This is a genomic window from Phaeobacter sp. HS011, assembly GCF_018101215.1.
In the GTDB taxonomy this organism is placed as follows: Bacteria; Pseudomonadota; Alphaproteobacteria; order Rhodobacterales; family Rhodobacteraceae; genus Phaeobacter; species Phaeobacter inhibens.
Map to the genome: position 1 here is coordinate 111,763 of NZ_JAGEUF010000007.1, position 111,871 is coordinate 223,633.

111 protein-coding genes (1 of these 111 cut by a window edge) are annotated in these 111,871 nt (G+C 61.0%); 64 read left to right on the plus strand and 47 right to left on the minus strand.

What is annotated here, in order from left to right; all coding sequences use genetic code 11:
- A protein-coding gene (locus J4721_RS14765) for a hypothetical protein (protein WP_014875370.1) crosses the window boundary here: on the plus strand, positions 1 to 108 show its 3' portion. 354 nt of this gene lie to the left of the window's left edge; the window shows 108 of its 462 coding nt (coding positions 355-462); the start codon falls outside the window, past its left edge; it ends in the stop codon at positions 106 to 108.
- 22 nt (positions 109 to 130) lie between these two features.
- Positions 131 to 859, plus strand: coding sequence for an arsenical resistance protein ArsH (arsH, locus tag J4721_RS14770; RefSeq protein WP_247656138.1), 729 nt, complete (start codon positions 131 to 133; stop codon positions 857 to 859).
- A gap of 100 nt (positions 860 to 959) precedes the next feature.
- On the opposite strand, the gene J4721_RS14775 is transcribed toward arsH, so the two are convergent.
- The gene (locus tag J4721_RS14775; protein WP_102855865.1) at positions 960 to 2,084 is read right to left on the minus strand and encodes a beta-ketoacyl-ACP synthase III; all 1,125 of its coding nucleotides are present in this window, start codon (positions 2,082 to 2,084) and stop codon (positions 960 to 962) included.
- Between the two features lie 210 nt (positions 2,085 to 2,294).
- On the opposite strand from J4721_RS14775, the gene J4721_RS14780 reads away from it, so the two are divergent.
- The 4 genes from J4721_RS14780 (at position 2,295) to J4721_RS14795 (ending at position 8,199) form a co-directional block, all read left to right on the plus strand.
- The gene (locus J4721_RS14780) at positions 2,295 to 2,792 is read left to right on the plus strand and encodes a MarR family winged helix-turn-helix transcriptional regulator (protein ID WP_014875367.1); all 498 of its coding nucleotides are present in this window, start codon (positions 2,295 to 2,297) and stop codon (positions 2,790 to 2,792) included.
- Positions 2,793 to 2,795: 3 nt separating this feature from the next.
- Complete coding sequence (locus J4721_RS14785; RefSeq protein ID WP_102849460.1) at positions 2,796 to 3,839, plus strand: efflux RND transporter periplasmic adaptor subunit; 1,044 nt, start codon at positions 2,796 to 2,798, stop codon at positions 3,837 to 3,839.
- Between the two features lie 11 nt (positions 3,840 to 3,850).
- On the plus strand, positions 3,851 to 6,895 hold the full coding sequence (locus J4721_RS14790) for an efflux RND transporter permease subunit (RefSeq protein WP_211002983.1): 3,045 nt from the start codon (positions 3,851 to 3,853) through the stop codon (positions 6,893 to 6,895).
- A gap of 590 nt (positions 6,896 to 7,485) precedes the next feature.
- The gene (locus J4721_RS14795) at positions 7,486 to 8,199 is read left to right on the plus strand and encodes a serine protease (protein ID WP_014875364.1); all 714 of its coding nucleotides are present in this window, start codon (positions 7,486 to 7,488) and stop codon (positions 8,197 to 8,199) included.
- A 128-nt stretch (positions 8,200 to 8,327) separates the two neighbouring features.
- On the opposite strand, the gene glyA is transcribed toward J4721_RS14795, so the two are convergent.
- Positions 8,328 to 9,635, minus strand: a complete 1,308-nt coding sequence (gene glyA / locus J4721_RS14800; RefSeq protein ID WP_211002982.1) for a serine hydroxymethyltransferase — start codon at positions 9,633 to 9,635, stop codon at positions 8,328 to 8,330.
- A gap of 118 nt (positions 9,636 to 9,753) precedes the next feature.
- Between glyA and J4721_RS14805 the strand changes: the two genes are divergently transcribed.
- Positions 9,754 to 10,635, plus strand: a complete 882-nt coding sequence (locus tag J4721_RS14805) for a LysR family transcriptional regulator (RefSeq protein WP_102858973.1) — start codon at positions 9,754 to 9,756, stop codon at positions 10,633 to 10,635.
- Positions 10,636 to 10,716: 81 nt separating this feature from the next.
- On the opposite strand, the gene carB is transcribed toward J4721_RS14805, so the two are convergent.
- Positions 10,717 to 14,076 carry a carbamoyl-phosphate synthase large subunit gene (gene carB / locus J4721_RS14810; RefSeq protein ID WP_027246802.1) on the minus strand — a complete coding sequence of 1,120 codons (3,360 nt, stop codon included), beginning with the start codon at positions 14,074 to 14,076 and terminating at the stop codon, positions 10,717 to 10,719.
- A 188-nt stretch (positions 14,077 to 14,264) separates the two neighbouring features.
- Here carB and J4721_RS14815 point away from each other — a divergent pair, with 188 nt between their 5' ends.
- From J4721_RS14815 to J4721_RS14840, 6 genes are all read left to right on the plus strand, one after another.
- Entirely contained in the window at positions 14,265 to 15,416 is a 1,152-nt protein-coding gene (locus J4721_RS14815) for an aminodeoxychorismate synthase component I (RefSeq protein ID WP_102877013.1), read from the plus strand.
- Positions 15,359 to 16,012 (plus strand): aminotransferase class IV family protein, encoded by a 654-nt coding sequence (locus J4721_RS14820; RefSeq protein ID WP_102877012.1) that lies wholly within the window; start codon positions 15,359 to 15,361, stop codon positions 16,010 to 16,012. The genes J4721_RS14815 and J4721_RS14820 overlap by 58 nt, the downstream gene beginning before the upstream one ends.
- A gap of 167 nt (positions 16,013 to 16,179) precedes the next feature.
- Positions 16,180 to 17,958: an aspartate--tRNA ligase gene (aspS, locus tag J4721_RS14825; RefSeq protein ID WP_211002981.1), complete on the plus strand. Its 1,779-nt coding sequence runs from the start codon at positions 16,180 to 16,182 to the stop codon at positions 17,956 to 17,958.
- A gap of 35 nt (positions 17,959 to 17,993) precedes the next feature.
- Positions 17,994 to 18,176, plus strand: coding sequence for a hypothetical protein (locus tag J4721_RS14830; RefSeq protein WP_044041600.1), 183 nt, complete (start codon positions 17,994 to 17,996; stop codon positions 18,174 to 18,176).
- Complete coding sequence (locus J4721_RS14835) at positions 18,166 to 19,563, plus strand: DUF1800 domain-containing protein (RefSeq protein ID WP_211002980.1); 1,398 nt, start codon at positions 18,166 to 18,168, stop codon at positions 19,561 to 19,563. The genes J4721_RS14830 and J4721_RS14835 overlap by 11 nt, the downstream gene beginning before the upstream one ends.
- A gap of 13 nt (positions 19,564 to 19,576) precedes the next feature.
- Positions 19,577 to 20,800: a DUF1501 domain-containing protein gene (locus J4721_RS14840; RefSeq protein WP_102883798.1), complete on the plus strand. Its 1,224-nt coding sequence runs from the start codon at positions 19,577 to 19,579 to the stop codon at positions 20,798 to 20,800.
- 154 nt (positions 20,801 to 20,954) lie between these two features.
- Here J4721_RS14840 and J4721_RS14845 read toward each other — a convergent pair whose 3' ends face one another.
- Positions 20,955 to 21,095 carry a hypothetical protein gene (locus J4721_RS14845; protein WP_156454963.1) on the minus strand — a complete coding sequence of 47 codons (141 nt, stop codon included), beginning with the start codon at positions 21,093 to 21,095 and terminating at the stop codon, positions 20,955 to 20,957.
- A gap of 1 nt (position 21,096) precedes the next feature.
- On the minus strand, positions 21,097 to 21,816 hold the full coding sequence (locus J4721_RS14850) for a response regulator (RefSeq protein ID WP_014875355.1): 720 nt from the start codon (positions 21,814 to 21,816) through the stop codon (positions 21,097 to 21,099).
- Positions 21,817 to 22,038: 222 nt separating this feature from the next.
- On the opposite strand from J4721_RS14850, the gene mce reads away from it, so the two are divergent.
- On the plus strand, positions 22,039 to 22,443 hold the full coding sequence (mce, locus tag J4721_RS14855) for a methylmalonyl-CoA epimerase (RefSeq protein WP_102883797.1): 405 nt from the start codon (positions 22,039 to 22,041) through the stop codon (positions 22,441 to 22,443).
- Between the two features lie 57 nt (positions 22,444 to 22,500).
- Positions 22,501 to 22,776, plus strand: a complete 276-nt coding sequence (locus tag J4721_RS14860) for a DUF1467 family protein (protein ID WP_014875353.1) — start codon at positions 22,501 to 22,503, stop codon at positions 22,774 to 22,776.
- Positions 22,777 to 22,868: 92 nt separating this feature from the next.
- On the opposite strand, the gene J4721_RS14865 is transcribed toward J4721_RS14860, so the two are convergent.
- Both J4721_RS14865 and J4721_RS14870 read right to left on the minus strand, forming a co-directional pair.
- The gene (locus tag J4721_RS14865; RefSeq protein ID WP_211002979.1) at positions 22,869 to 23,573 is read right to left on the minus strand and encodes an EI24 domain-containing protein; all 705 of its coding nucleotides are present in this window, start codon (positions 23,571 to 23,573) and stop codon (positions 22,869 to 22,871) included.
- Entirely contained in the window at positions 23,570 to 24,148 is a 579-nt protein-coding gene (locus J4721_RS14870) for a nitroreductase family protein (RefSeq protein ID WP_014875351.1), read from the minus strand. Before J4721_RS14870 ends, J4721_RS14865 begins: the two co-directional genes overlap by 4 nt.
- Before the next feature lie 214 nt (positions 24,149 to 24,362).
- On the opposite strand from J4721_RS14870, the gene J4721_RS14875 reads away from it, so the two are divergent.
- Positions 24,363 to 24,659, plus strand: a complete 297-nt coding sequence (locus tag J4721_RS14875) for a DUF167 domain-containing protein (protein WP_211002978.1) — start codon at positions 24,363 to 24,365, stop codon at positions 24,657 to 24,659.
- Positions 24,660 to 24,766: 107 nt separating this feature from the next.
- On the opposite strand, the gene J4721_RS14880 is transcribed toward J4721_RS14875, so the two are convergent.
- Complete coding sequence (locus J4721_RS14880) at positions 24,767 to 25,015, minus strand: hypothetical protein (RefSeq protein ID WP_014875349.1); 249 nt, start codon at positions 25,013 to 25,015, stop codon at positions 24,767 to 24,769.
- 149 nt (positions 25,016 to 25,164) lie between these two features.
- On the opposite strand from J4721_RS14880, the gene J4721_RS14885 reads away from it, so the two are divergent.
- The 4 genes from J4721_RS14885 to J4721_RS14900 all read left to right on the plus strand — a co-directional run bounded on the left by J4721_RS14885 (position 25,165) and on the right by J4721_RS14900 (position 27,073).
- On the plus strand, positions 25,165 to 25,890 hold the full coding sequence (locus J4721_RS14885; protein WP_211002977.1) for a M48 family metalloprotease: 726 nt from the start codon (positions 25,165 to 25,167) through the stop codon (positions 25,888 to 25,890).
- A 44-nt stretch (positions 25,891 to 25,934) separates the two neighbouring features.
- Complete coding sequence (locus J4721_RS14890) at positions 25,935 to 26,273, plus strand: YigZ family protein (protein WP_014875347.1); 339 nt, start codon at positions 25,935 to 25,937, stop codon at positions 26,271 to 26,273.
- A 144-nt stretch (positions 26,274 to 26,417) separates the two neighbouring features.
- Positions 26,418 to 26,708 (plus strand): DUF6455 family protein, encoded by a 291-nt coding sequence (locus tag J4721_RS14895; RefSeq protein WP_211002976.1) that lies wholly within the window; start codon positions 26,418 to 26,420, stop codon positions 26,706 to 26,708.
- Between the two features lie 98 nt (positions 26,709 to 26,806).
- Entirely contained in the window at positions 26,807 to 27,073 is a 267-nt protein-coding gene (locus J4721_RS14900; protein WP_211002975.1) for a DUF6455 family protein, read from the plus strand.
- Here J4721_RS14900 and J4721_RS14905 read toward each other — a convergent pair.
- From J4721_RS14905 to rimO, 3 genes are all read right to left on the minus strand, one after another.
- On the minus strand, positions 27,070 to 27,459 hold the full coding sequence (locus J4721_RS14905) for a thiol-disulfide oxidoreductase DCC family protein (RefSeq protein WP_211002974.1): 390 nt from the start codon (positions 27,457 to 27,459) through the stop codon (positions 27,070 to 27,072). The genes J4721_RS14900 and J4721_RS14905 overlap by 4 nt on opposite strands.
- Before the next feature lie 314 nt (positions 27,460 to 27,773).
- The gene (locus J4721_RS14910; RefSeq protein ID WP_211002973.1) at positions 27,774 to 29,171 is read right to left on the minus strand and encodes a biosynthetic peptidoglycan transglycosylase; all 1,398 of its coding nucleotides are present in this window, start codon (positions 29,169 to 29,171) and stop codon (positions 27,774 to 27,776) included.
- The gene (gene rimO, locus J4721_RS14915) at positions 29,150 to 30,571 is read right to left on the minus strand and encodes a 30S ribosomal protein S12 methylthiotransferase RimO (RefSeq protein ID WP_211002972.1); all 1,422 of its coding nucleotides are present in this window, start codon (positions 30,569 to 30,571) and stop codon (positions 29,150 to 29,152) included. Before rimO ends, J4721_RS14910 begins: the two co-directional genes overlap by 22 nt.
- A 174-nt stretch (positions 30,572 to 30,745) precedes the next feature.
- On the opposite strand from rimO, the gene J4721_RS14920 reads away from it, so the two are divergent.
- Positions 30,746 to 31,138: a hypothetical protein gene (locus tag J4721_RS14920; protein WP_211002971.1), complete on the plus strand. Its 393-nt coding sequence runs from the start codon at positions 30,746 to 30,748 to the stop codon at positions 31,136 to 31,138.
- Positions 31,139 to 31,282: 144 nt separating this feature from the next.
- Entirely contained in the window at positions 31,283 to 33,235 is a 1,953-nt protein-coding gene (locus J4721_RS14925) for an AsmA family protein (protein ID WP_211002970.1), read from the plus strand.
- Positions 33,236 to 33,330: 95 nt separating this feature from the next.
- Here the strand turns inward: J4721_RS14925 and J4721_RS14930 are convergent, their stop codons facing one another.
- Genes J4721_RS14930 through J4721_RS14945 form a run of 4 tightly spaced genes read right to left on the minus strand, consistent with a single transcriptional unit; the run spans position 33,331 to position 38,030 of the window.
- Positions 33,331 to 34,827 (minus strand): phosphomannomutase/phosphoglucomutase, encoded by a 1,497-nt coding sequence (locus J4721_RS14930; RefSeq protein WP_211002969.1) that lies wholly within the window; start codon positions 34,825 to 34,827, stop codon positions 33,331 to 33,333.
- A gap of 21 nt (positions 34,828 to 34,848) precedes the next feature.
- A complete protein-coding gene (kdsA, locus tag J4721_RS14935; RefSeq protein WP_211002968.1) occupies positions 34,849 to 35,682 on the minus strand; it encodes a 3-deoxy-8-phosphooctulonate synthase in 834 nt (277 codons plus the stop codon).
- Between the two features lie 4 nt (positions 35,683 to 35,686).
- Positions 35,687 to 37,393 (minus strand): capsule biosynthesis protein, encoded by a 1,707-nt coding sequence (locus tag J4721_RS14940; protein WP_211002967.1) that lies wholly within the window; start codon positions 37,391 to 37,393, stop codon positions 35,687 to 35,689.
- On the minus strand, positions 37,371 to 38,030 hold the full coding sequence (locus J4721_RS14945) for an ABC transporter ATP-binding protein (RefSeq protein WP_014875338.1): 660 nt from the start codon (positions 38,028 to 38,030) through the stop codon (positions 37,371 to 37,373). The genes J4721_RS14940 and J4721_RS14945 overlap by 23 nt, the downstream gene beginning before the upstream one ends.
- A gap of 291 nt (positions 38,031 to 38,321) precedes the next feature.
- Between J4721_RS14945 and J4721_RS14950 the strand changes: the two genes are divergently transcribed.
- Both J4721_RS14950 and J4721_RS14955 read left to right on the plus strand, forming a co-directional pair.
- Complete coding sequence (locus J4721_RS14950) at positions 38,322 to 38,915, plus strand: uracil-DNA glycosylase family protein (RefSeq protein WP_014875337.1); 594 nt, start codon at positions 38,322 to 38,324, stop codon at positions 38,913 to 38,915.
- Positions 38,912 to 39,709 (plus strand): SseB family protein, encoded by a 798-nt coding sequence (locus J4721_RS14955; RefSeq protein WP_027246823.1) that lies wholly within the window; start codon positions 38,912 to 38,914, stop codon positions 39,707 to 39,709. Before J4721_RS14950 ends, J4721_RS14955 begins: the two co-directional genes overlap by 4 nt.
- A 107-nt stretch (positions 39,710 to 39,816) precedes the next feature.
- On the opposite strand, the gene yghU is transcribed toward J4721_RS14955, so the two are convergent.
- Complete coding sequence (gene yghU / locus J4721_RS14960) at positions 39,817 to 40,698, minus strand: glutathione-dependent disulfide-bond oxidoreductase (protein ID WP_211002966.1); 882 nt, start codon at positions 40,696 to 40,698, stop codon at positions 39,817 to 39,819.
- A gap of 392 nt (positions 40,699 to 41,090) precedes the next feature.
- On the opposite strand from yghU, the gene J4721_RS14965 reads away from it, so the two are divergent.
- Positions 41,091 to 41,609 carry a YHS domain-containing (seleno)protein gene (locus J4721_RS14965; RefSeq protein ID WP_014880701.1) on the plus strand — a complete coding sequence of 173 codons (519 nt, stop codon included), beginning with the start codon at positions 41,091 to 41,093 and terminating at the stop codon, positions 41,607 to 41,609.
- A 175-nt stretch (positions 41,610 to 41,784) separates the two neighbouring features.
- On the opposite strand, the gene J4721_RS14970 is transcribed toward J4721_RS14965, so the two are convergent.
- Positions 41,785 to 42,393 carry a GcrA family cell cycle regulator gene (locus tag J4721_RS14970; protein ID WP_211002965.1) on the minus strand — a complete coding sequence of 203 codons (609 nt, stop codon included), beginning with the start codon at positions 42,391 to 42,393 and terminating at the stop codon, positions 41,785 to 41,787.
- Positions 42,394 to 42,718: 325 nt separating this feature from the next.
- Between J4721_RS14970 and J4721_RS14975 the strand changes: the two genes are divergently transcribed.
- Positions 42,719 to 43,555, plus strand: a complete 837-nt coding sequence (locus J4721_RS14975; RefSeq protein ID WP_014880699.1) for an ABC transporter permease — start codon at positions 42,719 to 42,721, stop codon at positions 43,553 to 43,555.
- Here the strand turns inward: J4721_RS14975 and J4721_RS14980 are convergent.
- Positions 43,537 to 44,466: a DMT family transporter gene (locus J4721_RS14980; protein ID WP_076616453.1), complete on the minus strand. Its 930-nt coding sequence runs from the start codon at positions 44,464 to 44,466 to the stop codon at positions 43,537 to 43,539. The genes J4721_RS14975 and J4721_RS14980 overlap by 19 nt on opposite strands.
- Positions 44,467 to 44,804: 338 nt before the next feature.
- On the opposite strand from J4721_RS14980, the gene J4721_RS14985 reads away from it, so the two are divergent.
- Positions 44,805 to 45,989, plus strand: coding sequence for an aspartate aminotransferase family protein (locus J4721_RS14985; protein ID WP_014875330.1), 1,185 nt, complete (start codon positions 44,805 to 44,807; stop codon positions 45,987 to 45,989).
- Positions 45,990 to 46,099: 110 nt separating this feature from the next.
- The gene (gene argF, locus J4721_RS14990) at positions 46,100 to 47,026 is read left to right on the plus strand and encodes an ornithine carbamoyltransferase (protein WP_014875329.1); all 927 of its coding nucleotides are present in this window, start codon (positions 46,100 to 46,102) and stop codon (positions 47,024 to 47,026) included.
- A 104-nt stretch (positions 47,027 to 47,130) separates the two neighbouring features.
- Here argF and J4721_RS14995 read toward each other — a convergent pair whose 3' ends face one another.
- The 3 genes from J4721_RS14995 to hrpB all read right to left on the minus strand — a co-directional run bounded on the left by J4721_RS14995 (position 47,131) and on the right by hrpB (position 51,847).
- Entirely contained in the window at positions 47,131 to 48,612 is a 1,482-nt protein-coding gene (locus J4721_RS14995; RefSeq protein ID WP_014875328.1) for an inorganic phosphate transporter, read from the minus strand.
- A 90-nt stretch (positions 48,613 to 48,702) separates the two neighbouring features.
- Positions 48,703 to 49,161, minus strand: a complete 459-nt coding sequence (locus tag J4721_RS15000; RefSeq protein WP_014875327.1) for an NUDIX hydrolase — start codon at positions 49,159 to 49,161, stop codon at positions 48,703 to 48,705.
- Between the two features lie 181 nt (positions 49,162 to 49,342).
- Positions 49,343 to 51,847 carry an ATP-dependent helicase HrpB gene (hrpB, locus tag J4721_RS15005; protein ID WP_211002964.1) on the minus strand — a complete coding sequence of 835 codons (2,505 nt, stop codon included), beginning with the start codon at positions 51,845 to 51,847 and terminating at the stop codon, positions 49,343 to 49,345.
- 142 nt (positions 51,848 to 51,989) lie between these two features.
- Between hrpB and meaB the strand changes: the two genes are divergently transcribed.
- The 5 genes from meaB (at position 51,990) to J4721_RS15030 (ending at position 55,261) form a co-directional block, all read left to right on the plus strand.
- Positions 51,990 to 53,012: a methylmalonyl Co-A mutase-associated GTPase MeaB gene (gene meaB / locus J4721_RS15010; RefSeq protein ID WP_211002963.1), complete on the plus strand. Its 1,023-nt coding sequence runs from the start codon at positions 51,990 to 51,992 to the stop codon at positions 53,010 to 53,012.
- A gap of 305 nt (positions 53,013 to 53,317) precedes the next feature.
- Complete coding sequence (rpmB, locus tag J4721_RS15015) at positions 53,318 to 53,608, plus strand: 50S ribosomal protein L28 (RefSeq protein WP_014875324.1); 291 nt, start codon at positions 53,318 to 53,320, stop codon at positions 53,606 to 53,608.
- Positions 53,609 to 53,790: 182 nt separating this feature from the next.
- Positions 53,791 to 54,147, plus strand: a complete 357-nt coding sequence (locus J4721_RS15020; RefSeq protein ID WP_247656139.1) for a DUF2946 family protein — start codon at positions 53,791 to 53,793, stop codon at positions 54,145 to 54,147.
- Positions 54,148 to 54,200: 53 nt separating this feature from the next.
- Positions 54,201 to 54,671, plus strand: a complete 471-nt coding sequence (locus J4721_RS15025) for a copper chaperone PCu(A)C (RefSeq protein ID WP_014875322.1) — start codon at positions 54,201 to 54,203, stop codon at positions 54,669 to 54,671.
- Positions 54,672 to 54,820: 149 nt separating this feature from the next.
- Positions 54,821 to 55,261: a low molecular weight protein-tyrosine-phosphatase gene (locus tag J4721_RS15030; protein ID WP_014875321.1), complete on the plus strand. Its 441-nt coding sequence runs from the start codon at positions 54,821 to 54,823 to the stop codon at positions 55,259 to 55,261.
- Positions 55,262 to 55,270: 9 nt separating this feature from the next.
- On the opposite strand, the gene J4721_RS15035 is transcribed toward J4721_RS15030, so the two are convergent.
- From J4721_RS15035 to J4721_RS19785, 4 genes are all read right to left on the minus strand, one after another.
- The gene (locus J4721_RS15035; protein WP_014875320.1) at positions 55,271 to 56,248 is read right to left on the minus strand and encodes a LysR family transcriptional regulator; all 978 of its coding nucleotides are present in this window, start codon (positions 56,246 to 56,248) and stop codon (positions 55,271 to 55,273) included.
- Between the two features lie 180 nt (positions 56,249 to 56,428).
- Positions 56,429 to 56,740, minus strand: a complete 312-nt coding sequence (locus J4721_RS15040) for a hypothetical protein (RefSeq protein WP_014875319.1) — start codon at positions 56,738 to 56,740, stop codon at positions 56,429 to 56,431.
- Positions 56,741 to 56,991: 251 nt separating this feature from the next.
- Positions 56,992 to 57,174 (minus strand): hypothetical protein, encoded by a 183-nt coding sequence (locus J4721_RS15045; protein WP_027246833.1) that lies wholly within the window; start codon positions 57,172 to 57,174, stop codon positions 56,992 to 56,994.
- Between the two features lie 173 nt (positions 57,175 to 57,347).
- Complete coding sequence (locus tag J4721_RS19785; protein ID WP_247656140.1) at positions 57,348 to 58,721, minus strand: hypothetical protein; 1,374 nt, start codon at positions 58,719 to 58,721, stop codon at positions 57,348 to 57,350.
- Between the two features lie 320 nt (positions 58,722 to 59,041).
- Between J4721_RS19785 and lepA the strand changes: the two genes are divergently transcribed.
- On the plus strand, positions 59,042 to 60,856 hold the full coding sequence (gene lepA, locus J4721_RS15055; protein WP_211002962.1) for a translation elongation factor 4: 1,815 nt from the start codon (positions 59,042 to 59,044) through the stop codon (positions 60,854 to 60,856).
- 319 nt (positions 60,857 to 61,175) lie between these two features.
- On the opposite strand, the gene J4721_RS15060 is transcribed toward lepA, so the two are convergent.
- Positions 61,176 to 61,889 (minus strand): hypothetical protein, encoded by a 714-nt coding sequence (locus J4721_RS15060; protein ID WP_211002961.1) that lies wholly within the window; start codon positions 61,887 to 61,889, stop codon positions 61,176 to 61,178.
- Positions 61,882 to 62,478, minus strand: a complete 597-nt coding sequence (locus J4721_RS15065; RefSeq protein ID WP_211002960.1) for a hypothetical protein — start codon at positions 62,476 to 62,478, stop codon at positions 61,882 to 61,884. The genes J4721_RS15060 and J4721_RS15065 overlap by 8 nt, the downstream gene beginning before the upstream one ends.
- A gap of 299 nt (positions 62,479 to 62,777) precedes the next feature.
- On the opposite strand from J4721_RS15065, the gene J4721_RS15070 reads away from it, so the two are divergent.
- A complete protein-coding gene (locus J4721_RS15070; RefSeq protein WP_211002959.1) occupies positions 62,778 to 63,017 on the plus strand; it encodes a hypothetical protein in 240 nt (79 codons plus the stop codon).
- A gap of 68 nt (positions 63,018 to 63,085) precedes the next feature.
- Here J4721_RS15070 and J4721_RS19925 read toward each other — a convergent pair whose 3' ends face one another.
- Positions 63,086 to 63,373, minus strand: coding sequence for an entericidin A/B family lipoprotein (locus J4721_RS19925; RefSeq protein ID WP_371816076.1), 288 nt, complete (start codon positions 63,371 to 63,373; stop codon positions 63,086 to 63,088).
- A 106-nt stretch (positions 63,374 to 63,479) separates the two neighbouring features.
- Here J4721_RS19925 and J4721_RS15080 point away from each other — a divergent pair, with 106 nt between their 5' ends.
- From J4721_RS15080 to J4721_RS15100, 5 genes are all read left to right on the plus strand, one after another.
- Positions 63,480 to 63,788, plus strand: a complete 309-nt coding sequence (locus tag J4721_RS15080) for a hypothetical protein (RefSeq protein ID WP_014880683.1) — start codon at positions 63,480 to 63,482, stop codon at positions 63,786 to 63,788.
- Between the two features lie 233 nt (positions 63,789 to 64,021).
- Entirely contained in the window at positions 64,022 to 64,537 is a 516-nt protein-coding gene (locus J4721_RS15085) for an alkylphosphonate utilization protein (protein ID WP_014880682.1), read from the plus strand.
- A gap of 105 nt (positions 64,538 to 64,642) precedes the next feature.
- Positions 64,643 to 65,296, plus strand: a complete 654-nt coding sequence (locus tag J4721_RS15090; protein ID WP_014875309.1) for a protein-L-isoaspartate O-methyltransferase — start codon at positions 64,643 to 64,645, stop codon at positions 65,294 to 65,296.
- A 136-nt stretch (positions 65,297 to 65,432) separates the two neighbouring features.
- Entirely contained in the window at positions 65,433 to 66,851 is a 1,419-nt protein-coding gene (locus J4721_RS15095; protein ID WP_014880680.1) for a TolC family outer membrane protein, read from the plus strand.
- A gap of 129 nt (positions 66,852 to 66,980) precedes the next feature.
- Positions 66,981 to 68,396 (plus strand): hypothetical protein, encoded by a 1,416-nt coding sequence (locus J4721_RS15100; RefSeq protein ID WP_211002958.1) that lies wholly within the window; start codon positions 66,981 to 66,983, stop codon positions 68,394 to 68,396.
- Positions 68,397 to 68,462: 66 nt separating this feature from the next.
- On the opposite strand, the gene J4721_RS15105 is transcribed toward J4721_RS15100, so the two are convergent.
- Together J4721_RS15105 and J4721_RS15110 are read right to left on the minus strand one after the other, a co-directional pair.
- On the minus strand, positions 68,463 to 69,923 hold the full coding sequence (locus J4721_RS15105) for a cobyric acid synthase (RefSeq protein ID WP_211002957.1): 1,461 nt from the start codon (positions 69,921 to 69,923) through the stop codon (positions 68,463 to 68,465).
- Between the two features lie 188 nt (positions 69,924 to 70,111).
- Positions 70,112 to 70,429: a DUF6280 family protein gene (locus J4721_RS15110; RefSeq protein ID WP_008207990.1), complete on the minus strand. Its 318-nt coding sequence runs from the start codon at positions 70,427 to 70,429 to the stop codon at positions 70,112 to 70,114.
- 216 nt (positions 70,430 to 70,645) lie between these two features.
- Here J4721_RS15110 and efp point away from each other — a divergent pair, with 216 nt between their 5' ends.
- Positions 70,646 to 71,209 (plus strand): elongation factor P, encoded by a 564-nt coding sequence (efp, locus tag J4721_RS15115; RefSeq protein ID WP_014875305.1) that lies wholly within the window; start codon positions 70,646 to 70,648, stop codon positions 71,207 to 71,209.
- Between the two features lie 89 nt (positions 71,210 to 71,298).
- Here the strand turns inward: efp and J4721_RS15120 are convergent, their stop codons facing one another.
- The 3 genes from J4721_RS15120 to J4721_RS15130 form a co-directional block, all read right to left on the minus strand.
- On the minus strand, positions 71,299 to 71,868 hold the full coding sequence (locus J4721_RS15120) for a hypothetical protein (RefSeq protein WP_102855015.1): 570 nt from the start codon (positions 71,866 to 71,868) through the stop codon (positions 71,299 to 71,301).
- Positions 71,869 to 71,970: 102 nt separating this feature from the next.
- Complete coding sequence (locus tag J4721_RS15125; RefSeq protein ID WP_211002956.1) at positions 71,971 to 72,711, minus strand: folate-binding protein YgfZ; 741 nt, start codon at positions 72,709 to 72,711, stop codon at positions 71,971 to 71,973.
- A 55-nt stretch (positions 72,712 to 72,766) separates the two neighbouring features.
- Positions 72,767 to 74,608, minus strand: a complete 1,842-nt coding sequence (locus J4721_RS15130; RefSeq protein ID WP_211003048.1) for an ABC transporter ATP-binding protein — start codon at positions 74,606 to 74,608, stop codon at positions 72,767 to 72,769.
- A 403-nt stretch (positions 74,609 to 75,011) separates the two neighbouring features.
- Between J4721_RS15130 and J4721_RS15135 the strand changes: the two genes are divergently transcribed.
- On the plus strand, positions 75,012 to 76,277 hold the full coding sequence (locus J4721_RS15135; RefSeq protein ID WP_211002955.1) for an alanine--glyoxylate aminotransferase family protein: 1,266 nt from the start codon (positions 75,012 to 75,014) through the stop codon (positions 76,275 to 76,277).
- A 24-nt stretch (positions 76,278 to 76,301) separates the two neighbouring features.
- On the opposite strand, the gene J4721_RS15140 is transcribed toward J4721_RS15135, so the two are convergent.
- The gene (locus J4721_RS15140; RefSeq protein WP_211002954.1) at positions 76,302 to 77,411 is read right to left on the minus strand and encodes a pyridoxal phosphate-dependent aminotransferase; all 1,110 of its coding nucleotides are present in this window, start codon (positions 77,409 to 77,411) and stop codon (positions 76,302 to 76,304) included.
- A 139-nt stretch (positions 77,412 to 77,550) separates the two neighbouring features.
- Here J4721_RS15140 and J4721_RS15145 point away from each other — a divergent pair, with 139 nt between their 5' ends.
- Positions 77,551 to 78,336 carry a crotonase/enoyl-CoA hydratase family protein gene (locus tag J4721_RS15145; RefSeq protein ID WP_211002953.1) on the plus strand — a complete coding sequence of 262 codons (786 nt, stop codon included), beginning with the start codon at positions 77,551 to 77,553 and terminating at the stop codon, positions 78,334 to 78,336.
- 101 nt (positions 78,337 to 78,437) lie between these two features.
- Here the strand turns inward: J4721_RS15145 and J4721_RS15150 are convergent, their stop codons facing one another.
- From J4721_RS15150 to secG, 3 genes are all read right to left on the minus strand, one after another.
- Positions 78,438 to 79,340: a fructose bisphosphate aldolase gene (locus J4721_RS15150; protein ID WP_211002952.1), complete on the minus strand. Its 903-nt coding sequence runs from the start codon at positions 79,338 to 79,340 to the stop codon at positions 78,438 to 78,440.
- Positions 79,341 to 79,604: 264 nt separating this feature from the next.
- Entirely contained in the window at positions 79,605 to 81,248 is a 1,644-nt protein-coding gene (locus J4721_RS15155) for a CTP synthase (RefSeq protein ID WP_014875297.1), read from the minus strand.
- Positions 81,249 to 81,510: 262 nt separating this feature from the next.
- Positions 81,511 to 81,873 carry a preprotein translocase subunit SecG gene (gene secG / locus J4721_RS15160; protein WP_211002951.1) on the minus strand — a complete coding sequence of 121 codons (363 nt, stop codon included), beginning with the start codon at positions 81,871 to 81,873 and terminating at the stop codon, positions 81,511 to 81,513.
- 271 nt (positions 81,874 to 82,144) lie between these two features.
- Between secG and nthA the strand changes: the two genes are divergently transcribed.
- The 3 genes from nthA to J4721_RS15175 are packed head-to-tail and all read left to right on the plus strand — an operon-like array spanning position 82,145 to position 83,816.
- Positions 82,145 to 82,759: a nitrile hydratase subunit alpha gene (gene nthA / locus J4721_RS15165; protein ID WP_044040802.1), complete on the plus strand. Its 615-nt coding sequence runs from the start codon at positions 82,145 to 82,147 to the stop codon at positions 82,757 to 82,759.
- Positions 82,756 to 83,463, plus strand: a complete 708-nt coding sequence (nthB, locus tag J4721_RS15170; RefSeq protein ID WP_211002950.1) for a nitrile hydratase subunit beta — start codon at positions 82,756 to 82,758, stop codon at positions 83,461 to 83,463. The genes nthA and nthB overlap by 4 nt, the downstream gene beginning before the upstream one ends.
- Positions 83,460 to 83,816, plus strand: coding sequence for a nitrile hydratase accessory protein (locus J4721_RS15175; RefSeq protein ID WP_211002949.1), 357 nt, complete (start codon positions 83,460 to 83,462; stop codon positions 83,814 to 83,816). Before nthB ends, J4721_RS15175 begins: the two co-directional genes overlap by 4 nt.
- A 786-nt stretch (positions 83,817 to 84,602) precedes the next feature.
- On the opposite strand, the gene J4721_RS15180 is transcribed toward J4721_RS15175, so the two are convergent.
- Positions 84,603 to 84,983: a hypothetical protein gene (locus tag J4721_RS15180; protein ID WP_211002948.1), complete on the minus strand. Its 381-nt coding sequence runs from the start codon at positions 84,981 to 84,983 to the stop codon at positions 84,603 to 84,605.
- 22 nt (positions 84,984 to 85,005) lie between these two features.
- The gene (locus J4721_RS15185) at positions 85,006 to 85,326 is read right to left on the minus strand and encodes a monooxygenase (protein WP_014875291.1); all 321 of its coding nucleotides are present in this window, start codon (positions 85,324 to 85,326) and stop codon (positions 85,006 to 85,008) included.
- A gap of 162 nt (positions 85,327 to 85,488) precedes the next feature.
- Between J4721_RS15185 and J4721_RS15190 the strand changes: the two genes are divergently transcribed.
- Positions 85,489 to 86,361 (plus strand): LysR substrate-binding domain-containing protein, encoded by an 873-nt coding sequence (locus J4721_RS15190; protein ID WP_371816078.1) that lies wholly within the window; start codon positions 85,489 to 85,491, stop codon positions 86,359 to 86,361.
- A gap of 417 nt (positions 86,362 to 86,778) precedes the next feature.
- Here the strand turns inward: J4721_RS15190 and J4721_RS19790 are convergent, their stop codons facing one another.
- Positions 86,779 to 87,015, minus strand: a complete 237-nt coding sequence (locus J4721_RS19790; protein WP_211003046.1) for a hypothetical protein — start codon at positions 87,013 to 87,015, stop codon at positions 86,779 to 86,781.
- A gap of 151 nt (positions 87,016 to 87,166) precedes the next feature.
- Here J4721_RS19790 and J4721_RS15195 point away from each other — a divergent pair, with 151 nt between their 5' ends.
- The gene (locus J4721_RS15195) at positions 87,167 to 87,901 is read left to right on the plus strand and encodes a Crp/Fnr family transcriptional regulator (protein ID WP_027246852.1); all 735 of its coding nucleotides are present in this window, start codon (positions 87,167 to 87,169) and stop codon (positions 87,899 to 87,901) included.
- Between the two features lie 57 nt (positions 87,902 to 87,958).
- Here J4721_RS15195 and J4721_RS15200 read toward each other — a convergent pair whose 3' ends face one another.
- On the minus strand, positions 87,959 to 88,147 hold the full coding sequence (locus J4721_RS15200; protein WP_027246853.1) for a hypothetical protein: 189 nt from the start codon (positions 88,145 to 88,147) through the stop codon (positions 87,959 to 87,961).
- A gap of 528 nt (positions 88,148 to 88,675) precedes the next feature.
- Here J4721_RS15200 and J4721_RS15205 point away from each other — a divergent pair.
- From J4721_RS15205 to J4721_RS15240, 8 genes are all read left to right on the plus strand, one after another.
- Complete coding sequence (locus tag J4721_RS15205) at positions 88,676 to 88,942, plus strand: hypothetical protein (RefSeq protein ID WP_247656141.1); 267 nt, start codon at positions 88,676 to 88,678, stop codon at positions 88,940 to 88,942.
- Between the two features lie 45 nt (positions 88,943 to 88,987).
- Positions 88,988 to 89,341, plus strand: a complete 354-nt coding sequence (locus tag J4721_RS15210; RefSeq protein WP_014875288.1) for a hypothetical protein — start codon at positions 88,988 to 88,990, stop codon at positions 89,339 to 89,341.
- The gene (locus J4721_RS15215; RefSeq protein WP_247656142.1) at positions 89,331 to 90,086 is read left to right on the plus strand and encodes a hypothetical protein; all 756 of its coding nucleotides are present in this window, start codon (positions 89,331 to 89,333) and stop codon (positions 90,084 to 90,086) included. Before J4721_RS15210 ends, J4721_RS15215 begins: the two co-directional genes overlap by 11 nt.
- A gap of 301 nt (positions 90,087 to 90,387) precedes the next feature.
- Positions 90,388 to 91,368 (plus strand): DUF1611 domain-containing protein, encoded by a 981-nt coding sequence (locus J4721_RS15220; RefSeq protein ID WP_371816079.1) that lies wholly within the window; start codon positions 90,388 to 90,390, stop codon positions 91,366 to 91,368.
- The gene (locus tag J4721_RS15225; protein ID WP_211002945.1) at positions 91,365 to 92,486 is read left to right on the plus strand and encodes an alanine/ornithine racemase family PLP-dependent enzyme; all 1,122 of its coding nucleotides are present in this window, start codon (positions 91,365 to 91,367) and stop codon (positions 92,484 to 92,486) included. Before J4721_RS15220 ends, J4721_RS15225 begins: the two co-directional genes overlap by 4 nt.
- 332 nt (positions 92,487 to 92,818) lie before the next feature.
- Positions 92,819 to 93,229, plus strand: a complete 411-nt coding sequence (locus J4721_RS15230; RefSeq protein WP_061049194.1) for a hypothetical protein — start codon at positions 92,819 to 92,821, stop codon at positions 93,227 to 93,229.
- A 1,198-nt stretch (positions 93,230 to 94,427) separates the two neighbouring features.
- A complete protein-coding gene (locus J4721_RS15235; RefSeq protein WP_102870247.1) occupies positions 94,428 to 95,741 on the plus strand; it encodes an adenylosuccinate synthase in 1,314 nt (437 codons plus the stop codon).
- Entirely contained in the window at positions 95,741 to 95,986 is a 246-nt protein-coding gene (locus J4721_RS15240; protein ID WP_014880665.1) for a DUF2842 domain-containing protein, read from the plus strand. The genes J4721_RS15235 and J4721_RS15240 overlap by 1 nt, the downstream gene beginning before the upstream one ends.
- Positions 95,987 to 96,154: 168 nt before the next feature.
- Here J4721_RS15240 and J4721_RS15245 read toward each other — a convergent pair whose 3' ends face one another.
- The gene (locus tag J4721_RS15245) at positions 96,155 to 98,482 is read right to left on the minus strand and encodes a chemotaxis protein CheA (RefSeq protein WP_247656143.1); all 2,328 of its coding nucleotides are present in this window, start codon (positions 98,480 to 98,482) and stop codon (positions 96,155 to 96,157) included.
- A gap of 82 nt (positions 98,483 to 98,564) precedes the next feature.
- Between J4721_RS15245 and J4721_RS15250 the strand changes: the two genes are divergently transcribed.
- Complete coding sequence (locus J4721_RS15250) at positions 98,565 to 99,230, plus strand: thiamine diphosphokinase (protein ID WP_211002944.1); 666 nt, start codon at positions 98,565 to 98,567, stop codon at positions 99,228 to 99,230.
- A gap of 67 nt (positions 99,231 to 99,297) precedes the next feature.
- Here the strand turns inward: J4721_RS15250 and J4721_RS15255 are convergent, their stop codons facing one another.
- The 3 genes from J4721_RS15255 to J4721_RS15265 form a co-directional block, all read right to left on the minus strand.
- The gene (locus tag J4721_RS15255) at positions 99,298 to 100,260 is read right to left on the minus strand and encodes a DMT family transporter (RefSeq protein ID WP_014875279.1); all 963 of its coding nucleotides are present in this window, start codon (positions 100,258 to 100,260) and stop codon (positions 99,298 to 99,300) included.
- A gap of 112 nt (positions 100,261 to 100,372) precedes the next feature.
- Positions 100,373 to 101,746, minus strand: a complete 1,374-nt coding sequence (locus J4721_RS15260; protein WP_014875278.1) for an L-serine ammonia-lyase — start codon at positions 101,744 to 101,746, stop codon at positions 100,373 to 100,375.
- Positions 101,746 to 102,453, minus strand: coding sequence for a glutathione S-transferase family protein (locus J4721_RS15265; RefSeq protein ID WP_211002943.1), 708 nt, complete (start codon positions 102,451 to 102,453; stop codon positions 101,746 to 101,748). Before J4721_RS15265 ends, J4721_RS15260 begins: the two co-directional genes overlap by 1 nt.
- Before the next feature lie 190 nt (positions 102,454 to 102,643).
- On the opposite strand from J4721_RS15265, the gene J4721_RS15270 reads away from it, so the two are divergent.
- From J4721_RS15270 to J4721_RS15300, 7 genes are all read left to right on the plus strand, one after another.
- On the plus strand, positions 102,644 to 102,955 hold the full coding sequence (locus J4721_RS15270; RefSeq protein WP_211002942.1) for a Dabb family protein: 312 nt from the start codon (positions 102,644 to 102,646) through the stop codon (positions 102,953 to 102,955).
- 77 nt (positions 102,956 to 103,032) lie between these two features.
- Positions 103,033 to 103,821: a ribose-5-phosphate isomerase RpiA gene (gene rpiA, locus J4721_RS15275; RefSeq protein WP_014875275.1), complete on the plus strand. Its 789-nt coding sequence runs from the start codon at positions 103,033 to 103,035 to the stop codon at positions 103,819 to 103,821.
- A gap of 37 nt (positions 103,822 to 103,858) precedes the next feature.
- Positions 103,859 to 104,371, plus strand: a complete 513-nt coding sequence (locus tag J4721_RS15280; RefSeq protein WP_247656144.1) for an ATP-binding protein — start codon at positions 103,859 to 103,861, stop codon at positions 104,369 to 104,371.
- Positions 104,372 to 104,523: 152 nt separating this feature from the next.
- Positions 104,524 to 105,879, plus strand: coding sequence for a glutathione-disulfide reductase (gene gor / locus J4721_RS15285; RefSeq protein ID WP_211002941.1), 1,356 nt, complete (start codon positions 104,524 to 104,526; stop codon positions 105,877 to 105,879).
- 69 nt (positions 105,880 to 105,948) lie between these two features.
- Positions 105,949 to 107,106 (plus strand): FtsH protease activity modulator HflK, encoded by a 1,158-nt coding sequence (gene hflK, locus J4721_RS15290; RefSeq protein WP_027246865.1) that lies wholly within the window; start codon positions 105,949 to 105,951, stop codon positions 107,104 to 107,106.
- On the plus strand, positions 107,106 to 107,996 hold the full coding sequence (hflC, locus tag J4721_RS15295) for a protease modulator HflC (protein WP_014875271.1): 891 nt from the start codon (positions 107,106 to 107,108) through the stop codon (positions 107,994 to 107,996). Before hflK ends, hflC begins: the two co-directional genes overlap by 1 nt.
- Positions 107,997 to 108,281: 285 nt before the next feature.
- The gene (locus J4721_RS15300; protein ID WP_211002940.1) at positions 108,282 to 109,781 is read left to right on the plus strand and encodes a Do family serine endopeptidase; all 1,500 of its coding nucleotides are present in this window, start codon (positions 108,282 to 108,284) and stop codon (positions 109,779 to 109,781) included.
- 557 nt (positions 109,782 to 110,338) lie between these two features.
- Here J4721_RS15300 and J4721_RS15305 read toward each other — a convergent pair.
- Both J4721_RS15305 and J4721_RS15310 read right to left on the minus strand, forming a co-directional pair.
- Complete coding sequence (locus tag J4721_RS15305) at positions 110,339 to 111,103, minus strand: Crp/Fnr family transcriptional regulator (protein WP_247656145.1); 765 nt, start codon at positions 111,101 to 111,103, stop codon at positions 110,339 to 110,341.
- Between the two features lie 42 nt (positions 111,104 to 111,145).
- Positions 111,146 to 111,730, minus strand: a complete 585-nt coding sequence (locus J4721_RS15310) for a peptidoglycan-binding protein (RefSeq protein WP_211002939.1) — start codon at positions 111,728 to 111,730, stop codon at positions 111,146 to 111,148.
- Between the last annotated feature and the right edge of the window lie 141 nt (positions 111,731 to 111,871).

Consider the following 111,871-nt stretch of genomic DNA (forward strand, 5'->3'; position numbering starts at 1 on the left):
GATGGGATTATCACCATCAACGAGGCCAAGCGGCTGCTGCGTGAAACGGTGATGCTGCAACAGGTGCTGCTGGATATGAAACTGCATCTGGAAGAAGAGAGTGGCTGAGATGTCAACGGGGAAGGCAGCGATGCCTGACGCACGAGCGGCTGAGGATCTGCCTGCACTCGTGGACGCCGCATTGCCGCAGATTGATGTAACTGGTCTGGCGGCGGCAGAGCATCCGCAGCATCCACCGCGTATTCTGCTCCTTTACGGGTCGTTGCGGTCTGTAAGCTATTCGCGCAAAGCGGCCGAGGAGGCCGCGCGAATCCTGCGCGCATTGGGCTGTGAGACGCGGATTTTTGACCCCAGCGGCCTGCCGCTGCCGGATGACGCAGGATCTGAGGACCATCCCAAGGTGAGCGAACTGCGCGATCTGGCTGTCTGGTGCGAAGGCATGGTCTGGTCCAGCCCGGAACGCCATGGCGCGATGACCGGCATCATGAAGACACAGATCGACTGGCTGCCGCTGTCGCTGAAGGGCGGTATTCGCACCACGCAGGGCAAGACGCTGGCGGTGATGCAGGTCTCCGGCGGGTCGCAATCTTTCAATGCGGTCAATCAGATGCGTATTTTGGGGCGATGGATGCGGATGATCACCATTCCCAACCAGTCCTCCATTCCCAGGGCTTGGCTTGAGTTTGGCGAAGGTGAGCGACTGCCTGACGGGCCGTTCTATCGCCGGGTCGTCGACGTAATGGAAGAGCTGGTGAAATTCACCTGGCTGACCCGTGGCCGCAAGGAGTATCTGGTCGACCGCTATTCAGAACGGGTTGAGGACGTTGAGGCCGTGCATCAGCGGGTGTCACAGAAATAGCCTGAACCGTCAGAATGCTCCGTTATAAAATAGGGCCTGCCACACTCGGCAGGCCCTGTTTTATGGCTCACGTTCTGTACTCAGGCGAGACTGCGAAGCCTCAGGAAACGCGGCGCAGGATCACCGAACCCACGGAATAGCCCGCCCCAAACGAGCAGATCAGCCCCAGATCCCCGGCCGACAGATCATCGGAGTATTTGGAGAAGGCGATGATCGACCCGGCTGAGGATGTATTGGCATAGTCCTGCAGGATGTTGGGCTGTTCACCGGCCTCTGGCGTACGACCCAACACTTTTTTGCCGATGAAATCATTCATCGTCTTGTTGGCCTGATGCAGCCAAAGCCGTTTCAGATCTGTGTTTGAGACCCCTTCAGCTTCCATATGCTCGGCGATGTGCTGGCTGACCATTGGCAGCACCTCCTTGAACACTTTGCGCCCGTTCTGCATGAACTGCATGTCGCGGCGATCCTCAACACCATCCGGGCGCGACCGGCGCAGGTAGCCATTGTTGTTGCGGATATTGTTGGAGAAGCTGGTGGCACAGCGGGTCGAGAGGATCTCGAAATAGGCTCCCGTTGCGTCTTCGCTGCGCTCGATCAGGGTCGCCGTCGCCACATCGCCGAAGATAAAGTGACAATCGCGGTCGCGCCATTCCAGATGGCCCGAACAGATCTCGGGATTCACCACCAGCGCCGAACGGATCGACCCCGACCGCACCATATCGGCTGCGGCCTGAATACCAAAGGTGGCCGAAGAACAGGCCACATTCATATCGAATGCGAAGCCTTTGATGCCAAGCAGGTCCTGAATTTCGATTGCCAGCGCCGGGTAGGCGCGTTCCATATTGGAAGCGGCGCAGATCACGGTATCAACATCGGCAGCGGTCTTTCCCGCCTGCGCCAGCGCCTTTTTCGCGGCATCCAGCGCCATCTCTGCCATGATCGAAGGCTCATCATCACCGCGCTGGCGCAGCAGCGGGTGCATCACCTCAGGATCCAGAACGCCGCTTTTGTCCATCACGTAACGCTGCTCGATGCCGGAGGCCTTGAGGATGAACTCCTCGGAGGAATGCGCCAGAGGCTCCATCTCGCCTGCGGCAATCGCCTTGGCATTTTCGGCATTGGTCTTGTCTGCATAGGCATTGAATGCCGCGACCAGCTCGGCGTTTGTGATCGTCTGTGACGGGGTGAAGACGCCCGTGCCGGTGATGGCGGGTGTGAACATGCGCTGGACCTTCGGGTGGTTTTCAAAAAGTGCTGCATATCTGGGCATCTTCCCCCAGTCAGGTCAAGTCTGGCCCTTTGTTCATGGCAATAGTGGCCCCTACGTCAACGCCACGGGGAGGGCGCGGGAGTGGGTTTGAGGGCGTCAGGAAACTTCCCTCCTTGAATAGTTCGAATTTTGAAGTATATGCGCTCTAAAGGCGGTGGCGGAATGATTCGAGAATCCGACAAGATCTTTGACGATGACACTGGCCAGCATCCGCGTGAGATCCGTCCGGAGGTCTGCGCGATGTTGGGTGTCTTTGCGCTCTACTGGCGTATTGATGCCTGCATCGAAGACAGCGTTGAAATGCCCGAATTGAGCCGCATGGAATGTCACATCCTGGTGCGTCTTGGCACCCCATCCCGCATGGGAGAGCTGGCGCGAATGCTGCAGACAGTTCCCTCTTCCGTGACCGCAGCGGCAGACCGGCTGGAACGGCAAGGATTGGTTAGGCGCAGCCGCGATCCGCAGGACCGGCGCGCCTGGCTTTTGTCATTGACGCCCGACGGTGTGGCCAAGCGGGATCGCCTGGTCGCGGCCATGTCGGAGTTGTTTCAGCGTATTTCCGGGCTTGATCCGGATGAAATCCACCAATTTGCGGCCCTATCGGCCAAAATCCATGACACTGTTATAGCGGCGGACGCGAATCCGCTTCGGAAGGAGTAACTTATGCAGCTGAGTTTGAGAGCAATCGCTGGTATCGCCGCGCTGATGCTGGTGGGGGTACCAGCACTGGCCGCTGATGTCCTGAAACCCGTTAAACTGATGGTAACACAGTCCGGTGCGATGCCCATTCACCGCGAATTCTACGGTCAGGTCGCCGCTAAGGAAACGGTTGATCTGGCGTTTCAGGTTGGCGGCCAGGTGGTGAAGTTTCCTGTGACCGAAGGCGCCTTCGTGCCGAAGGGAGCGCTGGTTGCTGAATTGGACCTTGAACCGTTTGAGCTGAAACTTGGTCAGGCCCAGCTGCAAAAGGAACAGGCGGATCGAACGGTGACGCGCCTTGAAAAACTGACCGGCACCGTCAGTCAGGTCTCCATCGACGACGCCGAAACTCAGGCGGGTCTGTCCCGCATTGCCCTGCGGGATGCGGATTATGCGCTCGAACATGCAACTCTGAACGCCCCTTTTGATGCGCTGGTTTCCAGCCGTGAGGTGGCGTTGTTCAGCACTGTCAGCGCGGGTGCGCCCGTTGTGCGTCTGCACGATATGTCGGAACTCCACATTGAGGTGGACGTGCCCGAGGTGTTGTTCCAGCAGGGGGAAGACAATGACGCCCTAACGATCACCGCGACCTTCCCGGGCAGCGATACTGCATATCCGCTGGAAATCCTGGAATTCGACGCGGAGGCCAGCAGTGTTGGCCAGACCTACCGCGTGACTTTCCGCCTGGACCCGCCGAAGGATCGCCAGATCTTCCCCGGCGCGTCGACGACCGTTCGGGTCACCGTGGATACAGGCGCATCGGCCATCGTGGTTCCGCCCACCGCAATTGTGCCCGCAGCCAATGGGGAAACCGGCGTGATGCTGTTTTCACCCAAAGGTGGCGATGAGGGCACCGTGACCTGGACCAAGGTTGAAACCGCTGCCACCGATGGTGGCCGGATTGAGATCACCTCCGGTCTGCAGGGGGGCGAAGAAATTGTGCTGACCGGCGGCGGCGCGCTCGCCGATGGAGAGGCCGTGCGCCGCTTCACTGGCTTCACCAACTGAGGGCGGATTTCATGGACATTGCACGCGGGTCGATCAATCGGCCGCTTTATACGTGGATCATCATGCTTGCCGCCCTGTTTGGCGGCATCTGGGGGTTCCTGAACCTCGGCCGGCTCGAAGATCCGGCCTTCACCATCAAACAGGCGGTGGTCATCACCCAATATCCCGGTGCCAGCGCTGAGCAGGTGGCGCTGGAAGTTTCCGAACCACTGGAATCGGCGATCCAGAAAATGGGTGAGGTGAAACAGATCACCTCAATGAACCAGCCTGGGCTTTCACGCATCGATGTTGAGATGCAGGACACCTTTGACGGAAGTGAGCTGCCGGCCCTCTGGACCAAGCTGCGCAGCGAGGTCGAAGATGCGGCACGCGACCTGCCCGAGGGGGTGAGCACCCCCTTCGTCAATGACGGCTTCGGGGATGTGTTCGGCGTGTTCTATGCCGTGACAGCCGAGGGGTACACTGATGCGGAGCGCCACGAACTGGCGACATTCCTGCGACGTGAACTGCTGGCGGTGGACGGCGTGGCCGATGTGGAGATCGCGGGCCTGCCGGAAGAGGCGATTTTTGTCGAACCAAAGATGGCTATCACCGTAAATCAGAACATTCCGATCAATGCGGTCTCGAACGCTCTGGCCACGGCCAATTCGGTGCGCTCTGCCGGTCAGGTTGACAACGGACCCGTACAGACCCGCGTCAGCGCGCCGGAAGGCTCCGACTCCGTGACGGAAATTGCCGGTCTCACGATTGGCTCTCAGGGTGAAGTCATCAATATCATCGACATGGCGGATGTCCATCGCGGTCGGGTTGATGACCCGTCCCAGATCATCCGCTTTGATGGTGTTGAGGCCTTCACCATTGGTATTGCGGGTCTGGCGACGGAAAACATTGTTGAGGTTGGCCAGCGGGTGGATGCGCGTCTGGCCGAGCTAGACAGCCAGATCCCTTACGGTGTTGAGCTGAAGCCGATCTACCAGCAGCATGTTGTTGTGGATCAGGCCTCCAATGACTTCCTGGTGAATCTTGCGATGTCGGTTGGCATCGTGGTGATTGTACTGGCGATTTTCATGGGCTGGCGGGCAGCCATTGTTGTCGGCACCACGCTTTTGCTCACGGTTGTCGGAACACTGATGTTCATGAATTTCTTCTCCATTGAAATGGAGCGGATCTCACTCGGCGCATTGATCATCGCGATGGGGATGCTGGTGGATAACGCCATCGTTGTGGCGGAGGGAATGCAGATCTCCATGGCGCGCGGGCGCAGCTCGCGCGAAGCTGCGCATGAGGCGGCGGCCAAAACCCAGATCCCGTTGCTGGGGGCAACCGTCATTGGCATCATGGCCTTTGCCGGTATCGGCCTCAGCCCGGATTCCACAGGTGAGTTCATGTTCTCGCTGTTTGCGGTGATTGGCATCTCGCTGCTGCTCAGCTGGCTTCTGGCGCTGACGGCAACGCCGCTTCTGGCTCACTATTTCTTTAAACAGGGGAGCGGTGACGATCATGATGCCTATTCCGGGATCCTGTTCCGCACCTACAGCAAGATCCTGCGGCTGTCGCTGAAACTGCGCTGGTTTGTGGTGCCGGGTCTTATCGCCATCACCGTGCTTTGCTTTATCGGCTTTGGGCAGGTGAAGCAGCAGTTTTTCCCCAACTCCAACACGCCGCTGTTCTTCGTGCACTACAAGCTGCCGCAGGGCTCGTCGATCACGACCACCTCAGAGCACATGCGTGTGTTTGAGGAGTGGCTGGCAGACCGGAACGATGTGGAAACGGTCACCACCTTCGTCGGGCAGGGGGCCACGCGCTTCATGCTGACCTATGATTCCGAAGATCCGACCCCCAGCTATGGGCATCTCATCATCCGGGCCATCAGCCTTGAGGCGATCCCAGCGCTGCAAGCCGATCTGGAGGTCTTTGGTCAGGGCCGCTTCCCCGAGGGAGAATTCCGCACCAAACGGCTGGTCTTTGGCCCCGGCGGGGGCGCCCCGATTGAGGTGCGGTTTGCCGGGCCTGATCCCCGGGTGCTGCGCCAGCTGGGTGAGGAGGCGATGCTGCGACTGCAACAGGCGACACCAGATATCCTGAGCGTGCGACAGGACTGGCGCGAGCAGGAAATCACGTTGAAACCGATTTATGCCACTGACAGGGCGCAGACCGCCGGTGTCACGCGGGAGGCGATTGCGGATGCGCTGCAGTTCTCCACCGATGGCCTGCGGGCAGGGGTGTTCCGCGAGCGGGATCGCTTGATCCCAATCGTTCTGCGTCGTGCCGAAGCTGGTGAGTATAATCTGATGGATCAGCTGGTATTTTCCGAAGCGGCGGGCAAATTTGTGCCGCTTGAGCAGATGGTTGACGGGATCGACGTGGTTGTCGAAAACACCCTTGTCCATCGCCGTGACCGGGTGCCGACGCTGACGGTTGGCGCGGACATTTCGGCGGACCTGACCGCAGCCAGCGTGTTCTCGCAGGTGCAGGACACCATTGAGGAGATCCAGCTGCCTGCGGGTTACACCATGGAATGGGGCGGGGAGCATGAGAACTCTGCCGACGCCAATGCCAGCCTTGGCAAGCAGCTCCCGGTCACGATCCTGATTATGGTGCTGATCTCGGTGCTGCTGTTCAACGCGATCCGTCAGCCGATCATCATCTGGCTATTGGTGCCGATGTCGGTGAACGGGGTGGTGATTGGCCTCCTTGGTACCGGTATGCCCTTCACCTTTACCGCGCTTCTCGGTCTGCTTAGCCTCTCTGGCATGCTGATCAAGAACGGTATCGTTCTGGTCGAGGAAATCGATCTGGTCCGGGCTGAGGGCAGACCCCTGCGCGAGGCCATTGTCGAGGCGTCAGTGTCGCGTCTACGCCCGGTCATGCTGGCAGCGGTCACCACCATCCTTGGCATGGCACCGCTGCTGACGGATGCGTTCTTCGTGTCTATGGCGATCACCATCATGGGAGGGCTGGCTTTTGCCACTGTTCTCACTCTGGTGGCCGCGCCGGTGTTCTATCTGATCTTCTTCGGGCGGGATGAGAAACGCGAACAGGCCGCTACAGCCTGATCACGGCGCCTGATATCTCAAGAGAAAGCCCCGGTTGCAGAACCGGGGCTTTTTTGTCATTTTGATCTCCTTCTGATTGCGGTGTGGGTTTTACAGGGCAGTCTGTGAGCCGGCATAAGCCAGGGGCACCGTTCTTGGAGTGGGGCAGATATCGGCGCGACGGCCGGTATATTCGCCCCAAAACCCCGCGGTGACCCGAGGGTGATCTCTTAAGACTTATGCGGTGGCAGAGCGTCGACAGGATTCGCCCCAATCGCCGGCTGGGCGGGCCCAATTCCGCCTTAATCCCCGCGATTCCTTTCCAAATCTCAGCGCCAGCTCCATATCCACAGGGAAAATCGCACTGAAATCCTTGCTGGAAAAATGACATTTTTTCAGATGTTTGAGCGAAATTTCCCTAAAAATGTTCAGGAAGGTTAAGGAAAATATAGGGCTGCGGCAACCCGGTGGCCGCAATAACTGCGCACGTTAACTGATTGTTAAGTATGTCACATTCTGCGCGCCTTTCTGACAGCTCTCCACAACTCCAAGCCGCATTCCAGCCTCAGCCGACCCCGAAGATGGCGATGTGGGAAAAATAGGAGTGGACCATGAAACGCATTATAGGGCTTATCGCCGCCGCCATTATTTCGAGTACAACCTTTAGCCTCTCTGCCGAGGCGCAGTCTGCAGGGGTCAGGGCCGTTCAGGGGTGGGAAGCCGTCGGACGGCTCAACATCGCCGGGCGCAATATGTGTACCGGCAGTTTGATCGCGCCCAATCTGGTGCTGACAGCTGCGCATTGTCTCTACAATCCGCAAACTGGGCAGGCGGTGAACCCGCGAAGTATCAAATTTGAGGCCGGTCTCAATGGTCGCAGGGCCAAGGCATCGCGCCGTGTAGTGAAGGCGGTTGTTCATCCCGGATATCGTCACAATTGGTCCAGCCGCAGCGAAGCCGGCAGCGATATCGCGGTTTTGCGTCTGGATCGTCCGATTGCGGGCAGCCAAATCCGCCCCTTTGTATTGGCCGCAGCTCCAACACCGGGCGACAGCGTCGATGTGCTTTCTTACACCGTGAACCAGGCCACCCGTCCGGCCCGTGAACAAGGCTGCCGGATCCTGTCGACCAGAAGCGAAACACTGGTGACCTCCTGTCGGGTAGAATACGGCGCTTCCGGGTCGCCTGTGCTGCAGATGCGCAAAGGAGGCGCGCCGCTGCTGGTTTCCGTGATCTCGGCCAAGGCCCAGATAGGCCGCAAGCGCGTGTCGTTGGCCACCACCTTTGATGGATCGCTGCGCTCGCTGATGCGCCGCGCGGGCTGAGCCGGGCCTGCTCAGCCTCCGCTCCGTTTCCCACAAAAGCGTCCGTGGGAGGTGGGCCGCGTCCAATCAGCCTAAAACCCCGGAGCATCTGCTCCGGGGTTTTTACGTCTTAGGTACCGGGAGGCACGTCAGTTGACGAAGTGAAGCCGGTCAAACTGCCGCCGCCAAGCGGAAACCCGATCCAGCACCGCCTCCCCGCGCAGAGCCGCCGCGATCAGCGCCGCCAGTGCAGCGGCATCCTTGCTGGTCATGCCCCAGCGCACCAGTTCTGGCGTGCCAATCCGCAGGCCGTTCATATCGCCCTCTACCGCGGGAATTGGTAGGCCAATCCCGCAGGCCAGAAACCCGTTCTTGCGCAGCAGCTTGGAAGCTGCCTGCCCACCACCATAGGGGGCTGCGCACAGGGCAAATTGATGGGACATGGTGATGCCATCGGCGGTTTTGAACAGTGGCAGGCCTTCCGCCTCCAGCGCGGCGGCAAGGCTCTTTGCCATCGCAATCATTTCGGAGGCATAGGCCCGGCCGTGGTCACGCCAGTCCAGCAGGGTCACCGCGAGGGCTGCGGATTTTGCCACATCAAAGTTTGCCGTCATGCCTGGAAAAGCTATACTGTCCAGAGCCTTGGCGATTTCGGCATCGTTGCTGACGATCAATCCACCGGCAGGACCGCCAAGGCTCTTGTAGGTGCTCATGGTCATGAAATGGGCGCCCTCGGCGAGAGGATCGGCCCAGGCCTTCCCCGCGATGATCCCACATTGATGGGCCGCGTCAAACATGACTTTGGCGCCAATCTGATCCGCGATCGCCCGGACGCCTGCGACGGGGTGCTCGAATAGGTTGAGACTGCCGCCGATGGTGATCAACTTGGGGCGCTCTCGCTCTGCGAGCTGCTGTAGGGCCTCCAGATCGACGATATAGCCATCTTCAAGCACCGGCGCCTCGATACTGCGTAGCCCGTATAGCCCGGCACAGCCGGCCGCATGATGGGTCACATGCCCGCCGATGCTGGCTGGTGGTGCGATGATGGTGTCGCCCGGGCGGCAGGTCGCCATAAAGCCGTAGAGATTGGCCAACGCACCGGATGGCACCCGGATTTCGGAAAATTCCGCATCAAAGACCTCGCAGGCAAGACGCGCTGCGATGACCTCGATTTCTTCAATCGCTTCTAGCCCCATCTCATATTTGTCACCGGGGTGCCCCAGCGAAGGGCGTGACCCCAGACCTGAGGCAAGCAACGCCTCCGCCTTTGGATTCATCACATTTGTCGCGGGATTGAGGTTGAAGCAGTCTTCCTCGTGGATCACACGGTTTTCTTCGACCAGGGTCGCGATACGGTCCAGCAATTGATCGGACCCTGCACCGGCCGTGGCCCGGGTGATATCCTCGATACGGGTGATACTCGCTTCGGGAAGCCAGCTTTGGGGCGCTTGGGGCATCTGATCCTCCATCTATGGATAGCTCTGTCTGCAATCACTTTGTGCTCAAGGGGCATGACCGGGCAAACCAGATTTGCTATCTGTTGGCGTAGAAAATCTAAGCCTGAAGCGACCTGCCATGCCTGTCTCTCCTCCACGCCCCAAGGGGCCACCATTGAACGCGATGCGGGCGTTTGAGGCTGCCGCGCGTCTCAGCGGCTTCGTTGCTGCAGCACAGGAGCTGGGGGTGACCCCCGGCGCTGTGTCTCAGCAGGTAAAGGCGTTGGAAGACTGGACCGGCGCGCCGCTGTTTCAACGCAACCCGCAGGGGGTGGTGCTGACCGCGGCGGGGAAAGCACTGTTGCCAAGCTTCGTGGACGCATTTGATGCCCTCGGCGCGGCGACGCAGGCCTTGCGGTCGCTCCGACCGGTGCAGGATCTGCATATCGCGGCGTTGCCTTGCATTGCGCAACTTTGGTTGCCGCAGCGGCTGGATCGATTGCGCAGAGCGCTGCCGGATCTCAAAATCTCTGTCACAGCGATGGAGGAACCTCCAAATCTCAATCGGGAACTCTTCGATTTTGCGATTTTCTACGCATCACCCGATGAGCGCCCGGAGGCGGCGCTGGTACTGCAGGGAGACCGGATCTTTCCGGTTTGCGCACCGGCGGTGGCTGCGGGGCTGAACCACCCGGAGGACCTGCCGCAATTTACCCTCTTGCAGGATCAGACCTGGGCCGGGGATTGGGCGCAGTGGAGCAAAAGCACCGGGCTTGCCCTACCAAATGCAGACAGCGGCCCGGCCTATTCGCTCTACAGCCTGGCACTGCAGCAAGCGATTGCCGGGGCCGGGGTGCTGATGGGACATGAGGCGTTGGTCGCCGATGCGCTGGATCAGGGCAGCCTGATATGCCCGTTCAAAGATCTCAGCGCTGACAGTGGGCGCCAGCTTATCCTTGTACAGCCGCCGCGTGCCCGAAGAGGTTCTGCGCATGAGACCATATTGGCACTCCTGCGCTAGAGTTCCGGTTGCAGATAGCAAAAGGCCCCGACGCGATGGCGGGGCCTTTCGTATGGTTCGCTTTCTGCCAATGTCGGCAGATCAGCCCTGCAAGCTCTTCACCTCTACATCACCCTCAGCCTGCGCCTTGATCGCGCGGGCGGCGGCATTGGCGCCGGCAGCGGTGGTGAAATAGGGGATCTTGTCATAGAGCGCGACGGACCGCATGTCCTTGCTGTCCTGCACGGCCTGTGCCCCTTCGGTGGTGTTCATCAGCAGCTGGACGTTGCCGTCCTTCAGCATATCGACCACATGGGGGCGGCCCTCATAGACTTTGTTCACCAGTTCACATGGTACGCCATGGCCGTCCAGCCAACTCTGGGTGCCGCGTGTCGCCACCAGGGTAAAGCCTTGTTCCACCAGAATTTTCGCAGCATCCAGCATCAATGTGCCCTTGTCGGCATCCTTGATCGAGATGAACGCGCGCCCTTCGGAGGGCAGCACCATACCGGCCCCCATCTGCGCCTTAAGGAACGCGCGGGCAAAGCTGCGATCCCAGCCCATGACCTCACCGGTGGAGCGCATCTCCGGCCCCAGCAGCGTGTCAACTCCAGGGAACCGGGCAAAGGGCAGCACGGCTTCCTTCACGGAGAACCACGGCATATTCGGGTCTGCCAGCGTCATCGGATCCGCCATCGGTGTGTTCACATCGTAGCCTGCGTCCGGCTCATAGGGGGCGCGTTTGGGGAAATTCGACAGCGGTTCTCCGGCCATCACGCGGGCGGCGATGGAGGCGATGGCGCTATCGGTGGATTTCGCCACAAACGGCACGGTGCGCGATGCGCGCGGGTTCACTTCGATCAGATAGATCACATCCTTGCCGTCGGCGTCGGGTTTCACTGCGAACTGGATGTTCATCAGACCGACCACGTTCAGCGCCTTGGCCAATGCGTTGGTCTGAGTCTTGACCTCTGCAATCACCTCTTTGGACAGGGAGTAGGGCGGCAGCGAACAGGCGCTGTCACCGGAGTGGACGCCAGCCTCTTCGATGTGCTGCATGATGCCTGCCACATGCACCTCAGTGCCATCGCAGATCGCATCCACGTCCAGTTCCACCGCGCCAGAGAGATAGCTGTCGAGCAGAACCGGGCTGTCCCCGGAGACCACAACCGCCTCGGCGATATAGCGTCTCAGCTGATCCATATCGCGCACGATCTCCATCGCGCGACCACCCAGAACGTAAGACGGGCGGATCACCAGAGGAAAGCCGATCTCTTCTGCAATTTCAAGCGCTTGCGCATCTGTGGAGGCAATGCCGTTATGCGGCTGTTTGAGGCCGAGCTGGTTGACCAGCGCCTGGAACCGTTCGCGGTCTTCGGCCAGATCAATCGCGTCGGGGGAGGTGCCGAGGATCGGTATGCCTTCTTCTTCCAGCGCATTGGCCAGCTTCAGCGGAGTCTGCCCACCGAACTGCACGATGACCCCATGCAGGGTGCCATTTTCCAGCTCCTTGGTAAGGATTTCCATCACATGTTCGAACGTCAGCGGTTCAAAATACAACCGGTCAGAGGTGTCATAGTCGGTCGACACGGTCTCCGGGTTGCAGTTGATCATGATGGTTTCATAACCCGCGTCCGTTAGCGCAAAGCAGGCATGACAGCAGCAATAGTCAAACTCGATCCCCTGACCAATCCGGTTCGGGCCACCGCCGAGGATGACGACTTTTTTCTTGTCTGAAGGGCGCGCCTCACATTCAACATCGCCAAAGGCCGGAGCCTCATAGGTGGAATACATATAGGGTGTCTGCGCCTCGAACTCGGCGGCACAGGTGTCGATGCGTTTGAACACGGCATTGACGCCCAGTGCACGGCGGGCCGCGCGGATATCGCCCTCACGCTGATCGGTGAGCATGGCAAGACGCGCGTCAGTGAACCCCAGCATCTTGATCGCGCGCAGACCGTGTTCGTCCTGCGGCAGGCCTTCGGCGCGGATCTTGGCTTCGGCCTCGACGATTTCGCGGATACGGGCCAGAAACCAGGGGTCGAACTTGGTGACCGCGTGGATGTCATCATCGGACAGGCCGTGGCGCATCGCCTGTGCGATGGTGCGCATCCGGTCCGGGGTCTGCTGGCTGATTGCCTTGATCACCGCGGCCTTGCCATCGGTCTCATCTTCTGCACCCGGGATTGCCACTTCGTCAAAGCCTGTGAGCCCGGTTTCCATCGATGCCAGCGCCTTTTGCAGGCTCTCATGGATGGTGCGGCCAATGGCCATGGTTTCGCCGACCGATTTCATTGCCGTGGTCAGATAGGGCTCAGAGCCTGCGAATTTTTCAAAGGCAAAGCGCGGGATCTTGGTGACGACATAGTCGATGGTCGGTTCAAATGATGCCGGGGTTACACCGGTGATGTCATTGTCCAGCTCATCCAGCGTGAAGCCAACCGCCAGCTTGGCGGCGATCTTGGCAATCGGGAAGCCGGTCGCCTTCGAGGCCAGCGCGGAAGAGCGCGACACGCGCGGGTTCATTTCGATCACCACCATGCGGCCATCGGCAGGGTTCACGGCCCACTGCACGTTGGATCCGCCGGTTTCCACGCCAATTTCGCGCAGCACCGCAATCGAGGCGGACCGCATCATCTGGTATTCTTTGTCGGTCAGCGTCAGCGCCGGGGCCACAGTGATCGAATCACCTGTGTGGACGCCCATCGGGTCGATATTCTCGATCGAGCAGACGATAATCGCATTGTCGGCGGTGTCGCGCACCACCTCCATTTCATACTCTTTCCAACCCAGCAGGCTCTCATCGACGAGGATCTGATTAACCGGTGAGGCATCCATGCCGGAGCGGCAGAAGTGGATGTAATCTTCGCGATTATAAGCGACCCCACCGCCGGTCCCGCCAAGGGTAAAGGCCGGGCGAATGATTGCGGGCAGGCCGATGTCTTCCAACTCGTCCAGGGCCATCTGAACACCTGCGTCCAGATCGGCATTGCCGTTATCTTTCTTCGGCGCAGTAATGATTGTGGCGCGGGGGTTCTCCAGCCCAAGCCGATCCATCGCTTCGCGGAACAGCTTGCGGTCTTCTGCCATTTCAATGGCTTCGCGCTTGGCGCCGATCATCTCAACGTCGAATTTGGCCAGCACGCCCATCTCTTCCAGCGCCAGCGCGGTGTTCAAACCGGTCTGCCCGCCCATGGTCGGCAGCAGCGCGTCGGGGCGTTCTTTTTCGATGATCTTGGCAACCACTTCCGGTGTGATCGGCTCGATGTAGGTGGCATCCGCCAGACCCGGATCGGTCATGATCGTCGCCGGGTTTGAGTTGACCAGAATGACCCGGTAACCCTCTTCGCGAAGCGCCTTGCAGGCTTGCGCGCCTGAGTAGTCAAACTCACAGGCTTGGCCAATGATGATCGGCCCCGCACCAATGATCATGATCGATTGGATATCGGTTCTTTTCGGCATGGCCTGAATCCCTCTGATTTACGCGAGTCATGGGCACCCCCGTGCGCCCAAATTGTCCTGCGTTATAGGCACCGCGCCGAAAGGTTCAAGGGGGATCGGAAACCGAATTGGAAATGCCGCATCCATGCCTTTTGTTCGCATAGCGAACGGATATATGTGGAGAGGCTAGAGAAACGGAGCAGGCAGACGTGCGGATTCGCTTTGATCAGGGGCCAAAGGGGGCCGGTACATGTTTTGAAACCCCGCTGCGCATCATTCGCGCGGACGGGCCGGACGACGTGCCCGCCGCCTTGGCTGCACTGGATACGGCGCGGGACGCGGGCCATTGGCTGGCTGGCTATGCATCGTATGAGCTGGGATATGCACTGGAGCCAAAACTGGCGAGCCGGATGCCAAAGGCGCGGCGGCTGCCGCTGATCTGTTTCGGGGTTTATGAAGCGCCCTCCTGCGGGGGCGGGGTGGCGTCGCCGGATCTACCTGCTGGCGATGCGGGTCTTGAGGGCATAACCCCCCGCTGGACCTATGAGCGTTACGCTCAGGCCTTCGCCGAGGTGAATCACAACATCGGCAAGGGCGACATCTATCAGGCCAATCTGACCTTTCCGATTGATGCTGATGCCTATGGCACCGCTGAAAACCTCTATGCCGCATTAGAAGCCAGACAAGCCGTTGGCTACGGCGCCCTGATCGAACAGGACGGGTTGCCGGATCTGTTATCGCGCTCGCCGGAGCTGTTCTTCCGCACCGATGCTGACGGCGTGATTGAAACCCGCCCGATGAAAGGCACCCAGCCGCGCAGCGCCGATCCGGTGGAGGACGCCCGCCGCCGCGACTTCCTGCGCCAGGACGAGAAAAACCGCGCTGAAAACCTGATGATCGTTGATCTCTTGCGCAATGACATTTCCCGCGTGGCACAGACCGGCTCGGTCCATGTGCCCGAACTGTTTGCGGTCGAGAGCTACGCGACGGTGCATCAGATGGTTTCCATGGTGCGCGCCAGATTACGCCCCGACGCCGGGTTGGCAGAGATCTTTTCGGCGCTGTTCCCCTGCGGATCCATCACCGGCGCGCCGAAAATTCGTTCGATGGAGATTCTGGCGGATCTGGAACCCTGGGCGCGTGATATCTACTGCGGGACTATCGGCTGGGCGGCGCCGGATGGATCGTCCGAATTCAACGTGGCCATCCGTACGCTGATGCTGGAAGACGGCCGCGCGACGCTCAATGTGGGCGGCGGCGTGGTCTGGGACAGCACCGCAGACTCCGAATATGAGGAAGCGCTATGGAAAGCCCGGTTCGCCCGCGTGACGCCATCCCGAACGATCCCGCTTTCCGCCTGATCGAGACGCTGGGCTGGCAGCCGGGGCAGGGGTTCCGGCATCTGCCGCAGCATCTGGCCCGCATGGCGCGTAGCGCGGCAGCGTTTAACCTTGCCTTCGATCCTGAGGAGGCAGCGCGTGTCTTGGCTGAGGTGACGGGCACAGCACCGCTGCGCTGTCGCCTCACACTGGGCGGACGGGGGCAGCTGGAGCTGGTCAAAGCACCGCTTGGTCCGACGCCATCGCAATGGCGGCTGGGCATTGCGGAGACCCGGCTGGAGGCGGATGACCCTTGGCTGCAGCACAAGACCACCCGCCGCGTGCTCTACGATGCCGCGCGCGCGGCGCTCCCGGAAGGCGTGGATGAATTGCTGTTCCTGAATGAGCACGGCGCGGTTTGCGAGGGCACCATCACCAATATTTTCGTGACCCGCGCGGACGGGCTGGTGATCACGCCTCCGCTGGTCTGCGGCCTGCTGCCGGGGGTCCTTCGGCAGGTTATGCTGGACCGCGGCCAATGCACGGAGGCGGTGCTGCACCCGCAGGACCTGATGGAGGCAAAAGCCATCCATATGGGCAACTCCCTGCGGGGACTAATCCCGGCGCGGCTAGTATAGCCGGAATTGGAGGTTTCAGGCGTCAGACCACGTGGAAATCACCCAGTTTGCTTGACAACGCCGTCGCAACCTAGTGTACCACCCCGGACGCATTCCGCGCCGTTCTGGCGCATCTCCCGATTGACGGCCCGCCCGGTCATGCGACCGGTATAACGAAAGGTCACCCCATGCACGACTATCGCAGCCATACCTGCGCCGAACTCAACAAATCCAACGTCGGTGAGACCGTCCGCCTGTCGGGCTGGGTCCACCGGGTGCGCGATCACGGCGGCCTTCTGTTCATCGACCTGCGTGATCATTACGGCGTCACCCAAGTCATGGCTGACCCGGACAGCCCGGTCTTTGCCGAGATCGAGAAAGTGCGCTCCGAATGGTGTATCCGCATTGATGGCAACGTGAAGGCGCGCGACGAGAGCCTGGTGAACGACAAGATCCCCACCGGTGAGATCGAAGTCTTCATCCGTGACATCGAAGTCCTCGGCAAATCCGAAGAGCTGCCGCTGATGGTGTTCGGCGAACAGGAATACCCGGAAGAAACCCGTCTGCGCTATCGCTATCTCGACCTGCGTCGTGAAAAGATGCAGAAGAACATGCTCTTGCGCTCCAACATGATCCAGTCGATCCGTCGTCGCATGTGGGACAAGGGCTTCAACGAGTACCAGACCCCGATCATCACCGCCTCCAGCCCCGAAGGCGCGCGTGACTTCCTGGTGCCGTCCCGCCTGCACCCGGGCAAATTCTACGCGCTGCCGCAGGCGCCGCAGCAGTTCAAGCAGCTGATGATGGTCTCGGGTTTTGATAAATACTTCCAGATCGCGCCCTGTTTCCGCGATGAGGACCCGCGCGCCGACCGTTCGCCCACCGATTTCTACCAGCTCGACCTGGAGATGTCCTTTGTCACCCAGCAGGATGTGTTCGACACCATCCAGCCAGTGATGCAGGGCGTGTTTGAAGAATTCGGGAAGGGCCGCAAGGTCGACAGCGAATGGCCGCAGATTTCTTATAAAGATGCCGCCAAATGGTATGGCACCGACAAGCCGGACCTGCGCAACCCGATCAAGATGCAGGACTGCTCCGAGCATTTCCGCGGCTCAGGTTTTGCGATCTTTGCAAATCTTCTGGAAAACGAAGGCACGGAAATCCGCGCGATCCCGGCCCCCAAAGGTGGCAGCCGCAAGTTCTGCGACCGGATGAACAAATTCGCCCAGGGCGAAGGCCTGCCGGGTATGGGGTATATCTTCTGGCGCGATCAGGGCGAAGGCATGGAAGCGGCAGGTCCGCTGGCCAAGAACATCGGCCCCGAGCGCACCGAAGCCATTCGCCAGCAGCTGGGTCTCGGCGTGGGCGATGCGGCCTTCTTCCTCGGCGGTAAGCCGAAGGCGTTTGAAAGCGTTGCAGGCCGCGCCCGCACCGTGATCGGCGAAGAGCTGGGCCTGACTGATAAAGACCGCTTTGCCTTCTGCTGGATCGTGGATTTCCCGATCTACGAGAAGGACGAGGAAACCGGCAAGATCGATTTCGAGCACAACCCGTTTTCGATGCCGCAGGGTGGCATGGACGCGCTGCTGTCCGATCCGCTGGCGGTCAAAGGCTACCAGTACGACCTCGCCTGCAACGGCTATGAGCTGGTCTCGGGCGCGATCCGGAACCACAAGCCGGAGATTATGTTCAAGGCCTTCGAGATTGCCGGCTATGGCAAGGAAGAGGTCGAAAAACGCTTTGGCGGCATGGTCAACGCCTTCCAATACGGCGCCCCGCCGCACGGCGGCTGCGCGGCTGGCATCGACCGCATGGTGATGCTGCTGGCGGATGAGGCCAACATTCGCGAGGTGATCATGTTCCCGATGAACCAACGCGCCGAAGATCTGATGATGTCGGCCCCCTCCGAGCCGATGAGCGATCAGCTGATGGAGCTGGGCCTGCGCGTGATCCCGCAGGATCAGTAATCCGACCACAGCAATATATCGACAGGCCCGGGCAAATGTCCGGGCCTGTTTCGTTCTGGGAGGTGGTTTCACGCACCCAAGAGCTGGAATTTAAGGCGCTGTCGCTCTTGGCGGAGAGTTGCACGGCCGACAAGTTTCCGCTGTGGGCCAGCGCCACAATGCACTACCGTCTGAAGGCGACATCAGCTGAGAGAGGCTTGAACACCGATGCGCTTTGATCCGGAACTGGCAGAAATCCGCTTTGGCTGCGGTCTGTCGCCACGCCAAGCGCCGCCGACCGGGCCGGAGGAGATGCTCGCAGCCCTGCGCGCCCCGGATCGGGCGGCCACGGATTGGCCGATACCTGGGTTCGATGGTGCCTTGGCTGATGCACGCGCCTATTCTGCCGCCCGCCGCGCCCGTAAGGCGGCCATCGCAGGTCCGCAGTTTGAGGCACGGGACAAGGATCTGAAACGCCAACGTGCCCTGATGCGGGATCATCAGGCCGACTGGTTCCTCCGCCGCCTCTTGCGCTGCGTGACAACAGAGCATGGATTTCGGGAACGCCTCACTCTGTTCTGGGCCGATCACTTTACCGCGCAGGGTAAGATTGCCGCCCTGCGCTACGGTGCGACGCCCTACGTGGAAAGCGCAATCCGCCCCAACATCGCGGGGCGGTTTGAGGATCTGCTGATTGCGGCGGTGACCAGCCCGCTGATGCTGCATTATCTCGACCAGCACCGGTCAACCGGTCCCAGTAGTCGCCGTGCCAAACGCGTGGCCCGCCGGCAGGGGCGCGTGGTTGGCCTCAATGAGAACCTGGCGCGCGAAGTGCTAGAGCTGCATACGTTGGGGGTCGGGGCGCCTTACGGGCAACAGGATGTGCGCCAGCTGGCGGAGCTGTTCACCGGGATGATCTATAATATTGAGGATGGCTTTAAATTCGCGCCGGGTTGGGCGGAACCCGGTGCAGAGATCGTGCTGGGGCAGCGCTACGATGCGGAAATCACGGGGCTCGCGGCGATCAAACAGGCGTTACGGGATCTGGCCCGGCATCCGGCGACGGCGGATCATCTGGCGCGGAAGCTTGCGGTGCATTTTACCAGCGATACGCCGGACCCGACGCTGGTGGCGCATCTGGCAGACCGCTACCGGGCGACCTCGGGGGATCTGATGCAGGTCTATGCAGCACTGCTGGAGCACCCGGCGTCCTGGCAGGATGCACTTGGCAATGTCAAACCCCCCTTCGCCTATCTCGCCTCCGCCTGCCGGGCGCTGGCGATGCCTCCTGCGGCCCTGACCAAACTCAACCGCCCTCAGGTCAATCGGGTTTTCCTGCGGCCAATGCAGCGCATGGGCCAACGCTGGGAGTTTGCGGGCGGTCCCGACGGCTGGCCGGAGGCGGATGGCGATTGGATCACACCACAGGGATTGGCGGAGCGGTTGCGCTGGTGCATGTCGGTACCGACGCAGTTGATGGGAACGCTGCCTGCGCCGCTGGATGCCCTGCAAGACGCGCTTGGCAGTCGCGCCACCGCCCAGCTGCGGTTTGTTGCGACCGCAGCCGAGACCGAGCGGGAGGCGGTGGGACTGATCCTGGCCGCGCCCGCATTTCAGCGCCGTTGAGACGGAGAGCACGATGACAAATATACTGCCCAGCCCCTCTGCCAGCCTTTCCCGGCGCAGCTTTCTGGCGCGCTCCGGTCTGATCGGCTGTTCTCTGGCGGCCAGCCCTCTGCTGACACCGGTCAGCTTTGCCGCCGCACCCTGGGACACCCGGCTGGTGGTGATCATCCTGCGTGGTGGTATGGATGCCATTGATGTGGTTCAGCCCTATGGCGATCCGGCCTATGCGGGGCTGCGGCAAACCCTGCAGGGCGGGCCGCAGAACGGGGCGCAGGACCTGGATGGCTTTTTTGCGCTGCATCCGGCGCTGACGCCCTTGATGCCGCTGTGGCGGGCCGAACAGCTGGGGTTTGTGCACGCAGTCTCCACCCCGTATCGCAACAAGCGCAGCCATTTTGATGGTCAGGACCTCCTGGAGGCGGGCACACCGGGGCTGCATCAGCGCCGCGACGGCTGGCTCAATCGGCTGTTGCAGGTGACGCCGGGGGTGGAAGCACGCACCGCCTTTGCCATCGGACAGGGGGAGATGAAACTGTTGCAGGGGGCGGCGCCGGTCTCCGATTGGTCGCCCGATGCCGAGATCGCGCTCAGTCCGCAGGCTGAACGTTTGGCGGGACTGATGATGGAAGGGGACCCGCTGTTCCATGCCGCGTTGGCCGAGGCGCTGGATCTGGCTGACAGCGCAAGGGCGGACGCAGCCACTGGGCGCGCGGGAACCACAGGGCAGCGCCGCGCGCCGCCACACCAGCGGATCGCCAGCTACGCGGCGCAGCAGCTGCGTGCGGATAGCCGGATCGCGGCCTTCTCGATCAACGGCTGGGACACCCATAACCGCCAGAAAGGCGCGCTGACGCGGGCGCTGCGGCGTCTGTCCGATACCATTCTGACGCTGCATGGCGATCTTGGGTCGACCATCTGGGACAAGACGGCGGTGGTGGCGATGACAGAATTTGGCCGTACCGTGCGCGAGAATGGCACTGGCGGAACGGATCACGGGACGGGTGGCGCCATGCTGCTTGCCGGTGGAGCCATCCGGGGAGGGAAGGTCCACGGGCAATGGCCCGGATTGACGGAGGCTGAGCTCTTTGATCGCCGCGATCTGATGCCCACCGGGGATGTCCGCGCACAGATGGGCTGGATCATGCACGGGCTGATCGGCACGGGTCAGCAGGCAATTGGAGATGTGATTTTTCCCGGCGTAGAGATGGGCGCGGATCAAGGTTTGCTACGACGCTAGGAAGATATGGCAGAACCGCCAACCACGGTCAGGCAATATCGAGCTGTTGCGGGGTATCGCACCGTCCCGGACATGAGGCATTTGCCAGCGAAATCATCCAGAGCGCGCGGTGATGACCCCGGGTGCGGTGCGCCCCTGTGTCAGCGTCGAACGCTCAGCGGTCGCTACGCTCCAGAATGACCAGAGATGCCAGGCTGCGATTACGGTTGCGGCGGATTTCCCGGGCGGAGAACCGCGCCTGCAGATATAAAACGATGCCCAGTGTGGCGGATGCAATGAGGATGACTTCGATCATCTCAGATGGCCACCTTCTGTTTCAGGCGCTCCTGCACCAGCCCGGCAACACGGGCGGCAACAGCGGCGACAGGGCGCCCGGTATTGCGGGCATCTGCCAGTTCGGCAGCCGCGCCGGCCAGATGAGAATCCCCAACGCTGCGGGCGACCCCTCCAAGGAACTGCGCCACATAGTCCAGTGTTTGCCCTTCTTCAGCTTCGTTCAGCACCTCAGCGGCGTGGGACATATCATCCTGGAAGGCGAGAAGATCCGGCTCAATCACCTCATCGGTTAGCTCATTGGGACCAGAAAGCTGGCGCTCGGCGGGCAGGCGCGACAGGATCGCCGATTGAAAGGCTGCAAGGGAGGTGATCGGTTTGGCCAGAAACCCATCTGCCCCGGCTGCCATCGCCATGGCCTCTCCTGCCTCATCACCGGATATGCCAAGGATCACGCCAACCCGCGGGCTGGCGTCTGCCATGGAGCGTATGAGATCGGCGCCGGAGCCATCCGGCAGTCCAAGATCAGCGATCACCACGGAGGGGCGATAGACTTTCAGATGCCGATGGGCAGATTTTAGACAGTCAGCGCGCCGGATCCGTGCGCCACTGCGCAGGCACAGCAGGCGCATCGCCTCGCAGGCGTATCGGCTGTCTTCCACCACAAGAATTGTCAGCCCCAGCAACGGTCGTTTCGTCGTGGGCAGGCGGTGGGCGGCAGCAAACAGTTCCGAATCGTCCATGGTTAAGGCTCCTGACTGGATACGACTCAACGCTAGGGAAACGGGGCTAACAGCTGGTTAATATTCCAGACGCGCCTTTAGGTTGAATCGAATTCACTGATGTAAATCGATGCAACGGAGCGTTATTGCAGTGAATTTTCTGCCGCGCGGATTGGCGCACTTGCCCACAGACAGCAGCTCTTTGATAAGTCTCAGCAGACAGATCACTCAGGAGACCGCAAAATGATTGGCCGCCTCAACCACGTCGCAATCGCCGTGCCCGACCTCAACGCCGCTTCGGCACAGTACCGCAACACATTGGGCGCCAAGGTTGGCGCGCCGCAGGATGAGCCTGATCACGGTGTCACCGTGGTGTTCATCGAACTGCCCAATACGAAGATTGAGCTGCTCTACCCGCTGGGTGAGGCATCGCCCATCGCAAGGTTTCTGGAGAAGAACCCGGCGGGCGGCATTCACCACATCTGCTATGAGGTGGATGATATTCTTGCCGCGCGCGACCGGCTGAAGGCCGAAGGCGCGCGTGTGCTCGGCTCCGGCGAGCCCAAGATCGGTGCCCATGGCAAACCGGTTCTTTTCCTGCATCCGAAGGATTTCAACGGCTGCCTGGTGGAATTGGAACAGGTTTGACGCTATCTGCTCCTTAACCACTCCGCAGTGGGCGGGAGCATCAGAAGGACAGCTATCATGGGTGTGACATCCGGTTTGGTTCTATATGCGGTGATCTGGTTCATGACCTTTCTGATCGTGATCCCGATCCGCATTGAGACGCAGGGCGACCGTGGCGAGATCGTGCCCGGCACACATGCCGGGGCGCCGGAGCATCATTACCTGAAGCAGAAAGCAGTGATCACCACGATCGCCGCCGCGGTTCTCTGGGCGATCATCGCGACGATTATCCTCAGCGGCTGGATCACGGTGAATGATTTCGACTGGTTTGACCGGCTGCCCGATCCGCAATAGGCGCGTGCCTTAGACGACGATGACAGCGAAACAGGCGGGCATGGGCCCGCCTGTTTGCATCTCTGCCTATCGCGACGTGTCGGTCACAGCGATCAGCGCGCAACCACTTCCTGCTCGGCCAGCCGGTGGAACAGATGGGTGAATGTGGCTGCCCCGATGATCGGAATCAGCAGGTTCACCAGCGGGATCGACAGAGGCATCGCCATCAGCACGCCTGCCATCCAGACGGTGCCCAGATGTTTGCGCCGCAGCCGCTTTGCTTCCGGCAGACCCAGGCGGCGGGCCGCAGCCAGCGTGAAATATTCACGCCCCAGTAAAAACCCATTCAGCCCCCAGAAGATAAACAGCGCAAAGGGGGCAAACATAAAATACAGCACCAGTGCCAGAACATTGGCAATTACGAGAACGCCGAGGAAATTGATGGTGTCGCGCACCCCGTCCCAGAACGGCGTTTTGATTGCGGGGGGCAGGCCGGGATAGTGGCGATCCTCCACCGCCTGTGCGACCTCATCCAGAAACATAGAAGTGATGGCCGAGGCCACAGGCACCATCAGGAACACCGACAGAACCAGCATCAGCACCAGAGAGGTGATCGACAGCAGATCATCGATCCAGGTGACAGGGCCAATCAGTGGCAGGGTGGCATCGGGACCGACCAGCCACTGGATCAGCGCCAGAAACGCTGCATAGGTCACCACCAGCAGCGCGACGGTCAGGCCGACGCCCAGCAACAGGACCTTGCGGAAACGGGGGTCGCCAAGCTGGCTCAGCGCTTTGGTGAAATCGGTCAGTATCATTGATCCATCCAGGTTGTCAGCGCGTCCAGATCCGGGCGGGGCCGTTCCGGCGGGGCCGAGGCTTCTGTTGCAATATGGATCAGCCCGGCGATCCGCTCATGCGGGCGCAGGCCAAAGGCTTCGGCGCAGAATTCGGCGTCATGGCTGGCCCAGCCCGACAGCCAATTGGCCCCCCAACCGGCAGCAAGGGCCGCATTCAACAGGGCCAGGCAGACGGCCCCCGCAGAATAGGTCTGCTCGATGGCGGGGATCTTTGGGCTTGCCTTTTGGACCTCCACCACAGCGACGGCCAATTGACCCAGCTCGAACTGGCTGCGGGCTTTGGCGATGTCTTCTGCTGATTTGCCAAGCCGCTCACCGGCCTTGCCGGTCAGATCTGCCAGCCGCGCCATCGCCGGTTTTTCGATCACGATGAAGCGCCAGGGCTCCAGCTTGCCATGATCCGGGGTGCGTGCAGCAGCGCGCAGCAGGGGCATCAGTGCGGCGCGGTCTGGTGCGGGGGCCACCAACGTCTTGGCTGGGCGGGAGCGGCGGGACTGAAGAAACGTCAGGGCAGCATCATTGCGAGGGGGCATATGTGAAACCTTTTTACATCTATCGCCCATGTCGGCAGGGCGGTGCGGGTTTTCAAGGGGCGTTCCGGGGGCTCCAGCGGAATTTGTCTGAAAATTGCGGGCACGAGGGCTGGCGGCATCTGGAATCCGAACACGAGGTCTGTTGCTGGAAATATCCCGGGCGACCGTTCAAAGTCTATGGAATCCGCCACCAATTCACGCCATCACTGCTGATATGGGCAAGCCAAAGCAAAAAGACCTCCCCGATCTGAGCCATCTGGCCGTTGCGGGCGCCGAGATTCCTGTACGCGTCACACCGAAGGCATCACGCAATGCGATTCTTCCCATTCCGCAGGCTGAGAGCGGACAGGGTATGTCACTCAAAATCACGGTGACGGCGGCGCCGGAGAACGGCAAGGCGACCGCTTCGGTCCAGTCGCTTCTGGCGCGCGCCATGCGGATTGCGCCCTCGGACCTGGAACTGCTGCGCGGCGCGACCTCTCGTGACAAGGTTTTTGCCTACCGTCCCTGATGGAGGCTGTGCCGGGTCCGGTCTCGCGAGAGTGATGACAGGTGAAGCGGAATCGCCGGCCTCAGCCACCGGTTCCGGTCATTGTCCATGACCACTTGGCCAGCATGTCAGCTTTCAGCCTCATCCTCACGGGTAAATCGGTAGACCCCTTCGGGCAGGTCGAGGGCCGCCGCGAGGTCTCGGACCTGACTGTGAGAGAGGGTAATTTTCTGCACCCGGTCGGTGCGCGGGTCCAATTGCTCGACCGTGACACATTCGGTGAAAATATTGATGGAAACATCCTCCATCAGTGGGGCGGTCTCGTCATCGACGAGGGTGACGACTGTGGCGTCGAATTCATGCTCGATGGTAAACATATGCCCAGCTTGCCACCAGGCCGCCCCCGCTGACAAGGCTTTGTCGCATCACGTATTCTTGCGGGACGTTGCAGCCCACGGGGCTTCATGCGATTGATCCCATGTCTGCTGTCACGATAAGATGGCACTGACAAAGCAAAGGAGATGTCATGCGTCGTGTCTTGCTGATGGTGGGATGTGCGCTCACCATGGGGCTTGCAGCCTGTGATACCGTGGTCGACTCCGGGTCGGCACCTGCCGCGCGCCCCTCGGGCCCGCCGGTGCAAGGGATGTCCCCGGCTGAAGGGCGTAGCGCCTTTGCTGCGGTCACCCGCGTGGTGGAGCCTGTCTCAGAACGTGAATGCCGTGCCCGTACCGAGGGCCTGAACTGCGATTTCCTGATCCGCATCGATCCCGACCCCAATGCGCCGCCCAACGCTTATCAGAGCCAGGACCGGTCGGGGCGTCCGGTGATCACTTTCACCCAACGGATGCTGGGTCAGATTGCCAACCGGGATGAGCTGGCCTTTGTGATGTCGCATGAAGCCGCACACCATATACGTGGCCATCTGGCGCGCAAACGCCAAAGCGCGGTCGCAGGCTCGATCCTGCTTGCCGGGCTTGCGAGCGTTTCTGGTGCCAGTGCCGCAGATGTGGCCCGCGCGCAGGATCTTGGTGCCGTTGTGGGCGCGCGGACCTACTCCAAAAACTTCGAACTGGAGGCTGACGAGCTGGGCACCATCATCACCCATAAGGCCGGGTATCGTCCCAGTGTCGGGGTGAAGTTCTTCTACCGTCTGCCCGACCCCGGCGATCGTTTCCTCGGCAGTCACCCCGCCAACCCGGACCGGGTGCGCGTGGTCAATCAGACGATCCAGAAATACAATCTGAATTGACCGATCTGGCGCAGTCTGTCGCCTCCTTGAGGCAGCTCGGAGTCGTGCTGACCGACCGTGGCTCGCGCTACGCAGTCAGCGGCGCGCAGGTCACCAGCCGTGCGCAGATCGACGCGGTGCTGGCAGAGCTGAAATCCGACCGCGCCTATGCCAAGGCGACCCACAACACCTGGGCGGCGCAGCTGCCCACCGGCGGGTTAAAGGCCGACGACGGAGAGAGCGGTGCCGGTATGGTGATCCTGCGCATGATGGAGCGTGAGGGGCTGCGTGACCATGTCATCATCGTGACCCGCTGGTACGGCGGCAAGAAGTTGGGCGGCGACCGGTTTCGCCGGGTTCAGGATGCGGTGCGCGCCTATTTTGATCAGGGGAATGCCAACTGAATGGCCTCCGGTATGACATGCTCTTTGGTACGGTGCTTCGGTTGCCCGCTGGTCTGTTTGCCCGCTGTTTGACCTGCATCAAATCGCTCTGGCCAGCGCAATGTTAAGTTGCCCGCAGGATGAATGATTTCCGGGGACAGCGCGATGACCAGCCAGACCAGCCAGACCAACGAGACCAGCCGGGGGGACCTGAAAACCCACGCCACCCTGTTTGACAGCATGGCGGAGACCGTCGGTCTTGATCTTCAGGAGGAGGCGATTTCCGGCCGACTGCGTTTTGATGAGATCAGCGAAGCGGTGCTGCGCTGCACCCGCTGCGGTGGCGTCAGCGCCTGCCGCAAATGGCTCGACAAGGGGCTGCGTCCAGGTGCGGAGGCCCCCGATTTCTGCCGCAACCGCGACCTTCTGGCCTATCTGAACGAGGATGATGTCTAGAAACAGATCACGGGAGTGCATCTCTCGACTGATTTCGACCGGGCCGAAACCCCGGCGCTATGCCCCTCTCATTCGATCCTCACAGGAGAGACCCTGATATGTATCCCTTGGGCCACCCGCTGCATCACCTGCGTCTGATCAAACGGATGGGACAGGCGTGCGGCGCTGATCTGACCGCCAGTTTCGCGGCGGGACAGATCACACAGACGGATTGGTCCGATATGGTGACCCGCTGCCGTGGCTGCCGTGAGGTGGCCCGTTGCGAGGCGTTTCTGGATCAGATCGACCGCACCGCAGTCACCACGCCAAAGGCGCCACTGCAGGGCTGCCGCAATGGGGACGCGCTGCTCCGGCTGCGGAACTAAGCGTGGCTGCTGCGCCGCTGACGCATCCGATGCCAGCGAAAAAGCACCGGCGCCAGAATGTAGTCATATAGGGCGGAGGCAAGCTGGCGCAGCCCCGGCAGCCCAACCACACGCGCCACCCAGCGATACCCCGGCATCTGCGCCCAAAGCACCAGAAACGCGGGAATGCCACTCAGCACCTTGCCCTGATGGCGCACATGCAGCCGCCGTGCGGCCTGATCGGCATCAATGCCCCAGCGCGCCAGATCTTCTGAATTGAGATCATCAAAGCGGAGCGGCAGCTCCCGCTGCTCCGCCAGATTGGCATAATGCCGGATCTCAACACTGCACACCGGGCAGTCCCCGTTATAGAGGATCTCGGTGGTGTCGTCCTGAGCGGTCGGCATGGCCTGATGCCTCCTAGCTGAATGATTACATTGAAAATATAGCTGCGACCGGGCGCAAAGGGAGAGGCAGATGGTCACACCTGCGCTTTGCTTATGGCTAACGGGAAGAGTTCCCGTAGGCGTACCAAGAATGAGTTTTCTCCTCCCTTACCTCGACCAGAAAGGAGGATTTCTGGGCGATATCAGGTGTGTCCGTACTGTCGTTTGGCATGACTGGGCGCTCTCCCTGGCTGGTTGCGGTTCGGAGAGAGCGTAGCAGGGATTTGGGAGAGGGGAGGAGGGGTCTCCGCACACCGTTACTACATTCCTAATAGTCACGATGCAGGGTTAATTGGGACGCTACTCGAACATGAGTGCAGTTCTCTAAAAACTTCCTTTGGTGTCAGTTGGCTTTGTGTAATCTCGAATAGTTCGCTTGTGAACCCATCATAGAAATTCAGCGCTTTCTGAGCGTCGGAAAATGATATTACCCCTCTACTTATTTGTCCTTCCAATATTTCCTTTACTCGGTTTCCCAAAAAAAACCCCCTGATGTTTCCTAGTCTTTCAATCATAATGAAGGCCTCCCATTTCGAAATCTCTCTAGGGTGGTCTTGAAAAAAATGCTTGTAGGCACGGTGTGCTCCGTAGATACCTTTGTCAAACCTAACAGAAGCAAGATAAGCTTCTAGAATTTCCTCTTTAGACCAAAGGCATTCGATCCATTTTGCCAGCAACATCTCAACTAGTTTTCGGCTAAGTGTTGGTTTCAGTTTTGTGATGAAATTCGACCGGCAAAATTGTTGCGTGATCGAGCTTCCTCCGCTCCTTTTTCCCCTAGCCACCCTGTTTATTAGGGCGCGTGATATGCCTTTCCAGTTTATTCCCTTGTGGTCGAAGAACTCCTTATCTTCGATGTCGACTGCAAATGTTCTGAGGTTCTTGGTGTCAGTATTGAGACGGTGCATCTCCGCTATATCAAGTCTGATGTGATATATTTTTTGCTCAAAATTCGTTATTAGCGGAACTGAAAATAATTTTGCAACTGCCTTTGTGATCCAAAGCCAAAGGTTTTCATTAGCTTCGTTTAACTGTCTCCTGAAAGACAGAATGAGAAATGAAAGCCAAATAATTATCAGTGCAGTGTTGTCCAAGTGATCAAAGATCGGGTTGGAGTTCCACGTATTCTTGAGGAGCTCTGCCAGGGCGCCACCCAAGAAGATAATGCTGACGGTATTTGACGCAAGTATTATCCAAACAGGGAAAGCTTTGTGTGAAAAAATCCCAGGATTTAGATGGATGGAGAAAGGATTGTCAGCGCCTTCAATACGCCAATTTGGAAGGACAAGCGTATTTTTTCCGTAGCTAACGCCCAGCATGCGGCGTATAACAATAATTTTTCTCTCAGAGAAGGTTTGGGATTTAATCAAATGGGCAATATGTGACGTTGCCATGTATGAGATAAAAAGGATGAGCAAAAGGAAAAGGGATTTTAACTCACTGGAGGTAAGGGGGATCTGGTTTTCTTTGCCGATGTGGTCAGAGATCTTGAAGGATGCAAATCCAATGATGGTCGCTATGATAGATGACACATTCGTGGACCAAGACAATGCTTGATTTTGGTTTGAGAGGCGTTGGGAGGCTAGCTCATACTCTGCAAGGCCGATGTCTCTTTCCAAAGAGTGGTTGGGGTAATATCTTTCTCCCAACGTTAAGCTATCAGCGTCCCCCAAAGATCATATTCTCCTGATTCATCAACCTCAACGGTCACCATATCGCCGACATTCAACTCTTCAACCCCCTCATCAATAAACAGGTTGCCGTCGATCTCCGGTGCGTCGGCCTTGGTGCGGCAGGTGGCGATGCCGTCTTCGTCGATGTCGTCCACGATCACCTGCATCGTCTGCCCGACCTTGGCCGCCAGCTTGGCTTCGGAAATCGCCTGCGCCTTCTCCATGAAGCGGTCCCAGCGGTCCTGTTTCACCTCTTCCGGTACGTGATCGGCCAGATCGTTGGACCGTGCGCCGTCGACGTTTTCGTATTTGAAACAGCCCACACGGTCCAGCTGCGCCTCGTCCATCCAGTCGAGCAGATGCTGGAACTCCGCCTCCGTCTCGCCGGGGTAGCCGACGATGAAGGTGGAGCGCAGGGTGATATTCGGGCAGGTCGCGCGCCAGGCGTTGATTTCATCCAGCGTCTTGGCCGCTGCGGCAGGCCGGGCCATGCGGCGCAGCACATCCGGGTGGGCGTGCTGGAACGGGATGTCCAGATAGGGTAGCAGCGCATTGTCCGGATCCGCCATCAACGGGATCAACTCGCGCACATGCGGGTAGGGGTAGACATAGTGCAACCGCACCCACAGCTCATCTGCGGGGGCCAGTCGGCCCAGCTCACGGCTCAGATCCTGAATGTGGCTGCGGACTTCACCATCTTTCCACGGGTTCACGTCATATTTGCGGTCCAGCCCATAGGCAGAGGTATCCTGCGAGATCACCAACAGCTCGCGCACGCCGGCATCCACCAGTTTTTCCGCCTCACGTAGAACCGCATGGGCGGGACGGGAGGCCAGTTTGCCGCGCATGTCGGGGATGATGCAGAATTTGCACTTGTGGTTGCAGCCCTCGGAGATCTTCAGATAGCTGAAGTGGCGCGGCGTCAGCTTGACGCCCGCAGCAGGCAGCAGATCCACGTAAGGGTTGGGCGAGGGCGGCACGGCGGCGTGCACCGCATCCAGCACCTGTTCATATTGATGCGGGCCGGTCACCGCCAGAATGCGCGGATGATGTGCGCGGATATAGTCCGGTTCTGCGCCTAGGCAGCCCGTGACGATCACCTTACCGTTTTCCTTCAGCGCCTCGCCAATGGCTTCCAGGCTCTCGGCCTTGGCACTGTCGAGAAAGCCGCAGGTGTTCACAATCACCGCATCGGCCCCGGAGTAATCCGGCGACACACCATAGCCCTCGGCACGCAGCCGCGTCAGGATCCGCTCGCTATCGACCAGCGCCTTGGGGCAGCCCAGCGACACCATGCCAAGGGTCGGCTGCCCGTCACGGGGCGCATCGCCAAGCCGGGGCTTGGGCGCAAGATCGGGGCGAAGGCTGGGCGGATTGGTGGAACCGGGTGTCTGTGTCATGGCCGGGCATATATCAGGACTGCGGCAGGAGGCAAGGAAAACGGGGGCTGGCCGAAAGGGAAGCACGGTGGACGACAGAATGCTCCGCGAGCTAAAGCAAGCGGTTCTTCCATCCGCCACCTCCTCGCCCAACAAGGCCTCCCTGAAGACGAACACTTCTTTTTCCGTCGGGAGATGCACTTCGCTGGCAAGATCGGCTCGATCTGGCAGCGGCTGCCCTATCTGCTGTTTGGCCTGTTCTCCAAATACGGCTCTTCCATTCTGCGGCCGACGCTGTGGCTCTTGGGTGTTTGGGGTTTCGGCTTTGCCGCCTTCTGGGGCTATCTCTCCGGCTGCTGCGTGCCCGCGCCGGACGGTGTGATTGAACGCCCGATGGGCGCGGCCATGGGCTTGAGCGTCTCCAACCTCTTTCCGGTATTCGGGTTCGGGCGGCTCTATTTCGGTGCGGAGTTTATGCAGAGCTTGCCAGCGGTGCTGAAAACCCTCTCCGGCCTCCAGACCGTTGTCAGCCTGCCGCTCTTGTTTTTCCTCGGCCTTGGGCTGCGGCAGCGGTTCCGCCTCCGGTAACAGCATCCAATAGCGCGAGGGGGCAGGAGCCGAGTGTGGACTACCGCTGGCATACCGCGTCACATCCTTTATTGCGCCCGGCCTCGCAGGCGGTAAGCTGCGCAAAACCCCGCGGGAACAAGGGGCAAGGCAAGAGGTGCGGTGATGAAGCTGATAATCCGGGTTGTAATAGCGCTGGTGGTGGCCGTGGTGCTGCTGTTGGGCGCGCTGCTGCTGCTGCCGGGGGAGAAACTGGCCCAGCTGGCCGCCGCCCAGATCGAGAAACAGACCGGGCGCACAGTGACCTTTGGTGGCCGTGTCGGCTATACGCTCTGGCCGACGCTGGGGGTGAAGGCGGACCGGGTGGCGCTGTCCAACGCCCCCTGGGCCGGACCAGAGCCGATGCTGACCGCAGAGCGGCTGACAATCGGTGTCGCGGCGGCGGATCTGATCGCAGGCAAGGTCCGGGTGACCGAACTCTCAGCGGTATTGCCGCAACTCAATCTCAGCACGCGCGCGGATGGCACCGGCAACTGGGTGTTGGATCCCGCCAGTGACGGCGAGACCAAGGCCGTGCCAGCCACACCCGGCAGTATGGACAGCCTGCCGGTCAGCATTGAGGCGCTGAACCTCACCGGAGCCACATTGCGCTACGCCCCCCATGGCGAGACACCGGTTGAAATGAAACAGATCGACCTGGCGCTGCAATGGCCGGATCCCACAGGCACTGTGGTTGCCGAGATCACCCTGCGGCCAGCTGGCGATCCGGTGCAGATCGAAGCTGAGATCGGCACGTTTGAAGCGTTTCTGGCGGGGCAGGTGTCCTCTGTTGGGGCGACTGTGACGGCAGCGGATACATTCCTGCGTTTTGATGGCCGGGCGAATACCGCCGGTGCCGCAACCGGACGGATGACCGGCAAAAGCACCGATCTGGCGCGCAGCCTGGCAGTTCTGGGTGCAGCGCAGGGGATCGAGGTCCCAGCGGTGAAGACCTGGCTGTTTGGTTCTGACGTCACCTACACCACTGATGGACGTTTGGCGCTGCGCGATCTGACGCTGGAAGCCGATGCCAACAAGCTGCGTGGTGCTGCGGATGTCACCCTTGGCGATGTGCCCAAAGTGACCGCGCGGCTGAGCGGTGACCAGTTGGACCTGTCGGCGTTGCTGCCCTCCGGTGACACTGATCTGCCCGCCGCCGCAGCGGCTGGAACCGGGGACGATCCGGTCAACGATGGCTGGTCGCGTGAGCGTATGGACTTTGACTGGCTGGCTGCCTTGAACACCGAGATCGCCTTGGATGTTCAGGGGGTCGAGACCGGATCGGTCCGGCTGGGGCCGAGCAAGCTTGACCTGTCACTGGACAACTCCCGTGCGGTTCTGAAATTCCAACCTGCCACCGTGTTCGACGGCCAGCTGCAGGGGCAATTGGTGGTCAACAATCGCAATGGTCTGTCGGTGGGCGGGAAGCTGAGCTTTCAGAATATCCGACTGGAACAGGCGCTGGGGCAGACCATGGGCTATGACCGCCTCAATGGCGAGGCTTTGGGCGAGCTGGAGTATCTGGGCGTCGGCAATTCGGTGGCAGAGATCATGTCTTCGCTTAGCGGCAAGGGGTGGCTGGAGGTCGGTAAGGGCTTCTTTACCGGGTTTGACCTGGAACAGCTGATGCGCAGCGGCAGTGGCAACGGTGGTAGCACGGTGTTTGATCAGCTGACCGCCAGCTACTCGATGGAAGGTGGCAATCTGACCAATAACGATCTGCTCCTGACCCTGCGCGGCTTGCGGGCCGAGGGGGAGGGACGCATCGGACTCGGGGCGCAGGATCTGGACTATCTCTTTACCCCCAGCCTGCAACGTAGCGATGGCAGCACCCGTCTGTCGATTCCCGTGGCCATCACCGGCCCATGGAGCGATCCCAAGATCCGTCCGGATCTGAAACGTGCGCTGGAGCCGGAAATCGACGCGGTGGAACAACAGGCCAAGGATCGCCTGCGCGAGAAGCTGAGCGAAGAGCTGGATACAGAGATCGCGCCAGAGCAGGACATCAATGAAGCCATCCGCGACCGGATTGAGAAAGAGGCCAAGGATCAGCTGCTGCGGCTTCTCGGCGGCGATTGATCCAGCCGCCAGATTCTAGTGGCCAGATCCCACAGTGCCCTACAACAGAAAACGCCCGCCAATGGCGGGCGTTTCTATGTCAGCTGTTGGAGTGATCAAAAGGTCTGATCGTAGTCACCGACCAACGGTTCGGTGCGGATCACTGCGTCGATCTCGGCAAAGATCTGGCGCAGTTCCGCCTCGCTCTCGCTGCTTTCGCAAACCACGACGAGGTTGGGCGTATTAGACGATGCCCGCACCAATCCCCAAGACCCGTTATCAAGGATTACACGCGCCCCATTCACGGTGACGACTTCCTTGATGGGGCGGTCTGCCAGCGTCTCACCCGCCTCGGCCTTGGCAACGAGCTTTGCCACCAGGCGCTCCAGCACGGTATATTTCTCGGTGTCGTCACAATAGGGCGACATGGTTGGGGTCGCCCAGGTCTTGGGCAGCGCTTTCCTCAGGTCGGACATGCTCTTGTCCGGGTTGCGATCCATCAGCTTGCAGATCTCGACCGCGACCCGCATGCCGCAGTCATAGCCCCGGCCCACAGGTTCAGCGAGGAAATAGTGGCCGGATTTCTCAAATCCCGCCAGCGCGCCGATCTCCTTCACCCGCCGTTTCATGTGGCTGTGACCGGTTTTCCAATAGTCCGCCGTCACGCCATTGGCCTTCAGCTCGGGATCAGAGGCAAACAGCCCGGTGGATTTCACATCCGCGACAAAGGTCGAATTCGGGTAAAGCTTGCTCAGATCCCGCGCCATGATGACGCCAACCTTATCGGCAAAGATCTCTTCGCCCTCATCATCCACCACGCCGCAACGATCGCCATCGCCATCAAAGCCAAGCGCCATATCTGCGCCAGAGGCCTTCACGCTGTCGGACATATCGTGCAGCATTTCCATGGCTTCGGGGTTCGGGTTGTAGTGTGGGAAGGTATAGTCCAGCGCATTGTGGCTATCGACGACCTCGACCCCCATCCGTTCAAACAACTCCGGCGCAAAGGCGGAGGCGGTGCCATTGCCGGTGGCGCAGACCACCTTTAGCGGGCGGGACATTTTGAAATCCCCGACCAGATCATCGAGATAGGCCTCTTTCACGCCATCCACGAACTGATAGGAACCGCCAGGGCGGGCCACGCCCTCACCATTCAGGACAATGTCCCGCAGCTCACCCATTTCGTCCGGGCCGTGGGTCAGCGGGCGTTCAAAGCCCATCTTGACCCCGGTCCAGCCGTTCGGGTTGTGGCTGGCGGTGACCATGGCGACGGCAGGCACATCCAGATGGAACTGGGCGAAATAGGCCATGGGCGACAGGGCCGGGCCGATATCGCGCACTTCGATTCCTGCCTGCATCAGGCCGATGATCAGCGCATGTTTGATGGACACGGAGTAGTCGCGGTAATCATTCGCCACTGCAATCACCGGCGGGACGCCACGCTTGTGCATCTGGGTGCCCAGACCCAGCCCCAGCGCGGTCATGCCGGGCAGGTTGATTTCCTCAGGATATTTCCAGCGCGCGTCATATTCGCGAAAACCGGTGGGCGTGATCATCGGATCGCGCAGAAAACTCCAGGTGTTCGGGCGCACCTCGGGGATGGGTTTGGTCATGGGATTATGCTCTCTTGTCGATCAGATGCGGATAGGGTCGGCCTTGGCCAGCGCATCAAAGCGCATCAGCGTCTCGACCAGTTTTGGCATCTGGTCCAGATAGATCATGTTCGGCCCGTCGCTGGGGGCATTGTCCGGATCTTCGTGGGTTTCAATGAAGACCGAGGCGATACCAAGCGACACCGCCGCCCGCGCCATGAGCGGCGCGAATTCGCGCTGCCCGCCGGTAGAGCCGCCCTTGCCGCCGGGCTGCTGCACGGAATGGGTTGCATCCATCACCACCGGATAGCCACCTTGGGCCATCTGCGGCAGGGACCGCATGTCCGCCACCAGCGTGTTATAGCCAAAGGAGGTGCCACGTTCGGTCAGAAGGATATTGGTGTTGCCAGTGCTTTCCACCTTGGCGACCACATTGGCCATGTCCCAGGGCGCCAAAAACTGACCCTTCTTGATGTTCACGGCCTTGCCGGTGTTGCCCGCGGCCAGCAGCATATCGGTCTGGCGGCACAGGAAGGCAGGGATCTGAAGAATATCCACCGCTTCCGCCGCGACTGCACATTGCGCCTCGGTGTGGACATCGGTCAGCACCGGAACATCGAATTCTTTGGCAATGGTTTGCAGGACCTTCAGCCCCTCATCCACGCCTAGCCCACGTTTGCCGGAGAGCGAGGTGCGATTGGCCTTATCGTAGGACGCCTTGAAGACATATTGCGCGCCATATTTGGCGCAGGCCTCTTTCATCTGACCCGCGATCATACGCGCGTGATCCAGGCTTTCCAGCTGGCAAGGGCCGGCAATGAGGGTCAGCGGGCGGTCATTGCCGATGCTGAGGTCGGCGACGGAGATATTTTTCATGGCGTTATGACGAAACCTGTTCTCGGAGGATGGACGCAGTAAGCGAGCACATCAGGTAGATACCGGAAAAGATCAGGAATGCCAAAATCGTATTTTCAAATCGGCGGGGATAGGACGCTTCCTCACTTGGAACGGGTTCCACCGCTGTCGTCAGATAGCGGACCTGACGGTTTGCCTCCATGCGGGTCTGCTCCACTTGTTGCAGCGCCGATTGCAGCATCATATCGCGCGTCGCCAGATCGGCCTGCGCCATCTGGATTTGTACCGTCAGGCTGGCGAGCGAGTTTTCGCCGGCCGAGGCGTCGATCATGCGATCATTCAGCCGCTGAATGAGGCTGTTCAGTCGCGCGATGTCGGCGCGCGCGCCATCCACCTTGGCCTGGTTGGGGCGGGCATTGTCCAGCAGGGCGGCCAGTTCCAGCTCCTTTTCCTGACGCTGCAGCTCAAAGGTGCTGATCTGCGAGCGTAACGACATGATCACGCCTTCTGGATCAAGCACGGTGCCGCGTTGTTGCAACCGCACCAACCGTTCCTGCGCATTGCGACGTTTGTCCTCGGCCATCTCCAGCGCGGTTTCGGCATCGCCCACCTGATCGGAGCGTTTCTGCACCGACAACTGGTTCACCTTTTCCTGCGCATAGCTGATCAGCTTTTGTGAAAACTCGGCTGAGACCTGCGGGTTTGCAGCAGTGACCTCCATGCGGACAACGCCCTCGGTCGGGTCATACCCAATCTTCACATTGCGCGAATAGGTCTTGTAGGCTTCCTCATTGGTGGGGTTGTCTTCCAGCCGCTGGATCGGGTCGATCCACTCCTGCGTGAAATGGGATTTGAACCCGACCTCCCGGTCCAGCCGCAGCATCGCCTCCTTCGATTGCAGGTAACTCTGCACCGCGATCGAATCCTGACTGGTGGCAAACTGCGTGCCACTCAACAACCCGCCGAGGCCACCGCCACTGCCGGCGCTGTCGGCCTTGAGCACCAGAAATTCTGATTTCGCGGCATACATCGGCGTCGCAACACCATAGAAATAATAGCCCGTAAGCGCAGTTGGCAGCATCACGAAAAACGCCAACCTCGCACCGAGCAGTAAGAGCTTTCGACGGCGACGACGGGCGATATCGCGTTGAATTTGCTGAATTTCGCGGTTGCGTCGCTCTGTCGGGCTCAGCTCTGTTGCGGGCAGTGACACCTTGTCGGACGGCACTGTCTGCGGCAGTTGCACACTGCCCGGCGCCTGCGGGGCGCCAGCGGGGTGGGCCGTGTTGGGCTGTACCACCAGCTCCAGCATATTGGCGCGCTGAAACGGGTCTATCCCCTTCAGCCGCAACTGGCGCACGGCGTCAAAATCGGAGGTGGCGGGCAGATTGTTTTTCTGTGCGATCCGGCGGGCCAGCCGCAGCTGACGCCCGGTCAAACCTTCCTTGCGGATCTCATCCAGATCGGTGGAGGGTTTACCGTTCTTGGCCTTTGATGGCTCCTTGATGGAAATGGCCTCATCGGCAGGCGACGTTCCGGCGCCGCCAGATGCTCCGGCACGTGTCGCTCCGGCACCAGTCTTGCCTGCGGCTGTCGCCGATGCCTCGGGCGGAGTAGCCTGGGGCGCGTCAACAGCGCTTGGTGGCGGCACCGGACGTGCGGCAGCGGGCTGTGCTGCGGCGCCACCACTGCGGCGGACCCGGAATTTCTTAGCCTTGGGTTTGGTAGTCATAGAGCTGTTTCGCTTCTTCCAAGGTTTCAAACATATGCAACTGGCCATCCACCAGAACAGCCGCAGAACGGACAAATTTCTCCAGCGTCTTGGGCTGGTGCGACACCATAATGATGGTGGTGGTCTCAAGCCGTTCCTGCAGGATTGACCCGGCTTTCTTGTTGAACTCCACATCGGTGGTGCTGGGCATCCCCTCGTCGATGAGGAAGATATCAAAATCCAGCGCCAGCATCAGCGCAAAACTGAACCGCGCCCGCATACCGGAGGAATAGGTGCCGACGGGCTGGTCAAAATACTCTCCCAAGCCGCAGAGCCAGCGGCAATAGGCTTCGACATAATCGGGATCCAGCCCGTAGAGATTGGCGATATAGCGGGCATTGGCCATCGCTGACAGGCGGTTGATCACCCCGCCCATGAACCCCAATGGAAACGAGATCCGGCAGCCGCGACGAATTTCGCCCTCATCGGGTTTTTCCAGCCCGGCCATCATATTGATCAACGTGGTCTTGCCGGTGCCATTGGGGGCCAGCACCCCCATCGATTTGCCAAGGTCAACGCGAAAGGACACCCGGTCAAGGATCACCTTGCGCTGGGTGCCGGTCCAGAAGGACTTGCTCACGTTTTCAAACTCAAGCATCGCGTGTTCCGGTGCTGCTCTCGACCCCGTTCAGGGGCCTCTGGTCCTCATGATGCGCCAGGCGGATCCCGGCGGCCTTATGTCTGCACTAACAGATTTGTGTTAACGATATAGGCTGCTATTTGGACCATATTATGTCCAATTGGTATGGGATTTATCAACGTTCCGTTAACCAGATGACGCGGCTTTGATCAAATGGCGGTGTCCTCGCAGGCTGCACGGCAGGCGGACTGGCGGGCGAACGGGCAGGGTGCCATGATGCTGCGGGCGGGCAGATAGCAGGGGGCAGGGATGACCACAACCGAGGATCTGAGGCAGGAGATTCGCGCGTGCCGCCTCTGTGCGGGGCGGTTTGCCGCAACCGTGACCCGGCACAGCCCGCGCCCTGTTGTCTGGTTCGACAGCGCGGCGCGTATTCTGATCGCCGGTCAGGCGCCGGGCGCGCGGGTCCACGACAGCGGTCGTCCTTTCACCGATCCTTCCGGGGATCGCCTTCGTGAGTGGCTGGGCCTGAGTGAGGCGCAATTCTACGACCAGTCGCTGGTGGCGATCGTACCCATGGCGTTTTGTTTTCCCGGGTATTCCGCGAAAAAGGCAGATCTGCCACCGCCTGCGATCTGCCGCACCACCTGGCATGACCGGGTGATGGACACCTTGCCCAATATCGGCCTGCGCGTGCTGGTCGGCGGCTATGCCCACAGCTATCATCTGGGCGGCAAACAGTCGGTGCAGGCGCAGGTTGAAGGCTGGCGGGACCACGCGCCGCAGGAGTTTCCCTTGCCTCATCCGTCCTGGCGCAATACCGCATGGCTGAAACGTAATCCCTGGTTTGAGACCGATCTGCTGCCGGTCCTGCGCGCCCGGGTTCAGGAGCTGATAACATGACCGACGCCACCCCTCTGGATCACAGCCACGCCGCAATGCTGGCAGCGCCTCAGGACGACGCGGCCCGCCTGCGGTTCTACGAGCGGCTGGCGGATAGTGAGTTATTCCTGCTGCTGACCAAAGAGCCCGAGGGCGACACCATTGCGCCCGAGTTGTTTGAGACCGCAGATGGCACCTTTGCGCTGGTTTTTGATCGCGAGGACCGGCTGGCAGAATTCGCCGGGCGCATCGTTCCTTATGCGGCTTTGTCGGGTCGGGTCGTGGTGCAGATGCTGGCAGGGCAGGGGGCAGGGGCCACGATTGGCCTTGGCGTTAACCTTGATGTGGCGCCGTCTGCGATCCTGATCCCGGCGGAGGCCGTAGCCTGGTTGCATGACACTCTGGGCCAGACCCCGGCCGAGGTTGATGCTGAGATTGAGGCGATCACCGCCCCCAAGGGCCTGCCGGAGATGTTGATCACTGCGCTGGACACCAAGCTGGCCACTGCGGTGGGTCTGGCACAGTCCGCCTATCTGGTCGGTCTGCACTACCGTGGCGGCGGGCAGGGCCATCTGCTGGGCTTCGTTGACGCAAAGGAGGCCGCGCAATCCGCACTGGCCAAGGCGGTGGGGGAGGCGCTGACTTTCTCCGGGGTTGAGGCGGGCGCGCTGGATGTCGGCTTCTTTGCCAGCAGCGATGCCATGGCGGCGCGGCTGGCACAGGCCGGGCTGCGGTTCGATCTGCCGCAACCGGCAGCCCCGTCGGTGCCCTCCGCCCCCGGACGTGATCCTGAAAACCCGCCCCGGCTCAGCTAAGGCGGCAGGTCTGCGGATCTCAAACAGAAACATCGCGACCCGGTTAGGTGTCGCGATGTCCAGTGTCTTATGCAATGGTGACAGGCGGGGCCGACCCCGCCCGACTGTCAGCTGTCGGCTTCTGCCGGTTCCAGCTTGTCCTGCGTCTTGGTGTCGAAATCCGACGCATCATGGCGTTCGCGCAGCTGGGTGTGCAGCTCGCCAAAGGCCCGGTTGACCATCCGCCCGCGCGATACCGCCGGACGCGCGTCGATCTCCTTGGCCCAACGCAGCACATGGGTGTAGCTTTCCACATCCAGGAATTCTGCCGCCTCATAAAGACGACCCAGCACCAGTTGTCCGTACCAGGCCCAGATCGCCATATCGGCGATGGAGTAGTCATCTCCCGCGATATAGCGGTTGTTGGCCAGTTGCCGGTCCAGCACATCCAACTGGCGTTTGGCCTCCATCGAGAAGCGATTGATCGGATATTCGTATTTCTCCGGCGCATAGGCATAGAAATGGCCAAAACCGCCGCCCAGATACGGCGCGCTGCCCATCTGCCAGAACAGCCAGTTCATCACCTCGGCGCGGGCGGCTCCCTCCTTGGGCAGGAAGGCGTCGAATTTTTCCGCCAGATGCATCAGGATTGAGCCGGACTCAAACACCCGCACCGGCGCATCGCCGCTGCGGTCCATCAGCGCCGGGATCTTGGAGTTGGGATTGACCTCGACGAAACCGGATCCGAACTGATCCCCCTCACCGATATTGATTAGCCAGGCGTCATATTCGGCGCCACTGTGGCCGGCGGCCAGCAGCTCCTCCAGCATCACCGTGACCTTCACCCCGTTGGGAGTGGCCAGCGAATAGAGCTGATAGGGATGTTCCCCCACCGGCAGCTCTTTGTCATGGGTGGCCCCGGCAATAGGGCGGTTGATCGAGGCAAAGCGGCCACCGCTTTCCTGCTCCCAGGTCCAGACTTTTGGCGGGGTGTAAGTTGTGTCACTCATCTGTTGGCCTTGTTTTGAAACGGTTTTTGAATGTGTCAGGCGGTCATGTTGCGCCGCTCCGATGCAGGGGGCGACGCGGCATTGTGCAAAACATAAGCAGGCCGCGCAAAATTCCAATGACTGGAAGGTCTGCGGCCTACACTTTTTGTTGACCACCCCTGGGCAGAGTAGGCGGCGTTGATGTCATGATGCCACGGCAAATATTCCCATCCAGAACCAGCCTGTAACAAAACATGCGCCTCTGATCACAGCGGCTCCGTATCGGACACAGGGACGTGAGCCCCCCTTCGCATCGCGGCGGATCTGAATATTGTCTAGCCAGCCCGGCTGTTATGGTCGGCGTCCAGTTTTGCCTGGGGGTCCTTCGACCCATGCCCTTGAAAGGATAGTCTATGAAACGCGTTCTCTTTGCCGCCCTTGCCGCTGCCTCTTTTGGTCTGCCTGCGTTTGCCGGGGATCAGTATATCGACAGCACCGGTTTTGCGGTCTCCGGCTATGACGTGGTGGCCTACCGCGATCTGGCGCAGAACCCCGTTGGCAGCGCCCAACCCGCAGCGGTGCCGGGCAATGCGGCCTATACGGCTGATCATAACGGCGCCACCTTCGCCTTCTCCAGCGCAGAGAACCGCGACAAGTTTGCCGCCAACCCTGACTATTATGCGCCGCAATATGACGGCCACTGCGCCTATGGCGTCTCCAAGGGCGGCAAGGTTCCGGGCAATCCAAACCTGTGGCGCATCGTGGATGACAAGCTGTATCTCAACATCACCAAAAACGTTGTTGGCTTCTGGGAAGAGGATATTCCCGGCAATATCAATCTCGCTCAGGGCAACTGGCCCGAAATTGAACCGGCGGATGCCTCCAAGAATGTGATCCCGAACTTCACGTCCTCTGCCCCGGAACAGGGTTGATCCTTGCGATCCGTTAAGGAGAGGGCAGGGTTTGCGCCCTGCACCCTCCCCAAACGGCAGCGCCTAAAGAAAACAGCGCCCCGGAGCAATCCGAGGCGCTGTTTTATGTATTATGATTTCCAGCGGCTCATGGCCTCAGGGCAGTCGCCTGGGCGGCCCGGCGACAGTCCGCAGTTTACCGTTTACGGTCGCGGCGCGCGCTCATCGGCTGGAAGGCCACGCCCACATGGGCTTCGCAATAGGGTTTGCCCTGCTGAACAGGCAGGCCGCAGAACCAGAAATCCTCGGTCGCGGGGTCGCCCACGGGCCATTTGCAGGTCCGCTCTGTCAGCTCCATCAGGCCCAGCTTCTTGGCCTTCTTCTCGATCTCATTGACCTTGGCCAGCGCTTCGGGGCTGATTTCATTGGCCGACGGCTGCGGCGGCAGCGGCTGGCCGGCAGGAATGATCTGGCGGCGCGCAGGCGTGACCGGACGACCTTCGGCAGAGGCCGCAGGCTCAGGCGTCACCGGGCGGGCCGGTTCGGTTTTGGGCTGCGGCTTGGGCTTGGCCGGTGCGGTCGCAGCTGCAGCGGGTGCCGGTTTTGGTGCGGCGGCGGGCTTTTCCTTGGGCTCGGCTGCCGGTTTGGCCGTACCGCTGTTGCGGTTGGACAGTCCCAGGCGATGCACCTTGCCAATCACGGCGTTGCGGGTCACGCCGCCCAGTTCCTTGGCGATCTGGCTTGCAGATTGCCCTTCGCCCCACATTTTTTTGAGCAGTTCGACGCGCTCGTCTGTCCAGGACATCTGTTGCCTTTCCAAGCTAAAAGCGGCCCCAGATCCTGCGGCCGCCATCGAATTCCGTAACAAGCCCCTATTCTAATCACTGCGTCCCGAGTTACAAGAGCGTCTTGCGCCTCATGGCCTGCTCTCACGGACTGGCTGGCCACCGCCAGCCTTTGACATGGGGCCTAGGGCGTGAAAGCGGCTTGCTCCGGCAGGGTGGGCATGGTTTGAGGCAGAAGATCGACCGGTGATGAAGATTTGGGGCGTCGCCGATCGGCAAGCCCACAAGATTGGCCCGCAGATAGTCCCCGCAGATAGTCCCCGCAGATAGTCAAAGAGGCGCGACATGGCACAGCACACCCCAGAGCAGACAGCACCGGCAACACCGGCCATCGCGCTTGGAGAGCGGCGCTTCGGGCGGATGAACTGGCTGGGTCTGCGCACTCTGGCGCGGCGCGAAATCACCCGGTTTCTGGTGGTCTGGACCCAGACCCTGATGGCGCCAATGGTGACGGCCGCCCTGTTCCTCATGATCTTCAATATCGCCATTGGTCCGGGGCGGGGCGATGTCATGGGCGTGCCTTTCATCGAATTCCTGGCCCCCGGCATTATGATGATGACAGTGATTCAGAACGCCTTTGCCAACACCTCATCATCGATTGTGATCACCAAGGTGCAGGGCAATATCGTAGATACGCTGATGCCGCCTCTGTCGGGGTTTGAAATTCTGCTTGGCTATCTGGCGGGGGCGGTGGCGCGCGGCGTTCTGGTGGCGCTGGGCATTGGCACCGGGTTGATGCTGGTCCTGGGGGTGGTGCCGGAACACCCGCTGGTGGCGTTGCTGTTTGTGGTGCTGGGGGCACTGTTTCTGGGCGGGCTTGGCATTGTTGCCGGGGTTTTCGCGGAGAAGTTTGACCAGATGGCGGCGATCACCAATTTCATCGTGACCCCACTCGCTTTTTTGTCGGGCACGTTCTACTCGGTCGAAGCCTTGCCGCCAGTGCTGCGGCTGCTGTCACATCTCAACCCGGTATTCTATCTGATCGACGGCGTGCGATTCGGGGTGATCGGGACCTCCGACAGCTCTCCTTTGCTTGGGTTGCTTGTCTGTAGCCTGTCCAGCGTGGCCATCGGCACATTGGCCTGGCTGATGCTGCGCAGCGGTTACCGGTTGAAGTCCTGATCCGCCTGCGCGCCCGGATCTACATGCAGGCTCGGCGGGCGCAGCCGCCCTTCGCGCCAGGCCAATAGCGCCGCGCCCGCCAGGATGATTACGGCGCCCAGAATGGTGATCGCATCCGGCGCCTCGGCAAAGACGGCAAAATCGTAGATCGCGGCAAAGATCAGCGTGGCATAGCTGAAGGGCGCCACAAAGGAAGCATCCGCCCGGGCCATTCCGTTGATGAAACAGCCCTGCGCGCAGGCCATCATGGACCCAAGCGCGACCATCAGCGCCCATTGCTCGGCTGTTGGCGGCTGCCAGACTGCAATCACCGCAACGCTGGCAATCACTGATCCCAGCAGGTTATTGAACCACAGGATCTGCAACGGCTTCTCCCGTCCGGCCAATCGCTTGATAAAAATCAGTTCCAGCCCCATCACCGCAGCCGCCGCCAGCGCCAGCAGGCTTGCGGGCTGAAAACTGGCCGGGGTTGGCCGCAGCAGGACCATCGCCCCCAGAAGCGCAATCACCGCCGCCGCCCAACGCCAGCGTCCGACCGTTTCCCCCAGCAGGGGGATCGCCAGCAGCATGCCAAAGACCGGGTTGAGAAAGGTGATCGCCGTAGCATCGGCTAGCGGGATATAGGCAACGGCGGCAAACATCAGCGTCACCCCCATCCAGCCAAAACTGGTGCGCCCCAGATGCAGCCCCCAATGCGGCGCGGTGAACCGGGGCCGCCGCACCGCAACCAGGGTGCTGATCGCCAGAAACGCAAACACGAACCGTCCGAAACTGATCTGCAGCGGATGCAGCGGCGCGCCCAGAGCCTCCGTGCCAAGCGCTTTGGCCACCAGCGTGGTGCCTGCGATAAATACCGTGGCGAGCAGGATCAGCGCGGCGGCGAGGGCGGGGTTCTGACGGGTGATTATCATGAGGCCCAGCACTGCCCGTTGACGCCGCCAAAAGCAAGCCACCAGAGGGGCCCGCCGCGATTGAGCGGACTGCCGTACCTGACGATTGCAACGGTTCCCACCTTCGAATTGATCAACGGTTCCGACAAACGGTCTTTTCTTTTCCCAAAACCTCCGTTATGGACGCGGACATGATCACCGCTGCACATATCACTTTGCTGCGACGCCGACGCCACAGCGCGTAATCCGGCCCCGATCACCCGTGCCCTGTTGCGGCACCTCCAACTTCTCCAATATCGTTGACCCTGCGGCCCGGCTGCGTCACTGCTTGGCCCAACATGTCCAAAAGGAAGATCCCGATGATCCCGTCCGTTCTGCCCACTTATAATCGTGCGCCCCTCAGCTTCGTGAAGGGCGAAGGCGCCTGGCTGATCGAGGCGGATGGACGACGCTTTCTGGACCTGGCGGCGGGCATTGCGGTGAACGCATTGGGTCATGCCCATCCGGCTCTGGTGAAGGCGCTGACGGATCAGGCTGAAACCCTCTGGCATGTCTCCAACCTCTATCACATCCCGCAACAGCAGGCGCTGGCCGACCGGCTGGTGGAGCACAGCTTTGCCGATACGGTGTTTTTCACCAACTCCGGCACTGAATCCTGTGAACTGGCGGTGAAGATGGCGCGGAAGTATTTCCACGACAAGGGCCAGCCCGAGCGGGTGGAGATCCTCACCTTCTCCGGCTCATTCCACGGTCGCTCCTCGGCCGGGATCTCTGCCGCCGGCTCTGAAAAAATGACCGCTGGCTTTGGACCCATGCTGCCGGGGTTCAAACATCTGATGTTCGGCGATCTGGACGGTGTGACCGATGCCATCACCGACCAGACTGCCGCCATCCTGATTGAGCCGGTGCAGGGCGAGGGCGGCATCCGCCCAGTGCCTGATAACGAAATGAAAGCGCTGCGCCAGATCTGCGATGAGCATGGCCTGTTGCTGATCCTGGATGAGGTGCAATGCGGGGTGGGCCGGACCGGCAAGCTGTTTGCCCATGAATGGGCAGGCATCACGCCGGACATCATGATGGTGGCCAAGGGCATTGGCGGCGGCTTTCCTCTGGGGGCAGTGCTTGCCACCGAAGAGGCTGCCTCTGGCATGACCGCCGGCACCCATGGCTCCACCTATGGCGGCAACCCCTTGGGTTGTGCGGTGGGCTGCGCGGTGATGGATCATGTCACCGACCCGGAGTTCCTTGCGGAGGTGAGCCGCAAGGCCGGTCTCCTGCGTCAGAAACTCGAAGGGCTGGTGGCCGCTCATCCGCAGGTCTTTGAAGCGGTGCGCGGGTCTGGCCTGATGCTGGGCCTCAAATGTGTCGCCGCAAATACCGATGTGGTCGCCGCAGGCTATGAGGCCGAGGTGGTGACGGTCCCCGCCGCCGACAATGTGGTCCGCCTGCTGCCGCCGCTGACCCTTACCGATGAGGATATCGCCGAGGCCTTCGCCCGGCTCGACCAGGCCGCGACATTGGTGGAGGCCAAAGCAGACGCCTGAGGCGTCATCTTTCCTGAAATACTCCTGGGGTGCGGGGGCTGGCCCCCGCGCGCGCCCTTGACGGCAACAGCCTCCGGCAAGACACAAGCACAACGAAAGCGACGTTCGATATGAACCATTTCCTCGATATCCATAAAACCGATGCCACCGACCTGCGGGCGATCATTGATCAGGCCAGCGCCACCAAACAGGCCCGCCTCGGTCGCCCCAAGGCCGCGCCGGATGATGAGCTGCCGCTTAAAGACCGCATGGTGGCACTGATCTTTGAAAAACCCTCCACCCGGACCCGTGTGTCCTTTGACGTCGGCGTGCGCCAGATGGGCGGGCAGACCATGGTGCTTTCGGGCAATGACATGCAGCTGGGGCATGGCGAGACCATCGCCGACACTGCCCGCGTGCTCAGCCGCTATGTCGACATGATCATGATCCGGACCTTTGATGAAACCGTGCTGACTGAGATGGCCGAATATGCCTCTGTGCCGGTGATCAACGGCCTGACCGATCGCACCCATCCCTGTCAGATCATGGCCGATGTCCTCACCTATGAGGAACATCGCGGCCCCATCAAGGGCAAGAAGGTCGTCTGGTGCGGCGACGGCAACAATGTCTGCGCCTCTTTCCTGCATGCCGCCGCGCAATTTGGCTTTGATCTCACCTTCACCGGCCCGGCGCAGCTCGATCCGGAGCCTGAGTTCATCGGCCTTGCGCGCAATGCAGGTTCGCAGGTGATCATTGAGCGCGACGCGGCAAAAGCGGTTGAGGGCGCTGATCTGGTGGTGGCCGATACCTGGGTCTCGATGCACGACAGCCAATCCTCAAAGGAGCGCCGCCACAATATGCTGCGTGGCTATCAGGTGAATGACGCGCTGATGGCCCATGCCAAACCCGACGCGCTGTTCATGCACTGCCTGCCCGCTCACCGCGAGGAAGAGGTGACCTCAGCCGTGATGGACGGCCCGCAGTCGGTGATCTTTGATGAGGCGGAAAACCGTCTGCACGCGCAAAAAGCGATCATGCGCTACTGCCTCGGCGCTTGAACCACTCTCCTCAGCCCGCGAATAGGCCAACAAAAAACCGCCGTATCCGGTCAGGATGCGGCGGTTTTTCTATTTCAGGCTAGGACTTCAGGCCGGGGCCGGGATCACATGGTGATCGCGGTCAACGCCAGGAAGACACAGCCCGACAGCAAGGCGGCGGCGGGCACGGTGATTACCCAGGCGGCAGCAATTGTCATGAAATGGCTGCGGCGCACCAGCTTGCGACGACGGCGCTCTTCCGGGGCAATCCGCTTGGTTTCAGGCCGCGTGGCGGAGCTGCGCTTCAGGCGGCGCTCCATATGCCATTCGCGGAAGAAGCCCACACCAAACACAGCCCCGACCGCAATATGGGTGGAGGACACCGGCAGGCCCAGCCAGCTTGCCACAATCACGGTGATCGCGGCGGACAGCGACACGCAATAGGCGCGCATCGGGTTCAGTTTGGTGATCTGGCTGCCAACCATGCGGATCAACTTGGGACCGAACAGGAACAGGCCAAATGAGATGCCAAAGGCCCCGATCACCATGACCCAGGTCGGGATCGCTACCTTGGAGGCGATATCGCCGAACTCGGTGGTATGCACAATCGCTGCCAGCGGACCCACCGCATTGGCCACATCATTGGCGCCATGAGCAAACGACAAGAGCGCGGCAGAGATCACCAGCGGGATTGAGAACAGCACTTTCAGCGATTTGTTGCGGTTTTCCATGCCCTCCGACTGACGCTTGATCAGCGGTGCGGTCACCACATAGGACAGCCCGCCGACCGCTGCGCCAATCAGCAGTGCGATTTCCAGATCAATCTTGATGATCCGTTTCAGGCCTTTCAGCGCCAGATAAGAGGCAAAGGCCCCCGCCATGATGCCGACCAGCACCGGCACCCAGCGGCGCGCAGCGGCGATCTTGTCGTCCTGATAGATGATCTTGGCCTTGATGAAGGCGAGGAACCCGGCCGCAATCAGCCCGCCCAGCACGGGTGAGATCACCCAGCTGGCCGCGATTTTGCTCATCGTGGGCCAGTTCACAGCACCAAACCCGGCAGCGGCAATGCCTGCCCCCATGACACCGCCCACAACCGAATGTGTGGTTGAGACAGGCGCGCCGATCCATGTCGCGAGGTTCACCCACAGCGCCGAAGAAATCAGCGCCGCCATCATGGCCCAGATGAAGACTTCGGAGCTGGCAACGCCCGCCGGATCAATGATACCCTTGGAGATGGTAGAGACCACATCGCCGCCCGCCAGCAGCGCACCGGCACTTTCGGCCAAGGCAGCAATCACGATGGCCCCGCCCATGGTCAGCGCATTGGCACCCACCGCAGGACCCATATTGTTGGCCACGTCATTGGCGCCGATGTTCAGCGCCATATATGCGCCAAATGCCGCCGCGGCGATCACCACGAAGTTTGACGGCGCCGAGCCGAGGAACACCGCTGCACCGACACCGGCGAGGGCAATGAAGACCAGCGCGATGCCGGGGGCAACCAGCGGACGCGACACATAGGATGTCGCCAGTTCAAGTTGAGAAATCCGGTTAAGATCCCGGTCCAGTGTCTTCCACTGCGGTCGCTGCGGTGCGTCGCTCATTGTATCGATCCCGATTCAAAAGTTGCGCACGCGCCTAGCGTCCCCGTTGCAGTCATGCAAGGGGTTTGTCATATTTCCATCATGGAGTTGTTACAATTGACGCAGAAGATCGCTCAATTCAGGTTCCGCCACCAGTTCCGCCGCGGCCTTTGGAGACATCCATTCACGCGTCCGCTCGGACTGTTCGGGGTAGTCATCGGATAGCTCAGACACCTCGGCAACATAGACCAGCGTATGGACAACTTCCTTGGTGCCGTTGTCCTGCAATTTCATGTATTCATAGGTGCCGATCGGTTCGCCCTCAATCCGGGCGTCGCGCACGCCGGCCTCTTCCCAGGCTTCCTGCAGGGCCGACTGCGGGCCATTCATGCCCTTGATGGGCCAGCCCTTTGGCACGATCCAGCGACCGGTGCCGCGGCTGGTGATCATCAGAACCTCTTTGCCCTTATCGCCATTGCGATAGCACATCACGGCGACTTGCAGCCGTTTGGGACGAAAGAACATTGGCCGGAGATACTCCTCCCAGGCACTGGACATGATATGTTTCATTGCTGCTCAGCTTCCTAGCGCCGATCATGAATGCCGGGCGCATTTTTGCTTTGGTATAATTTTGGCATGTCGTGGCAGGAATACAAGAGGGGGCAGCGAGTGTAGACGGCCGGATATGGCCGTTTTTGCGCAAAAATCCGTGATTTTGCGGGGAAATTATGCGGTTTGGCGTCGTTCTGGACTATTTGCGTGGTTTCGCCCGCAAGGTGGGATCCGCCTGGGTGGGATCTTCGGGCCAGGGGTGTTTGGGGTATTGCGCCCGCATATCCTTGCGTACATCCGCATATGACCCGGACCAGAAACCGGGCAGGTCGCGGGTGATCTGGATCGGTCGCTGCGCCGGCGACAGCAGGGAGACCTTCAGCGCCACGCCACCCACGGTCGGATGGCGGGTGACCCCAAACATCTCCTGCAGCCTGACGGAAATCTCCGGCACTTCCTCTGCGTAATCAATCGGCACCTTGCGCCCTAGTGGCGTGGTGAAATGTGGCGGCGCCATCTGGTCCAGCCGCTGCGTCTGCTCCCAGCTGAGCGCCGTGCGCAGCGCGGGCAGCAGGTCAAAGCGTTTCCAATCCTCGGCGCTGCGTACCCCGTCCAGCATCGGCAGCAGCCAATCTTCCAGTGTCGCCAGCAAAGCTTCTTCGCTGAAATCCGGTAGATCCTCACCATCCGCCTGCAACAATCGTACCCGCGCCACAAACCGCGCAGCCGCGCCGCTGAGGCGCAGCCCCAGTTCGCGCACCCCCTCCAGCATTGCTGTTGCGATGGCGTCCGCCGGAACATCCTTCCAGATGTGATCCTCCAGCACGATGGCGCCCAGACACTGCTGGCGACGCGCCACAACCCGGCGGTCACGTTTGGACCAGACACAGGTCAGCTGTGGTTTGATCTGATCGGCAAATTCGCTGCGCAGCTCTGACAGGGTGATCGGCGCGGCCAGCCGCAGCCGCGCCTCACGCGGGTTGCCATCACTGTCGAGCCCAACCAGAAACGGCGTCGCCGCCAGACTGTCCTCAGGCGGCAGCACCGCGCCCTTGCCACCGGACAGCACATAGCGCGGCGCATCGCCCTTGCGGCGCTGGCCGATCCGGTCGGGGTAGGCGGCGGCGGCCATCACGGCAGCACTTGCCGAAGCAGAGGATGTACCACTGCGCGCTTGCCGGGTCAGCCGCTTGGCCTCTCCCTTGATGCGTTCCAGCGTGGGGATGTTCAGCTGATAGCTCCGGCGACGCTGAAACGCCTTTGCATCCCGCAGCGCCTCCAGCCGCAGCGCCAGATCCACTGGCGCGCCGCGCAACGGATCGCGTTCTGCCAGCAGCGCCGCCAGCGGTGCCGCATCTGCGCCAAAGCGCGCCAGCATATGCCCCAGGCGCGGGTGCAGGGGCAATTTGGCCAGCGCCTTGCCATGGGAGGTGATCCGCCCCTCGCCATCCAGTGCGCCCAGCATCCGCAGCAGCGCCTGCGCTTCCTTGAGGGCGCCCTCTGGCGGGGGCGTCAGAAACGGCAGATCACCCGGACCCGCCCCCCAGAGCGCCAGTTCCAGCGCCAGCGCGGTAAGGTCAGCGGCCTGAATTTCCGGCGGCGGAAACGCAGCCAACGCGCCGTCTTCCCCCTTGGTCCACAGCCGGTAACCGACACCAGCAGCAACCCGGCCCGCACGGCCCTGCCGTTGTGTGGCCTCGGCGCGGGTGACCCGTTCCGTCACCAGTCGCGACATGCCGGAACCGGGGTCGAACCGGCTGCGTCTTGCCAGCCCCATGTCCACCACCACGCGAATGTCCTGAATGGTGAGCGAGGTTTCGGCAATGGATGTCGCCAGCACGATTTTGCGCGCCACAGAGTCTGGCTGGATCGCCGCGCGCTGCTCGGCAAAGGGGAGGGCACCAAACAGCGGGCGGACCACGCAATCCCCGGGCAACCGGCCAGCCAGTGCGGCGGCCGCCTTGCGGATTTCGCCCTCACCGGGGAGGAACACCAGAATGCCGCCGCCCTTGGCCTCGGACCCGCCTCTGCCGCCCGATCCTGCGGGGCGGCTTTCGGCTTCGGCGCGCAGCACCAGATTGACCAGCGCATCCAACCGCCTCGGACCGCGTCCGCTGCGGCTGTCGGCGGGCAGGGGAGTGTCCAGCCAGCGGGTCTCAACCGGATAGCTGCGCCCTTCGGAGGTTACCAGTGGCGCCTCCATCAATTCGGCGACTGGGGCGGCGTCCAACGTGGCGGACATGGCCAGCAGGATCAGATCGTCGCGCAGGGCGCCGGCCACCTCCAGACAGAGCGCCAGACCAAAATCGGCATTCAGCGACCGTTCGTGGAATTCATCAAAAATCACCGCGCCGACACCGGGCAGGTCGGGGTCCGATTGCAGCATCCGGGTCAGAATGCCTTCGGTGACAACCTCGATCTGCGTCTCGGCGCTCACCTTCGCCTCACCCCTGATCCGGTAGCCCACGGTCTGCCCGACCGGCTGTCCGAGCGTATCGGCCATGCGTTCGGCGGCGGCGCGGGCCGCCAGACGGCGCGGCTCCAGCATGAGGATGCGCCCCGCACACAGCCCGGCCTCCAGCATCGCCAAAGGCACCCGCGTGGTCTTGCCTGCCCCTGGCGGGGCCTGCAACACGGCGCGTTTCTGGCGCTGCAGGGCAGCGATCAACTCGGGCAGGGCGTCATCAATGGGCAATCTGGTCATGCCGCCTTATCGCCAATGGCGCGGGTCTGGTCCAGCGCCGACCGCATCAGCTTTGTCCTCCTGCGACGTATGCTCTCTGGACAAGCGCCGCCCGGCTGCGCCATCAATGCGCGACAGGCAGATGGGAGCGGGAGAGGCCGATATGTCAGCAGCAGACAAACCCAGAGGTGCCGCGCGGGGTGCCGTGCCGGACATCGAGGATATGGCCACCCGCGTCCTGAATGGCGAGCGCCGGGCGTTGGCCCGTGCCATCACCCTGGTCGAAAGCGGGCGCGCCGATCACCGCGAGGCCACCACCCGCCTGTTGGACTTGCTGGCCCGCGAGAACCGACAGTCGCTGCGGATTGGCCTGTCCGGTACGCCGGGGGTGGGGAAATCCACCTTTATCGAAAGCTTTGGCATGATGCTGATCGCGGCAGGTTTGCGGGTTGCGGTGCTGGCAGTGGATCCCAGTTCGACGCGTTCGGGTGGGTCGATTTTGGGCGACAAGACCCGGATGGAACACCTCAGCCGCGAAAGAAACGCCTTTATCCGCCCCTCCCCAAGCCAGACCCATCTGGGCGGCGTTGGTCGACGCTCGCGCGAGGCGGTGGCGCTGTGCGAGGCGGCGGGATTCGATGTAGTGCTGATCGAAACTGTGGGCGTCGGCCAGTCTGAAACCGTGGTCTCGGAAATGTCCGATCTGTTTCTCTTGCTGCTGGCCCCGGCGGGGGGCGATGAATTGCAGGGCGTCAAACGTGGCATCATGGAGATGGCTGACATCATTCTGGTGAACAAGGCCGATGGCGATCTGAAGCCCGCCGCAACCCGCACCTGCGCCGATTATGCGGGAGCCCTGAGGCTGCTGCGTAAACGCCCGCAGGACCCCGATGGCTACCCCAAGGCGCTGATGGTCTCTGCCGCCACCCGTGACGGGTTGGAAACCGCCTGGGACGACATGCAGACGCTGGCCGACTGGCGGCGTGAAAACGGCCACTGGCAGCGGCGGCGCGGCGAACAGGCCCGCTACTGGTTTGGCGAAGACGTGCGTCAGGCGCTGCTGGCCCGGCTGGAGACGCCCTGGGCGCAAAGCCGCATGGCCGATCTGTCCGAAGACGTCGCCGCAGGCCGCCTGACCCCAGCCGCTGCGGCAAAGGACATGTTGGCGGGGCTGGGGGTAGGCTGATCGCACGGCACAGGTGGGGCGGATCATCTGGATCGCAGGGCCCCTTGTAAATAACGCCCTATCGGTGCTGGATTTCGACCGGCCAACAGGCTAAAAGGGCGCGAACCTTGGATGCGGAAATAGCCCGTTAGGGGGTTGTGCACAGGTTGTCCCATAAATCCGTTTCATATGGCTTGACCCTGCACGCGATTCCTCCTAAATGCATCCAACCAGTTTTCGGGCGCAGCCAATGGCCGCGCCCCTTGTAATTTGGTGCTCGATTCGAACCATGATCAACGGGCGCCCCAGATACGAAGGATGAACCTATGTCGCGCCGTTGCGAATTGACCGGAAAAGGCCCGATGACTGGCAACAATGTCAGCCACGCCAACAACAAAACCAAGCGTCGCTTTCTGCCGAACCTGAACGACGTTACGCTGCAGTCCGAGACCCTGAACCGTGGCATCAAGCTGCGCATCTCGGCCGCCGCACTGCGCACCGTTGATCACCGTGGTGGTCTGGACGCGTTCCTGGCCAAAGCCAAGGATGACGAGCTGTCCAACACCGCGCTGAAGGTGAAAAAAGAGATTGCCAAGGCACAAGCCGCCGAGGCCTGATCGCCAAACCCGGCCCACAAAGGGTAGGGTTCAGAATTCAAAAACGCCGTGCATGACCTCATGCGCGGCGTTTTCTTTTTGGCGATGGGGCAGGGGCGGAACTGACCCGTAGCATGTGCCTTTGCCTGCGTCGCTTTTTCGCCTTGCGGTGGCGTGGCCACGGGCGCATATCTCGCCTTGGGATGAATGTTCTTCGATCATATCTGGCGCTTGCCCTGATCGTGCTGATGGCCCTCACGGGTATCAGCGCTCAGGCGGGTATGCGCGATGCTGCGGGGCAGATGGTGATCTGCACCGGCACTGGTCCGGTGATGGTCTATATCGACAGCGACGGCCAGCCGGTGTCGCCACCGATGGAGTGTCCCGAGTGTCTGACCTTCGTCGCGGATCTGGGGCTGGCGTTGCCTGTCTTGGGGCACAGCACCCTGCCGCAAAAGCTGCCGCGTGACCTGACGCAGCGCACTGAGATCCTGCCCGTGGTACGGCTGACCGCCTTTGCCCGTGGGCCACCGGAACTGGGACTATACCGCGCGGTGTGACCGCGCTGTTTCCGACCCAAATTCCAAAGCCTACGTATCAAGGATCAAAAATCATGACCTTCAAGACCACTATCGCCGCCACCTTCGCCGCCCTCAGCTTTGCCACTGCGGGCTTTGCCGCTGACGTCACCGTGACGGATTCCTATGCGCGGGTATCCTCCAAGGCGGCCAAGAGCGGCGCTGCCTTTATGATGATCGAAAACGCCACCGGCAGCGATGACCGGCTGATCGACGCGCGCAGCGATGCAGCCAAAATGGTGCAGCTGCATACCCATAAAGAAGGCGAAAACGGCGTCATGCAGATGCTGCACGTTGAGGAAGGCTTTGCCATTCCCGCAGGCGACACCCATATGCTGCAGCGTGGCGGCGACCACGTGATGCTGATGGGGCTGACAAAATCGCTGGAACATGGTGACGCCATCGACCTGACGCTGGTGTTCGAGAAGGCCGGTGAGGTCACCGTGACCGTCCCCGTCGATCTGGAGCGCAAGCCCGATCACGGCGCGATGAAACACTCCCACTGACCGTCCATCTGATCTGCAACCAGATCAATCAACCTTTGGCCAATCCGCGCTCTGTTGCATGGGTTGGCCATTTTCTTTTGCCGCAGCCGCGTTACGGTACATCTCTCAATTGGCGCCGGATGGCGGCGCGATCTCGAAAGGCAGTGATCATGGCGCAGAACATCCTCTTTGTCTGTCTTGGCAATATCTGCCGCTCTCCGGCGGCTGAAGGCGTATTCCGTGCGCTGTGCCCAGAGGTGGAAACCGACAGCGCGGGCACCGCTGGCTACCATGTGGGGTCACCGCCCTATGGTGCGATGCAGGCCGCAGCCAAGGCGCGCGGAATTGACCTATCAGACCTGCGCGCGCGCCAGTTCACCCCGCAGGATTTCGCCCGCTTTGATCTGATCATCGCAATGGATGGGGATAATCTGGCGACTATCGAAGCGCAGCGCCCGGAGGGGGCCACGACGCCAGTCAAGCTGTTCACCGATTACGCGCCGGGGCAGGGCGCCGATCACGTCCCCGACCCCTATTACACCCGCGATTTTGAGGGGTGTCTTGATCTGATCGAAGCCGCCGCGGGTGGTCTGGCCAAGACGCTGCGCTAGGCGCTGACCTCAGCCGGGGCTTTGGTCTTCCAGCACCTTCAGATCCCCGGCCAGCCAGGGCAGGCGCTGCACCGCAGGATCAATCATATGCCCTTGTACCAGCCGCCGCATGGTCTGCGCCACGTCGCGCGGCACCCGGTCGGCCCAATCGGCGCTGGAAAACAGCGAAATCCGCCGCGAAAACGCGCCAAAGGGTAGCGGGAAGGCCTCTATCTCATCATGGAACCGCGCCGCCCGCATATAGCCCAGCGGGGTGGTGATCGCCCAGCCGATCCGTCGCGCCACCAGTGCCATCAGCGACAGATGGGAGCCGATCTCAAACCGTTCCTCAAACAGCAGTTTCTGCCGCGCCAGATGCGCCTCGATCTGCTGCGAGATCAACTGGCTGCCCTCATAGCGCAGGAACGGCAGCGCGTTGAGAATATCCTGCTCCGCCTCTGGTTTGCGCAACATGCCGCGCGGCGCCACCAGCATGAACGGATCCTGCACCAGCGGGTATTCGGTGATCCCCTCGCGCAGGGCCCCCGATGTGGCCGCCACCGCGATATGCAGCTCGCGCGCGTCCAGCGCGTCCAGAATGTCGTGACTGGAGGCGGTGATCATCTTGAAGCGGCAATTGACCAGGCTCTCGGCCAATGTCGTGGCCAGACGCGGGGTCAGATCATTGTCAAAATCGTCAATCAGCCCGATGGACAGCGTCGACAGGTGGTTGAGATCAACCACGCTCAATTCGCTCTGCGCCAGCCGCAGCTCGGTCAGCACCGCCTCGGTCCGGGCCAGGAAATTGCGCCCCGCCGGGGTCAGCACCATCGGGCGGCGACCATGGTTGACCAGTTCCGCCCCCAGTGCGCTTTCCAGATTGCGCAGCTGCTGGCTGACCGCAGGCTGGCTCAGCCCGGTGAGTGCGGCGGTCTGCGCCACCGACCCGGTTTTGGCCAGCGCTTCGAACACCTCAAGCCCGCGCAGCGTCACCCCTTTCATCAACATATCTGCGGTCCTGCCTGATGTTGCGGGCGCGGGTCTGCGTCCCGTCGATGGGAAAGGGGAGGGGCGATGCGCATCGTCTACTCAGCTGCGCTCTGTGTTGGCGCCGGCCTGCGGGGCGTCTTGTTCGACGTCCTCCGGGTGCCGGGTTGGATGCGACTGCACCAACCCCGCCGCATCGGATCAGCTGCAAACGCGTGCGGCATTCTCGCCAAAGGATTTGTAGCGCTTCCACAGCCGTTCATCCGAGCTGCGGCTCGACTGGCGCACGACTTGGGCCTGATGCGGATCGCTGAACCATTTGGAAACGGTCTTGCGCTCACTGCGGTTGAGGCTGGCGTTGGCCACCGACTGAATGCAGCGACACAGCGAGGGTGAGGCGGCGGTGCGGTCCGACTGGCGGCAGGCTTTCTCGATCGCGCCGGCACCGGCGGGGGCGGGCATCACCCCGGTGATCATCACGGCGCATAGCGTGGCAGTCAGCAGTAGCTTCATCTTCATTGTCCCTAGAAATCTGCAAGTGCTCTGATCTGAGCGGGTCTGTTGCCCGCACTTGCCGGGACTATGCCGCAAGCGGCGGAGGCTTTCAATCTAGGTAAACGGCTGGTTAGCCCTCGGCGGAAACCCGCCAATGGGTGTTTGTCGCGGCCAGACAGGGACGCGCCGCACTGGCCCGTCCTGCGCCGGGCGCGGTCGGGTGTATCGCCCGCAGCCGATGGCGGGCGCCAAGGGTCATCTGGCGCGCGTCAGGACTGGTTTGGCCCGCGCAGGGACAGGATCATCTGACGCACAGACTTCCAGTCCTCGGCTTCGGCGGTTTTGCCAGCCTCCTGACAGCGCCGCATCTTTTGCGCCACTTCGGCCTCGGCCTTGTCCCCATGCGCTGAGTAGAGCGCACGGGCATATTCAGCAGTTCTGATGGCATCCATTTCGGTGTCCTCCTGAGCAGTGATATCCCCCGCAGCGGGGGCGCGCGTCTCGCGGAATGGCCGCAGTATAGCGTATTTTCGACCCGCCCGCAGGAGGCCAGACGAATTTGCGGCGTTTTGGCGGTGCGGGGAGGGCAAGCGCGGTTTGACCTTGCGGCCGGCGGGTGGCCTGTTCAGAGGACACCGAGCAGATGCAGGCCAATTTGTACGAGTTCAAGCAACTTGGGGCCAAAATTGACCCCTGCCGCAATCACACTGCCACCTACCAAGCCAGCGAGTTGCACTGTCTTTCGAGTGTCGCTGTCAAACCATTCCGCACCTTTGCGTGTGAACGTGTCATACTGATCTTTCAACAAAGCCATCTTGGAAATACGGCTGAACACCCGCGTTGCAGCATCCGCGCCGGGCAAAGGGGGCGCGCCATTTGCCAGCGGCAACGTGGCATCGTTGATCAGTTCTGGAATATCCTGCGCGAAATCTTCTGCAAGCTCAGCCTCGCTGATCGCTGTAAGGATGGGCAAGGCTTCTTCCAGCACCTGCTTTTCCTCAGCTGCAAGCGTTTGGAACGCCTGCCTTGCAAGCTGTTCGCGGTTCGCCGCGACCTCAGAATGATTGACCCGAATGCCGCGCACGCCTTCCTCTACAGTGTGGAGAAGGGCGTGGTTATCCTCATTCGGCGGAAGCTCTCTGGTCTCAATTAATTGCCGCCGCAGGCTGCCGGCGACTGTTGTCAGCGTCAGCTCCGCGTTCTGCGGGTCGTCCCTGTATTTGGTCAGCACCCGGTTGAGCTTTTTCACATCGCCCGAACGGTCCGACAGCCCGTTATGGCCGCCAAGGCAATCTTCCAGCGCGTCGCCGATCTGCGACAGAAGAGCGGACATATAAGACGCGTTCTCCACCGGGGTGGGCACCGCGCGGAACTTGCCAGTCTCCGGGTTCAGCTCGATGGTCTCAGCCATCGGCAGTTTTTCAGCGAGGAACTCGGCTTCGATGCGTTCAATCTCGTCGGCGACGGCTTCGGGGGTATTCCAAACTTCGTCATCTATGAGAGCAATTCTTTTCTGGAGTTCCCAGTCGAGAGGCTTTCCTGCCAACACACCCTGGTACCATTGCCGCCAAAACTGCCATTTGGGGTCGGAGAGTTTACCTCCTGAAAAGCAGTTGGAAGTCCTCTTCGTGATTGTTTCAGCGAGGGTAACTGTGTCGACAGCGAAAAGTGGTATCAGGTCTGGCTTTTGGAAGTCACCGCTCTCTTCAAGTCTGACATCTTCTTCCACAGCACGAATAGCGTCTTTGGTTACGGTGGAGTTCCAGTTCGCTTGAAGCAGATCGTCGAGGGTTTTATGGTCTGCACGATTGGTTTCTCGGTCGTGTGCAGATACGCTTTGCATCAAAGAAACATGGTCGTCACCGTCTGCGAAATTTGAAAGCGCAGACAAACCGTCAAATGCTTGATGGCTGCTTGACCAGAACAAGCTCCCGACGAACATGGGGCCGTCGGGGTTGTAGTATCCACCATCGCCAAGCAAGGTGGGCGGGTGCTTCATAGGTTGGCCCTTTACGACGCCACACCATACGGTCAAAGCCAAGCGGAAGACCTCCAGTGTAACGGACTCAGAGTCCAACACTTCTCGATCAAAGCCGCCCGAATGGCTATCCTCGGGGTGGTCGTCGAAAACTACTGGGAGAGCTCTTAGAGCTGCTCGAAGAGTGACTAGTTCCGACCTGTTGCTTAAGGTTTTGAGGAGGCTCTCGTTTTCGTCCATGGTGAATGCCTAGAAGTTATAATGCTTAGTTTGGCAGTTTACGTGTCAGGATCTCACACGCCCGCTTGACCAAACCCCAAAACCAAATCATATCCCCTTGCATGACAGACCTCGCTCACATCCGCAATTTCTCCATCGTCGCCCATATCGACCATGGCAAATCCACCCTCGCTGACCGGCTCATTCAGGAGACCGGAACGGTTGAGGACCGCGATATGAAGGAGCAGCTGCTCGACTCCATGGATATCGAGCGCGAGCGCGGCATCACCATCAAGGCCAACACCGTCCGCATCGACTACAAGGCCGATGACGGCGAGACCTATGTCCTGAACCTGATCGACACCCCCGGTCACGTCGATTTCGCCTATGAGGTCTCCCGCTCCATGCGCGCGGTCGAAGGCTCGCTCTTGGTGGTCGACAGCTCGCAAGGGGTCGAGGCGCAGACGCTGGCCAATGTCTATCACGCGCTGGACGCCGACCATGAAATCGTCCCGGTGCTGAACAAGATCGACCTGCCGGCCTCTGACTGTGATCGCGTCGCCGAACAGATCGAGGATGTGATCGGCATCGATGCCTCCGAGGCGATCCGGGTCTCCGCCAAAACCGGGCAGGGCATCCGCGAGACGCTGGAGGCCATTGTCCAGCACCTCCCCGCGCCGACGGGCACCCGCGACGCCCCGCTGAAGGCGATGCTGGTGGACAGCTGGTATGACGCCTATCTCGGCGTGATCGTTCTGGTCCGCATTATGGACGGCGTCTTGAAAAAGGGCATGCGGGTGAAGTTCATGTCGAACAACACCCTGCACCATGTGGACCGCATCGGCGTGTTCCGCCCGGCCATGCAGGTGGTGGACCAGCTGGAACCGGGCGAGATCGGCTTCCTCACCGCGTCTATCAAACAGGTGCGCGACACCCGCGTCGGCGACACCATCACCAATGACCGCAACGGCACCGAGGTCGCGCTGCCGGGCTTCAAACCGGCGCAGCCCGTGGTGTTCTGCGGTCTCTTCCCGGTGGACTCGGCCGAATTTGAAGACCTGCGCGACGCCATCGACAAGCTGGCGCTGAATGACGCGTCTTTCTCCTTTGAAATGGAAACCTCCGCCGCGCTTGGCTTTGGTTTTCGCTGCGGGTTCCTTGGTCTGTTGCACCTTGAGGTGATCCGCGACCGGATTGAGCGCGAATATAATATCGAACTCATCACCACCGCGCCCTCCGTGGTCTACCATGTCTATATGAAGGGCAAGGACGGCGAAACGGGCGAGATGATGGACCTTCACAACCCGGCCGACATGCCCGATATGTCGAAGGTGGACCACATTCAGGAACCCCGCATCAAGGCGACCATTCTGGTGCCCGATGAATACCTCGGCGACGTGCTGAAACTCTGTCAGGACCGTCGCGGCATTCAGGAAGACCTCACCTACGCCGGCTCCCGCGCCATGGTGGTCTATGACCTGCCGCTGAACGAGGTGGTGTTTGACTTCTACGACCGGTTGAAATCGGTGACCAAGGGCTATGCCTCCTTCGACTACCAGATGACCGGCTACCGCGAGGACAATCTGGTCAAGATGTCGGTGCTGGTCAACGACGAGCCGGTGGACGCGCTGTCGATGATGGTGCACCGCGACCGGGCCGAGATGCGCGGCCGCGCCATGTGCGAAAAGCTCAAGGACCTGATCCCGCGCCACATGTTCAAGATCCCGATCCAGGCCGCCATCGGCGGCAAGGTGATCGCGCGCGAGACCCTCTCCGCCCTGCGCAAGGACGTGACCGCCAAATGCTACGGCGGCGACGCGACGCGTAAGCGCAAGCTCTTGGACAAGCAGAAAGCGGGCAAGAAGAAGATGCGCCAGTTCGGCAAGGTCGACATCCCGCAAGAGGCGTTTATTTCCGCCCTCAAAATGGACAGCTGAAGCTGGCCATTTTTGAGGGACGGCGGGGATGCGCACTTGGCGCAGCCAATTGCTTGCCCGCGCCCCAGCGTTCTGCGGCGGAAACGAGACCTATTCAAACAGTTGCAAGACGGGGCTTCGGCCCCGTTTTCTATTCCGGCGATTGCCAAGTCCCGCCCGGCCAAAAGGCCGGGCAGCGCCCGATCCGCCCCTTCCCACTGGCGGGCTGACTTTGGAGTTTGAGGAGATGGATTGTAGGCGTTACTTATCGTTGCATTGGATCAAGTCCGCGTTAAGGGTTTCATGCTGTGGTAAAGGCATGCGTGGTCCACTGAGTGCGTCACACGGCTGCTAAGTCTGCAATAAGTGCGCGAAAATCGGTCGCCAAAGTAGTGATGTCGCTTTCGACCACAGAATAGCTTGTTGAATGGGCAGCTTTGTCGCCGACTTTTTTTACAGCGAGCATGGTTTTTTCGGCACCTCTACTCAAATGGAATGCTTTTGTTTTCTTTGTCTGGGAGATTATCTCTTCCAGCCCAATGTATTGGTTGTCGCGAACGATTTCAGCTCGGGCGCCACTTTTGTTGAAAGCCCGAATTAGCAAGCATTCCATTAGTCTGCGCATCAATACTGCTGAGCAATCAAAGAAGCCTTGCTCGTATGTGCCATTCATTTGTTCGTTAAGTGAGAGTAAAAGCGTGGTTGGAGAGGGAAGGGCGGAACTTTCAAGCAGACGGTATGATATCTCTGGTTTTGTGGGGCTTAGAAATCGTGACAGCTCTCCTTTCAAGGTGTGTGCATACGCCGGGCTGACTTTTATGGGTTGCCCTTTGGGAGATGAGACTCTTCGGTCTGAGGAAAGCTTCTTTTGAAGGCGTGACCTATTGATGTTGTGCCGAATCTCTTTGCTCTCAATGAAGTTACAAATATCTCCTAGTTTAGGCGGAGCGCCTGAGCTTTCCTTTAGAAACCAGGCTACTGAGATGGCGATCTCTATTTCGCCAAACTCTTTCTCCTCAACTAGAAATGCCGCAAACCCCTCGAGATCAACCATCTGTCATTGTGGCTTTAGGAAGGTTGTGTTTTACATAATCTTTGCATTTGAAATTTGGGACAAAACACCCATCTTCGATGCTGCCGAAGGACTGTCGTGAAATCATGTTTCCAAAGGTAGCCACCAAGTTGGCAGGCGTTTTTTCATCTACAGCTTGGATGGCTGTATAAACTTCATCCGGAGAGAAGCGATCTTTCTTTGTGAGTGCTTCTAGCTTTACGCAGAGAACAGCAATAATTTCCGCTTGTGTTTTTGGGGCCTTTTCCGCGTAGAACTTCCTGAGGTCTTGCCTGTCCTGCTCTGTTAGGAGGTCGTCAATAATGGCCAGCTTGCGAACACCTGGGCCTTTCCTTTTCGGCGACTTCCTTTCGACTGGTCGGTTCTGCTTAAGGTCGTGTGCGGAGGTCTCTGCCGGTTCAGCGGCTTCCTCAAGCGGGATTGAGAGGGATGCCCTGCTAGCTGTGCTGGATTGATGCAAGGTTTGAAGCAATTCCGATGCCTTAGTTGCGGCTCGTTCAAAATCCTCTGCGTCTGCATCAATTTCGATTGTTCCAGCGAGAACATCAAGTTTCAGGGTTACTCTCGACATGCAAAGTCCTTTTTTGTAGTGGCGCTTGAAAATTTACTGTGATTGATTGGAAGAATGCAAGCGCACGTATTAAGTGCTTATGCTTCAGGTTCGGGCCCTTCTTTCCAAGTGCTGTTCCCCGCTCAGTGTTGCCTCCGCCAGTTGATCACCCATCTGGGTGAGCATTTCCGGCCGCCACTCCCTTTATCAAACCCCCCTGCGCTACTCTCCGCCCATCCGCAGCCTCTCCGCTCCAACCCGCTGAAACCGCCCCCGTTCCATGCTATCCTCAATCCCGTTCATCTGGGGAGGGGAACACCATGAAACAGCTGACTTTGGCCGCCGCGATCACCCTCTTGGCCGCGCCGCTTCTGGCCGGACAGTGCCTTGCCGATATTGCCGCCATTGACGCCGCTCTGGCGGCTGGCACCGAACTGTCGGAGGCGGATCTGGCAACGGTTCAGGAGCTGCGCGACGAGGGGCAGAGCCTGCATGACGCGGGCGATCATGATGCCTCGGTTGAGACCCTGGCTGAGGCCAAGGCGATGCTCGGCATCTGAGGCGCCGCAGGCCAAACAAAAACGCCCGGCGAGAAACCGGGCGTTTCCACATCTTTCGCATCCCGTCGTCAGAGGTTGTTCTGCACGTCCTGTGCGGCGCCGCTGATGGCTTGGCCGGCTTTCGAAATGTCGCGGCCGGCGCCTTTGGTGGTTTCGCAGGCGGTCAGGCCAAACAGCGCGCCGGTCAGGGCAAGCGTGGTGAGGGCGGTTCGGATCATCTCATGTCTCCCGTGGTCGATCTTGCCCAACAGATAGCAAGCGCGCGGCGCGCCTTCCAGTGGTTTGCAGGGCGATATATCGGCGGCATTTTCACGACCGCCATCGCCCCGGCAGACCGCCACCCACAGCGACCCCATCCCCCATATCCAGCGAGTACCACTTTGGGATAAAACCGCATAGGTTGAGTCGGGCCGATAGATTTTCGTCAGCAAAACCTGTCACCGATCCGGGGAGGACCTCTGAATGAACCACGCCGCTCAAAAGGACATACTGACACATTTGCGCAAGGGCCTGCCAGCCGTCGGTGCGCCGCTTACCGCTGATGCCAACGTGGTGCCGCTGGCCCCCCGGCGCGCCAGCCCGGCGGTGGCACAGCCGTCTGAGGCCGTGCTCAGCCGTAAATGGCTGGAGCTGCGCCGCGATATCGACTGTGCTTTGGCCCGTCTTGATGAGGGGTCATATGGCTATTGTCAGATCTGCGGCGACCGCATCAGCGACAGCCATCTGAGCACCCATCCAACCACGGCGTTCTGCGCCTCCTGCGCGGGCTGACGGCACCCTGTTGTTGCGGGGCTGGCGCCTCCAACCGGCGCCCGCAACACCCCCCCCCGCCAACGCCCTCCTGCAGACCCAATCCCCTGTGGACCCGCAGCAAGTCTCCGTGCTGCATCCCAACTCGCCCGCGCCTCCACGCGGGCGCTTTTCTTTTTGACGGTTTTCTTTGCCCGCGCGCTCCCCTACAGCAGGACCATCCTGTTCTGACCTGCCCCGATGGAGCTTTGCCGATGCCCTGCGCCCTATGTGCCGCCGAAACCCCGCTTGTGTCCTATGACGTGACCGGCGCGCCTGATGGCCAGTCCCCTGAGGTTGCGCTCTGCGAGATCTGTGCTGCGCAGGTGGCCGGAGACCTCGACCCCAATCACATGCGCTGCCTGTCTTCGGCGATGTGGTCCGAAACCCCGGCGGTTCAGGTGCTGGCGGCCCGGCTGCTGGCACGGCTGGCGGATCATGACTGGGCGCGCGACCTTGCCGATCAGCTCTGGCTGGAGGATGAGACCCGCGCCTGGGTAGAGGCTGCACCGGCAGCCAGCGCGCACCGCGACAGCAATGGCGCGCCGCTGGCGCAGGGTGATTCCGTGGTGCTGATCAAGGATCTGCCGGTCAAGGGCGCCGGCTTCACCGCCAAGCGCGGTACGGCCGTGCGCAATATCTCCCTGGTCGCTGACAATCCCGAACATATCGAAGGCCGGGTTGATGGGCAGCGCATCGTCATTCTCACCAAATTTGTGAAAAAGAAATAGGCGACCCAGCCGCCACAGGGCCCCAGAAATGCGCGCCCGCCCGTTGCCGCCCTGTCTCGGATGTGGCACAACCGAACCAACAGACTGAACAGATGAGTTTAGCATATGACTGACTTCGCCGAACGTCGCCGCATGATGGTCGACACGCAGATCCGCCCGTCGGATGTCACCAAATTCCCGATCATCGAAGCCATGCTGGCGGTGCCGCGCGAAGCCTTTGTGGCGGACGCGCAGCGCGAGGCGGCTTATGCCGATGGCAATCTGGATCTCGGCCCCGGTCGCGTGCTGCTTGAGCCGCGCACCCTGGCCAAGATCCTTGATGCGATTGATGTGCAGCCGGACGAGCTGGTGCTCGATGTGGCCTGTGGTCTGGGCTATTCCACCGCTGTGATCGCCCGCGTCGCCCAGATGGTGATCGGGGTCGAAGACGACGAGACCATGGCCTCTGAGGCGCAGGATCAGCTGTCGGCAGTTGGCGCCGACAATGCCATTGTCCACACTGGCGCGCTGGATGCCGGTGCTGCGGAACATGGCCCCTATGATGTGATGATCATTGAGGGGGGCGTGGAAACCGTGCCGGAGGCGCTGCTGGACCAGCTGAAGGATGGCGGTCGCGTGGCCGCGATCTTCATGTCCGGCGCATTGGGAGAGGTCAAAGTCGGCTATAAGAGCGGCGGCCAGATCTCCTGGCGGCTGTCGTTCAATGCCGGTGCTCCGGTGCTGCCCGGTTTTGAGGCGGCAAAGGAATTCGCTCTCTGATCTGCAGGGAGTTCACATTCGATCCGCGCTGATCCCGATTGGGGCGGATCGCAACATACAGGCGACTGACGATCCGCAGCGCCAGAGAGCAGAACGGCACTGCCGCGTCGGTGGGCCGGACCACATGAGGCTAAAGATGCGCAATAAACTGACGGCAAACCTGTTCAAGGCCTTCGTCTTCGCCGGAAGCGCAGCACTGCTGCTGGGCGCCCCGAAACAGGCGGCAGCGGACAATCTCTCCGATGCCATGATTGGGGCTTATAACACCAGCGGCCTTCTGGAACAGAACCGCGCTCTGCTGCGCGCGCAGGACGAAAACGTCGCTGTGGCCGTCGCCCGTTTGCGTCCGGTTGTGGACTGGGTGGCGCAGGCGGAACGTCGATATGTCCGCACTGGGTTTGGCAGCTTTGCCGTCTCCAATCACGATTCGTCGATTTCGACAGCGTTGGATGTTTCCTGGTTGCTGTTTGACAACGGCGTGTCCCGCCTGAACCAGATGGCGGCGCAGGAAACCGTTCTGGCCACGCGGCAGGCACTGATTGATATCGAGCAGCAGGTGTTGTTCGCTGCGGTACAGGCCTACGTCAACGTGCTGCTGCAGCAGGATACGGTGTCTTTGCGCCGCAACAACCTGCGCCTCCTGCGGGAGGAACTGCGGGCGGCCAATGACCGGTTCGAAGTCGGCGAGGTGACCCGGACCGATGTGGCGCTCGCTGAAAGCCGGGTTGCGGGCGCGCAGGCCAGCCTGATCGAAAGCCAGGGCGATCTGCTCAATGCAAAGGCAACTTATGTGCAGGCCGTCGGCCGTGAGCCGGGAACAATTGCGGGCCAGCCGCCGCTGCCTCAGCGGGTTGCCTCCTTGCAGTCTGCAGAAGCCATTGCCATGCGCAATCACCCCAGCCTGCTGACACAGCAACATGCGGTCAAAGCCGCCGATCTGAGCGCTCAGAGCGCCAGTCGTGGCCTCGGCCCGACGGTAAACTTCCGCGCCAGTGTCGGTCACGGTGAAGATCCCAGCGGCTCCGGCACAAGTGATACGTCAAGCGCAAGTGTTGTGCTCAGCCAGCGCCTCTATGCAGGCGGGGCTGTGGCTTCGGCTCGGCGCGCCAGTATCGCGCGTCTTCAGGCAGAACGCGGTGCGTTGATCACCACTCAGCGCAGTGTCGTGCAGGATGTCTCTGAGGCTTTCGTGGTGCTGGAAGCCGCACGTGCCAGCCTTGTGTCGTCCAACGAACAGGTCCGCGCCGCGCGCGTTGCCTTTGATGGTATCCGCGAGGAGGCCACCCTGGGAGCCCGCACCACGCTGGACGTTCTTGAGGCAGAGCAGGAGTTGCTGAACGCCCAGACCGCCCGTGTCCAGTCACGCGCTAATCAGGCCCTCGCAGCCTATGCGCTGTTGCAGGCGCAGGGGCTTCTGACGGCGGAACACCTAGGTCTGGCTGTCGAAATCTACGATCCGACGCTTTACTACAATCTGGTGAAGGACGCCCCGGCCCATGTCAGCCAGCGCAGCAAGGATCTGGACCGGGTCATGCGCGCCTTGGGCAAAAACTAAGGCCTCGCAAAGACAATTCTAGGGGGCTCGCCTGCGTGGGCCTCCTTAAAAACCACTTAATTCACACGGTTGTCTGGACGCAGTCAGATCGCTACACTCTATCGCAAGAGGCGAGAGTGATAAGCAAAAATGTCCGAACCGGTGACCCAAGCTGAAATTGAAGACGTCCTGTCGTCGATCCGCCGTCTGGTGAGCGAGGACAGCCGCGCATCTGGCTCCTCGCTTGGCAAGGGGGCAGAGGCCGCATTGGCTGCGCAGATCGCCAAACCCGTACCAGCGTCATCCGGCGGGCAGGGGGCTGCCGCGCCGGGATCCGCCAATGGCGCCACAAATGGCAGTAGCCAGCCGGTCACCCGTCTGGTTCTGACACCGGCGTTGCGCGTCCCGGAAAGCAAGCTGACCCCTGTTGCACCTGCGAATGCCCCTGCACCTGCGACCCCCGCCGTCGCTGAGGCGACCGCTGTGGCCGCCGCTGCGCCCGCCGATGATGATCACCGGTCTGAAGAGAGCGCCAATATCGCGTCCAGCCCGCAGGCAGATCCCTCCGGCAAAGACAGGTTTGAGGCGCTGCTGGCAGCGGATGCCATAGAATTCTGGAATGAGCCGCAGGACCTCATCGCACAGGGCATCGCCCTGCATGACAATGATCCCGGCAATGAGGATCTGGCCTTTTTCAATGGTATCGCTGCCGCCACAGCTGCCGATGAAGCCGCGGATACGCCCCCCGCTGCCGCAGCTGCCCCCGCCGCGACAGCCGCGAAGGCCGAGGTGACACTCAACAATGAGGCGCCCTGGACGGATCCCGCCGCCACGCTCTATCAGGCCGCTGCCAGCACCGATCCCGATGATATGGCGCAGGCCGAGGATCCCAATCCGCCAGCGCCCCCGGCAAAACCCACCTCTCAACTGAACCCGAAGGTCGGCGCGGTGGTGCAGAAACTGGCAGAGATGGAAGCGGCCAATACGGCCCGCCCGGTGCTCTGGGAACCTGACGGATCCCGCGACACGCCCTATGCGGGCAGTGATCTGGAAACGCTTGCCTGGGATGATCAGGACAGTGACGGCGCCGCGCACAACCAGACGGAAACCGAGGATCAGGCCCAGACTGTTGCGGATATGGCCATCACGCCCGAGGGGAGTGATACGCAGGCTGAGACACCACAGGTAAGCGCCGCGCCGCAGATCGACCTCCCAGCCCCCCAGCCGGAGTTGCATGCGCAGCTTGAGGCGCCAGCGACCGATACCGCGATTGAGGAGGTTGAGGAGAACACAAGCACCGATATCCCGGCAGCGCCAGCCGCATCCACCGCCGATGAGGTTGATCGCGACCTGCTGGAAACCTCGGTTACGGAAACCGCACTTGACGCGCTCGGCGCCCTTGGCTCCGATGAGAGCTTTCTGGATGAGCACGCCCTGCGTGAGCTGGTTTCGGAAATCGTGCGTGAGGAGCTGCAGGGCGCCCTGGGCGAGCGGATCACCCGCAATGTCCGCAAGCTGGTGCGCCGCGAAATCCACCGCGCCCTTTCCGCCCAGAACTTGCTCTGAGACCTCCGCCTCTGGCCTGACGGATCTGACGATATAGATGGTGCGGGCAGGCGTGACTGTCGGCGTTTACGCGCTGCGCACCGGTTCTGCCAGCGCCAAGAGCGCATCCAGATCCATACAGTCCTCAAGGTGATCCGCCAGCGCATCCAGCGTGGCCTCAACCCCGTTGTCATAGCCCGCGATACTCTCATGGCCGAGACCGGAGAGCACCGAGGCCCGAAACGCATCGGAGCTGAACAGCCCGTGCAGATATGAGCCTCTGACGCGACCATCCGCAGATACCGCCCCCTCTGCGCGCCCATCGATGTCCAGCCAGGCGCGGGCGCAATCAGGCCCGTTGGTACGGCCCATGTGGATCTCGTAACCGCTGACCGGCAGATTGCCATCGCGGGTCACGGCCTCTGTCAATGTCACCCGTTTTTCGCCTGCCATCACGGTATGCACATCCAACAGGCCAAGCCCGGCCACCTTGCCCGGGCGCCCATCGACGCCATCCGGATCGTCAATGGTCTGCCCCAGCATCTGATAGCCGCCGCAGAGCCCCATGACATGACCACCGCGCCTGTAATGGGCGAGGATATCAATGTCCCAACCCTGTGCCCTCAGATACGCCAGATCGCCAATGGTGGATTTGCTGCCCGGGATCAGCACCAGATCCGCATCGCCGGGCAGGGCGCGACCTGCAGGTACGATTTCAACTGTGACATTGGGTTCGGCTGCCAGCGGGTCAAGGTCGTCGAAATTTGCCATCCGCTCCAGCTGCGGCACCACAATCTTGCAGGCGCCACCGGGACGGGAAGCGATATCCATCATATCCTCGGCCGGTAGTTTCCACGCATCCCAGAACCACGGGATCACCCCCATCGAGGGCCAGCCGGTGCGTGCGGCGATGTCATCGCGACCGGCATCAAACAAGCTGCGGTCGCCGCGAAACCGGTTGACGGCAAAGCCCTTGATCCGCGCCAGATCCTGCGGCTCCAGCACCGTGTGCGTGCCGACAATCTGCGCAATCACACCACCCCGGTGGATATCGCCCACCAGAACCACCGGCACCTCTGCCGCACAGGCAAAGCCCATATTGGCGATGTCATTCTTGCGCAGGTTTGTCTCCGCAGGCGAGCCGGCGCCTTCGATCAGAACCAGATCCACATCCGCCGCCAGCCGGTGAAAACTCTCCAGGGCCGCCTCCAGCAGGCCGGTTTTGTCGCGCATGAAGGATCCCGCCGCCTGGGTGCCCCGACGCTTGCCCTGCACAATCACCTGGGCGCCGGTCTCGCTCTCGGGCTTCAGCAGTACAGGGTTCATATCCGTATGGGGCGCGCGCATGGCGGCCCGGGCCTGCAAGGCCTGTGCACGGCCAATCTCGCCGCCTTCGGGCGTCACGGCCGCATTATTGGACATGTTCTGTGGTTTGAACGGGGCCACCGACAGGCCCCGGCGCACAAAGGCACGGGCCAGCCCGGCGACGATCATTGATTTGCCGACATTGCTGCCGGTGCCTTGGATCATGATCGCCCGTGCTGTCATGGCCGCCTCTTTCGCGCAATTGGTGGTCTGGTTTCTCAACTCTCAGCCATGGCGGATTTTTCCCGTCCTGAAAAGCCCGGAGAGCGGCCTATTCCACGTTGAAACCGCCACCACAAAAAGAAAAAACGCGCCCCCCAGGACGCGCTTTTCTTCGACAGTCATATACAGTTTCAGACTGGCAGGTCTGATCAGGCCGCTTCGGCCTGTGCCGCATTGCGGCGTTCGCTCTCTTCGCGCGACAGCGCGACAGAGGTACGGACACCCCGGCCCACAAATTCCATCAGGCCGCCGACCACGCGTTCGTTCGGGTCGATGCCTGCACAGCTCAGCACTTCGCGCCCGTCGCGCGACCGTGCCCACCGAGCGATCTGCTCGGGGCCGTTACCATATTTCTTGTCATCGGCGATCGCATCATCAAGTGCCGCCAGCACAACCGCAGCAAACAGTTTGCGTGCACGGTTGCCTTGCTCGTTATTATATGCGGTGCCGTCAACGAAATCTCGCATCGTGCTTCCTTTTTGTTCTTGCTATTGCAATTTCGGCGTGACGCTCCTTATGGCGGAATTGTGACGATTCGGATAGCCTCCATACGCATATCTTTTATGCGCAATTTGCATAGCTCTCCGGTCCGTCACACGACATATCGTTGTCTTGCCAGCCGACTCCCTGCCAGATATAGGGGCGGTTAACAGTTCATCAACCACCCGAGAGGGATTTTTGTCATGCCCAAAATCAACGGTAACGAGATCCGCCCCGGCAATGTTCTCGAGCACAATGGCGGTCTGTGGGCCGCTGTCAAAGTCGATCACGTGAAGCCCGGCAAGGGCGGCGCCTTTGCTCAGGTCGAGCTGCGCAACCTGCGCAACGGCTCCAAATTGAACGAGCGTTTCCGCTCCGCCGACAAGGTCGAGAAGGTTCGTCTGGAGCAGAAAGATCAGCAGTTCCTCTATGAGAGTGACGGCATGCTGGTGTTCATGGATGCCGAAACCTATGAGCAGATCGAACTGCCCGCAGAGCTTCTGGGCGACCGTCGTCCGTTCCTGCAGGATGGCATGACCATCGTTGTTGAATTCCACGACGACGAGGCGCTGAACGCCACCGTGCCGCAGAAAGTCACCTGCAAAATCGTCGAGACCGAGCCAGTCGTCAAAGGCCAGACTGCCGCCAACTCTTTCAAGCCGGCGATCCTTGATAATGGTGTGAAGGTTATGGTGCCGCCCTTCGTTGGTCAGGACGAGATGATCATCGTCAACACCGAGACCATGGAATATTCTGAGCGCGCATAAGTAGTTAGCGCCAACATATCCAAATACGAAAAACCCCCACAGTCAGGCTGCGGGGGTTTTTTGTTGCTGTATAGGGGATGGGAAACCGCTCAGTTGTAGTCGATTTCGAGCTGGCGCAGCTCCAGACTGTGGCCGCATTCATCCATCATCTTGCCGTAGGCGGCGGTAAATCCGGCCAAAGACGCGTCCAGAACCATCTCGCCTGCGGCGTAGGGAACCACTGTCCGTACCTCCATCCGCTGACCGTTCTGCATCCACAGAATGCTGTTCAGCGCGTCCATCCAGCGGACCTGCGCGCTCGCCTCAGCGAGGCCTTCCTCGTTGATCTCGGCGTTGGCGATACCGTAGAACACCGCCTCCCGGTCGATCACAAATCCGATCGCCTGCCCATTCTGCACCTGCGTCGGATAGTGGCGCGGCGCGCTCTCAAACAGCTCCAGCTGCGGGTAGGTTTCCGGCGGGCCGACGTCGCCTTGGGTGACTGTCATACGCAAAAGAGGCAGCCCGTCGCCGCCGGTCCAGGCGGTGCAATCGCGCCAATCATGCTCCTCGGTGATGCGCATATCGGCGGCGACGGACCAGTCCTGATATTCCCAATAATCACTGGCGAGAGCGGGCAGGGGCAGCAGCATGAGCGTAAGGCAGGGGAGCAGTCGCATCTAATAATCCTCGTGAAAATGATGTCTGAGACATAGCTGCCCCAGGCCGCGCTCCCGCAGTGACGTCGCGTCACAAGCCGAGGGTGCAGCCACAGGATTGCCTCAGGTCTTAACCTGCCAGTCGATCCGCGCGTTTTGCGCACACATATCCGCCCCGGCGCGGTCGAATCGCAGATAGGCGATGGCCTGATCTCCGGCTTGGGTGAACAGCGTGCCGACGGGTTTGTCGGCGCGGCGGATCTCGGTTCCGATGGGGGCCTCACCCTCAACAGTGACGGTGGCCAGCCCCTTGCGCAGGGTGGTCTTGTGCTTCATCCGGGCGGTGACCTCCTGGCCGACATAGCAGCCTTTGCGGAAATCGACGCCGTTCAAGCGTTCAAACCCGGCCTCCAAGATATAGCTGTCCGGTCCCAGTTCGATGCCGGTTTCGGGGATGCAATGCGCCACGCGGATGGCGTTCCAGTCGCTGCCGTCATCCCCCGGCTGTGCACCATACATCCGCCAGCCCAGATCGGGGTGGCGCGGATCCGCCAGCGCGCCCTCAGGCGCAGGTCCGGTGCCCCGGCGCACGGCCAGATCGGTCTCTTCAATGGTCACTTTGGCGCGCAGCCGGTACATGGTCAGCCGTTTGGCCAGACTGGCGGCCAGGCTTTCGTCCACGTCCACCAGCAGATCATCGCCCTCAGCGGCGACAAAGAAATCCGCCAGATATTTGCCCTGAGGGGTCAGCATCGCGGCGTAGACCAGCCCCTGATCGACCTTGGTGACATCATTGGTGATCAGCCCCTGAAGGAAATCGCGGGTATCAGCCCCGGAGAGGCGCAAAATGCGGCGGTTGCTCATAGGTCAGGCTCCTGAAGGATCTCATAGGCAATGTAGGTCGCGAGGTGGGCAAGGCCTAGCCAAACATACGGCGGGCCAGTTTCTGGAACCAACGGGGCTGGTCGCCCCCTTCGCTGAACTGTCTGGGCGCCTGTGCGGCAACACCCTGGCGGTCCACCAGTGTCTTACCGTCCTGAAACTGCAGCCGGTAGAGATCGGCATAGATCCCGCCGCGTTCCAGCAGCTCCTCATGGGTGCCGTGATCCATCACCTGACCGCGTTCCATCACCACGATTTTATCGGCATTGCGGATGGTCGACAGCCGGTGCGCGATCACCAGCGTGGTGCGCCCGCCGGACAGTTTCTCCAGCGCCTGCTGCACAACCTTTTCAGATTGCGCATCCAGCGCCGAGGTCGCCTCGTCCAGCAGCAGGATCGGCGTGTCACGCAGCAACGCGCGGGCAATCACCACCCGCTGGCGCTGGCCACCGGACAGGGCCGAGCCACGCGGACCCACCAGCGTGTCCAGCCCATTGGCCAGTTTCGGCAGGAAGTCCGCAACATGAGAGGCTTCCAGAACCTCCTGCAGCCGCTCTTCACTCACATCAGTGCGCCCCAGAAGGATATTCTCGCGCAGGGTCTCGTCAAACAGCAGCGCCTCTTGGGTCACCACGGAAAACAGCCCGCGCAGGTCGTCCAGATCGAGATCGCGCACCGCAACGCCACCCACGGTCACTGATCCCTCCTGCGGGTCCACCAGCCGGGTGAGCAGGTTGAAGATGGTGGATTTCCCGGCCCCGGAGGCGCCTACCAACGCTGTGGTCTTGCCGGCCTCTGCCACCAGCGACAGATGGCGCAACACGTCCGAGTCGCCATAGCGCAGAGTGACATCGCTCAACGCCACCTCGGGCAGGCCCTTGGGCGGGGCGACGGGGTTTTCGGGCGACACCAGTTTGATCGGGGAGTCCATCAGCTCCTTGATGCGTTCCATGGCCGCCGCAGCCGCCTGCCAGGTGCCGCTGATCGAGGCCAACCGGCGCATCGGGTCAAAGGCCAGACCGATGGCGGTGAAAAAGCTCATGAACTCACCGACGGTTTTCTTACCCTCGATGATTTCCGCGCCGCCATAAAGCACCACGCCCATCACGCCCAGACCGGCCATAATGTCGATCATGCCGGTGGTGGAGGCCACCCCAAAGGAGGCGCGCACTTCTGAGCGGACGAACTGATCCATATGGCCGCCAAACCGGTCAGTCTGGTAGTCTTCAAGATTGTTCAGCTTGATCGGCACGATGCCGTGAAAAATCTCATCCAGCCGGGTGGAGAGCGATGCGCCAAGATCCCGCGCCTGCGAGGCCTTGCGCCGCACATAGCGCTGTACGGCAGCCAGCGGCAACAGCAGCATCGGCAGGCCAATCAACATGATCGCGGTCCAGCGCCAGTCAACGCTGATCGCCACCGCCAGCACCGCCACCATCTGCGTGACATCGCGGCCGGCACCGGTGATCAGCGCCTGCCAGACCGAATTGATCGCCATCACATCGCTCTGTACCCGCTGGATCAGAAAACCGGGCGGGTTCACCTGATGGAACGAGGGATCCTGTCGGATCAGTCGCGCCAGCATATCCTTGCGCATATGCGCGGCGGAGGTCTGGGAAATCTTGCTGAGGATCACCTTCTGGCAGACGCTGGACAGCCCCCGCATGGAAAAGATGATCAGAAACGCCAGGCTGACCCAGAACAGCGCCGTGGTATTGCCCGCGACAAACACCAGATCGAACATCGGCTGCATCATGTAGCTGAGGCCACCAACGGTGCCGCCCTCAATCAACATGAACAGGATCGCCAGCCCCAACAGGCCCATATAGTGGCGCAGATATCCGCGCCACAGCCATCCCAGTAACTCGCGCGAGGACATGTGCTCGGGCTTGCTTTTTATGGCCGGGGCCTCGCCTGCGGCGGGGAGGGGCGCCACGGTCTGATCCGTCGTCGGGACAGCGGCCGCCTTGGACGCTTCCGTGACGGGGGCCGTGTCCGGCGCTGCGGGAGAGGGGGTCTTGGGGTCAGTCTTGGGCAAGGGGCACAACCGATGTGGTTTTTTCTGGCACTGACATCCGCGTCAGGCCTGCGCCATTTAAGCAGCTGGGGGCAAAGGTGCAAGCGTAGCGCCGCTTTTGCTGCCATGCTTGGCGCCGGACCGACAGCCGTTGCGCAGCTTGCATCAAATCCTACAAGGCAGGCTTTGCAAGGGGTTGCGGCCCCGGCGTGCCCGCGCCACAGTCCACCAACAACAGGGCAGAGCCTCAACACAGGAGTGCAGAATGACAGCGGATGTTTCCCTTGCCGCCGGGCGCGGATATCTGGCGATCCCCGGACCTTCGGTCATTCCGGACGCTGTGTTGCAGGCCATGCACCGTCCCTCTCCCAACATATACGCGGGCGAGCTGGTTGAGATGACCGCCACGCTGATTCCCGATCTGCGCCGTGTTGCGCGGACGGAGCATCATGTGGCGATCTATATCTCCAACGGCCATGGCGCCTGGGAGGCGGCGTTGCAGAACACCTTGCAGCCCGGCGATACCGTGCTGGTGGCCGCTTCGGGCCGCTTTGCCATCGGCTGGTCAGAAATGGCCGAGGCGCTGGGGATCAAGGTGGAGATGCTCGATTTCGGCACCGGCGCGCCCTGGGACATGGACCGCATCGCCAGTCATCTGGCGGCAGATAGCGCGCATCGGATCAAGGCGGTGCTGGCGGTGCATGTGGATACCTCCAGTTCTATCCGCAACGATGTGGCCGCGATGCGTGCGGCGCTGGATGCCTGCGATCACCCCGCATTGTTGATGGCCGATTGTATCGCCTCGCTGGGCTGTGACCGGTTTGAGATGGATGCCTGGGGAGTCGATGTGATGGTTGCCGCCTGCCAAAAGGGGCTGATGGTCCCTGCGGGTATGGGATTTGTGTTCTTCAGCCCGAAGGCCGCCGAGGCGCGTGCCCGCCTGCCACGGGTCAGCCGCTATTGGGACTGGGAGCCGCGCGCCAACCCCGTAGAATTCTATCAGTATTTTGGCGGCACCGCGCCGACGCATCATCTCTATGGTCTGCGGGCCGCGCTGGATCTGATCCACGGTGAGGGGATGGAGGCCGTCTGGGCGCGGCATCATCGCTTGGCACAGGCGATCTGGGCGGCCTGTGACCGCTGGGGCGACGGCGGTCCGCTACGGATGAACGTGCAGGACGTTGGTTTGCGCTCCAATGCGGTAACCTCGCTGCATCTGGGCGGGGATGACGCCACCCGACTGCGCACGTGGGTGGAGCAGACCCTGGGTCTGACGCTGGGCATTGGCCTTGGCATGGCGCCTCCAAACAGCCCGGAGTGGCACGGGTTCCTGCGGCTGGGCCATATGGGCCATGTGAGCGGTCAGATGATCATGGGGCTGCTGGGCGGTGTTGATGCCGGGTTGAAGGCGCTGGAGATCCCGCATGGATCCGGGGCGCTCGAGGCGGCCTCACAGGTGATCGCCGGGGCCGGTGCGACGGCGGTTCCAGCATCACCGGAACTCTCTGCTGTGGGCAGCTGCTGCGGGTGATCCGCAGCAGGCCCTGGCACAGTCTCAGCCGTTGCGCGCCCGCTCCAGCGCGACGGGCAGCGCGCGGGCAAAGGCGTCCAGCTGATCCTCCGGCCCGCAGCTGACGCGGATGCAACGGTTTTGCGGCGCCGCAAAGGGCATCCGTACAAACACGCCCTGATCCACCAGACCCTCCAGCACCGATTTGGCAAAAGCGCCATCCGCTCCGCAGTCGATGGCTACGAAATTGGTGGCTGAGTGCAGGGGCGTTAGCCCATTGTCGCGGGCAATCTGCGCAATCCGGTCGCGCGCGGTGGCAATGCGGCCAAGAACCTGGGCCAGCCACGCCTGATCCTGCAGGGCCGCCAGCGCGCCAATCTGGGCGGTGCGGTTCATGCCGAAATGATTGCGCACCTTGTTGAAGGCGGAGATCAGCCCGGCCTCTGCCAGCACATAGCCCACCCGCGCACCGGCCATGCCATAGGCCTTGGAAAACGTCCGGGTGCGGATCACGCGGGGATCATTGATGTCGATGGGCAGGGCGGTGCCGTCGGGGGCGCAGTCGATATAGGCCTCGTCCAGCAGCAGCAGGCAGCCCTCGGGCAGGGCGCCCATCGCCGCCAGCAGAACGGCGCCGCTGTGCCAGCTGCCCATCGGATTGTCAGGATTGGCGAGATAGACCAGCTTGGCATCCACCTCCGCCGCCTTGGCAAAGAGCGCGGCGGGGTCTTCGTGGTCGTCCTGATAGGGGACGGTATGCAACACGCCGCCAAAGCCCGCGACATGATAGTTGAAGGTTGGATAGGCGCCAAGCGAGGTGACCACCGCATCGCCTTCGCCAATCAGCAGCCGCACCAGATAGCCCAGCAGCCCGTCAATACCTTCGCCAATCATGATGTTCTGGGGCGCAACACCGTGATGCGTGGCCAGCGCCTGACGCAGGTCATGGCTTTCGGCGTCGCCGTATTTCCAGATTTCGCCCAGCGAGGCCTGCATGGCCGCAATCGCCTTGGGCGAGGGGCCAAAGATATTCTCATTCGCGCCCAGCCGCGCCGTGAAGGGCGCGCCGCGCTGGCGCTCCTGGGTTTCCGGCCCGACAAAGGGGACCGAAGCGGGGAGGGAGTGGGCAAGCGGGGTGTAACGTGGCTGTGTCATGGGGGCAGATAACGTGATCCGGTGCGTCCGGGCAAGCGCAGGCGACAGGGTGCAGGTCTGCCCCGGCGTTACGCTGGATCACTGCCGGGATCCGGGGCAGTCTGCGGCCAAGAGAATTTCCGAGAAAGAGGGGGCCAACATGGCACGGGTATCGGTAGAGATCGAAGACCACATCGCACGGGTGACATTGACCCGCGGTGACAAGATGAACGCGCTGGACAGCCAGATGATCGAAGAGATCATCGCCGCCGGTGAAAGCCTGATGGACAGCAAGGCGCGGGTGGTCGTGCTGTCGGGCGAGGGCAAGGCGTTCTGCGCCGGTCTTGATCTGATGAGCTTTGCCCAGATGGGGCTGAAAAACCCCGAAGAGTGGCTGATGAGCCGCTCTCATGGCGATGCCAATCAGGTGCAGCAGGTGGCAATGGTCTGGCGTCGCCTGCCGATGCCGGTGATTGCCGCCATCAATGGCGTCGCCTTTGGCGGCGGGCTGCAACTGGCGCTGGGGGCAGATATCCGTATTGCTGCGCCCGATGCGCGGTTTTCAGTGATGGAGATGAAATGGGGGATCGTGCCGGATATGGGCGGCATGGTGCTGCTGCCGCAGCTGTTGCGGTCCGATGTGCTGCGGCGGCTGACCTACACGGCGGAGAAAGTGTCGGCGCCACAGGCGCTGGACTGGGGGCTGGTCACTGAGCTGGCCGAAGATCCCATGGCCCGCGCCCATGAGCTGGCGACAGTGATCGCAGGGCAAAGCCCCGCCGCCATCCGCGCGGCAAAAGCGCTGATTGAGACCGCCGAGACCAGTCAAGACCGCGCCGAGGTGCTGCTGGAGGAATCCCGCGTTCAGGTCGGTCTGATCGGCAAGCCTGAGCAGATGGAAGTGGTCGCCGCCCAAATGCAGAAACGCGCGCCCAAATTCGACTGAGCCCGACGTCAGTCCGATCTGAAATGAAAGAGAGCCGCGCCGGGATCTGACCGGCGCGGCTCTTTCTTTGGTGTCCTACCCCGTCAGGGGCGGCGTAATCGTCAGATCGAGGCGCGATAGATCTTGTCGATGTTGGAGCCTAGCGCTGCGTTGTAGTCGTCATCGCTCATGGCGACATTCAGACCTTCGGTCAGGGCACGGCTGAAAGAGGCGATCATGGTGCTGTTCTTCGCCAGCTTTTCGCAGGCATCATCGGTGGTGTAGCCGCCGGACAGGGCCACGACGCGCACCACATTGGCATGGGCGGCGAGATCGTCATAAAGACCGGCCTCGGTGGGGATGGTCAGCTTCAGCGCCACTTTGGTATCGGCGGGCAGGGCGTTCAACTCGGCCAGAATCGCGTCTTTCAGCAGGGCTTCTGCCTCGGCTTTGGTGGCGGAGTTGATGTCCACCTCCGGCTCGATGATCGGCAGCAGACCGGCAGCGGCAATCTGGCGGCCGACGATGAACTGCTGGCCGACGACATTGTTGATGCCGGTGGCATTGGCGCCCTTGATGACCGACCGCATTTTGGTGCCGAAAATCCCGGCCTTCACGGCGCGCGACAGCAGGGCGTCCAGATCGGGCATCGGTTTCATAGTCTGGGCGTCGTCCGCCTCGTCTGCGAGGCCCTTGTCCACCTTGAGGAACGGAACAACACCGCAATTGTCCCAGAGGTAGGCAGGCACCGGCGTGCCGTCGATCGCCGCATCCATGGTTTTTTCAAACAGGATCGCGCCAAGGATCTTGTCGCTGTTGAAATCGGGAGCGGTGATGATGCGGGCGCGCATTTTCTGGATCTCACCGAACATCTCGTCATCATTGCCATAGGCGTCTTCGGTCACACCATAAAGCGCCAGCGCTTTGGGGGTGGAGCCGCCGGACTGATCGAGCGCCGCGATGAAGCCCTTGCCGTTTGCGATACGATCAAGCTGTGCGGTCTGGGTCGAGGTTTCTTGCGCCATATGTCGGGTCTCCACGAAAAGGGATTGTCTGTCTGGCACCGTCTATACCGCGCCTGCGGCAGGAAACAACTATTAGCATCAGGTGGTTGCGCTAACGCCTCCGCTAACAATGGTCACAGGTGGCGGTGTTGAGCAAATCTGTGCAGCTGGGCGGGCGCTGCGATTGCCAAGAGCACGCTGTGGCGCGCAGGCAGGAAAAAAGGCAGACCGTGAGGGCCTGCCTTTTAATGGTGTAGTGATCTGTGGCGCCTGAGGCGTCGGGTGTCAGACCAGACGCGAGGCTTCCTTGGCGGCGCGGACGAAATCGTCGAACAGCGGGTGCGGATCAAACGGTTTCGATTTCAGTTCCGGGTGGAACTGCACACCGATGAACCAGGGGTGATCAGACCATTCGACGATTTCCGGCAGGCGGCCATCGGGAGACATACCGGAGAATTTGAGGCCGCAGGCCTCCAGCTGCTCGCGGTATTTGGTGTCGACCTCATAGCGGTGGCGGTGGCGTTCCTCGATCTTGGTGGTGCCATAGACCTCGGCCACTTTGGAGCCTTCGGCCAGTGTGGCGTTGTAGGAACCCAGACGCATGGTGCCGCCCTTGTCGTCATCGACCTTGCGCGCCACGGTGTGGTTGCCCTGCACCCATTCTTTCAGGTGGTAGACCACCGGTTCAAAGCGTTTTTCGCCGGCCTCATGGTCGAATTCTTCCGAACCCGCCTCGGAGATGCCGGCCACGTTGCGGGCCGCTTCAATCACCGCCATCTGCATGCCGAGGCAGATGCCCAGATAGGGCAGCTTATGCTCACGGGCATATTGTGCGGCCTTGATCTTGCCCTCGGTGCCGCGCTCGCCAAAGCCGCCGGGCACCAGAATGGCGTTATAACCCTGCAGATAAGGGGCGGCGTCTTCCTTGTCGAACAGCTCGGCATCGACCCATTCGATCTTCACCTTCACGCGGTTGGACATGCCGCCATGGGTCAGTGCCTCAGCGATGGATTTATAGGCGTCTTCCAGCTGGGTGTATTTTCCCACGATGGCGATTTTGACTTCGCCTTCGGGGTTGTAGATGCGGTCGGCCACATCTTCCCAACGCGACAGCTTGGGTTTCGGGGCAGGCGCAATGCCAAAGGCATCCAGAACTGCCTGATCGAGACCTTCGCGGTGATAGGCCAGCGGCGCCTCATAGATGGATTTCAGATCCTGCGCGGCAATCACGCTGTCGGCGCGCACGTTGCAGAACAGCGCCAGTTTTTCGCGTTCCTTATGCGGGATCGGACCCTCGGAGCGGCAAACCAGAATATCGGGCGCCAGACCGATGGAGCGCAGCTCCTTCACCGAGTGCTGGGTCGGTTTGGTCTTCAGCTCGCCTGAGGCCTTGATGTAGGGCAGTAGGGTCAGGTGCATGAAGATACACTGGCCCCGCGCCTTGTCATTGGCGAACTGGCGGATGGCTTCAAAGAAGGGCAGCCCTTCAATGTCGCCGACGGTGCCGCCAATTTCGCAGAGCATGAAATCCACCTCATCTTCTCCGATAGAGATGAAGTCTTTGATTTCATTGGTCACATGCGGAATGACCTGAATGGTCTTGCCGAGGTAGTCGCCCCGACGTTCCTTTTCCAGCACGTTGGAATAGATCCGGCCCGAGGAGACCGAGTCGGTCTTGCGGGCGGCCACGCCGGTGAAACGTTCGTAGTGGCCAAGGTCGAGATCGGTTTCGGCGCCGTCGTCTGTCACGAAGACTTCGCCATGTTCGAACGGGCTCATCGTGCCCGGATCGACGTTCAGATAGGGGTCCAGTTTGCGCAGACGGACGGAATAGCCGCGTGCCTGCAGAAGTGCCCCAAGAGCGGCGGATGCCAGCCCTTTGCCCAGAGATGATACAACACCGCCAGTAATGAAAATGAAACGCGCCATGAGTGTTCGGCTGCCCCCGTGAGAAGTCAGAATTCAGCTGCCCGGCGGTTGCAGAAACCGCAGCATCACGGGGCTTTACGTATAAAGGATTCGCGCAAAATGCGCAAGCAAGCCGCAAGATGCTGTTACGGCTGCTTTTGTTCATTCTAAGTGTAGTGGATTCTCGCGAATCCCGCGTCAGACGCAGTGGTCATTGTCGGATCTGCCCAAAGCGGTGAGATCCGCTGGGCTGATCCAAAGGTCCGGACCCGGAGGGCCGGGTTTAGTCTGCGCTGGGAACCAGCGGTGCGTTGTCGCCCTGAACCGGTGGCAGCAGATCGCTGCCGAGCGGTGCTTCGGGTGCATCAGCAGCACCCTCTGCGGCAGGGGCGCTCAGGCGGTCTGCGACCGAAGAGCCTGCGGATTTCTGTGCTGCCAGAATGGTCAGCGTGATCGAGGTGCCGATAAAGGCGACCGCCAGGATCCAGGTCAGCTTGCTCATCGCGGTGGCTGCGGCCCGGCCGGACATGGCCCCGCCACCGCCGCTGCCCATGCCAAGGCCGCCGCCTTCGGAACGCTGCAAGAGGACAACGGCAATCAGCCCCAAGGCCAGAAGAAGATGGATGATGAGTACGACGTTTTCCATAGGATCCTACGGCGGTTGGCTGAGTATCGGGCGGTAAATAGGGAAGATTGCTCTGAGGGGCAAGGGCTCAGTTTGCCGAAGCGCGGAGAACGCAGGGCTGTGGCTGCCGGGTGGGCCTAAATCTGCGAAAAACAGCGCAGGATCGAAGAGCGGGCGAGGATAAGGGGGCAGCATCGGGGCGGGCCGGTTGTGCCTGGCATCAGCCCTGCTGATCACATCCATGACGGATTGTGACTGGACAGGTTTGTGCTGCGGCGGGCAGTCTCGCCATATGCCTCATGATCACGCCGACGCCCCGCACAGCCTCTTGCCCCCGGACCCTGCCTTGCGCGTCAAGGCGCTGGAAACCCTGCTGACCGAGAAGGGTCTGATCGATCCCGCCGCTCTGGACGAGATCATCGACACCTATCAAAACCGCATTGGTCCTGCGAATGGCGCGCGTGTGGTGGCACGGGCGTGGAGCGATCCGGATTTCAAGGCCGCGCTGCTGGCTGATGCCGACCCGGTACTGGCTGAGCTTGGGTATTATGGCCGTCAGGGCGAGCATATGGTGGTGGTGGAGAACACGCCCGAGCAGCATAATATGGTCGTCTGCACCTTATGCAGCTGTTACCCGTGGCCGCTGCTCGGCATTCCGCCGGGGTGGTATAAATCGGATGCCTATCGGTCCCGCGCCGTGCGCGAGCCGCGCCGGGTGCTGGCGGAGTTTGGCGTGACCCTGCCCGAAGGCACATCTGTGCGGGTTTGGGATTCGACCGCCGAGCTGCGCTATCTGGTGCTGCCAATGCGACCCAAAGATACCGAAGGACTGAGCGAGGACGCGCTGGCGGCATTGGTCAGCCGCGACAGTATGATCGGCACGGACATCCCTGAGGCGCCAAGATGAGCCGGGTCCATGACATGGGGGGACGATTCGGTGACGGGCCGGTGAAGCCCGAACCGCAGGATGCGCCGGTATTTGCCGAAGAGTGGCACGCCCGTGCGCTGGCGATAACGCTGGCCTGCGGCGCGTTGGGGCAGTGGAATATCGACACCTCGCGTCATGCCCGCGAGCGCTTGGCCCCCTTGGATTACACGCGGTTTTCCTACTACGAGAAATGGCTTGCGGGCCTGGCGAGCCTATTGGTCGAAAAACAGGTGCTGAGTGCTGAGGATCTGGCGGGGGCTGCTGCGGCGGCTGGCGATGGCACGGGCGCAGAGGGCGTGGCCCCGCATCCGCTTGCGGCCCGTGCCCTAAAGGCGGCGGATGTGGCCGCAGCACTTGCCAAGGGTGGCCCGGCAGATCGCCCCAGCCTAATTGTGCCCAGCTTTGCCCCCGGTGATGCGGTGCGCTGTCGCCGACCCGGCGGCAACCGGCTGGTGGAGGGCGGCCATACGCGGCTGCCGACCTATGCGGTGGGGGCCACGGGGCACATCCTGCGGCTGCATGGCCGTCATGTGCTGCCGGACAGTGCCGCGCATGGGTTGGGGGAGGCGCCCGAGCCGCTTTATGCGGTGGTTTTCCCGGCTGATGCATTGTGGTCCCATGCCGAACACCCGGGTGATGAGGTGGTTCTGGATTTGTGGCAAAGCTATCTGGAGCCGGTATGAGCGCATTCGACACATCGACGGCAAACCGCCCGGAACCGGCCTTTGATCAGCCCTGGCACGCGCAGGTCTTTGCGCTGACGGTACATCTGAATGAAAACGGGGCGTTTTCCTGGGGTGACTGGGTGTCGCGGTTTTCTGCGACGCTGCGCCGTCACGGGCTGGCGAAGGATCTGAATGGTGGCGAGGATTACTTTGCCGCCTGGCTGGAAACGCTGGAGCAATATCTGGCGGAGGCCGGCACCGTCGCGGCCGAGGAGGCCGAAGACATGCGCCGGAAATGGGAGGTTGCCTACCTCGCAACGCCCCATGGCCAGCCGGTGCGGCTGGCAGAACCTGCGGTGCAGGAAGGCTGAGCCCGCGTTCCGCGTTGCGGGCGCGCAGGGCCTCTACGAGGGTGGCCAAACATGGGGTCCGACACTGCGGTGACACATCGTGCTGTGCCGGGCTTTTTTAGTCTTGAGGTCTCCGGTCTGCTATCTTGGTTTTTTTGATGTCTCTTGCGGACGAAGAGGGCGGCGCCGCCGCTGAATCTCTGGTCAGGCCCGGGTGAGGCCTGGCGGACAGGATATCCTGATCTGCCTCCGCATTGCCTGGCGTGCCAACTGCGATCTTACGCAGCACCATGCGGATGCGGAGCCAATCTTGGGTCGTCTTGGTTGGTGGCGCAGCAGGGCGGTTACTCCGGTTGCGCTGGGGTGATCGATCAGCGGTCAGTCTGGCAGAGATGTGGGTGAAGAGCATGAAGAGGGCGCGCGGTGGGTGCGCAACGGGCGGGTGTGACGATGGGGAGGATGCGCGGGGAGCGACGTTTGCAAAGTCTTGGGGTCTGATAGCCGGCCGACGACCCTACGCTGCATGAGCTTTGCAAGAGGCCGCCATTCGCTGCAGGTGCAGCCGCCAAACAGAACGGACTGGAGGGGATGCGGACAAACCCGCCTTTTGTCCGTGCGGCCAGTGCTCATGCAGACAACCGTTGCACTGGCAGCGTGGCGTTTGCGGCGGTACAGCGGATTTTCTCAAAGCAGCCGCTCACGCATTGCTTAGATTTTCAGCTGATTGGTGTCCGGATCACAGACAAGTAGGGCCGGGTTTTCAGCAAGGCGTTCGGAGCTGAGCGACCCGAACTCTGTTTCTGATGATCAGGCTTGATCAGACTTTTTAAGTTGTAAGAAGCTCATCGCCGCAAGAAATGCAAAGAAGGCGGGATCCGACCAGCCAAAGCCGGTAAAGACACCAATCATGGCGGCATATAGCGTTACGATAAACCCAAGCGCATTGGTTGCCATCAGCCCGGTCAGGAGCCTCCGGATGGTTGCCCCATCGGTCACATCCCGAAGCAGGAACCCGAGAATGGCAATCCCTCCAAGGAAAATGCTGTTGTGCTGGGACAGGAACCAAGCATAGCGGTCATTCAGCTCCACGCCGTAGTTTGGCCACAGAAAGCCGGGCAGGAAAAAAAGTGCAAAGGCGAAGAACGCGTAGATTATGCTGTGAAGGGTTAGGAAAGTTCGGTTGCTCATCAGAAAGCTCATTTGCATTGTTTCAGACCGTTTCTCCCAAGGGGGCATGGGTGATCGCACTGAGGTCTTCCATGATATCAAACACATGATCTGACGCTACAGTAACACCGATGGCTTCCAACCGCTGCACGTGCATCGCTTTGTAGGTTTCCAGCGCCGCGAGATCCCGGAAAAGGTAGGTTGAACCGAAATCACCGGTGCTTTCATCCAAGGTCCAGATCTTCCAGATCACGCCGGTTTCCTGTGCAATGCTTTCGGCCAACCGATTGGTATCTTGAAAAAACTCTTCGTTCATCGGTCCGTCATAGGTCATATGCAGGTCCCAGATTTTCATCGTACTCATTGGTTCTATCCTTTCGACGTGCCTGGCCTTGGCGAGGTGTGTGGCAGAGCGTGCCGTTTCCATTGCCAAGTAGGGTAGTTCGAAATAGTTGTTAGATGAACAGGGTCTTTTAGATCGCAGTGTTAGGATTATCGAACAGTGAAGCGGAATGAGTTGAACGATGTGTCGATATTCGTGGCGGTGGCCCACGAAAACGGTTTTCGCGCAGCTGCCGACAAGCTGAAACTGGGAGCGGGATCAGTTAGCGAAGCGGTGCAACGGTTCGAAGACCGCCTCGGCGTGCGCCTGATCGAACGCTCGACCCGGACCATAGCCTTGACCCAAGCAGGGGAGCTGCTTTATCGCCGCAGTCTGCCCGCGATTAACGACCTGGAAACCGCGCTGAAGGATGTGCATGATCTAAACGAAGATATTTCGGGCACGCTTCGGCTGACTGCACCGACTGCTACGGGTCAATTGTTTCTGGATGCTCTGATCACAGGTTTTGCCAAAGAGCATCCGGCGATGACGATTGAACTCATCTATGACGAAACCAAGGTCGACCTCGTGACCAGCGGGGTTGATGCTGCAATACGTGCCGAGACCCTACTTGATCCTGACACACATGCCATCGCAATTGGCCCCACACAGGAGATGATGATCGTCGCATCCCCCGACTATCTAGCGAAAGGTCCGCACCTTAAGGAACCGGCAGATGTGGCGGCACATGGAGGGGTGTGTTTTGCCTTTACTGGTGCCAACAATCTGGCCCCCTGGGTGTTTACAGGCGCAGACGGTCCCTATTCGGTTATGCCGCGCCCCAAGCTTGTTACCAACGACGTGACCTCCATCCTTGAAGGCGCAAAGGCGGGACTTGGGCTGGCCTATATCTTTGCAAGCTCTGCCGAATGCTCGCTGGAAGACGGCAGCTTGGTTCAGGTTCTGGAAGGCCGGGCCGCTACGTTGCCAAGATTTTCGCTTAACTACCTATCGAAGCGCAACATGCCATCCCGCGTCCGGACATTCGTTGATTTTGCGAAACGGCACAAATTATAAAACGCGATACCGCGCATTGTTGGTGCTCGTCCGTCGAACCTGGCCTTTTGAGCTGACCCGTAGGCCGTTAAGGTGCTAGACTTGTACAGCCGCAGCATCAAAGCCTTTCCGCGGTGAAGGATCAACGTCGACCTGCGGCAATGCGGCAGCAGAGTTGCAGCGAACCCGCACCAGATCCAACCGGCCTGATGACGCCAGGCAGCCCTTTCACGACATTCGCACCAAGCGCAGCGCGCACTTCGCTGCAGGCGCGAAGCATTTGGGCCATTTTTTCAAAAGCCGCCATTCAGCAACCGGCGGCGGCTCTGGCTGATGCTGCGGGTTGCACCGGGGTTACCAAAGCGCAGGGAGCGGGCTTTGCAAAGCATTGATCGCCTCCCGATTTCAGCCCTTCGCGCCGCTTGCCGGGAGCCGCGATCACGGCCGCCGGACAGAGTTTCCGTGGGCGATGATCTGATTGATCAGAGCGGCTGCTGCCTTGTGAGCTGCGATGTCTGCATCCGTACCGGCGGCGTTTTCATGTGAGGCTGCAGCGTCACGAAGGATTCCGGTGATTTCATGCTCCGGCATCACTTGGAGGTCATTCATGGCAAGCAGCAGCGCCTCGCAAATTGATAAGGCGGCCATTCCAGCCTTGTCGGAATACTCAGTCATCCTGCATTTTCCTTTCTTGCATTGCATATCAAGCCAATGTGGCAGACTGGTGATCAAGGGCATCTTTGCAGAAAACGGAGTATGCTGGACTGATCGAGAGCAGCCCTGTCCTGCGGGCGTTCCGAAATGCTGTGTCTGTCCAGGGGGGGCCATGAACGCCATTAAAAATAGCCCGTTTACAAGAAAGCTATCAGCTTTTGCCGTATTGTCAGAAGATGAGCTTGCCGTGCTGGAGCGTTTGCACCAGCGCCGCAGAACGTTTGCTGCCGGGAGCGATCTTGTGCATCAGGGGCAGCCGGAACAAGCTGCCTATATTCTGTCCTCCGGCTGGGCCTGCTCCTATAAAATTCAGCAGGAGGGGTCGCGCCAGATCGTTGACTTCCAGATTCCGGGTGATTTTCTGGGATTGCGCAGTGTTCTTCTGCGCACCTCTGACCATAGCATTGAACCTATCGTGGAGATCGAAGCTGCGGAAGTTCTGGCAGAAGACCTTCTTGGGGCATTTGCCGATACCCCAAGGCTGGCGGCAGCCATACTATGGGCCGCGTCCCGGGATGAAGCAATGGTGGTGGAGCATCTTGTGGGACTTGGGCGCCGTGATGCGGATGCCCGAATGGCGCATTTCCTGCTGGAACTGGGTGCAAGGCTGGCTCTTGTCGGGATGGGAAGCAAGGCGGGCTACGCCTGCCCGTTAACGCAATACCATCTGGCCGACGCGCTGGGACTGACCGCAGTTCATGTGAATCGTGTGCTGCGCCAACTGCGGGAACGAGACCTGGTCACTTTCCGCGACGGTTATGTGAAGTTCGGCAGTTTTGACCGCCTGGTGGCACTGGCGGATTTCGATCCGGGATATCTGGATCAGGCTGGGCCGCTTCTGAAATGAAGCGGCTGCCTTCGGGTGAAACCTGGGCGGCCGGAAAACCAGTCCGGAATAAGACGGCTACACCAGGGCTAGTTTTGCCGCATCAAGCTCCTTGTACATTTCAGCATCGTTTTCCTCGCTCTGCGCCAGCTCGGCCAGCCGGTAATGCTTCCAGGCGGTGTCTTTCCGTGGCCCGGCAGGAGCCCTTTCGCAGGCAGCCCTGACAGAGGCCAGTTTTATGGACATCTCTCTTGTTTCAGGTGTCATTCGATTGTCCTTTCTTTGGCGTTCGCGGAAAATAAGAAGCGCGAACCATATGCCGAGCCAAATTAGGCCGGCACATCCTCCGCGCTTCTTGGCACTCGTAATACCCCCTCTGGCAAATACATGGCCAGTCCGAGATGCTTAGCTGGATCCCAATCAGTGCGCACTGACCTAGGTTAGCTAGCGGCGCTGCGTTGCGGAGGCTTGTCAAAAATCAGGCTTTCTCCGTCAGCGGAAGACGCGGCCGATTGGGGCCAGGCTCCGGATCATCTTATGGCTTCAGGTCACCCTATACCCGGGCAGAGAACAGCGGCTGGGAAGCACCCGCCTCTGCGGTTGATCAAAACCACACATGGAACCGCCCAAGCTGGAAAAACGGCAGGCGCTAACATCGATCAGCACGGGCACATTCCTTTCAGCTTAAAGTCTTGATGACACTCAGCGCTGCCGTGATCTCGCGCAACAGGTTACGAGGCGCCCCGCGGCAGCAGCTGCAAGCAGCCGCCACACAGGACATCAATGAGAAACAGGATGAACACACGGTCGTCCAGACTGATGGTGACGTTTTCCCATCCGTTTGCCTTAGCTGGCTACGCTGACGAACTTCCTGCGGGTGGGTACGAAGTTATCGTGGAAGAGGAGCTTATTCAGGGGCTCAGCTTCGAGGCTTACCGAACCACAGCAACTTACCTGCTGGTCCATGGCAGGGGCGGCCGCTCGGGGCGGACCGAACTGCGCCTGATCACTCAGAAGGATTTGGAAACGGCGCTGAACCGCGACAGCGAATTCCACACATGACTACAATCATAGCGAGGCGGCGCTTTCTCCGCAGGAGGACCAGAAATGACTTATCCCGAATGGCTGAAACCCGGTGTTTACGGTGCCTTGATTGGCGCGGTTTCTATAACTATTGCCGGTTTTTCCTGGGGCGGCTGGGTGACAGGAGGTCATGCAGAGGCAATGGCAAGCACCAGATCCCATGACGAACTGATTGCAGCCTTGGTGCCAGTGTGCGTCAACATGGCCAAGACAGACACCGACCGGATCGCCAAGCTGGCGTCAATCCAGGAAACGATGTCCTTCAAACGCCGGGACGCGGTTATTGCAACGGGCTGGGCAACAGTTCCGGGCGCTGAAACGCCAAACCGTGATCTGGCGCAGGCTTGTCTGGCCGGGCTGGAATTAGATGCATCGTAATCTTCTTCCACCAATCCCGCGTCTTCGTGCCAACGCGGAGAACTTCAGCCGGGTGATGGAATTACGACGTTTTCTGCACTCAACGATCAAACGCATTGTTGTGGTGTTCGGGCTGCTGGCAGCCTTCATTCAACCTGCATTCTCAGAGACGGTTGCTCTTTCAGTGCCAGAGAATGCACATAAAAGCAGTTACGGCGATGGCTGGGAATGCAACCGGTCTTACCGGGCGGTCGGCAGCACCTGTATAGCTGTCGTCGTTCCGCAAAATGCCTACCCCACACACAGAAGCTATGGTCCCGGGTGGGAATGCTCACACGGGTTCATTGAGGCCGAAGGGGCGTCCTGTGCTAAAGTCTTTGTGCCCGAAGGCGGGTATCTTGCCCCCTCAGGAACTCGGTGGAATTGCCTCCGCGGGTATAGAAAAATCGACGATTTCTGCCAGAAAATAGTTCTGCCGCCTGACGCCTATCTGACCAACAGCACACACGGGCCAAGCTGGCTATGCGACCGCGGTTTCGAAGCCAAAGGCGACGCCTGCGCAGTTATCGAAGTTCCAGAACACGCCTTCCTGAATGCATCGGCTTATGGTCAGCGGTGGACATGCGAGCGCGGCTACGCAGTGTCCGGTGACCACTGCATCCTGATTGAACTGCCGGAAAATGCACATCTTGCCAGAACGGGTAACCGTTGGGAGTGCAACAAGAATTTTCAGCAGAAGAAAGGTCGCTGTGTTCTGAACAACTAGGCGTCACACCCCCGGCTGCCGACCTGGCAGCATCAATACCTGCGTCATGGACACCAACGCCCTGAGCGCGGGCCTCTCAGAAGGAAATTCCATGGAAACCGCAGTCAAAGCGGAAAGGCCGGTATGGCAAAATGCCAGCGGTCCGCAACCACGATCATCTGAGCACTCTCAGGAACCTGGTAAATCTCCTGCGGCGCGCCCCCCAACCGCAATCGTGTATTGCGAAGGGAATTTCGCACGTGTTGACGGCAAGACAGCAAACGGGCTTGTCCGACACTCACAAGCCTATCGCATACTCTCGGTGGTCGACAGTGATCACGCAGGGGGTGACAGCGGGCAGATCCTTGATGGCACCCCGAACCACATACCAGTCTTTGGCGATCTTGAAACGGCGGTTACTCATGAGGCCGTCATTCCTGACACGCTGATCTATGGGATGGCTCCGTCAGACGGAAAACTGTCGGCAGATGACCGCCGTGTTGTGCTGGATGCAGTATCTTTGGGGATGAACATTGTCAGCGGGCTGCATGAATACCTCAGTGACGACGCGGAGATCGCCCTGGCAGCCAAATCGCGCAATGTCTCCCTGCGCGATATCCGCAAACCCCGGAACAGCAAGGACATGCGTCTGTTTGACGGCAGTGTCGCGAAGGTGAAGGCAATCCGCATTGCTGTGCTGGGAACCGATTGTGCGATTGGGAAGCGGACGACGGCAACGCTTCTCGCACGCGAACTGAATGCGCAGGGGATCAAGACGGTTCTGGTTGGCACCGGCCAGACCGGCCTGATGCAGGGGGCCAAATACGGCGTGGCCATGGACGCGGTGCCGCCGCAATTCTGCTGCGGGGAACTTGAAGGGGCCATTGTCGCGGCATCCGAAGGTGAACAGCCTGATGTCATTCTGATCGAGGGCCAGGGCGCACTCAGCCATCCGGCATTCTGCACGTCGGCATTCATTCTACGCGGCAGCCAGCCCGACGCGGTGATCCTTCAGCACGCCCCCAAGCGGGCGCACCGTTGCGACTTTCCAAACATGGCCATGCCTGATCCCGCTGACGAGATCGCCTTGATTGAAGCCTTCGCGACCACAAAGGTGATCGGCGTCACACTCAATCACGAGGGGATGACGGACGTCGAAATCACTGCCGTGATCAAGGAACATGCCCGCAACCTGAGCCTTCCTGTCAGCGATGCCCTTAGCCGACCTGCCGCGCATCTTGCCGAAATTGTCCTGTCGGCATACCCCCGGTTACGGCCGATGCCTGTTGCGGCAGCGCTATGACCGCACCGCGTATCAAAATTGACCTGCACAAAATCCGCGACAACACGCGATGCCTTGTTGAGCGTCTGAAACCACTCGGAATTACCGTCACAGGGGTCACAAAAGGCGTCTGCGGTCACCCTGGTGTTGCAAGGGCGATGCTGGACGGCGGCGCGATCGGATTGGCAGATGCGCGGCTTGCCAATGTAAGACGCATGCGCAAAGCAGGGCTGACCTGTCCGATCCTGATGATCCGGACCCCAATGCTGAGCCAGGCCGGGCAAATCGTCGAAACTTGTGAAGCAAGCTGCAATACAGAGACCAGCGTTATTGCAAAGCTTGCCGCTGCGGCCCTGCGCAGAGGCATCAGTCACGAGATAATTCTGATGGTGGAAATGGGGGATGGGCGGGAAGGTATTATGCCCGAGGATCTGACCAACGCTGCCCTTCACGTCACCAGAACGCCGGGTGTGCTTCTCAAGGGTATTGGCGCAAATTTCGCCTGTCTGGCTGATGCAGCCCCCACATCTCAGGCGATGGCAGTACTTTCATCGCTCGCCGATGAAACCGAGGGGGCATGCGGCCCCTTCGTCGAAACAGTTTCTGGGGGAAGTTCCGCAAACTTGTCCTGGGCTCTTGATGGCGGGCCCGCAGACCGGATCAACAATTTGCGCATAGGCGAGGCCATCCTGCTGGGAACCGACCCTGTTTCGGGACACCCGATCAGCGGGCTTCATACAGATGCCTTCATACTGCTGGCCGAGGTGATTGAAACAAAAATCAAATCAAAGCCGGTACCGCTGAAATTATCCGACCCGGCTCTCTCGGCGCTGAGCCTGGTGCCAGGCAATCATTGGACAACCCGCTCGATCCTGGCCCTCGGGCTGCAAGACACCGACGCTGCCGGGCTGACCTTTCCAGCGGCTGTTATCTTTGCCGGTGCGACCAGCGATCACATTGTGGTTGAGACGACCAATTGCCCCCTGCGCATCGGCAGCGAGATGTTGATGAAAATGAGCTACAGCGCCCTTGCGCGCGCCATGGAAGCCCCCGATGTTTCAAAGGTATTACACAGAAACAGACCATTGACAGAAGGTGCTGCCGGTAGCCGCAATGGTCGGATTACTGAGCTTTTTTGATCCCAGCGTTTCCTTAACAGAGTTGCTTCAAACCGGGATCAGGGGCCCCCGTCTGTGGCGTTCCGTGGCAAATGATGCAGAGAATGGCTATACTATTGTAAATCGCGCATCTTTCCGTGCCGCGCCGCTGGCATGAAAATGGCTCCGGCCGTCAGGCGATCGCAACATCTCTCTCAAAGACCGGATGGCTCATGTGGCGGCCTTCGTGTGCCATTCATAACCCCGGAAATGCCCAATCCTGCTGTTTGATGGTCAAGGAAACCGTCAAGCGGCTGAGACATGCACGCTATGGGCCGCGCAATAAAGCACAGCAGCAGAGGAGAGATAAATCAATGGATCAGCTCAGCAGCAGGACCGTCGCAGTATTTTCCCGATCCTTCACCTTGCCGGGTTTTGATGAGGCACTCCCCGCGGGTGAGTATGATATTGAAACCGAATTATCCGCACCGCCTGACCTCTTGAACCCTCAGGCCTGGAAGGCTTCGGTACTGGTGCATCTGCATCCCCGGAAATCACATCCTGGTCTGACGAGGAGCCTGGTCGTTTCGTTGGCGGATCTCGACAGCGCCCGGGTCAAAGACAAGCTTTCGGGAAAAGAGCTGTCGGCGTTCCTTTTCGAGGAAATGCTTGCCGATCCAATGGTGCGCCTTGTTATGCAATCCGACGGTGTCTCCGAAACTCAGATCCGGCACCTTTACTCTGGTTTGGGAATATCAGAGACGGATGGCGAACAGCATGACTAGCAGTTTGGGTACATGCGGCAAAAGGAGCGGCTCTGAATGATGGAGGTAGGCCAATCATGACCAATACCGATCAAAATGAAGTATTCTTGGTTCCGGCCCGCAGAGACGTACCGCGGGAGCGCCAGTGCCTGCGCTGCAACACCGCGTTCTGGAGTGAAGGGTTCGGTGAACGGATCTGCCGACGCTGCAAAGCATCGAATGTATGGCGCAACGCCGTTCCGGTAAGGTCCGGTTCACCTCGCCGTCACTGAATGTTCCAGTTAATGACAACTTTCTTGTGCTTGCTTCGAGCTTTGTGGGAAAGGTGAAGGTCTGTTTCGACGAATTCGGGGCGACTATTGGGCGTTTGCTTTGGCTGCTACCGACATTGGTCTTAGGAGCGGGAGCGGCGGTTGAGTCCGGCTCATCGTTAGCAGGTCCGGGCTGCAGCGAAAGAACGGTCTGAAGTCCGCACCTCAGAATGGCTTTGAATAGCCGGTCTCGCAACATCGGTTGCGACGCAGCGATGAGCGTGCCGCGCCTGCAAGCGAATGCTGCGTCAGCAAACACTTGTAACGACAATGGCAGCAATGTCCCGCACTGTATGAGTTCACCGGTTCCAAAACCTCGTAGTCGCAGCGAATGGCCGGACCGGCGGGCTGCGTCGCAGCAGAAACCCTCGGCCAGTCGCATCAAACGGCTGAGTTTGCAAAAGGCGCTATCTGCGCATCTCTAACCTTCGAGCGGGGTGCAGCATCGTCCTGGCCAGCTGAGCTAGCCTGAAGGTCCGCTCTCGGGAAGTCTGGCGGGATCCTTCGCGTCTGCAGCGAGGGCGTCGCAGGCCTCGTGCGATTGTCCGAATTGGGCTGCGAGCCGTCGTTCACGTTTGATGTTCTGACTGCCGGGGGCTGCGTTTGGAGTTGCGGCTGGGGTGATCTCGCCCTCGTCATGTTTCCCAATCGCCCGAGGGGAATCGCTGGATCTCACGGGGGGAGCTGGGGCCGGGGGCATTAGATGGGGCTTTGGCGCGCCGGTTGGTGTGTGGCTGGTGGGTGGGGTGGGGCTTGGATCTGTTTTGGGCCTGTTTCGGGGGGCTTAGCGGCGCGATATCTTGTGGAAAAGCGGTGCGCAGGCGGGGTGCGGCGAAAAACCGGTTCCCCTGTCTGCGCGGTCTCGTTATACGGAGCGTCGGTTTCAACCAGCATACAGAGGACCTGAGATGGCCAATGTCGTGGTAGTCGGCGCCCAATGGGGTGACGAAGGTAAAGGCAAGATTGTCGATTGGCTCAGCGAGCGCGCTGATGTCATTGCGCGTTTTCAGGGCGGCCATAACGCCGGTCATACGCTGGTGATCGACAGCAAAGTCTACAAGCTGCACGCGCTGCCCTCGGGTGTGGTGCGGGGCGGCAAGCTCTCGGTCATTGGCAATGGCGTGGTGCTGGACCCCTGGCACCTGATGAAAGAGATCGAGACCGTGCGCGCGCAGGGCGTGGACATCTCGCCTCAGACGCTGATGATTGCGGAAAACACGCCACTGATCCTGCCGCTGCATGGTGAGCTGGACCGGGCGCGGGAAGAGGCGGCCTCCAAGGGCACCAAGATCGGCACCACCGGTCGCGGCATTGGCCCGGCCTATGAGGACAAAGTGGGTCGCCGGGCGATCCGCGTGGCGGATCTGGCGGATGAGGCGACCCTGATTGCCCGCGTTGATCGTGCGCTGCAACACCATGATCCGCTGCGCAAGGGCCTGGGCATCGAAGCCGTGGATCGTGACGGGCTGATCGCAGAGCTGAAAGAGATCTCCAAGGAGATCCTGCCTTTTGCCGCGCCGGTCTGGAAAGTGCTGAACGAAAAGCGCAAGGCGGGCAAGCGGATCCTGTTTGAGGGGGCGCAGGGCGCGCTTCTGGATATTGATTTCGGGACTTACCCGTTTGTGACTTCCTCCAACGTGATTGCCGGTCAGGCGGCAACCGGTGTGGGCATTGGTCCGGGCTCCATCGATTATGTGCTGGGCATCGTGAAGGCCTATACCACCCGTGTGGGCGAAGGCCCGTTCCCGACCGAGCTGCTGAATGCGGATGGCACCCCGGATGCGGATGGCGAGCGTCTGGGTACGCGGGGTCATGAATTTGGCACCACCACCGGCCGTCAGCGTCGCTGTGGCTGGTTTGATGCCTGCCTTGTGCGCCAGACCTGTGCGACCTCTGGGATTACAGGTATTTCGTTGACCAAGCTGGACGTGTTGGATGGGTTTGAAACCCTGAAGATCTGTGTGGGCTACGATCTGGACGGGACCCGTCTGGACTATCTGCCCACTGCTGCTGACCAGCAGGCGCGCTGCACCCCCATCTATGAAGAGATGCCGGGCTGGAGTGAAAGCACCGAAGGGGCGCGCAGCTGGAACGATCTGCCGGCCAATGCCATCAAATACGTCAAGCGCGTGGAAGAGCTGATCGACTGTCCGGTTGCGCTGCTGTCCACCAGCCCGGAGCGGGACGACACCATTCTGGTGACCGATCCCTTTGCCGACTGATGTCTGACGAAAGTGGTCTGAGCTACAAGGCGCGGCGGCGCTGGGCCTTGGTGATCCTGTTGATCGGCATGCCGGTCTATATCGTGCTGGCGGTCAATGTGATCAGCTGGCTCGACCGGCCCTCGCTGCTGGTTGAGCTGATTGTCTATGTGCTGCTGGGGGTGTTGTGGATCCTGCCGTTCAAATTCGTCTTTCGCGGCGTCGGCAAGGCAGATCCCAATGACCCGGATCAGGATCAGGGTTGAGTTGGTGATGTCGCCGGGCAAGGGGCGCTGCCCCTCTTGACCTCGCGGTCAATTCACCCCGGAGTATTTCTGGAAAGATGACGGGCGGCTTGTCCTGAACATCTTGCCCTAGACAGAAAAAGGCGGCCTTTGGGGGCCGCCTTTTGTGTGTTGCACGGGGGTCAGAGGTCAGCCGACAGCGCGGTTGCCGGGTTGAAAACCGATCTGGCCGGAGGCGGTGAAGCGGCCGTTGTCGGCGCGTTCAATCTTGCCCTCGCGCAGCAGCTGGCCAAAGCTGCGCAGCCCGTCTTCGCGGTTGAACTCGGTCCCATCAACGCCGCGCACCTTGTTCATCAGCTGTGGGCGGGAGAAGTGATCGCGCCCTTCCACAAAACTCATATAGGCGGCGGCGGCCTCAAGCAGCTCGCCGAGTTCTACCGCGCCGCTTTCTTCGGCGTAGGCGGCAAAGCCGCCCTCGGTGGCGCTGCTTGCAGGGGTCTCTTCGGTCAGGATCGCGGCGGAGACCCGGCGCGGGCGCACCGGTGCGGCTGGGGCGGCACTGCTGTCGTCGATGCGCTGCTCCTGGACCAGTTTCAACGGTGCCGGGCGGCTGGCGGGTTTGGCAGGGCGCTGATCGGCGTCGCTGCGGCCTTCACCGCCGGGGGCCTGGCGGGCATCGGGGCGGCGTGGGCGCACCACGCTGGCCAGATCGTCGCGGTAGACCTGCGCGTCATCTTTGCTCTCCAGGGCGCCACCGGCGCTGCGTTCGGTCGAGGCTGCGGCCATCACGGCGCGCAGCTGGCTGTAGGTTTCGCGCGAGGTGCTGTTTTCGGGGTCTTCCAGACGTTCGTCGGCAGCGGCCATCAGGCGCGCGATATCGCCGTCGGCGGTGCTGGTTGCGCCGCGCTTGGCGCCGGGCTGCGGGGCCACGGATGCGGCGGCGTCTGCCGGGGTGCTGATGGGTTGCGGGGTCTCTGTCAGCTGCGCAGGATGCTGAGGCTTTGCCGTGTCATCGGGCTGAGGCGCAGCACTGTCCTCTTCGTCGTCATAAGCGGCCAGCGCATCTGAGATATCATCGATATCGTCGCCGCCCAGCAGATCCGCCTCCACCGCGGCGAGTTCGGCCAGCAGTTCGGCCTCGTCATCGGGGGACAGGCTGCTGTCGGCGGCGGGCTCTGCTTCCGGTGTGTCGGTCTCGGGTGACGGGGTGGGGTGGGCGTCAACAGCTGTGTCGCCGGTCCCATCATCGACCGCCTCCAGCGTGCCGCTGGCCATGGCACCTTCGATTTCGCGGCGTTTGACGCGCAGCACGCGGCCCCGCTTGCGCGGCGTTTCGGTCTTGGCGGGTGTGGCTGCGTCAGCTGTGACCTCGGTCTCTTCGGTCTCTTCGGTCTCTTCGGGCTGTGAGGCTGCAGCGGGCGTGTCGCGGTTCTGTTCGGCAGCGATATCACCCAGGTTATCTGCGGCGTCTTCGTCAGAGGTGTCGTCATCACCTTCGGGGCTGCTGCTGTCGGCGAAGAACTCTTCGGCGCCTTCGGGCACATTGGGGATGGCTGTTGTGCCAGATGCGGGAGCGTCCGTTTCAGTTCCAAGGTCAAGGCGGTTCAGCGCCTCGGCGATATCGGCGTCGCTGTTGGCATCGGCGGCTTCCGTGAGCGTCTCATCCGGCCCCTCATCCGCGATATCTGCATCAACCGCGTCGTGATCCGCAGAAAGCGCATTGGTGATGTCTTTCACCGCGTCTTCGCGGGCCTGCTCGGCGTGCTGATCTTCGGTGAACTCATCCGTTGGGGTTTTGGCGACGACGGCGCGGATCCGGCGCAGTTTGGCCGCGATGCTTTCGGCGGAGGTGACAGTGTCGGCCTGAACAGGCTCGGCCTCAGCTGTATTGGCCAGATCGGTAGTGACGTGAGCAGTCTCAACCTCTGCGGCGACCGGCTCTGCGGCGGGAATTTCGGCTGCAGGGGCGGGCGGCGGAGTCTGTTGTACCTCCTGCGGGGGCACCTCTGCCACGTGGATTGGGGCTTCGCTCGCGGGCTGAACCTGCGGTGCGGCAGGCGCAGTTTCGACGCGTCTGGCGGAGGGCACAACCGGGTCAGCGGCGGTCACCGGGGCCGCCGCCGGGGATGCGAGGGCGCTGGTGGCGCGGGGCGGCGGGGCATCATCGGCTGGTGGTGCCGGGGTTACGGCGGGGGGGGCAGTCAGCGTTGCGGCGCGCAGGTGGATGCCTTCGGCGCTGGTGCGGGCCTCAACCTGGCGGGCGACCTCGCGCTGGGCAATCCGGGCGAGCATCTCGGCGTCCGGCTGGGGCGGTTCTGCCCCGAAGTAGCGGTCATCGGAGGCGAGATCGCGAAAATACTCCGCAATCGCCTTCATGGTGCCAAATGAATCGTCGAACCCTTCCAATGTGCAGGAAAAAGTCCCGTAGGAGACTGTCAAAACCTTGTTGTTCTGTACCATCGGATAGGTGTCCTCGCCAAAGTCATTGCCGCTTACGTTGCTGGCGCAGGGGGTCAAATTGCGCCCGAATCCGTGCAATTGATCGTATCATTTTGTGTTCAGATTGTGGTCTGTTTCCTTTTCTGCCAGTAATCCCGGTATGAAAGAGCTGATTGTTGAGCGGGTTGAGCCGGTGACGCTGGTTGGCGCCGGGGTGTTGGGACCGGATGATCTGGAGGCGGCGCTGGCGCTGGCCCCGGTGTTGGTGGCGGCGGATGGCGGGGCGGCGCATGCGCTGGCGGCGGGGCATCACCCGGTGGCGGTGATTGGCGACCTGGATTCGCTGGCAGCGGAAGTGCAGGCGGGGCTGGCGCCGGGGGCGCTGCATCATGTGACCGAGCAGACCACCACAGATTTCGACAAGGCGCTGCGGATGATCGGCGCGCCGGTGGTGCTGGGAGTTGGATTTCTGGGCGGCCGGATCGACCATCAGCTGGCCGGGTTCAACACGCTGGTACAACCCCATCCCAGTCCCTGCGTGCTGCTTGGCCCGCAGGAGGTGGTGTTCCATCTGCGCGGTGAGATCGCGCTGCCGCTGACGGCGGGGGAGGTGGTGTCGCTGTTCCCGATGCAGCAGGTCACCGGCTGGTCGGAGGGGCTGGCATGGCCCATCGAGGGCTTGCGGCTGGATCCGATGGCGCGGGTCGGGACCTCTAACCGGGCGACGGGGCCGGTGCGGCTCAGGGCGGATGGGCCGGGGATGCTGGTTATTTTGCCGCGGGCCCGGCTGGCGGATGTTGTGGCCGCGTTACAGGCGCAGGCCTGATACGCGGGCCTTTTCCTGTCTCGCCCTGTCTTAAGCAGTCTTGTTCTGCCCTAACCGGCCAAGCCGATCAGACCGCCGGCTGTTCGGGTGCGATGGGCGGATCCTTGAGCAGGAGCGCGGCCCTATCGGCGGCCGCTTTTTGCAACTGGATCTGGCGTTCGCGCAGGATTACGAAGAGACCGGCGGCAATGGTGATCAGGATGCCGATTGCCGCGAGGCCGTTTGGCAGCTCATCAAAGATCCACAGGCCAATCAGGGCTGCGACCGGAATTTCCAGGTACTGCATCGAGGCCAGTGTGGCAGCGGGTGCGTAGCGCAGGCTCCATGTCATCAGCAGATGCGCGGCGGTGCCCAGCAGGCCGATTGCGGCCAGAAGGCCCCATTGCTCAGCATTTGGTGTGATCAGCGCCAGCACCGGACTATCCGTGATCTGGCCCAGCAGCAGCACGGGGGCCAGTAGCACGCAGGCCATGGTGCCGGAGACCGCCTGCAGGCCCACCGGATCGGTGTCCTTGGCGATCTGGCGGGTGACCAGCATGAACAGCGCAAAGATCACCGCCACCATCAGTGGCCAGAGCGCGTGCCAGCCGACCGTTACAAAGCTGGGCTGGATCACCAGAAGTGTGCCGCCAAATCCGACAATGCAGGCCAGAAGACGGATCATGCCCACCTCTTCGCCCAGCACATATTTGCCGAGGAGCAGCATGATGAACGGCATCACAAAGGCAATCGCCACCGCATCCGCAAGCGGCAGGTATTTCAGACCGGTGAACATGGCACCAATGCCCGCGATATGTAGCAGCGTGCGCACAAAGGTGAGGCGCAACACGCGGCCCTGCATTCGCCAGATGCGGCCTGTCGCCCAGATCAGCGGGGCCAGCAGCAGAACCTGAGCGGCAAAGCGGACAAACAGCAGCTGGCCAAGAGGGATATGCGCCCCCAGAAGTTTGGCCACCGCATCCCCCATCGGGGCGGTGATGCAGAAACCAAGCATCAGGAGGATGCCGAGAGAGGGGCGGTCATGTGTCATGCGGCCACGCTAGGCGCGGGCGCATGGGGATGCAAGCAGGGGTTGCGATTTGGATCTGGCGGGATGCGTGTTGAGTGTGATCTGCGTCCCGCCAGAAAGAGGTCATGTGTTCTCAGCAGTTCGGCACGTTCACCGCAAGGCCGCCGAGCGAGGTTTCCTTGTACTTGTCATGCATGTCTTCGCCGGTCTGGCGCATGGTCTCAATACAGGCATCCAGCGGCACGAAGTGCTGGCCGTCACCACGCAGGGCGAGAGAGGCGGCGGAGACCGCCTTGATCGCCGCCAATCCATTGCGCTCGATGCAGGGCACCTGCACCAGCCCTTTGACGGGATCGCAGGTCATGCCCAGGTGATGCTCCAGCGCGATCTCAGCCGCGTTCTCCACCTGTTCGGGTGTGCCACCCATCACCGCGCAGAGACCCGCAGCGGACATGGCGGCGGCTGATCCAACTTCGGCCTGACAGCCTGCCTCAGCACCCGAGATGGACGCGTTGTATTTCACGAGGCCCGCGATGGCGGCGGCGGTCAGCAGGAAATCCTCGACATGGGTCTCAGACGCGCCTGGCACGTGGTCGAGATAGTAGCGAATGACAGCCGGCAGGGTGCCTGCGGCGCCATTGGTGGGGGCAGTGACAACCTGTCCGCCAGCGGCGTTTTCCTCGTTCACGGCCATCGCATAGACGCTCATCCAGTCATTGATTGTGTGGGGCGCGTTGATGTTCATGCCACGTTCGGCCTGCAGGGCATCGTGGATCCCCTTGGCACGGCGGCGCACATTGAGGCCACCGGGCAGAATGCCGTCCCGTTCCAGACCCCGGTTGATGCAATCGTTCATCACCTGCCAGATGCGGGCGGTGCCTTTGGCGAGGCTGACCTCGCAGCCGCGCGCGATCTCATTGGCGCGTTTCATACCAGCAATGGATTTGCCGCTGGCCTTGGCCATCTCCAGCATTTCGGCGGCGGACTTGAAGGGGTAGGGCACCGGCTCGCCTTCGTCTGTGGCCTTACCGGCAGCCAGTTCTTCCTCCGTGAGGACAAAGCCTCCGCCGATGGAGTAATACACCTGCCGCAGAATCACGTCGCCCTGGGCATCGGTGGCCATCAGGATCATGCCGTTGGCGTGGCCGGGCAGCGCGTGATCATAGTCGAAGATCATATCGGCCTTGGGGTCGAAATGCAGCGCGCCGAGACCTTCGGGGTGCATGGTGTGGGTTTTGTCCAGCTCTGCGAGGAAGGCGACCGCCTTCTCATCATCATAGTCATGGGCGACAAACCCGCCGAGGCCGAGGATGGTGGCACGATCGGTGGCATGGCCAACGCCTGTGAAGGCGAGCGAGCCATGCAGCGAGGCGCGCAGCCCGTGGAATTCAAACGGCGAGGCGCGCATCAGGTCCAGGAACTTTGCGGCGGCCACCATCGGCCCCATGGTGTGCGAGGACGAAGGGCCAATGCCCACTTTGAACATGTCGAAGACGGAGAGGAACATCAGGTGGCTGATCCTTCTGAGGGATTTGCGTAGGATGGCTGGGTAAAGGGTGTCGGGCCGAGGCCTTCGGCCTCGCAGGCGACAGCCACCGCAGCGCGGCTTTCGAGCGTCGCGCAGAGGCGGTGTAGGCTGGGGTAATGCGCCAGGGTGAACCAGGATCTGTCGGCCTGCGCTGGATAAAGCGCCATCCAGCGTATCTGGCAGGCCAGATAATAGTCCAACACCGAAGGGTGCACCGCACCAAACCATGAGGGGCGGGCTGCGGCGGCCTGGTCGAGGTGGGTGAGATGCTGATACAGGCGCTGACGCAGCACATGTTGCAACTGTGCCTGCTGGTCGGCGTCCGGGCCGATGTATTTCTTGGGATAAAACAGCATCCGCAGATCTGCGTGCAGCGTGTTGGACGCAAAGAACAGCCACTTCAGGAAGGCTGCGCGGTCTGGGCTGCTGGGAGGCGGGGCCAGCGCGCTGTGCCGTTCGGACAGCCATAACAGAATGGCGGCGGTCTCAAACACTGGCCCGTCCGGGGTTTCCAGCACCGGGATCAGCCCGTTCGGGTTCAGCGCGCGGTATTCAGCGCTTGTCTGCGCCTTGGCCCTGCGATCAACCAGCACGCATTCGTAAGGCTCACCAAGCTCCTCCAGCACCAGCCGGATGACCAGGGAGGCGTTATCGGGGGCATAATGGAGGCGGTAGCTGTTCATCATGGACCCATTCTAAGCTGTCTGCGGGTGTTGGTAACGCCCGTTTCCGACGTTTCCAATAGGAAACACGCAGTTTGCGCAAACACTGGCGCAGGAGGACGCCCGACTGTGTCCGGAGGTTGGGCTTGCCCCATGGGAGCGGCTGAAGCTAGGGTCTGAAAGGGCAGCTGGTTGCCCTGCCGGAGGGTGTGCTGTGATCCTGCATTGTGTGTTCTGTCAGTTCGATGAGGCGGCTTCGCGCGTGGAGTGCGAGGATGTCCTGAAGGCTTTGGCGGAGTTCTCGCGTGGTCTGGATGGCGTGCTGGCCTTTGACTGGGGGCCGAACCGCGATTTTGAGCGCAAATCCCAAGCCTATAGCGACGGCTTTGTCATCCGGTTTTCGGATCGCGCGGCATTGGAACGGTACGCCGAACATCCCACGCATCAGCAATTGGGCGCGCAGCTATGCGCCTTATGCGTGGGGGGCGGCGATGGGATTGCCGTCTTTGATCTGGAAATACCATAAGGGGAGAGCATGGGCCCTCGCACGGGCAACGCAAACCCTTTAATAACGCAACAAAACAAGTGCATGGAGTCGCGGTCATGACCGGAGAATTATCCCCCATCGACAAGGCCAAATTTGTTGCCGCTAAACGTGCGGCGGAGATGGTTGAGGATGGCATGCGCGTCGGGTTGGGCACAGGCTCCACAGCCGCCTGGCTGGTGCGCTGTCTGGGCGACATGGTTCAAAACGACGGTCTGCGCATCAAGGGCGTGCCGACCTCCACCCGCACGGCGGAGCTGGCCCGGGATGTGGGGATCGAGATCCTGACACTGGATGAGGCGAAATGGCTGGATCTGACCATTGACGGGGCGGATGAATTTGACCGCGATCTGAACCTGATCAAGGGTGGTGGCGGGGCGTTGCTGCAGGAGAAGATTGTCGCCACAGCATCGGACCGGATGGTGGTGATTGCCGACAAGGCCAAGGAGGTCGAGAGCCTTGGCGCCTTTCCCCTGCCGGTGGAGGTGATCCCCTTTGGCTGGCAGACCACGCAGGCGCTGCTGGAGGAGACTTTGGTGGCGATGGAGGTCATGGGGCGCAAAACCACCCTGCGGATGAACGGGGATGCGGCGCTGGTGACGGATGAGGGCAATCATATTCTGGATCTGCATCTCAACCGTATCGGCAATGTCCGGCAAATGGCGCTGGTACTGAACCAGATCCCCGGCGTGGTTGAGAATGGGCTGTTCATCGACATCTGTGACACCGTGGTGGTGGGCTACGGCGATGGCAAGGTTGAGGTGCGCGACATCAACGAGGGCACGGTGGAAACCGACCGGCTGGATTTTGTCGAGAGTGAAAACCTGTTCACGGATCTGAGTGACTGACGCAAAATAGCCTGTCTTGGCCTTATCGGGGGTTTCCATGTCTGCATTCCAACCCACGTCTTCGACACCGACCTTGCACATGCTGTGCGGGAAAATTGCCGCCGGGAAATCCACGCTGGCCGCGCGGTTGGCGGCGGATCAAGGGACAATCCTGCTGGCCGAAGATGACTGGCTGCATGCTTTGTTTGCCGATCAGATGTCGTCGCCTCAGGATTATGTACGCTGTGCGGCAAAGCTGCGCGGAATCATGGCGGCGCATGTTGCCTCGCTCTTGCAGGCTGGGGTTTCGGTTGTTCTCGACTTTCCCGCGAATACTGTCGAAACCCGCGCGTGGCTGCGCCGTTTGATTGATCAGACCGGCGCGGCCCATCAGCTGCATGTCTTGGATGTGCCAGATGATCTATGTCTGGCGCGGCTCCGTCTGCGCAACGCGGGGGGCGTGCATCCCTTTGCGGCAACCGAAGCGCAGTTTCACACGTTCAGCAAGCATTTTACTTATCCTGCTGAACAGGAGGGTTTCACGCTGGTCATGCATGGGGCAGCCGAGTGATCTCGTCCCGGCTTTCTTCACGCGGTTTTCACGGTTTCGCGACTAAATCGCCCTTGGCATTCTAAACCGGCCCCTGCACCCCCACCTGCGAGACTGGCAATTCCCTCTGCGCTATGTGATACCTCGCGCAAGACATCAGAAAGGCGACTAACATGAGCTTTGATTACGATCTCTTTGTTATCGGCGGCGGCTCCGGTGGGGTGCGTGCGGCGCGGGTGGCAGCACAGCGCGGCGTCAAGGTGGCGCTGGCGGAGGAGGACCGTTATGGCGGCACCTGTGTGATCCGGGGTTGCGTGCCAAAGAAGCTGATGGTGTTTGCCAGCGAATACGCAGGTATGGTCGAAGATGCGCAGGCCTATGGCTGGGATCTGTCGCCCGGCAGCTTTGACTGGGATCGGTTCAAGACCAAACTGCACGCCGAGCTGGACCGGCTGGAAGGGATCTATCGGAACATCCTGAAAAACAACGAGGTCGAGACCTTTGATCAGCGCGCCAAACTGGCGGATGCCCACACGGTGGAGCTGGCGGACGGCACTCGCAAGACGGCGAAACATATCCTGATCGCGACCGGCGGCTGGCCGGTGACGCCGGAGTTCCCCGGCTCGGAGCTGGCGATCACCTCAAACGAGATCTTCCATCTGGAAAAACTGCCCGAAACCATGCTGATTGTCGGCGGCGGCTATATCGCCTGCGAATTTGCCGGCATCATGAACGGGCTGGGGGTCAAGACCACGCAGTATTATCGCGGCGCGCAGATCCTGCGCGGTTTTGACGATGAGGCGCGCGGGCTGATCTCAGAGGAGATGTGCCAATCCGGTGTGGATCTGCATCTGGGCACCAATGTGCTGGAGATGCGCAAAGAGGGCGACAAGATCTGGGTGAAAGCGACCAATGGCGATGAGAACCTGTTCGACCAGGTGATGTTCGCCACAGGTCGGGCCCCTAATGCCGATGGCCTCGGGCTTGAGGAACTGGGCATTGAGCGTGACCGCGCCGGGGCCATTGTGGTGGATCAGTACAGCCAGACCGGCGTGCCCTCGGTCTATGCGGTGGGGGATGTCACCAACCGGGTGAACCTGACGCCGGTGGCGATCCGTGAAGGTATGGCCTTTGTCGAGACGGTGTTTGCGGGCAATCCGACAAGCCCGGATCATGAGTTGATCCCAACGGCGATCTTTACCCAGCCTGAGATGGGTACTGTGGGCCTGAGCGAGGAAGCGGCGGCCGCGCAGGAAGAAATTGAGGTCTATGCGACCTCCTTCAAACCGATGCAGCAGGCCTTTGCCGGGCGGGCGCAGCGGGTGCTGATGAAGCTTATTGTCTCCAAGGCGACGCGCAAGGTGCTGGGATGTCATATCGTCGCCCCCGGCGCGGGTGAAATGATCCAGCTGGCGGGCATCGCCGTAAAAATGGGCGCAACAAAAGAAGACTTTGATCGCACCGTGGCGGTGCATCCGACCATGTCGGAAGAGCTGGTCACGATGAAGACACCAGTGCGGACGGCTTGATTTTTCAGGCAGAAACCACAGGTAGGAACAATAAGCCGCGATGGGCGGCGAGATAGGGATTGGACACATATGGCGGGCAATAATGGTGGCCCCTGGGGGGGCAGTGGCTCTTCTGGCGGCTCAGGCAACAGAGGCAACAACCAAGGCGGCGATGATAATCGTGGGGGCGGACGTCGCCCCGATGACGGTCAGATCCCCGAGATCGACGAGCTGGTCAAGAAAGGCCAGGAGCAGCTGCGCGTTCTGATGGGCGGTCGCGGTGGTGGCACCGGCGGCGGCGGTCGCGGTGGTGCTGGTGGCGGCGGCGGTGGTCCGCAGCTGACCAAGGGCACCCTTGCGCTGGGCGCGCTGGCTGCGGTTGGCTTCTGGGCTTTTGCCAGCTTTTACACCGTGAAGCCGGAAGAACAGTCGGTTGAGCTGTTTCTTGGGGAGTATTCCGCAACCGGGCAGCCGGGTCTGAACTTTGCGCCCTGGCCGCTGGTGACCAAGGAAATCCTGCCGGTGACCCGTGAACAGACCGAAGACATCGGCGTCGGCGGCGGTATCAGCTCCGATGCAGGGCTGATGCTGACCGGGGACGAGAATATCGTCGATATCGACTTTCAGGTGGTCTGGAACATCAACGATCCGGCGAAATACCTGTTCAATCTGCGCGATGCCCGTACCACGATCCGCGCGGTGTCGGAATCGGCAATGCGCGAGATTATTGCCCAGTCCGAACTGGCGCCGATCCTGAACCGGGACCGGGGCGCGATTGCCTCGCGCTTGCAGGATCTGATCCAGTTCACGCTGGATGACTATGACAGTGGGATCAACATCATCCGGGTGAACTTTGACAAGGCCGACCCGCCGGCATCGGTGATTGCGGCGTTCCGGGATGTTCAGGCGGCTGAACAGGAACGTGACCGGCGCCAGAACGAAGCGGATGCCTATGCCAACAACGCACTGGCCGAGGCCCGTGGTCAGGCGGCGGAACTGCTGGAGAAAGCCGAAGGGTACCGTGCACGTGTCGTGAACGAAGCCCAGGGTGAAGCCAGCCGTTTCTCTGCGGTTCTGACCGAATACGAAAAGGCACCGGATGTGACCCGCAAGCGTCTCTATATCGAGACCATGGAGAAGGTGCTGAGCCGCGTTGACAAGATCATCCTGGATGAGCAAACCGGCGAAGGTCAGGGCGTGGTGCCATATCTGCCGCTCAATGAACTGCGCCGTGGAGGAAGCAACTGATGCGTAAATCAACTCTCTTGCTGCCCGCGCTGGTGATCGTGGCGATCACGGTGCTGTCGTCGGTGTTTATCGTGGACGAGCGCGAAAAGGCGCTGGTTCTGCAGTTTGGCCGGGTTGTCTCGGTCAAGGAAGAGCCGGGGCTGGCGTTCAAGATCCCGCTGATCCAGGAAGTGGTGCGTTATGACGACCGCATCCTGAGCCGGGATATCGACCCGCTGGAAATCACCCCCTCGGATGACCGCCGTCTGGTGGTTGACGCCTTTGCCCGCTATCGGATCACCGATGTGAACAGGTTCCGTCAGGCGGTGGGTGCCGGCGGTATCGCAACGGCTGAAAACAGGCTGGATTCGATCCTGCGGGCGCAAACCCGTGAGATCCTCGGCTCTGTCAGCTCAAATGATATCCTGTCCTCGGACCGGGCGGCGCTGATGCTGCGGATCCGCAACGGGGCGATCGCCGATGCCCGTGCGTTGGGGATCACTATCATCGACGTGCGGCTGAAGCGGACCGATCTGCCTACCGAAAACCTTGATGCGACCTTTGAACGGATGCGGGCCGAGCGTGTACGCGAAGCCACTGATGAGCGCGCACGTGGTAACGAGGCTGCACAGCGGATCCGGGCGCAGGCCGACCGGACCGTGGTTGAACTGGTGTCCGAGGCGCAGCGCGAGGCGGAGATCATTCGTGGTGAAGCGGATGCTGAACGCAACGGTATTTTTGCGACTGCCTATGGTGCGGATCCTGAGTTCTTTGAATTCTACCGCTCGCTGAACGCCTATGCCACGTCACTGCAAGCCGGGAACTCCACCATGGTGTTGTCGCCGAACAATGAGTTTTTCAACTATTTGAAATCCTCCGACGGCAAACCGGCGGCAGCTGCCCAGCAATGATCACCGTTGCAGATATTCTGCGCGTGAGTGTGAAAGAACAGAGGGGGCTGACCGTTGGGTCGGCCCCTTTTTCGTCCACCTTTTTTTTGGGTGTGTTCCCCAGCGGCAGCTCACCGGGTTTCACTTCGAATTGAATACGTGCAACATTCGTTGTGACCGTTTTTGAAAAGACTACATTACAGCCCATGATCCGCTGCGGATCCAAAGGTGCGTGCCCGTGCAGGCCCCGCCGCAGACGATGGAATTTGGCGACAACTAAGGAGTAGTTTCGTGCAGCCACAGGCAATGAAAAATACAATCAGCAGCGCCCGCGCCGTTGCGCGCCAGCCCGCGCGCCAGATGACGCAGTGGCGGTTGCTCTGGCTGGCCATGATCAGCACCCTGATGGTGCTGGCGCAGGTGGCCATCGCGCAGGCCCGGCCCGAAAGCCTGGCGCCGCTGGCCGATAAGGTCAGCCGCGCGGTGGTGAATATCACGACGACAACCGTCGTCGAGGGGCGATCCGGCCCGCAAGGTATCGTCCCCGAAGGCTCGCCTTTTGAGGATTTTTTCCGGGAATTTCAGGACCGCAACGGTGGTCAGGGCGACCGTCCGCGCCGGTCTTCGGCGCTTGGTTCCGGTTTTGTGATTTCGGAAGACGGCTACATCGTCACCAACAATCACGTCATCGAAGAAGCGGATGAGATCGAGATTGAATTCTTCCCCGGTGAAGGTCAGCCGGCTCAGCCGCTTCCGGCCAAGGTTGTGGGCACTGATCCCAACACCGATATCGCGCTTCTGAAGGTCGAAGCGCCGATGCCGCTGACCTTTGTCAAATTCGGTGACAGCGATCTGGCGCGTGTTGGCGACTGGGTTGTGGCCATGGGCAATCCGCTGGGACAGGGGTTCTCTCTCTCGGCGGGTATCGTCTCCGCGCGCAACCGCGAGCTGTCGGGGTCTTATGACGATTACATCCAGACGGATGCGGCGATCAACCGGGGCAACTCAGGCGGACCGCTGTTCAACATGGATGGTCAGGTTGTCGGTGTGAACACGGCGATCCTGTCTCCCAATGGTGGCTCGATCGGGATCGGGTTCTCCATGGCTTCCAATGTGGTTAGCAAGGTGGTGAACCAGCTGAAGGAATTCGGCGAAACCCGGCGTGGCTGGCTGGGTGTGCGCATTCAGGACGTGACCAAGGACGTTGCCGAGGCGATGGGTCTGGACAGCGCCAAGGGCGCGCTGGTCACGGACGTGCCGGAAGGCCCGGCCAAGGCTGCTGGTTTGCTGGCGGGCGACGTGATCCTGTCCTTTGACGGGGTGGATGTGAAAGACACCCGTGCGCTGGTGCGTCAGGTTGGCAATACCGAAGTCGGCAAAGCCGTGCGCGTGCGCGTTTTCCGTGAAGGCAAGACCGAGACGCTGCGGGTAACCTTGGGCCGTCGCGAGGATGCGCAGCGCCAGAGCACTCCGTCCAGTGGCGATGACAACGCGCCTGACATGACCGAAAAACAGCTGCTGGGTCTGACCGTCAGCCGTCTGAGCGAGGACCAGCGCAGCGAGCTGAACGTGCCCGATGGCATGGACGGTCTGGTGATCACCTCGGTGGATGAGACTTCGGAGGCCTGGGAGAAGGGCATGCGCGCCGGTGATCTGATCACCGAGGCAGGCCAGCAGAAACTGACCTCGATCAGCGAGCTGGAAGCGCGTATCGACGAGGCAAAGGAAGCGGGTCGCAAGTCGCTGCTGTTGCTGGTGCGTCGCGCAGGTGAGCCACGCTTTGTGGCGCTGAACCTGTCGGAGTAACCTTTGGCTGTGGGCTGCTGCAAACAGTGGCCCGCCGCCAATGCGGTGCCCCGCTGCGCAGTTTCAAATTGCTGACGCCGGGGGAATATCGGCAGAGATCGCAAGACAAAAGGGCCGGGCAGGGATGCTCGGCCCTTTTGCGTGGATCACAACAGGGTGGCGAAATTGCCCCCAGCCCTTGGTCCGGCGCGTCACGGACTCACGCCGGCGGGAGGTATCTGCACATGGGTCCAATGACCCCAGGCACCTCCCGGCACCTTCTGTCCGATCCAACGAGCTGTTCTTAGGTTTCCGCCGCCCCAGATGGCGCAGATGGTCCCCGGTGTGCGCCCGGCGGATTTCCTGGGTCCCGTCGAGCCATGTGCCGTGACACATGGCTCTTGATGGGACAGGCTGCCGTTGGGATGGAACGGATAACGGCGGCCTGACACGACCATGCCCCTAAGCCATGGGGGTGGTCTGTAACCCAGTTCACAATTGAGTAAGATTATTCAGATGTGGCCCCGCGCGGCGGTTGTTGCCTGATCCGGGGCCGGGACCTTGGAAGGCAGGTTGTGTCAGCCGATGTCGGGGTCGGCCAACAGCTTCAGTGCGGCCCGGTCGCGGATGGTCAGACCACCGCGGCTGATGTCGATCACGTCACTGCGTTTCCACTGCGACAGTGTTTTTGAAACCGCCTCACGGGTGGCGCCGACAAACTCCGCAAGTTCGCTCTGTGACAGCGACAGGCGCGCGTCTTCGCCTTCGGTCGTCAGATACAGCAGCTTGCGGGCCAGCCGCACGGGCATCGGCAGAAAGACCTGTTCGCTGTACTGCGTGTTCATCCAGCGCATCCGCTGGCCCGCCAGCCGCAGCAGATCCCCGGCTAGGGCGGGGTGGTGTTGCAGTTTTGCGACCACATCGCCGCTGCGCAGTCGGCGCAGGCGGCTGGGCTCCAGCGCGGTTGCGGTTGCAGTGCGCGGTCCGGGATCAAACAGCGCGATCTCACCAAAGACCGCGCCGGGGCGCATGATGTCCAGCGACAGTTTACGCCCCGCAGAGGACAGCGTGGAGAACTCCAGCGCGCCACTGACAATGGCATAGAGCGCATCGCCCTCATCGCCCTGTTCAAACAGCTCTTCACCGGTCTGCAACAGAACTTCGCTGGCCTGGCTGTCGAGCATTTCCAGCAAGCGATCAGAAGCACCGGAGAGAAAGCCGCGATCGGGCAGCAGCCATTTGCGCCGCGGCGCATTGCCAGCGCCCGAGGTGCTGCCGGTGGTTCTGCCAGAGGCGTTGCCAGAGCGGGGCAGAGCACCGGGGGCAGGCCGCAGCGGGCTCATGCCGGACCTGCGGCGATGATGCGAGGGTGGCGGAGATCTGTCTCAGGTTTCAACGGCAACCAACCCCAGTTTGCGGGCGCTGAGCAGCGACAGCTGATCATTGTCGAACCCGTCCTGTTTCTGAAATTTGCGGACGGACGCACGGGTGGCACTGTCCAGCTGGCCGGTAATTTCGCCGGTGTAGAGGCCGCGTACCGCCAGAGCGCGTTGCAAGGAACCGACAAGTTGCGGGGTCATATCAACCGGGCAGGGCGTCTCAAACCAGCTCTCACGGCGGGGGCGTACGATGTCCTGACGGGTCTCCCGGCGAAAGCGGGCAGGCGCAATAACCCGCCCGTCCGGCGCGGTCCTGGCCGGGCGGGTCATCACCTGTACGGTGACAGTTTCGATCACGGCAGGCGTTGTATGAGTGGCCCAGCAACTGCCGGGGGCCGCACCGGGCGGGGCGGCGGGGGTGTTGCGGGAGACCTGAGTGCTGTTGCCGCCTGTCGAAGAGTCGGCACAGGCGCTGAGCAGCAGCCCTGTCACCACAAGCGAGATCAGGCGCAGACTGGTCCGCCGCCAACTATCGTGCCTGAAACAGGCCTGTCCCAGCCAGGGCCCGTGCGGGCGCAAGAGGTCAGCCATGAACAAAGTCCCCGTGACGAAACACCGATGTGAAACACCTGTGTCGAAATATCAGCAGCCGTGATGCCGCGATGGCCCGTCCGCATGGGCGCATCTGGGCCTAGGCTACCGCAGTTCCGCCTCCGGCGCAAAGCCCTGTTG

Coding starts and splice junctions, on each gene's coding strand:
- J4721_RS15125 (WP_211002956.1), bottom strand. CDS start 72,711: ATGAGCAACCGCCGCATTTTGCGCCTCTCCGGGGCTGATACCCGCGAT.
- J4721_RS15110 (WP_008207990.1), bottom strand. CDS start 70,429: ATGCGAGATTTCGTTGACGGCACCGCATATAATAACGAGCAAGGCAAC.
- J4721_RS14975 (WP_014880699.1), top strand. CDS start 42,719: ATGGCACAGCACACCCCAGAGCAGACAGCACCGGCAACACCGGCCATC.
- J4721_RS14930 (WP_211002969.1), bottom strand. CDS start 34,827: ATGACCAAACCCATCCCCGAGGTGCGCCCGAACACCTGGAGTTTTCTG.
- J4721_RS14940 (WP_211002967.1), bottom strand. CDS start 37,393: ATGACTACCAAACCCAAGGCTAAGAAATTCCGGGTCCGCCGCAGTGGT.
- J4721_RS15175 (WP_211002949.1), top strand. CDS start 83,460: ATGAGCGCATTCGACACATCGACGGCAAACCGCCCGGAACCGGCCTTT.
- J4721_RS15120 (WP_102855015.1), bottom strand. CDS start 71,868: ATGCGACTGCTCCCCTGCCTTACGCTCATGCTGCTGCCCCTGCCCGCT.
- secG (WP_211002951.1), bottom strand. CDS start 81,873: ATGGAAAACGTCGTACTCATCATCCATCTTCTTCTGGCCTTGGGGCTG.
- J4721_RS14895 (WP_211002976.1), top strand. CDS start 26,418: ATGACCAGCCAGACCAGCCAGACCAACGAGACCAGCCGGGGGGACCTG.
- J4721_RS15070 (WP_211002959.1), top strand. CDS start 62,778: ATGAAACAGCTGACTTTGGCCGCCGCGATCACCCTCTTGGCCGCGCCG.
- arsH (WP_247656138.1), top strand. CDS start 131: ATGCCTGACGCACGAGCGGCTGAGGATCTGCCTGCACTCGTGGACGCC.
- J4721_RS14775 (WP_102855865.1), bottom strand. CDS start 2,084: ATGTTCACACCCGCCATCACCGGCACGGGCGTCTTCACCCCGTCACAG.
- J4721_RS15205 (WP_247656141.1), top strand. CDS start 88,676: ATGAACACACGGTCGTCCAGACTGATGGTGACGTTTTCCCATCCGTTT.
- argF (WP_014875329.1), top strand. CDS start 46,100: ATGAACCATTTCCTCGATATCCATAAAACCGATGCCACCGACCTGCGG.
- J4721_RS14790 (WP_211002983.1), top strand. CDS start 3,851: ATGGACATTGCACGCGGGTCGATCAATCGGCCGCTTTATACGTGGATC.
- meaB (WP_211002963.1), top strand. CDS start 51,990: ATGTCAGCAGCAGACAAACCCAGAGGTGCCGCGCGGGGTGCCGTGCCG.
- J4721_RS14850 (WP_014875355.1), bottom strand. CDS start 21,816: ATGGACGATTCGGAACTGTTTGCTGCCGCCCACCGCCTGCCCACGACG.
- nthA (WP_044040802.1), top strand. CDS start 82,145: ATGCCTCATGATCACGCCGACGCCCCGCACAGCCTCTTGCCCCCGGAC.
- J4721_RS15260 (WP_014875278.1), bottom strand. CDS start 101,746: ATGTTCCTCTCCGTCTTCGACATGTTCAAAGTGGGCATTGGCCCTTCG.
- J4721_RS15280 (WP_247656144.1), top strand. CDS start 103,859: ATGTCTGCATTCCAACCCACGTCTTCGACACCGACCTTGCACATGCTG.
- J4721_RS15035 (WP_014875320.1), bottom strand. CDS start 56,248: ATGTTGATGAAAGGGGTGACGCTGCGCGGGCTTGAGGTGTTCGAAGCG.
- J4721_RS15020 (WP_247656139.1), top strand. CDS start 53,791: ATGAATGTTCTTCGATCATATCTGGCGCTTGCCCTGATCGTGCTGATG.
- yghU (WP_211002966.1), bottom strand. CDS start 40,698: ATGAGTGACACAACTTACACCCCGCCAAAAGTCTGGACCTGGGAGCAG.
- J4721_RS14880 (WP_014875349.1), bottom strand. CDS start 25,015: ATGTTTACCATCGAGCATGAATTCGACGCCACAGTCGTCACCCTCGTC.
- J4721_RS15140 (WP_211002954.1), bottom strand. CDS start 77,411: ATGACACAGCCACGTTACACCCCGCTTGCCCACTCCCTCCCCGCTTCG.
- J4721_RS15250 (WP_211002944.1), top strand. CDS start 98,565: ATGAAAGAGCTGATTGTTGAGCGGGTTGAGCCGGTGACGCTGGTTGGC.
- J4721_RS14995 (WP_014875328.1), bottom strand. CDS start 48,612: ATGAGCGACGCACCGCAGCGACCGCAGTGGAAGACACTGGACCGGGAT.
- J4721_RS14845 (WP_156454963.1), bottom strand. CDS start 21,095: ATGATCGAAGTCATCCTCATTGCATCCGCCACACTGGGCATCGTTTTA.
- J4721_RS15305 (WP_247656145.1), bottom strand. CDS start 111,103: ATGAGCCCGCTGCGGCCTGCCCCCGGTGCTCTGCCCCGCTCTGGCAAC.
- J4721_RS15040 (WP_014875319.1), bottom strand. CDS start 56,740: ATGAAGCTACTGCTGACTGCCACGCTATGCGCCGTGATGATCACCGGG.
- J4721_RS14980 (WP_076616453.1), bottom strand. CDS start 44,466: ATGATAATCACCCGTCAGAACCCCGCCCTCGCCGCCGCGCTGATCCTG.
- J4721_RS15090 (WP_014875309.1), top strand. CDS start 64,643: ATGACTGACTTCGCCGAACGTCGCCGCATGATGGTCGACACGCAGATC.
- J4721_RS15025 (WP_014875322.1), top strand. CDS start 54,201: ATGACCTTCAAGACCACTATCGCCGCCACCTTCGCCGCCCTCAGCTTT.
- J4721_RS15155 (WP_014875297.1), bottom strand. CDS start 81,248: ATGGCGCGTTTCATTTTCATTACTGGCGGTGTTGTATCATCTCTGGGC.
- J4721_RS15085 (WP_014880682.1), top strand. CDS start 64,022: ATGCCCTGCGCCCTATGTGCCGCCGAAACCCCGCTTGTGTCCTATGAC.
- J4721_RS14805 (WP_102858973.1), top strand. CDS start 9,754: ATGCCTGTCTCTCCTCCACGCCCCAAGGGGCCACCATTGAACGCGATG.
- J4721_RS15185 (WP_014875291.1), bottom strand. CDS start 85,326: ATGAGTACGATGAAAATCTGGGACCTGCATATGACCTATGACGGACCG.
- J4721_RS15150 (WP_211002952.1), bottom strand. CDS start 79,340: ATGGCGCAAGAAACCTCGACCCAGACCGCACAGCTTGATCGTATCGCA.
- J4721_RS14830 (WP_044041600.1), top strand. CDS start 17,994: ATGTCCGGGCCTGTTTCGTTCTGGGAGGTGGTTTCACGCACCCAAGAG.
- J4721_RS15255 (WP_014875279.1), bottom strand. CDS start 100,260: ATGACACATGACCGCCCCTCTCTCGGCATCCTCCTGATGCTTGGTTTC.
- J4721_RS14955 (WP_027246823.1), top strand. CDS start 38,912: ATGACCGACGCCACCCCTCTGGATCACAGCCACGCCGCAATGCTGGCA.
- J4721_RS14970 (WP_211002965.1), bottom strand. CDS start 42,393: ATGTCCTGGACAGACGAGCGCGTCGAACTGCTCAAAAAAATGTGGGGC.
- J4721_RS15105 (WP_211002957.1), bottom strand. CDS start 69,923: ATGACAGCACGGGCGATCATGATCCAAGGCACCGGCAGCAATGTCGGC.
- J4721_RS14780 (WP_014875367.1), top strand. CDS start 2,295: ATGATTCGAGAATCCGACAAGATCTTTGACGATGACACTGGCCAGCAT.
- J4721_RS14905 (WP_211002974.1), bottom strand. CDS start 27,459: ATGCCGACCGCTCAGGACGACACCACCGAGATCCTCTATAACGGGGAC.
- lepA (WP_211002962.1), top strand. CDS start 59,042: ATGACAGACCTCGCTCACATCCGCAATTTCTCCATCGTCGCCCATATC.
- J4721_RS14920 (WP_211002971.1), top strand. CDS start 30,746: ATGCACTTCGCTGGCAAGATCGGCTCGATCTGGCAGCGGCTGCCCTAT.
- J4721_RS15300 (WP_211002940.1), top strand. CDS start 108,282: ATGAAAAATACAATCAGCAGCGCCCGCGCCGTTGCGCGCCAGCCCGCG.
- carB (WP_027246802.1), bottom strand. CDS start 14,076: ATGCCGAAAAGAACCGATATCCAATCGATCATGATCATTGGTGCGGGG.
- J4721_RS15180 (WP_211002948.1), bottom strand. CDS start 84,983: ATGAGCAACCGAACTTTCCTAACCCTTCACAGCATAATCTACGCGTTC.
- aspS (WP_211002981.1), top strand. CDS start 16,180: ATGCACGACTATCGCAGCCATACCTGCGCCGAACTCAACAAATCCAAC.
- J4721_RS14835 (WP_211002980.1), top strand. CDS start 18,166: ATGCGCTTTGATCCGGAACTGGCAGAAATCCGCTTTGGCTGCGGTCTG.
- J4721_RS14965 (WP_014880701.1), top strand. CDS start 41,091: ATGAAACGCGTTCTCTTTGCCGCCCTTGCCGCTGCCTCTTTTGGTCTG.
- J4721_RS14985 (WP_014875330.1), top strand. CDS start 44,805: ATGATCCCGTCCGTTCTGCCCACTTATAATCGTGCGCCCCTCAGCTTC.
- hflK (WP_027246865.1), top strand. CDS start 105,949: ATGGCGGGCAATAATGGTGGCCCCTGGGGGGGCAGTGGCTCTTCTGGC.
- J4721_RS19925 (WP_371816076.1), bottom strand. CDS start 63,373: ATGGGGTCGCTGTGGGTGGCGGTCTGCCGGGGCGATGGCGGTCGTGAA.
- J4721_RS14945 (WP_014875338.1), bottom strand. CDS start 38,030: ATGCTTGAGTTTGAAAACGTGAGCAAGTCCTTCTGGACCGGCACCCAG.
- rimO (WP_211002972.1), bottom strand. CDS start 30,571: ATGACACAGACACCCGGTTCCACCAATCCGCCCAGCCTTCGCCCCGAT.
- J4721_RS14840 (WP_102883798.1), top strand. CDS start 19,577: ATGACAAATATACTGCCCAGCCCCTCTGCCAGCCTTTCCCGGCGCAGC.
- J4721_RS14950 (WP_014875337.1), top strand. CDS start 38,322: ATGACCACAACCGAGGATCTGAGGCAGGAGATTCGCGCGTGCCGCCTC.
- J4721_RS15310 (WP_211002939.1), bottom strand. CDS start 111,730: ATGGCTGACCTCTTGCGCCCGCACGGGCCCTGGCTGGGACAGGCCTGT.
- mce (WP_102883797.1), top strand. CDS start 22,039: ATGATTGGCCGCCTCAACCACGTCGCAATCGCCGTGCCCGACCTCAAC.
- J4721_RS15225 (WP_211002945.1), top strand. CDS start 91,365: ATGACCGCACCGCGTATCAAAATTGACCTGCACAAAATCCGCGACAAC.
- J4721_RS14870 (WP_014875351.1), bottom strand. CDS start 24,148: ATGCCCCCTCGCAATGATGCTGCCCTGACGTTTCTTCAGTCCCGCCGC.
- J4721_RS15210 (WP_014875288.1), top strand. CDS start 88,988: ATGACTTATCCCGAATGGCTGAAACCCGGTGTTTACGGTGCCTTGATT.
- J4721_RS14795 (WP_014875364.1), top strand. CDS start 7,486: ATGAAACGCATTATAGGGCTTATCGCCGCCGCCATTATTTCGAGTACA.
- J4721_RS14860 (WP_014875353.1), top strand. CDS start 22,501: ATGGGTGTGACATCCGGTTTGGTTCTATATGCGGTGATCTGGTTCATG.
- J4721_RS15100 (WP_211002958.1), top strand. CDS start 66,981: ATGTCCGAACCGGTGACCCAAGCTGAAATTGAAGACGTCCTGTCGTCG.
- J4721_RS15215 (WP_247656142.1), top strand. CDS start 89,331: ATGCATCGTAATCTTCTTCCACCAATCCCGCGTCTTCGTGCCAACGCG.
- J4721_RS15060 (WP_211002961.1), bottom strand. CDS start 61,889: ATGGTTGATCTCGAGGGGTTTGCGGCATTTCTAGTTGAGGAGAAAGAG.
- J4721_RS14785 (WP_102849460.1), top strand. CDS start 2,796: ATGCAGCTGAGTTTGAGAGCAATCGCTGGTATCGCCGCGCTGATGCTG.
- rpiA (WP_014875275.1), top strand. CDS start 103,033: ATGACCGGAGAATTATCCCCCATCGACAAGGCCAAATTTGTTGCCGCT.
- efp (WP_014875305.1), top strand. CDS start 70,646: ATGCCCAAAATCAACGGTAACGAGATCCGCCCCGGCAATGTTCTCGAG.
- J4721_RS15235 (WP_102870247.1), top strand. CDS start 94,428: ATGGCCAATGTCGTGGTAGTCGGCGCCCAATGGGGTGACGAAGGTAAA.
- glyA (WP_211002982.1), bottom strand. CDS start 9,635: ATGCCCCAAGCGCCCCAAAGCTGGCTTCCCGAAGCGAGTATCACCCGT.
- J4721_RS15135 (WP_211002955.1), top strand. CDS start 75,012: ATGACAGCGGATGTTTCCCTTGCCGCCGGGCGCGGATATCTGGCGATC.
- J4721_RS14885 (WP_211002977.1), top strand. CDS start 25,165: ATGCGTCGTGTCTTGCTGATGGTGGGATGTGCGCTCACCATGGGGCTT.
- J4721_RS14820 (WP_102877012.1), top strand. CDS start 15,359: ATGGAAAGCCCGGTTCGCCCGCGTGACGCCATCCCGAACGATCCCGCT.
- J4721_RS14925 (WP_211002970.1), top strand. CDS start 31,283: ATGAAGCTGATAATCCGGGTTGTAATAGCGCTGGTGGTGGCCGTGGTG.
- J4721_RS14900 (WP_211002975.1), top strand. CDS start 26,807: ATGTATCCCTTGGGCCACCCGCTGCATCACCTGCGTCTGATCAAACGG.
- J4721_RS15095 (WP_014880680.1), top strand. CDS start 65,433: ATGCGCAATAAACTGACGGCAAACCTGTTCAAGGCCTTCGTCTTCGCC.
- J4721_RS15030 (WP_014875321.1), top strand. CDS start 54,821: ATGGCGCAGAACATCCTCTTTGTCTGTCTTGGCAATATCTGCCGCTCT.
- J4721_RS15195 (WP_027246852.1), top strand. CDS start 87,167: ATGAACGCCATTAAAAATAGCCCGTTTACAAGAAAGCTATCAGCTTTT.
- gor (WP_211002941.1), top strand. CDS start 104,524: ATGAGCTTTGATTACGATCTCTTTGTTATCGGCGGCGGCTCCGGTGGG.
- hrpB (WP_211002964.1), bottom strand. CDS start 51,847: ATGACCAGATTGCCCATTGATGACGCCCTGCCCGAGTTGATCGCTGCC.
- kdsA (WP_211002968.1), bottom strand. CDS start 35,682: ATGAAAAATATCTCCGTCGCCGACCTCAGCATCGGCAATGACCGCCCG.
- J4721_RS15200 (WP_027246853.1), bottom strand. CDS start 88,147: ATGACACCTGAAACAAGAGAGATGTCCATAAAACTGGCCTCTGTCAGG.
- hflC (WP_014875271.1), top strand. CDS start 107,106: ATGCGTAAATCAACTCTCTTGCTGCCCGCGCTGGTGATCGTGGCGATC.
- J4721_RS15130 (WP_211003048.1), bottom strand. CDS start 74,608: ATGTCCTCGCGCGAGTTACTGGGATGGCTGTGGCGCGGATATCTGCGC.
- J4721_RS15145 (WP_211002953.1), top strand. CDS start 77,551: ATGGCACGGGTATCGGTAGAGATCGAAGACCACATCGCACGGGTGACA.
- J4721_RS19790 (WP_211003046.1), bottom strand. CDS start 87,015: ATGACTGAGTATTCCGACAAGGCTGGAATGGCCGCCTTATCAATTTGC.
- nthB (WP_211002950.1), top strand. CDS start 82,756: ATGAGCCGGGTCCATGACATGGGGGGACGATTCGGTGACGGGCCGGTG.
- J4721_RS15065 (WP_211002960.1), bottom strand. CDS start 62,478: ATGTCGAGAGTAACCCTGAAACTTGATGTTCTCGCTGGAACAATCGAA.
- J4721_RS15240 (WP_014880665.1), top strand. CDS start 95,741: ATGTCTGACGAAAGTGGTCTGAGCTACAAGGCGCGGCGGCGCTGGGCC.
- J4721_RS15045 (WP_027246833.1), bottom strand. CDS start 57,174: ATGGATGCCATCAGAACTGCTGAATATGCCCGTGCGCTCTACTCAGCG.
- J4721_RS15230 (WP_061049194.1), top strand. CDS start 92,819: ATGGATCAGCTCAGCAGCAGGACCGTCGCAGTATTTTCCCGATCCTTC.
- J4721_RS14875 (WP_211002978.1), top strand. CDS start 24,363: ATGGGCAAGCCAAAGCAAAAAGACCTCCCCGATCTGAGCCATCTGGCC.
- rpmB (WP_014875324.1), top strand. CDS start 53,318: ATGTCGCGCCGTTGCGAATTGACCGGAAAAGGCCCGATGACTGGCAAC.
- J4721_RS15265 (WP_211002943.1), bottom strand. CDS start 102,453: ATGATGAACAGCTACCGCCTCCATTATGCCCCCGATAACGCCTCCCTG.
- J4721_RS15000 (WP_014875327.1), bottom strand. CDS start 49,161: ATGAAACATATCATGTCCAGTGCCTGGGAGGAGTATCTCCGGCCAATG.
- J4721_RS14865 (WP_211002979.1), bottom strand. CDS start 23,573: ATGATACTGACCGATTTCACCAAAGCGCTGAGCCAGCTTGGCGACCCC.
- J4721_RS19785 (WP_247656140.1), bottom strand. CDS start 58,721: ATGAAGCACCCGCCCACCTTGCTTGGCGATGGTGGATACTACAACCCC.
- J4721_RS15080 (WP_014880683.1), top strand. CDS start 63,480: ATGAACCACGCCGCTCAAAAGGACATACTGACACATTTGCGCAAGGGC.